The sequence below is a fragment of the Curtobacterium sp. MCBA15_012 genome, assembly GCF_001864935.2.
Taxonomy (GTDB): Bacteria; Actinomycetota; Actinomycetes; order Actinomycetales; family Microbacteriaceae; genus Curtobacterium.
Map to the genome: position 1 here is coordinate 2,007,226 of NZ_CP126267.1, position 115,343 is coordinate 2,122,568.

Consider the following 115,343-nt stretch of genomic DNA (forward strand, 5'->3'; position numbering starts at 1 on the left):
GGGTCGTCGCGACGGTGAAGCCGTCCCAGGACCCGGCCGCCGGTCCCAGCCCGGCCGGGACCGGGACGGGAGGCACGGCCGCCGTCTGCGCGCGGGTGCGGGTCCGCCAGGTGCGCGCCATCGCGACGAACAGCAGCGCCACCAGCAGCAGCACCACCCCGCCGGTCAGCCAGCGCAGCCCGTCGCCGCTCACCGGAGCGCCGCCGTCGCGGCCGCCGCGGCGGCCGCGACGGTGTCGGTGTCGACGAGCCGGCCGTCGAGCAGCGTCGGGTAGCCCTGGTGGAAGGTCGCGACGACGCGGCCGGGCAGGCGCATGCCGAGGTAGGGCGAGTTCTGCGACTGCCCAGCGAGGTCGTCGACCGAGAACTCGCGCACCGCGGCGGGGTCGTACAACGTCAGCTCGGCGGGTGCGCCCGCCACGATGCCCTGGCCGTGCCCCTGGACCTGCCCGATCCGCGCCGGCGCCTCGGAGAGCACCCGGGCGACGTCCGCCCAGTCGAGCTGCCCGCTCTCGACCACGGCGGCGTGCACGACGCTCAGTGCCGACTCGAGCCCGACCATGCCGTTCGCGGCGGCCGGCCACTCGCAGCACTTCGCCTCGGCCGTGTGCGGCGCGTGGTCGGTGGCGACGATGTCGATGGTGCCGTCGGCCAGGGCGGCCCGCAGCGCGTCGACGTCCTCGCGGGAGCGCAGGGGCGGGTTCACCTTGTACCGGGCGTCGTACCCAGGCGCACCGTCGACCCCGGCGACGAGGTCCTCGGTGAGCACGAGGTGGTGCGGCGTGACCTCGGCGGTGACGTCGATCCCGCGGGACTTCGCCCACCGGACGACCTCGACGCTGCCGGCGGTCGACACGTGGCACACGTGCAGCCGGGCACCGACGTGGTCGGCGAGCAGCACGTCGCGGGCGATGATCGCCTCCTCGGCCACGGCGGGCCACCCGGCGAGCCCGAGCTCCGACGACAGCCGGCCCTCGTTCATCTGCGCGCCGATGGTCAGTCGCGGCTCCTGGGCGTGCTGCGCGAGCACCCCGCCGAAGCCCTTGATGTACTCGAGCGCCCGGCGCATGAGCAGCGGGTCGGCGACGCAGGAACCGTCGTCCGAGAACACCCGGACCTTCGCCCGCGACGTCGCCATCGCGCCGATCTCGGACAGGTGGGTGCCCTGCAGCCCCTGCGAGACCGCACCGATCGGGCGGACCGTGACGTAGCCGGCGTCGTCACCGAGTGCCTGCACCTGTTCGACGACGCCCGCGGTGTCGGCGACCGGCGACGAGTTCGCCATCGCGTTGACGGCCGTGAAGCCGCCGGCGGCCGCGGCACGGGACCCGGTGAGCACCGTCTCGGACTCCTCGAAACCGGGTTCGCGCAGGTGGGTGTGGAGGTCCACCAGACCGGGCAGGGCGATCAGCCCGTCGGCGTCGACGACCGTGGCACCGGCCACGTCGAGACCGGACCCGACGGCGGTGATGCGCCGCGCCTCCAGGCGGATGTCGGCACGCGAGCCGTCGACCAGCTGCGCGCCGCGGATGAGGTGGGCGGTCATGCGACGGACTCCTTCGGTTCGTGCTCGCCGGTCAGGGCGAGGTACAGGACGGCCATCCGGACCGAGACGCCGTTCGCGACCTGCTCGACCACCGTCGAGCGGGGGTCGTCGGCGGCGACGCCGGCGATCTCGAGCCCGCGGTTCATCGGCCCCGGGTGCATGATCAGCGTGCGCTCGGACAGCGCCGCAGCGCGGGCCGCGGTCAGGCCGAAGTGCCGCGTGTACTCGCGGGGGTTCGGGAAGAACGCGTCGTTCATGCGCTCCTGCTGGATGCGGAGCAGCATCACGACGTCCGGGTCCTCGGCGAGGGCCGCGTCGAGGTCGTGGTGCACCGCCGCGCCGAACGGGCGGTCCACCGCGGGCAGCAGCGTCGGCGGGGCGGCGAAGGTGACCTCGGCCCCGAGGGTGCGGAGGAGCCAGGCGTTGCTCCGCGCGACCCGGCTGTGCAGGACGTCGCCGACGATCGTCACCCGGACGCCGTCGAGGCCCTTCCCGCGGCTCGCACCACCGTGCAGGCGGCGCCGCATCGTGAAGGCGTCGAGGAGCGCCTGCGTCGGGTGCTCGTGGGTGCCGTCGCCGGCGTTCACCACGGGCACGTCGATCCAGTCGGCCTCGGCGAGCACGCGCGGGGCGCCGGACGCGTGGTGGCGCATCACGATCCCGTCGATGCCCATCGCGCCGAGGGTCTGCACGGTGTCCTTGAGGGACTCGCCCTTCGAGACGCTCGAGCCCTTGGCGGCGAAGTTGATGACGTCGGCCGAGAGGCGCTTGGCGGCGGCCTCGAACGAGATGCGGGTGCGGGTGGAGTCCTCGAAGAAGAGGTTCACGACCGTCTTGCCGCGGAGGGCCGGGAGCTTCCGGACCTCGCGGGTGTTCACCTCGGCCATCTCCTCGGCGACGTCGAGGACGTGGACGGCCTCGGCGCGGGACAGGTCGGCGGTGGAGAGGAGGTGCTTCACGCTGCGCCCCCCTGCTGCTCGGGGCGTGTCTGCTCGGAGCGTGTCTGCTCGGTGGCGCCGGCCTGCTGCTGGTCGGCGTGGGCCGGCGCGCCGGGCTGATGCCGCTCGGGGTGCGTTGGCGCGCCGGGCTGCACGATGACGACCTCGTCCGTGCCGTCGGTCTCGGTCAGCCGCAGCGTGACCCGCTCGTCCGACGCGGTGGGCAGGTTCTTGCCCACGTGGTCGGCACGGATCGGCAGCTCCCGGTGCCCACGGTCGACGAGCACCGCGAGGCGGACCGCGCGCGGGCGGCCGATGCCCTGCAGCGCGTCGAGCGCCGCCCGGACGGTCCGGCCGGAGTACAGCACGTCGTCGACGAGCACGACGACCTTGCCGTCGATGCCGCTCGTCGGGATCGTCGTGCGGTGCGGAGCGCGACCGATGCCGTGCCCGAGGTCGTCACGGTGCATCGTGACGTCGAGGGTCCCGACCCGCTGGTCGCGGTCATTGGCCCACTCGGGCTCGATGTCGGCCAGGACGCGGTCGAGTCGCTCGGCGAGGACGGCACCCCGTGTCGGGATGCCGAGCAACACCAGGTCCGAGGCACCGTGGTTGGCCTCGAGGATCTCGTGTGCGATGCGTGTCAGAGCACGCGTGATGTCGGGCTGCTGCAGGACCGTTCTGGTTCCCACGCCGACCTCCTTCCCCGCCTCACCGGACGGACTTAAAGGACGCTGACGTGGACAACCCTACCGGGACTCCTGGTCCCCTGCGACCGTCCGATCGGACGGTTCCTCGTGCTGCGCGGTGCCGTGGTCGCCGTTCCGACCGGCTGCTCCCCGGCCGCCCGCGACGGCGCCGAGGACGCCGTTCACGAAGCTCGCCGAGTCGTCCGTCGACAGCGACTGCGCGAGTTCGACCGCCTCGGCGATGGCCACCGCGTCGGGCACCTCCGGGTTGTACCGGATCTCCCACACGCCCATCCGGAGGATGCAGCGGTCGAGCACGGGCATGCGGGCGATCGACCAGCCCTGCGCGTGCTCGATGATCACCTTGTCGATCGCGGACCGGTCGTCGTCGACACCGGTCACGATCTGTCGTGCGTAGTCCCAGCTCGAGGCGCGCTCGGGCTGGTCGAGGTGCCGCACGGTCTCCGTTGCCAGGACGTCGGTGATCGGAAGTTCACGCACCTCGGCCACGTACAGCATGTCGAGGGCGCGCTTGCGGGCCTTCGAACGAGCACTCATACAGCGTCGCCTAGTTGTTGACGCGGCCGAGGAAGCTGCCGTCGCGCGTGTCGATCTTCACGGTGGTGCCGCTCTCGAGGTACAGCGGGACCTGGATGCGGTGGCCGGTCGCGATGATCGTCGCGTCCTTCGTGCCACCGGACGAGCGGTCGCCCTGCAGGCCGGGCTCGGTCTCGACCTCGGTGACGATGGAGGTCGGGAGCTCGATGTAGAGCGGGTTGCCCTCGTTCATCGCGATGGTGACCATGGCGGACTCGAGCAGGAAGTTCTTGGCGTCGCCGACGACGGTCTCCGAGACGTGGACCTGGTCGTAGGTGTCGGTGTCCATGAACACGTAGGACTCGCCGTCCTGGTACAGGTACTGGTAGTCGCGACGGTCGACGGTCGCGGTGTCGATCTTCGCGCCGGCGTTGAACGTGCGGTCGACGACCTTGCCCGAGACGACGTTCTTGAGCTTGGTGCGGACGAATGCGCCGCCCTTGCCCGGCTTGACGTGCTGGAACTCGACGACCGACCAGAGCTGCCCGTCGATGATGAGAACGGCGCCGTTCTTGATGTCAGTGGTACTCGCCATGGGTCTTCCGTTCGATGGTGTTGTGAAGGTCTCCCGGACGTGCGTCCGGTCCCGGGGTCGGCCGGGGTGACCCGAGCCGACGCCCGGACGAGTCTAGCGGACGGGGGCGGGACGCCCGCAGGGCAGGACGCCCCGCGCCGCAGGACCGCCGACGCACGGCGTCAGCGTCGCCGCAGGCGTCAGCGTCCCTGCCGCCGCAGGACGCCCGCGCCGCGGCACGGCGTCACCGTCTCCGCCGTGCGATCCACGCGTCGACGGCCGCCCACACCAGCAGCACCACCGCCGTCCCGCCGAGCAGTCCCCCGGCGCCCGCGGTCGACAGCACGGCGTCCGACCGCACCGGCGTCGCCAGGTACACGATCGCGAGCACGCCGGCGCCTGCCCCGAGGAGCACGAGCAGCACCCGACGGACCAGGCCGGCGACGACCTCCCGGTCGCGCCGGTCCGAGAACAGCCGGATCCGGACCGCGAGGTCGCCCTTCTCGACGGCCTCGCCGATCCGGTCGATCCGGCGCGGGAGCTTCCGGAGCGTCGACGCCACGCCGACGAGTTCGCGCAGCGCCAGGTCCCGCACCGCCTTCGGGCGGAGCTGGTCGCGGATCTGGCGACGGGCCAGGTCCCGGGACTCCTCGAGCAGGTCGAACGACGGCGCCAGGGTCCGGAGCGTCCCCTCGAAGATGGCGAGTGCCCGGGCGGCGGCCACGAAGTCCGGCGGCGGCTTGAGCCGGTACCGCCCGAAGACGGCCACGGCGTCGTCCACCGTCTCCACGCCGATGCGGGCACCCGGCCCGAGCTCGTCGGCGACGAACGCGGCGATGTCCCGGCGGAAGTCGGCTTCGTCCTCGGGGTCCCGCACGGGCGCCATCCGGAGCACCCCGTCGGCGATCCGTGCCGTGTCGTCCTGGATGTACCCGGCGAGGAGTTCCTGGACGGTCTCCCGCAGCCCCGGGTCGAGCCGCCCGACCGACCCGAAGTCGATGAGCGCCGGCCGACCGTCCGGCAGGAGCACGACGTTCCCGGGGTGCAGGTCGGCGTGGTAGATCCCGTCGAACACGACCTGCCGCAGGAACGCGTCGAGCACGGCGCGCATCGGCGCGTCCAGGTCGCGGTCGGACCGGACGGCGCGGAGCGCGCTGAGGGTCTCGCCCTCGAGGAACTCCATCACCATCACCCGTCGCGTGGAGAGCTCCCGGTACGGCTCGGGGAACGCCACCGCATCCGGCCGCGCGCTCCGGGCCTGCGCCGCACGCAGCGCCGCGAGGTTCCGCATCTCGGAGGCGAAGTCCACCTGACGGACCAGGTCGTCCGCGTACTGCTGCGCGACGTCGACGATGCCGACCTGCCGCGCCTCGGCGCTGGTCCGGGCGAGGAACCGCACGACCCGCATCGCGATGTCGACGTCCCGCCGCACCGCCGCGTCGATGCCGGGGCGCTGCACCTTGACGGCCACGGTGGTCCCGTCGGCCAGCGTCGCGCGGTGGACCTGCGCGATCGAGGCCGCGGCGACCGGCTCCGGGTCGAACGTCGCGAACACCTCGTCGACCGGCGCGCCGAGCTCCTCCAGGAGCAGCGCGGCGACCTCGTCGGGGGCGGCGGGCGTCACACTCCCCTGCAGGTGCACGAGCCCCTCGGTCCACTCCTCGGGGAGCAGGTCGTCCCGGGTCGACAGCAGCTGCCCCATCTTCACGAACCCGCCGCCGGCCTCCTCGAGCGCTCGGCGCAGGTGTTCGGCCTGGTCACGTCGCAGGTCCACGGTCGCGGGGTCACGGGTGAAGTCGAGTCGACGGATCGGCAGCAGCCGGTGACGGCGGGCGATCGCGAGCAGCTCGGCGAAGCGACGGCCGCGGGACCGCAGGCTGCCGACCTCGACGTCCTGCTGACCGAGGTCGCTCAGGCGGGGCGGAGTGGGCACCGGACCAGTCTGCTCCCCGGCCCTGCGCGACAGCCGCAGCGCCCGTGTTCCTCCACAGCCGGGAGGCGCGGCGCGGCATCCACAGGTCGGCGCACCGCCGTCCTCGCCTCGCCTTCCGGGCCGCAGGATCATCGCATGGAGACAGCAGTCATCGCAGCCGCTCTCGCGGCGGTCGCATCGATCGTCGGTGCGGCGGTCAGCTGGTTCGGCGCCCACCAGGCGCGGCGAACGGCGGTCCGACACCATGCCTGGGACCGCTTCACCTGGGCGCTCGACCAGCGCCCGGGCAGCAGCGCGTACAACATTCCCACCGCTGTACTGCGGAACCTGGCGACGGTAACGTCCTGGCCGAAGGCCGACCGACGCCTCGCGCGTCGCGCCCCCGCCAGCGACCCGGCCGTCGCGTCGCAACCACCACGACCGCCACGACAACCGCCGTCACCGTCACCGTCACCGTTGCAGACACCGTCACCCGATGAGGAGCCCTCCTGATGTCTCTCCTGAAGCCGCTGCCGGACGCCCTCGACCCCGACCGGGACGACGACGAGTACTGGGCGTGGGAGAACGGCGCCACGGTCGAGGAGTTCCGGGAGTGGCAACGCACCGGGGTGCTCACGGTGTCGATGCGCCTGAAGTGGTGGTGGCGGCGGACACGGCCGACGCTCCGCTGAACCCCTTCGGCGGCGTCGGCCTAGACCCCGACCTCCTGGTAGGCCGTGAACAGCAGGTGGTCCTCGGGTCCCTCGAGCGTGACCGGCTTGCCGACCCCGTCGAGGATGATGAACCGCAGCATCCCGGCCCGGGCCTTCTTGTCCCGACGCATCGTCGCGAGCAGTCCCTCCCACCTGCCGAGGCCGTACGTGGTCGGCAGCTCGAGCGACTCCAGGATCGAGCGGTGCCGATCGACCGTGGCGTCGTCGAGGTGCCCCGTGAGCCGGGCGAGCTCGGCCGCGAACACCATGCCGACGGCGACCGCCGCGCCGTGCCGCCACTGGTACCGCTCAGCGTGCTCGATGGCGTGCCCGAGCGTGTGCCCGTAGTTCAGGATCTCCCGGCGGCCCTGCTCGGTGAAGTCGTCGGACACCACCTGCGCCTTGAGCTCGATCGCCAGCTCGACCACGCGACGGAACTCCGGCGTGGTGGGGTCGGTGACCCGGGCGACGTCGGCCTCGACCAGGTCGAGGATCTCCGGCACCGCGATGAACCCGGCCTTCACGATCTCGGCGAACCCGGTCAGGATCTCGTTCCGCGGCAGGGTCTTCGCGAGGTCGAGGTCGACGACCACCGCACGCGGCGCGGCGAAAACCCCGACGAGGTTCTTGCCCTCGTTGGTGTTGATGCCCGTCTTCCCGCCGACGCTCGCGTCCACCATCGCGAGCACGCTCGTCGGGATCGCCAGGAACGCGACGCCGCGGAGCCACGTCGCGGCGACGAAGCCCGCGAGGTCGGTCACCGCGCCCCCGCCGAGCCCGATGACGGCGTCGGTCCGGGTGAAGTCGGCCTGCCCCATCACCTGCCAGCAGAATGCGGCGACCTCGACGCGCTTCGCGCCCTCGGCGTCGGGCACCTCGGCGATGAGCGCCTCGAGCCCGGCGTCCGCCAGCAGCGCGCGGAGTTCGTTCGCGCGGGCGCCGAGCGTCGGCGCGTGCACGATCAGCACCTTCGCGACCCGCGGCCCGAGCAGTGCAGGGACGGCGCCGAGCAGCCCGTTCCCGACCACGACGACGTAGCCGCCCTCCCCGCCGACACGGATCTCGGTGGTGCCCTCCGGCAGGTGGGTGCTCGGGGTCGACTGGTTCACGGGGTCCCTCCGGTGGTGGTGCGACGCCCCGCTCCGGGGCTCGTGTCGGTCGGCGTGCTCGTGCCGGTCGATGTGCGCGTGTCGGCCGGGGTGCTCGTACCGGCCGACGTGCGGGGGTCGGGCGGTGTGCTTCCCCGCACCCAGGCGACGACCTCGTCGACGACGTGCGACATCGGTCGCCGCGAGGTGTCGAAGGTCGCGTGCGCGAGTTCGGCGTACGTCGCCGCGCGTGCGTCCAGGATGGTCTGCCACGCGTCGATGCCGCCGTCCGCCAGCAGCGGCCGGTCGCTGCCGGCGATGCGGTCGGCGACGGCCTCGGGCGAGACGGTCAGCAGGACGATCCGCGCGCCGGCCATCGCCTCGCGGGTCGCCGCGTGCGTGACCGCTCCCCCGCCGACGGCGACGACGCCGCCGCGCGTGACCGCGTCGCGCACGGCCTCGGCCTCGAGCTCGCGGAACGCCGCCTCACCGCGGTCGGCGAAGATGCCGGGGATCGGACCGTGCTCGCGGACGATCGCACGGTCGGTGTCGGTGAAGGACACCCCGAGCGCCTTCGCGACGCGCTTGCCGACGCTGGACTTGCCGGCGCCCATCGGTCCGATGACCACGACCGGCGCGGTGCTGCCCGCGGTGGCCGCCTGCGCCGGTCCCGTCCCGGTCACCGGGCGGCGGTCGGCTCGGCGGTCTCGGTGCGCCGGGAGCGCAGCGTCTCCGGGATCGCGGCCAGGTACCCCTCCAGGTTGCGCTTGGTCTCGGCCAGGCTGTCGCCGCCGAACTTCTCGAGCACGGCGTCGGCGAGCACGAGCGCGACCATCGCCTCGGCGACGACGCCGGAGGCCGGCACGGCGCAGACGTCGCTGCGCTGGTGGTGCGCTGCGGCGTCCTCACCCGTGGTGGTGTCGATGGTGTGCAGCGCGTGCGGGATGGTGGCGATCGGCTTCATCGCGGCACGGACCCGCAGCACGGTGCCCGTGGACATGCCGCCCTCGGTCCCGCCGGCGCGGTCGCTCGTCCGGATGATCTCGCCGTCCTCGCGGTACAGCTCGTCGTGCGCGGCCGAACCGCGACGACCGGCGGTCGCGAAGCCGTCGCCGACCTCGACGCCCTTGATGGCCTGGATGCCCATGATCGCCGCGGCGAGCCGAGCGTCGAGCCGACGGTCCCACTGCACGTGCGAGCCGAGGCCCGGCGGGACCCCGTAGAACAGCACCTCGACGACGCCGCCGAGCGTGTCGCCGTCCTTCTTCGCGGCCTCGACCTCGGTGACCATGCGTGCCGACGTCTCGGGGTCGGCGCAGCGCAGCTGGTCCTCGTCGAGGCGGTCGACGTCGTCGGGCATCGGCAGCGCGGTGCCGTCCGGCACGCGCACGGTACCGACCTGCAGGGTGTGCGCGACCGACCGGATGCCGAGCTCGGCCAGGAAGGACTTCGCGACGGCGCCGAGGGCGACACGAGCCGCGGTCTCGCGGGCCGAGGCGCGCTCGAGGATCGGGCGGGCCTCGTCGAAGCCGTACTTCTGCATGCCGACGAGGTCGGCGTGGCCGGGGCGGGGCCGGGTGAGGGGTGCGCCGCGACCACGGGACATCTCGGTCTGCTCGATCGGTTCCGGGCTCATCACCTCGACCCACTTCGGCCACTCGGTGTTGCCGATGCGGATCGCGATGGGGCTGCCCATGGAGTACCCGTGGCGGACGCCGCCCGAGACGTGCAGCTCGTCCTGCTCGAACTTCATGCGCGAGCCACGGCCGTAGCCGAGCTTGCGTCGCGCGAGGTCGGTGCGGATGGACTCGAACGACACCGGGACGCCAGCGGGCAGGCCCTCGAGCATCGCGATGAGTTCGGGTCCGTGGGACTCACCAGCGGTCAACCAACGAAGCATGCCGCCCATCCTCCCACAGCCCGTGCACGTGCGACGGCCTGCGACGCCCCCGCTGCTACTGGTACTCGGGGTGCGCCCGCAACCACGCCCGGAACTGGGCGACCGCCGCGTCGTGCTGCGCCAGCGTGTCCGAGAACACGGTCTCGCCGGTGTCCAGGTTCACGGTCACGAAGTACAGCCAGTTGCCCGTGGCCGGCTGGGTGACGGCCTTGATCGCGACGTCGCCCGGGTTCGAGATCGGTGCCGGGGGCAGCCCCTTGTGCACGTAGGTGTTGTACGGGTTGTCCGCGTCCGCGCGCTCGGCGTCGGTGGTCGTGACGGTGTGGGTGTTCCCCGTCCCGTAGGCCACCGTCGCGTCGGACTGCAGGAGCATCCCCTTGTCGAGGCGGTTCTGGAACACGCGCGCGACCTTCGGGAAGTCGTCGGCCTGGCCGGCCTCCTTCTGCACCAGCGAGGCGAAGACCACCACGCGCTCCTGGTCGGCCTCGGCGACGCCGGCGGCCTGCAGGTGCTGCTTCATGGTGTCGACCATCGACTGGAAGTACTGCTTCGCGCTCCACCCCGGGTTGATCGGGTAGGTCGCGGGGAACAGCCAGCCCTCGAGGGTCGTCACACCGGCCGGCAGACCGTACGCCTGCACGTCCTTCGCGGCCGAGGACACCTCGTCCTTGCTCAGTCCGGCCTTCGAGACCATGCCGGCCTCGATGTCCTGCAGCGCTGTGCCCTCGGGGATGACGATCGACGCCTGGACCCGGTTCTTCGTGTCCTGCAGGGCCGAGAGCGCCGACTTCGCGCTCATCTGCTTCTTCAGCTCGTACGAGCCGGGCTGGAACTGCACGTCGGGCGAGGTGAGCAGGAGCTTGTAGAACACCTTCGAGCTCTTCACGACACCGCTGCGCTGCAGGGTCTTCGCGACGTCCTCGCCGATGTCGCCCTGCTTGATCGTGATCGTCACCTTGCTCGTGCCCGAGCCGGAGTAGTCGTCGGACTCCTGCGACCCGCTGAACGCCTGCACGACCTGCTGGATCTTGGGCGCGGCGAAGGCGTACGCGCCACCACCGGCCGCCAGCACGACCGCGACGATCACGATGCCCGCCACGAGCGGACCGCGGCGCCGCTTCGGGCGCGGTCCGCGCGGCTGACGGGAGGCTCGCCCACGCCCGCCACGACCGTCGCGTCCGTCGTCTCCCGCGCCGCCACCGCCGTGGCCGGCTCCGTCGCCGCCGTCACGTCCGGATCCTCCCGCGCCGCCGGCGCGAGCCGCACCGGCCGGGACCTCGCCGGTCAGGAGGGCCTGCACCTCGGGGTGCAGCTCGTCGTGGTCACGCGCGACGGGAGCGTCAGCGGGTGAGACGGGCCGGTCCTGCTGCTGCGCGCGGCGTCGCTGCGGCGCGGCCTCGTCCGGCGTGATCGCCTGGTGCGGCACCGGCTGCTCCTGCGGCTCCTGCTGCTGCGGAGCCCTGAGCGCCTGCTCCTGCTCCTGCTCCTGCTGGGCACGGGCCTCGGCTGCACGCGCCTCGCGGCGTGAGCGCGGTCGGACGGTGTCGGTCGGACGGTCGGAAGGCTGGTTCCGCCCCTCGGCGTCGTCGCCGGGCGCGATGATCGCGTTCCAGTCCAGGTCGTCTGCCAACGGATCCTCGGTCTCTCGGGTCGGGGTTCTCCGCCTGGGGTCGTCGGTCCGGGTACGACGGTCGGCGCGGCGTCCCGGGCCGGCCGGTCAGGGGAGCGTGGCGCCTGGGGCGGCGCTGGACGCGCGCTCGTGGTCGAGCGCGTGTTGCAGAATGATAACAGCGGCCGCTTGGTCGATCACGGCCCGCGACTTCTTCGTGTTCCGGCCCGCCTGGTGCAGGCCACGCTGCGCCGTGACGGTCGACAGTCGCTCGTCGACGAGCCGGACGGGTCGGTGCCGTGCCAGCCGGTCGGCGAACGCGCGGGCATCGGCCGTCGAGGCCGTGTCGTCGCCGGACATCGACAGCGGCAGCCCGACGACGATCTCGAGCACGTCGTACTCGTCGGCGATCGCGAGGATGCGACCGACGTCGGTCTTGTCGTCACGACGGACGGTCTCGACCGGGGTGGCGAGCAGCCCGTCCCGGTCGCAGACGGCGATGCCGATCCGGGCGCGCCCGACGTCGACGCCGAGTCGTCGCCCGGACCGCATCGCCACCCTCAGCCCGCCAGACGCGCGGTGACGGCGCGGAGCGCGGCCGGGAGTGCCGCCGCGTCGGTCCCGCCGCCCTGGGCGAGGTCGGGCTTGCCGCCGCCACCACCGCCGAGGACGCCGGCGGCCTCCTTGGCGAGCGGGCCCGCCTGGACACCGGCGGCGCGCGCGGCGTCGTTCGTCGCGACGATCACGACCGGCTTGCCGCTGACCACGGCGCCGAGCACGACCACGGCCGCGGCGTCGCCGAGCTGTGCACGCACGCCCGTGGCGAGGGACCGCAGCTCGTCGCCCGACTGCAGGCCGTCGACGGCCTCCGCCACGACGGTCGTCGAGCCGACGGTGGTCGCCTGCTTCGCGATGGTCGGGACGCGCTGCTGCAGGTTGGCCGACTCGAACTCCGCGATGCGCTTCTGGGCGTTCCGGAGGTCCTCCATCAGGCTCTGCACCCGCGCGGGCAGGTCGTTGCGCGGCGCCTTGAGCGCGCTGGACAGCTGCGACACGATCGTGCGCTCGGCGGCGAGGTCGCGGAAGCCCTCGAGCCCGACCAGGGCTTCGACACGACGGTTCGTCGAACCGACGCTCGACTCCCCCACGAGGTTGACGAGCCCGACCTGGGCGCTCGAGGCCACGTGCGTGCCACCGCACAGCTCGCGGGACCACGGGCCGCCGATGTCGACCATGCGGACCTCGGCGCCGTACTTCTCGCCGAACAGGGCCTGCGCACCGAGGGACTTCGCCTCGTCGAGCGGCAGCACACGCGTCGAGACCTCGAGGTCGGAGCGGATCGCGGCGTTCACGACCTCCTCGATCTCGGAGCGCGTCGCGGTGGACACCGGCTGCGACCACGAGAAGTCCAGGCGCATGTAGCCGGACTTGTTGTACGAGCCGGCCTGCAGCGCCTCGGGACCGAGGACGTCGCGGAGCGCGGCGTTGACGAGGTGCGTGGCCGAGTGCGCCTGGGTCGCACCGCGGCGGTACTCGGCATCGACGACCGTGGTCGCGGCGTCCCCGACCCCGACCTCGCCGGAGCGGACCTGCACGGTGTGGCTCCAGAGGCCGGCGACGGGGCGCTGCACGTCGAGCACCTCGAGGTCGAACCCGTTGCCGACGATCGAGCCCTGGTCGGCGTCCTGGCCACCGGACTCGGCGTACAGCGAGGTCTCGCCGAGGATCACCTCGGCGATGTCGCCGGCCACCGCACGGTCGACGCTGACCCCGTCGACGATGATGCCGAGGATCGCCGACTCGGCCTCGAGCGCGTCGTACCCGAGGAAGACCGTCTCGCCGGCAGCGCGGAAGGCGCTGTAGACGCTGAGGTCGGCGAGGGCGGTCTTCTTGCTCTTCGCGTCGGCCTTGGCGCGGGACCGCTGCTCCGACATGAGCGTCTCGAAGGCCGTGCGGTCGACGTGGACCCCGGCCTCCTCGGCCATCTCCATCGTCAGGTCGATCGGGAAGCCGAACGTGTCGTGCAGCAGGAAGGCGGTGTCCCCGCCGATCGCCGCCGCACCGTCCTGCTTCGCGCGCTCGACCGCGACGTCCAGGATCGTGGTGCCCTGCGCCAGGGTGCGGAGGAAGGTCTCCTCCTCGGCGTAGACGATCCGCGCGATGCGGTCGTACTGCTCGGCGACCTCGGGGTAGGCGTCCTGCATGGCGTCGCGCGACGCCGGGAACAGCTCGGGGAAGGTCGCGCCCTCGACGCCGAGCAGGCGCATCGCCCGCACCGTGCGACGGAGCAGGCGGCGGAGGATGTAGCCGCGGCCCTCGTTGGACGGGGTGACGCCGTCGGCGACGAGCATGAGCGACGACCGGACGTGGTCGGCGATGACCCGCATGCGGACGTCGTCCTCGTGCACCGCACCGTACCGACGACCGGACACGGCCGCGGCACGGTCGAGCACCGGGCGGACCTGGTCGGTCTCGTACATGTTGTCGACACCCTGCTTGATGAACGCGACGCGCTCGAGGCCCATGCCGGTGTCGATGTTCTGGTTCGGCAGGTCGCCGGTGATGTCGAAGTCGATCTTCGACCGCACGTTCTGGATCTGGTACTGCATGAACACGAGGTTCCAGATCTCGACGTAGCGGTCGTCGTCGGTCGCCGGACCGCCGTCGACGCCGTACTCGGGTCCGCGGTCGAAGAAGATCTCCGAGCAGGGTCCGGCCGGGCCGGGCTGGCCGGTCGACCAGTAGTTCGTGTCCTTGCCCAGGCGCTGGATGCGCTCGTCGGGCAGCGTGGAGTGCTGCTTCCAGAACGCGATCGCCTCGTCGTCCTCCTCGTACACCGTGACCCAGAGGTCCTCGGGGTCGAAGCCGAGGCCGCCGTCCGACTCCGCCGACGTCAGGAACTCCCAGGCGTACTCGATCGCCTGCTCCTTGAAGTAGTCGCCGAACGAGAAGTTGCCGTTCATCTGGAAGAACGTGCCGTGCCGCGGGGTCTTGCCGACCTCCTCGATGTCGTTCGTGCGGATGCACTTCTGCACGCTCGTCGCACGACGGTACGGCGCCGGCACGAGACCGGTGAGGTACGGGATGAACGGCACCATGCCCGCGACGGTGAACAGGAGCGACGGGTCGTCCGAGACGAGCGACGCGGACGGGACGACGGTGTGGCCGCGGTCACCGAAGAACTGGAGCCAACGGCGGCGGATCTCTGCGGTCTGCATGGTGCTTCCTGATTCAGGTCGGCGGGAGGGTCGTGCGGTGCACGGGTCGTGCGGTGACGCGGTCGCTGGCGGGTCGCGCCGCGGTGGGTCAGGCGTCGGTGCGGAGCTCGGCCTCGCGCGAGCGGTAGCCGTCTGCCACGGCGCCGGTGAAGGCCTTCGTGCGCGCGTCCACGTCGGCGAAGAAGCGGGCACCACCGGGCGTGTGGGCGATCCGGTGTGCAGCGGCGAAGCCGATGACGATGCCGACGGCGACGAAGACCAGCTGCTTCACGGTGCCTCTCCCTCTCGCGCACGCGGGCGGTTGCGTGCGCCGACGAGTCTAGCGGCGGGACGTCCCGGGAACGCAGAACGGCGGGCCGCCCTCCTGAGAGGACGACCCGCCGTTCGGGGTGATCAGGTGATCAGCGAGCTGCGTAGTACTCGACGACGAGCTGCACTTCACAGGTCACGGGGACCTCGGCGCGCTTCGGGCGACGGACCAGGCGGGCCTGGAGCTTCTCGATCTCGACCTCGAGGTAGCCCGGGACCTTCGGGAGGACCTCGAGGTGGCCACCGGCGGCGGCGACCTGGAGGGGCTCGAGGGACTCGGAGCGCTGCTTGACGTGGATCATCTGGCCCTCCTTCACGCGGAAGGAGGGGCGGTCGACGAGCTTGCCGTCGACCATGATGTGGCGGTGCACGATCAGCTGACGGGCCTGCGCGGTGGTGCGGGCGAAGCCGGCACGGAGCACGAGGGCGTCGAGGCGCTGCTCGAGGAGCTCGACCAGGTTCTCACCGGTCAGGCCCTTCGTCTTGCGGGCCTCTTCGAAGACGATGCGGAGCTGCTTCTCGCGGATGCCGTACTGGGCGCGCAGACGCTGCTTCTCACGGAGGCGGACGGCGTAGTCGCTGTCCGCACGACGGCGGGTGCGGCCGTGCTCACCGGGGCCGTAGGGGCGCTTCTCGAGGTACCGGGCCGCCTTCGGCGTCAGCGGGATGCCGAGGGCGCGCGACAGGCGGGTCTTGCTACGGGTGCGTGACTTGGTAGACACAGGGTCCTTTTCTCTGTCTGAACTGAATACTCGAGGGGCACCGGACGCGCGCTCGACGAACGGACGCGGTCGGACCCGACGACGGGATCCAGAGGGATGAGCCTGTGGGATCGGACGGCTACAGTCCGAACCCTGTCCGCGTGGCACCGGAGACCGGTGGACACTCTGTCCTCGACGCAGCCGCACGCGAGGACCGGGACGTGGGCTCGACAACGATAGCAGCAACCGCGGCCCGGCGCAGGACGCCGGTGTCGGCGTGGCTACTCGCCGCGGGTGATCTTCCGGAGCCGCTCGAGCCGCGGGCCGAGTTCTCGCTCGAAGCCGTTGCCGGTGGGCGTGTAGTACTCGGTGCCGTCGAGCGCGTCGGGCAGGTACTGCTGCTGCGCCACACCGTGCTCGGCGTCGTGCGAGTAGACGTAGCCCTTGCCGTGCCCGAGGCGCTTCGCCCCCGGGTAGTGCGCGTCACGCAGGTGCGGCGGCACGACCCCCATGCGACCGGCCTTGACGTCGGCCACCGCGGCGTTCACCCCGTTGTACGCGGCGTTCGACTTCGGCGCGGTCGCCAGGTAGACGACCGCCTCGGCCAGGGGGATGCGCCCCTCGGGCATGCCGATGAGCTGCACCGCCTGCGCGGCGGCGACCGCGATCGGCAGCGCCTGCGGGTCCGCCATGCCGATGTCCTCGGACGCCGAGATGATGATGCGACGAGCGATGAAGCGCGGGTCCTCCCCCGCCTCGATCATGCGGGCCAGGTAGTGCAGCGCGGCGTCGACGTCGCTCCCCCGCACCGACTTGATGAACGCGCTGATGACGTCGTAGTGCTCGTCGCCCTGTCGGTCGTAGCGCAGCAGGGCACGGTCGACCGCGGCGGCGACCGTGTCGGCGTCCACCAGCGGCACGGTGTCGACCCCGTCGAGGGCGGGGCCGTCCGCGTCGTCGTCCTCGTGCAGCGACGTGGCCGAGGCCGCCGCGGCCTCGAGCGCGGTGAGGGCGCGGCGGGCGTCGCCGGACGAGAGCCGCACGATGGCCGCCCGGGCGTCGTCGCCGAGCACGACCGAACCGCCGAGGCCGCGTGGGTCCTCGACGGCACGGTCGACGAGCATGCCGAGGTCCTCGTCGGTGAGCGGCTTGAGCGTGAGCAGGAGCGACCGGGAGAGCAGCGGCGAGATCACCGAGAACGACGGGTTCTCGGTCGTCGCTGCGATGAGGATGACCCACCCGTTCTCGACCCCGGGGAGCAGCGCGTCCTGCTGGGCCTTGCTGAAGCGGTGGATCTCGTCGAGGAACAGGACCGTCGTCGACCCGTACAGGTCGCGGTGGGTCAGGGCCTTCTCCATGACCTCGCGCACGTCCTTGACGCCCGCGGTCACCGCCGAGAGCTCGACGAACTCGCGCCCGGACTGCCGGGCGATCGCCTGCGCCAGGGTCGTCTTGCCGGTGCCGGGAGGACCCCACAGGATCACCGAGACCCCACCGGGGTTCTCACGGGTGCCGGACGCGAGCTGCACGAGCGGGCTGCCGCGTCCGAGCAGGTGCTGTTGCCCGGCCACCTCGTCGAGGCTGGTCGGGCGCATCCGCACCGCGAGCGGGACGGACCCCTGGGCCAGGCCCGCGCGCCCACCCGTGGTGGGCGCACGCATCCCCGATCGATCCGCTGCCATGCAGACGATCGTAGGCCGACCCACCGACGGGGGGCGCGCCTCCAGGCCGGGCGCACCGCGCCGTCCGCTACGCTCGTCGGCACACTCGACGAGAGGTCCGACCAGCACCGTGGCACCGAAGAACCAGTCGCGCGACAACCGCGAGGCGCGCGAGCGGCTCCGTCTGTACCAGGCCCGTCAGGGCCTCCACGAGCGGCAGCGACGCCGGCGTGTCCGGGACGACACGGTCGGGATCATGGTCCTGGTGCTCGTCGCCGCGCTCGCGACCGGGTCGCAGCTCGCCTTCGCCGGCACGCACCGATCGGCCGGAGCGGACGCGAGTGCGTCGGCCACCGCCACGCCGACACCGTCCGCGAGCGCGGCCGGCAACACCGGCGACGTCCCGAGCAAGCGCATCGCGAAGGGCGCCACCTGGACCGGCACGCTGACGCTGAACAAGACCGTCGACCTCGGCATCGAGCTCGACGGTGCGGCGGCCCCGCAGGCGGCGAGCGTCGAGATCGACCTCATCCGCAAGCAGTTCTACACGGGGACGACCTGCCACCGGTTGGCCGACGGCGCCGACCTCCGCTTCCTGCAGTGCGGGTCGGCGAACGGCGACGGCACCGGTGACGCCGGGTTCCAGTACGGCCCGCTCGAGAACGTCCCGGCCGACGGGAAGTACGCGACCGGCGACATCGCGATCGCCCGCGGGGCCTCGCCGTACTCGCAGTCCACGCAGTTCTTCATCGTCTACGGCGACACCACGCTCGACGGCTCGACCGGCGGCTACACGGTCGTCGGCAAGGTCACGAGCGGTCTCGACGCGCTCGAGTCGACGATCACGTCGAAGGGCGTCCAGGACCCCGGGGCGGACGGCACGGGGAAGCCGAAGGTCGCCACCACGATCACCGGTGCGACCATCCGCGAGGAGCAGTAGTCCACAGGTCCCCGTCACGGCGGGCCGCTGGGGCCGTCCGTGCAATAGGCTGACGACCTGACCGTGCCGACGGTGACGTCGGCGATGCACTACCACGATCGAGGCGAGACCTGTGGGACCTGACGAAGCAACGACCTGGGGCCGGGTCGACGAGAACGGGACGGTGTACGTCCGGTACGAGGACACCGAGAAGGCGGTCGGTGAGTACCCGGACGCCACCCCGGACGAAGCGCTCGCGTACTTCGCGCGCAAGTACGCCGACCTCGAGGGCCAGGTGAAGATCGCCGAGCAGCGCGCCAAGGGCGGTGCCTCGGCGAACGACGTCTCGCGGAGCGTCGAGCACCTGCGCACGCAGGTGGCCGAGGCCCGGGTCGTCGGCGACCTGAAGTCGCTCGAGACCCGCGTCGCGGCGCTCTCCGAGCAGGTCGGCTCCCTGACCGCGGAGCAGGCTGCCCAGGCGCAGCAGGCCCTCACCGAAGCCCTCGCGCACCGCACCGCACTGGTCGAGGAGGCCGAGGCGCTGGCCGCGGTCGACCCCGCCCGTGCGCAGTGGAAGCAGATCACGGCGCAGCTCGACGACGTCTTCGCACGCTGGCAGCAGCACCAGCACGACGGCCCGCGTCTGCCCAAGAACGAGGCGAACGAGCTGTGGAAGCGTTTCCGTGCCGCCCGCTCGACCGTCGACCAGCACCGCCGTGCGTTCTACTCGGAGCTCGACGCGCAGCACCGCGACGCCCGCACCCGCAAGCAGGAGCTCGTCCAGCAGGCCGAGGCCCTCGCCTCGCGCGGTGCCGACGGGATCCCCGCCTACCGCGAGCTGCTCGACGACTGGAAGCGCGCCGGACGCGCCGGGAAGCGTCACGACGACGCGCTCTGGGCACGGTTCAAGGCCGCCGGAGACGTGCTGTTCGAGCAGCGCCACGCCGAGGTCGCGGTCGAGAACGAGGAGTTCTCTGCGAACCTGGTCGCCAAGCAGGCCCTCCTCACCGAGGCCGAGCCGCTCCTGCAGCAGACCGACCGGGTCGCCGCACGCCGGACCCTGACCGACATCCAGCGTCGCTGGGACGAGATCGGCAAGGTCCCCCGCGGTGACGTGCGCCGGATCGAGGACCGCCTCCGCGCCGTCGAGGACCACGTGCGGAGCCTCGAGGACCAGCACTGGAAGTCCTCCGACCCGGAGCGCAAGGCCCGCCAGACCGGCCTCGCGAGCCAGCTCGAGGACGCCATCGGCAAGCTCGAGGCCGAGCTCGCCGACGCGCGTGCGACCGGTGACGCCCGCAAGATCAAGGACGCGCAGGAAGCCCTGGACGCCCGCCGGATCTGGCTCGACGCACTGGGCGGCTGACACCACCCCGGACGACGCAGGAGGCCCCGTGACCGACCGGTCACGGGGCCTCCTGCGTTGCGGACCGCCTCCGGGAAGCTCAGACGGTCGGGAGCCTCAGGCCGTCGGGAGCCTCAGGCCGTCGGGAGCCTCAGGCCGTCGGGAGCCTCAGACCGTCGACTGCATCCCGAGCAGGAGCCGGATGTCGAGGTCGTCCTGCCGCATCTGCGTCGCGAGCTCGTCCATCGACGAGAACGCCACCATCCCGCGGACGTACGCGACGAACAAGACCGAGATCGTCTCGTCGTACAGGTCGATGTCGACGTCGAGCAGGTGCGCCTCGATCTGCTTGGCCGGCACACCCTCGAACGTCGGGTTGTTGCCGACGGAGACGGCAGCCGGGTAGATCGTCCCGTCGTGGAGCACCCGCGCCGCGTACACCCCGTCGGCCGGGACGAAGCCCTCGCATGCCGGGTCGAGGTTCGCGGTCGGGTAGCCCATGAGCCGGCCGCGCTGGTTGCCGCGGACCACGGCGCTGCGGACCGCGTGCTCGCGCCCGAGCAGCCGTGCGGCCTCGGCGACCCGGCCGTCGGTGAGCAGCTCGCGGATCCAGGTCGAGGACACGCGTCGTTCGTCGGCGGCGCGGACGTCGTCGCGGAGGTCGACGTCGTCGATCAGCTCGACCCGGAAGCCGTGCCGCTCGCCGAGCTGCCGGAGCAGCGCGACGTCACCGGCACCGCGGGCACCGAAGCGGAAGTCGCTGCCGACGAAGACGAGCCGGGCGTGCAGTGTGTCGACGAGGACGTCCGACACGAACGCCTCGGGCTCGCGGGACTGCAGTCGGTCGTCGAAGTGCAGGAGCAGCGTGGCGTCCACACCGATCGACTCGAGCAGCTCGCGACGCTGCGCGGTGCTCGTGAGCGACGGCGGGACCCGCTGCGGGTCGATGACGCTCAGGGGGTGCCGGTCGAACGTCACGACGGTCGACACCAGGCCGTGCTCGCGGGCGGCGCGCTCGAGATGTGCGATGACGGCACGGTGGCCGACGTGCACGCCGTCGAACTTGCCGATCGTGACGGCACTCGGGCCGAACCCCTGGGCGACGTCCGCGACGTCGTCGTAGAACTGCACGGCGCGCCCTACTCGCCGGCTGCCGGCACGGACGCCCGCGCGGGCTCGGCCACCGCGGCACGGTGGTGCTTGCGCAGCCACCACAGCCCGGCGATCGGCAGGACGAGCGGGGCGAAGACGTAACCGAGCCCGTAGTAGGACCAGACGGTGTCATCGGGGAACAGCTGGCGGTCGACGAGCGAGAGCGTGCCGACGACGAGCACGCCGGCCATCTCGAAGCCGATCGTCACGCAGGCGACGCGGTACCAGGCCCGGCCGGGTGCGATCAGCGCGATCATCGCGACGATGTAGACGACCGCGGCGAGGGCGCTGAGCGTGTAGGCGACGGGAGCGTGGGAGAACTTCTCGATGATCTGCACCACGCTGCGACCGGTCGCGGCGAGGGCGAGGATGCCGTAGACGGCGATGAGGACGCGCCCGACACCGGTCGCGAGGGAGGATCTGGTCGCCATTGCACCGAGTCTACCGACGCCCGGGGACAGCCGACGACGGACGCCCGCCGACGGCCCACAGCGGGCCCGACGGTGGGGCCGGTCCGCGGTCCGCCTCAGTTCAGGGCGAACCAGATCTGGTACATCCGGTAGACCATCACGGCCACCGTGAACGCCCCCGCGCCGAGGACGACCGTGCTCCACCGCGTCCGGTCGATCAGTGCCCACACGATCGCGGCCGGCGGGACGAGCAGGACCGACACCGCGTAGACCCCGAACTCGAGCGCGTTGCCCTGCGGCGGCGAACCGGTCGCGGGGAGGACGAGCGAGACGACGCCCTGCGCGAGGAGCAGGAGCTCGACGAGCGCCAGCGCACCGACCGTGTAGTCGTCGGGCTTCCACCCCACGAACCCGACGACGACCGCGAACAGCCCCACGACGACGGCGAGGACGACCTGCACCCAGGTGAACCACTCGATCACGGGCGTGCCTCCGTCCCGCGGGCGGCGGAGGCCGGGGTCGGTGCCGGGAAGTTCGTGATGACGCGCAGGCGCCCACGGTGGACGGACACCAGTCCGACGAGCCGGTCGTCCTCGCGTGCGACCGCCGCGACCGGGGCCTCCGAATCGGGGTGCTCTGCGGCGACCCGCTTGCCGTCGGTCAGGTCCTTCGCCTCGGCGGCGTCGAGCGTGACGACCGGGAAGAGCCGTCGTGCGACGTCCGCAGGACGGGCGAGCGCCGCGGTGACGTCAACGGAGTCGTCCTCGATGTCGACCGCGTCGGTCACCGCGAAGGGACCGACCGCCGTGCGCCGGAGCGCCGTGAGGTGGGCGCCGGTGCCGAGCGCGGCCCCGACGTCGCGTGCGAGGGCCCGGACGTAGGTGCCCGACGAGCAGTCGACCACGACGTCGAGGTCGACGACCGTGACGTCGGTGCCGTCGACCGTGACGGTGTGCTCCTCGCGTCCGGTCACCTCGAACCGCGAGACCGTCACGGTCCGTGCACGGAGGACGACCTCCTCGCCCTTCCGCGCCAGGTCGTAGGCGCGACGACCGTCCACCTTGATCGCACTGACGGTCGACGGGACCTGGTCGATGGTGCCGCGCTGCGCGGCGACGGCCCGTTCGACGGCGTCCGCCGAGACGTCGGCGTCCCGGACGCCCACGGCGGCGGTCGGTGTGCCGTCGGCGTCGTCCGAGTCGGTCGAGACGCCGAGGCGGATGGTCGCGGTGTAGGTCTTGCCGAGCCCGACGAGGTGCGTGAGGAGCCGCGTGGACGGTCCGGCCCCGAGGATGAGCAGACCCGTCGCCATCGGGTCGAGGGTGCCCGCGTGCCCGATCTTCTTCAGACCCAGCCGCCGCCGTGCGATCGAGACGACGCGGTGGCTGGAGATGCCCTGCGGTTTGTCGACGAGGAGGATGCCGTCAGGCGCGGATGCGAGCACCGGACGAGGCTACCAGCGGCCACGCCCGCCGCGACCCCGGTGCCGCCCGTCAGCAGGCGTCGTTCCACTCGCGGCGGGGGTGGTCCGGGTCGGTGACGTCGAGCACCGCCGAGGCCGCGATCTTGACGTCGGCCCGCCGCTCGAGCCGACCGGTCTCCTGCTCCGCCCACAGCGACCAGCGCCACAGACCGCGCGCGCCCGGTGCCAGCAGGCCGTGCCCGTGCACGACGAGCACGCCGTCCCCGGCCCCGGTCGTGCGGAACGGCGTCACGACGTCGGAGCGCAGCACGTCGACGTCGCTCGAGGGCGCCGCCGCCGCCATCGCGGACACCCCGTGTCGTGCGAACCCGGCGACCAGCCCGGCGGCCACACGCTCGAGGTCGACGCCGTCCTGTCCGTCGACACCGACGACGGCGCGGTTGGTCCCGACCTGTGCGATCACCTCGCCCGCGATCTCGGCGTACGTGTCGGTCTCCTGCGGTGCCCAGCGTGCCATGTGCCCACCGTAGGCTGTCGTGGTGAACGCGCGCGGAGCCTCCCGTCCCCCTGTGGACAGCCCACCGGACGTCACCCGCTCACCTGTGGACGACCCGCCGGCCGCGATCCACCCCGACATCGCGACCCCGCTGGTCGCCTGGTTCCGCGCCGAGGCGCGGGACCTGCCCTGGCGCCACCCCGGCTTCCCCGCGTGGGGCACGCTGGTGAGCGAGGTCATGCTGCAGCAGACGCAGGTCGCGCGCGTGGTCCCCCGACTGGAGGCGTGGCTCACCCGGTGGCCGACCCCTGCGGACCTCGCGGCGTCGCCTCCGGCGGAGGCGGTGCGTGCCTGGGACCGGCTCGGCTACCCGAGACGCGCGCTCGCGCTGCACGCGGCGGCGACCGCGATCGCCGAGCAGCACGACAACGTCGTCCCGCGCGACGTCGACGCGCTGCTCGCGCTGCCGGGCATCGGCGACTACACGGCCCGGGCGGTCGCGGTGTTCGCGTACGGCGACCGGCACCCGGTGGTCGACGTCAACGTGCGACGCGTGCTCGCACGTGCCCTGCTCGGACAGGGCGAACCGGGGCCCGCGAAGGCGAAGCAGGACCTGCCGCTCATGGAGTCCGTGCTGCCCGCCGACCGGGACGCCGCCGCCGCGACCAACGCCGCCGTGATGGAGCTCGGCGCGCTCGTGTGTGTGGCCCGCTCCCCCGCGTGCGACGCCTGCCCGATCGCGGACCGCTGCGCGTGGCGTGCCGCCGGGTACCCGGAGCACGACGGCCCGCGGGCGCCGAAGCAGGCGAGGTTCGCCGGCAGCGACCGTCAGGTGCGCGGGCTGCTCATGGCCGAGCTGCGGTCGAGCGACGTCCCCGTGACCCGGTCGGAGATCGACCTGGTGTGGCCCGACGACGCACAACGGGAGCGTGCCCTCGCCTCGCTCGTCCGCGACGGACTGGCCGTCGGTGACGATGCACGCGGGTACACGCTCCCGTCTGCGTGAGGACTACGCCCGGTCGGTCTCGTCCTCGTCGTCGTCCTCGTCGTGCTTGTACGGGTCGGCGTCGCCGGCGTACTGCGCGCCGGCGGCCGCGGCCTTGACCTGCGCGTCGCGGACCTGCGCCTGCACGAGCAGGTCCTCCATGTGCGCGGAGGTCTCCGGCAGGGCGTCGGCGATGAACTCGAGCGACGGGGTCAGCCGCGCGGTGATGTTCTTGCCGACCTCCGAGCGGAGCATGCCGGTCGCCGCCTTGAGCGCCGCGGCGGAGTCGGCGCGCTCCTCGTCGGAGCCGTACACGGTGTAGAAGATCGAGGCGTGCTGCAGGTCGCCCGTCACCCGGACGTCCGTGATCGTCACGAATCCGAGGCGCGGGTCGCGCAGCCCCTTGTCGAGTCGTCGGGCGACGACTTCCTTGATGCGGTCCGCCATCTTGCGTGCGCGCTGCGGATCGGCCATGGGTGCCTCCTGGGGCAGTGGCGGGACGCGTCCCGCACGGTGTTCCTGGTTCGTGTCCCGGGGCGGATGGCCCCGGAACGGGGTCGGGCCCCGCCCTCCCGTGAAGGAGGCCGGGGCCCAGAGTAGTCACACGATCAGTCGCGCGGCTTCTCGACGAGCTCGGTGGTCTCGATCTCGTCACCGATCTGGATGTCGTTGTACTTGCCCAGACCGATACCGGCCTCGAAGTCCGTGCGGACCTCGGTGACGTCGTCCTTGAAGCGACGCAGCGACTCGATCGCGAGGCCGTCGGCGAGCACCACACCGTCACGGATGACGCGCGCCTTGGCGTTGCGCGTGATCGTGCCGGAGCGGACGATGACACCGGCGATGTTGCCGAACTTCGAGGAGCGGAACACCTCGCGGATCTCGGCGACACCCGACTGGACCTCTTCGTACTCGGGCTTGAGCATGCCCTTGAGGGACTGCTCGATGTCCTCGAGTGCGTTGTAGATGACCGAGTAGAAGCGCACGTCGATGCCCTCGCGGGCCGCACGCTCGCGGGCCTTGACGTCCGGACGGACGTTGAAGCCGACGACGATCGCGTTGTCGATCGTGGCCAGGTCGATGTCCGACTCCGTGATCGCACCGACGCCGCGGTGCAGGATCCGGAGCTGGACGCTGTCGTCGACCTCGATGTCCAGGAGCGACTGCTCGAGTGCCTCGACGGCACCGGAGACGTCACCCTTGATGATGAGGTTGAGCGAGTCGACCTTGCCCTCTTCGAGCGCACGGGTGAAGTCCTCGAGCGAGATGCGCTTGCGGGCCTTGGCCAGCTGGGCGTTGCGCTCGGCGGCTTCACGCTTCTCGGCGATCTGACGGGCCGTACGGTCCTCCTCGGTGACGAGGAACGTGTCACCGGCGCGGGGCACCGACGACAGACCCTGCACCTGGACCGGGCGGCTCGGCGTCGCGGCCTTGACCGGGTCGCCGTTCTCGTCCGTCATCGCACGGACGCGGCCGTAGGCCGTACCCGCGACGATCGCGTCGCCGACGTGCAGCGTTCCGGACTGGATGAGCACGGTCGCAACCGAACCACGACCCTTGTCGAGTCGCGCCTCGATCGCCACACCGCGGGCGTCCTTGTCGGGGTTCGCACGCAGGTCGAGCCCGGCGTCGGCGGTGAGCAGCACGGCGTCCAGGAGGTCCTGGATGCCGACGTTGTTGCGCGCCGACACGTCGACGAACATGACGTCGCCGCCGTACTCCTCGGCCACCAGGTTGTACTCGGTGAGCTGCTGACGCACCTTGGCGGGGTTCGCACCCTCCTTGTCGATCTTGTTCACCGCGACCACGATCGGCACACCGGCCGACTGCGCGTGGTTCAGTGCCTCGATCGTCTGGGGCATGATGCCGTCGTCCGCCGCGACCACGAGGATCGCGATGTCCGTCACCTGCGCACCACGGGCACGCATGGCGGTGAACGCCTCGTGACCCGGCGTGTCGATGAAGGTGATCGGGCGCTCGATGCCCTCGTGCTCGGTCGTGATCTGGTACGCACCGATGTGCTGGGTGATGCCACCGGCCTCGCCCTCGACGACCTTCGAGTTGCGGATCGCGTCGAGGAGGCGGGTCTTGCCGTGGTCGACGTGACCCATGACGGTGACGACCGGCGGGCGCTGCTGCAGCACGTCGTCGTCCTCGTCCTCGAGCTCGGCATCGAGGTCGATGTCGAAGCCCTCGAGGAGCTCGCGGTCCTCGTCCTCGGGCGAGACGATCTGGATCTTGTAGCCCAGCTCCTCGCCGAGGACCTCGAACGTCGCCTCGTCGAGCGACTCCGTGGCGGTCGCCATCTCACCGAGGTGGAACAGCACCGTCACGAGGTTGCCGGGCATGGCGTCGATCTTGTCCGCGAAGTCCGAGATGCTCGCACCCCGACGCAGACGGACGACCGTGTTGCCGTCGCCACGAGGGACCTGCACACCGCCGAGCGACGGCGCCTGCCGCATCTCGTACTCGGCGCGCTTCGTCCGCTTCGACTTGCGGGCACGGCTCTTACCGCCACCGCGACCGAACGCACCTGCGGTACCACCGCCGGGGCCACGACCACGGCCACCGCCACCGGCGGGACGCGGGCCGCTGAAGGCCGGACGCGGGAAGCCGCCACCGGCACCCGGTGCACCCGGACGGCCGCCGGGGCCACCACGGCCGCCACCCTGGCCCGGGCGCTGCCCGAAGCCGTTGGGGCGGTTCGCCTGACCGGGGCCACCCGGACGCGGAGCACCCGGACGGGGCACGCCCGGACGCGGCGGGGCCGGACGCGGGATGCCGTTCCCACCACCGGCACCGGCAGCGGGACGCTGCCCCATGCCCTGGTTGGACGAGTACGGGTTGTTGCCCGGACGCGGCGGGCGCGAGCCCATGCCCTGGCTCGACGCGTACGGGTTGTTGCCGGGACGTGCGCCCGGCTTCGGGCCACCCGGCTTCGGGCCGGCGGCCGACCCGGGCTTGGGGGCGCCACCGGGCTTGACGGCGTCGCTCTTCGGCTCGCCGGAGTCGGCGGAGCCCTGCTCGGTCGACTGCTCGGCTGCTGCGGCCTTCTCGGCGGCAGCGGCCTTGCGGGCAGCCTCGGCCTCGGCCTGTCGCTGGGCGACGGACTTCGGCGCAGCGGGCACCGGAGCGTCCGAGGCGGGAGCCGGCGTCTGGGCCTCGGGCTCGGGCTCGGCGGCAGCCGGACGTGCCGGACCCGGGCGGGGACCGCCGGGCTTCGGCGCGCTCGACTTCGGCGCGGCGCTCTTGGCGGGCGCGCTCGTCGATGCGGACGCTGCCGGGGCGGACGCCGAGGCGCCAGCAGCCTGCAGCGCAGCACGGAGCTTGCGCGCGACGGGGGGTTCAACGCTGGAGCTCGGGCCCTTGACGAACTCGCCGAGTTCCTTGAGCTTCTCCATTGCGGTCTTGCTGTCGACACCGAGTTCGGATGCGATCTCGTGTACGCGTGGTTTCGCCACTGTTCTCCTTCACGGGTCCCACCCCGCGAAGGGGGCAGGACTCACTGGATGACGGGTCTCATTTCGAGCCGCTCATCAGTTGTCCATAAGCCGTTCAGCCTGTTCTGTCGTGTCCTCGTGTCCGTCCGACCGCGCAGCTGTGAGGCTGAGCAGATGGTCGAGCACTGCGGACGTGTCGGGTTCGCGATCCAGCCGGAGCGCCCGGCGGAAGGCCCGGCGCTTGACGGCCAGCTCGTAGGCATCGACGGTCGGGGTGAGCCACGCTCCCCTGCCCGGCATGACTGCCTTCGGATCCGCCACGACGCGACCGTCACGCAGGGCGACGACACGGAGGAGGGAGGATCGGGGAGCACGGCGACGACTGCCGATGCACGTTCTGACGGGTACCACCTTACTCCTTGCCTCGGACGACCGCGATCCGGCGCGCCCGATCCGGTCACGCCACGAGCGAAGACCGGCCGCCGACCGGGGGTCGGGCAGCCGGTCCACCGTGCTGGTCCCTAGTCCTCGCCGTCCAGGATGCTGTCCGGCTGGATGTCGATGCGGGCACCCGTGAGCTTCGCGGCGAGACGGGCGTTCTGCCCCTCCTTGCCGATCGCGAGCGACAGCTGGTAGTCCGGGACGAGCGCACGGACGGCCTTCGTCGAGGCGTCGAGCACGAAGGCACTGGTCACCTTGGCCGGCGACAACGCGCTCGCGACGAACGACGACAGGTCGGACGACCAGTCGACGATGTCGATCTTCTCGGCGCCGAGCTCGGTCGTGACGGCCCGCACGCGGGCACCGAGCTCACCGATGCAGGCACCCTTGGCGTTGACGCCCTGCTCGTTCGCCTTCACCGCGAGCTTGGTGCGGTGGCCGGCCTCGCGGGCGATCGAGGTGATCTCGACGACGCCGGACGCGATCTCCGGGACCTCGAGGGCGAACAGCTTGCGGACGAGACCGGGGTGGGTGCGCGACACGATGATCTGCGGACCCTTGGGGCCGCGACCGACGCTCGTCACGTACACGCGGATGCGCTGCCCGTGCTTGTACTCCTCGCCCGGGACCTGCTCCTCGGGCGGCAGGATCGCCTCGACCGTGCCGAGGTCGACGTGCACCATCTTCGGGTTCGGTCCCTGCTGGATGATGCCGGCGACGATGTCGCCCTCCTTGCCGCGGAACTGGCCGAGGATCTTGTCGTCACCGATGTCGCGGAGCCGCTGGTTGATGACCTGCTTCGCGGCGAAGGCGGCGATGCGCCCGAAGTCGCTGGGCTGGTCGACGGCCTCGCCGACGACGGTGCCCTCCTCGTCGCGCTCCGGCACGTAGACCGAGACCTCGCCGCTCTTGCGGTCGAGCTCGACGCGCGACTGCGCGTCCGCGGGCTCGCCGTTCTCGGCGGAGTGCTTCTGGTACGCCGTCAGGATGGCGGATTCGATGATCTGGACGAGTTCGTCGAACGGGATCTCCCGCTCGCGTTCCATGAGTCGCAGGACTGCGAGGTCGATCTTCACCGAGGTGCCTCCGTGTTCAGCTGAGTCGCCTCCGCGGGGTGGATCTGCGCGGAAGTCGGCGATCAGCGTACCCCAGTTCCGGACGGGAGGCTCGTGGCGGGCCCGCCACGGGCCTCCCGTCCGCCCCGCGGTCCGCGCCCACCCACGCAACGTGACGAGGACGGCTGCCCGGCAGCGGGATCCCGCTGCGGGCAGCCGCCCTGGTCGCGTCGTCCGTGACCGGCGACGGGTGCTACTGGATCGCGCGGACCGCCTCGAGGAGGTCCGCGACCGGGACGTCGCGACGCTCGCCGGACCGGCGGTCCCAGAGCTCGACGACGCCGTCGGCGGCGTTCCGACCGGCGACGACCACGACGGGGACGCCGAGCAGCTCGGCGTCGCGGAGCTTCACGCCGGGCGACACCTTCGGACGGTCGTCGTACACGACGTCGTAGCGCTCGGCCTCGAGCGACGTGATGAGCGACGTCGCGAGGTCGTACGCCGTCTGGTCCTTGCCCGTGGCGACGACGTGGACGTCGAACGGGGCGACCTCCTTGGGCCAGGCCAGCCCCTTCTCGTCGTTGTGCGCCTCGGCCAGGATCGCCATGATGCGGGTCACGCCGATGCCGTACGAGCCCATCGTGACCGTCGCGAGCTTGCCGTTCTCGTCCTGCACCTTGAGGTCGAGCGCCTCGGCGTACTTGCGACCGAGTTGGAACACGTGGCCGATCTCCATGCCGCGCGCGGTCTCGAGCGGCCCGGAGCCGTCCGGGGCCGGGTCGCCGGCCCGGACGTCGGACACCTCGGCGACGCCGTCCGCGGTGAAGTCGCGGCCCATCACGAGGCCCGAGACGTGCACGCCGCGCTCGTTCGCACCCGTGATCCACGCGGTGCCGTCGACGACACGGGGGTCGACGAAGTACCGGATGCCGGAGGGGCTGTCCGCGCCGAGGACCTGCGGTCCGATGTAGCCCTTCACGAAGACGCCCGGGTGCTTCCGGAAGTCGTCGTCGCCGGCCGGCTCGACGTCCGCGGGCGCGAAGGCGACCTCGGCGCGCTTGAGGTCGACGTCGCGGTCACCGGGCAGGCCGACGACCACGACCTCGCGGGTGCCGTCGAGGTGTGTGAGGGCGAGCACGACGTTCTTGAGGGTGTCGGCCGCGGTCCACGGTGCCCCCTCGCGCGGCGCGACGGCGTTCGCGTGGGCGACGAGCGTGTCGATCGTCGGGGTGTCCGCGGACGGCAGCGTCACGGGCTCCGGCTGGCCCTCGATCGGCAGGGCGTCGGGCACCGGGGTGACGTACGCCTCGACGTTCGCCGCGTAGCCGCCGGCACTGCGGACGAAGGTGTCCTCGCCGACGCCGATGGGGTGCAGGAACTCCTCCGACTTCGAGCCGCCCATCGCACCGGCGTCCGCCTTGACGACGACGTACTCGAGGCCGAGACGGGTGAAGATGCGCTCGTACGCGTCGCGCATCACCTGGTAGCTGCGCTCGAGCCCCTCATCGGTGAGGTCGAACGAGTAGGCGTCCTTCATCGTGAACTCGCGGCCACGGAGCAGACCGGCACGGGGGCGGGCCTCGTCGCGGTACTTGTCCTGGATCTGGAACAGCGTCACCGGGAGGTCCTTGTACGAGCCGTACAGGTCCTTGACGAGGAGCGCGAACATCTCCTCGTGGGTCGGCGCGAGCAGGTGGTCCGCGCCCTTGCGGTCCTGCAGGCGGAACATGCCGTCGCCGTACTCGGTCCAGCGACCCGTGGCCTCGTACGGCTCGCGCGGCAGGAGCGCGGGGAGCAGGACCTCCTGCGCACCGGCGGCGATCATCTCGGCGCGGACGATCTCCTCGATGCGCCGCCGGACACGCAGCCCGAGCGGCAGCCAGGCGAAGACACCGGGCGACTGGCGACGGACGTACCCGGCGCGGACGAGCAGCTTGTGGCTCGTCACCTCGGCGTCGGAGGGGTCGTCGCGGAGCGTACGGAGGAACAGATGCGAGAGCCGTGTGACCACGGACGCAAGCCTAGCGGCGTGCTACGGCGCGGTGACGACCTGCACGGTGCCGGGAGCCGCGTCCGGCCCCATCTCGTCGGCGATGCGGTTCGCCTCGGCGATGAGCGTCTGCACGATCTCGCGCTCCGGCACGGTCTTGACGACCTCGCCCTTGACGAAGATCTGGCCCTTGCCGTTGCCCGACGCGACACCGAGGTCGGCCTCACGGGCCTCGCCCGGACCGTTCACGACGCAGCCCATGACGGCGACGCGCAGGGGCACGGTCATGCCCTCGAGCCCCTTGGTGACGTCGTTCGCGAGCTGGTAGACGTCGACCTGCGCACGGCCGCAGCTCGGGCAGGAGACGATCTCGAGCTTGCGCTCCCGCAGGTTCAGCGACTGCAGGATCTGCAGACCGACCTTGACCTCCTGCGCGGGCGGTGCCGACAGCGAGACGCGGATGGTGTCGCCGATGCCCTCGGCGAGCAGGATGCCGAAGGCGGTCGCGCTCTTGATCGTGCCCTGGAACTCCGGGCCGGCCTCGGTCACGCCGAGGTGCAGCGGCCAGTCCCCCGCCGCGGCGAGCTGCCGGTAGGCCTTGACCATGACGATCGGGTCGTTGTGCTTGACCGAGATCTTGAAGTCGTGGAAGTCGTGCTCCTCGAACAGGCTCGCCTCCCACACCGCCGACTCGACGAGCGCCTCGGGCGTCGCCTTGCCGTACTTCTGCAGCAGACTCGGCTCGAGCGACCCCGCGTTCACGCCGATGCGGAGCGAGACGCCGGCGTCCTTGGCGGCACGGGCGATGGCGCCGACCTGGTCGTCGAACTTGCGGATGTTGCCGGGGTTCACGCGGACCGCGGCACAGCCGGCGTCGATCGCCTGGAAGACGTACTTCGGCTGGAAGTGGATGTCGGCGATGACCGGGATCTGCGACTTCTTCGCGATGATCGGCAGTGCGTCGGCGTCGTCCTGGCTCGGGACCGCCACCCGGACGATGTCGCAGCCCGAGGCGGTGAGCTCGGCGATCTGCTGCAGCGTCGCGTTGATGTTCGTCGTCGGGGTGGTCGTCATCGACTGCACCGACACCGGGGCGTCACCGCCCACGAGCACCTTGCCGACCCGGATCTGCCGGGACTTCCGGCGCGGGGCGAGGGTTTCGGGGACTTTCGGCAGACCGAGGTTCACTGCTGGCACGCGCGTCACTCTACGCGGTCCGGGTGACGTCACTCGCTGCCCGTCACCAGGTCCGTCCCGCGCTCGACGACGGTGATGAGCGGGGCGTAGAGCCGCATCGCGTCGAGGGCTCGTTCGTGGTCGGCGTCGGTCGCGCCGGCGCAGGCGTCGGCCACGACCGTCACCGTCGCGCCCGCGTCCGCGGCGGCCAGGGCGGTGCTGAGCACGCAGCAGTCGGTCGAGACGCCGGTGAGCACCAGGTGCGGGTGTTCGCCGACGACCGCGCGGAGGGCGCTCCCCCACTTGCCGAAGGTGGGTTCGGTGACGACGGGGAGCCGTCCGGCCGACGACCCCGGTGACGAGGCCGCTGCCGATGCCGCCGCTGCCACTGCCGCTGCCGCTGCCGCTGCGAACGGCTCGGTCAGCGCGTACAGCGGGTCGGTGTCCGGGACGAGCGCGAAGGACCAGTCGCGGTAGTACGGCACCCAGGCGCCGGCGGGCCGGGACGGGGCGACGAACCTGGTGACGACCGTGCGGCCGGCGAAGCGCGGCAGCAGCCGTTCCGTGCCGGCGGCCGCGTCGTCGTAGCGCGGCGCCGCCCACGGGCTGTCCCCGGTGAAGATCCGCTGCAGGTCGATCGCGACGAGCCAGGCGTCGTCCGGCACGGCGACGCTCACGCCCGCTCCTGCCGCCGGACCGTGCCGCGCGCGGTGAGCAGCGTGCCGACGAAGCCGACGACCAGGGCCACGAGGACGCCGAGGTTCGCGTACGCCCAGGCACCGTCGCGGCCGCCGAGGCCGAACGGGCCGAGCAGGTAGCCCTGCCAGTTGAGCCAGGCGGGCACACCGTACGTGTTCGTCACGAGCCCCCAACCGAGGACGGTGCCGAGCACCACGAGGCCGATCGCCGCCCACCGGACGTCGCCGTAGCGACCGCGGCGGTCGTCGAGCTCGGTGTCGGCGTAGGCCCGACGGCGGAGCAGGACGTCGGCGACGAACACGCCCGCCCACGCGGCGACCGGGACACCGAGCGTGACGAGGAAGGCCTGGAACGGCGAGATGAAGTCGCGGGCGAAGAACACCACGTACACCGCCCCGGCGACCATGACGACGCCGTCGACCCCGGCCGCCACCGGCCGCGGGATGCGCACCCCGGCGCTGAGGAGCGCCAGACCCGACGAGTAGATGTCGAGCACGGCACCACCGACCAGCCCGAGGATCGCGACGAGGGCGAACGGGATGAGGAACCACACCGGCAGGATCGTCGTGAGCGCACCGATCGGGTCGGCGCCGATCGCGTCGTTCAGCCCCTTCGACGAGCCGGCGAGCAGGACCCCGACCACGACCAGCACCGCGGGGGCGAGGGCGCCGCCGAACGTCGTCCACCAGACCACTCCGCCGGTCGACGCCGTGCGCGGCAGGTACCGCGAGTAGTCGGCCGCCGCGTTGACCCAGCCGAGGCCGAAGCCCGTCATCACGAGCACGAGCGCGCCGAGGACGTTCTGCGCGCTGCCCGCAGGCAGGGCCCCGAGGGTGCCGAGGTCGATCGAGGGCACCGCGAGCACGACGTAGACCACGGTCAGCACCGCGGTCACGACGGTGATCACGGTCTGCAGCCGCATGATGACGTCGAAGCCCGCGATGCCGGCCCCGACGACGAGCGCCGCCACCACCACCAGGGCGACGAGCTTCGTCAGGACGCCGTCGTCCCAGCCGAGCTCGCGGAACACCGTCGACGTGGCGAGCACGGCGAGCGAGGCCAGCGCGGTCTCCCACCCGACCGTCAACACCCAGCTGAGGAACGACGGCAGCCGGTTCCCGCGCACCCCGAAGGCCGCCCGGCTGAGCACCATGGTCGGTGCCGAACCGCGCTTGCCGGCGATCGCCACGATGCCGCACAGCAGGAACGAGAACGCCACGCCCACGACGGACACGACCGTCGCCTGCACGAGGGAGATCCCGAAGCCGAGGACGAACGAACCGTAGCTCAGGCCGAGGACCGAGACGTTCGCGGCGAACCACGGCCAGAACAGCCCCCGCGGTCGGCCCTTGCGGTCGGACTCGGCGATGACGTCGATGCCCTGGCGCTCGACGGCGCGGACCTCGGGGACTGTGCTCATGGGGCGAGCGTAGCGGCGGACGCGACGGGCAGCCGGCCGTCAGGCGCGTCCTGTGGACGCACCCCGACTGCCGGGGCCGTGTGGAGGAACCGGGTCAGCCGAACAGGTCGACCGGGCGGACGAGGTCGGCGTAGATGAGCAGCGCGCTCATCCCGGCGAGGAGCACGACGACGACCATCGTCAGCGGCATCGTCTTCGCGAGGTCGATCGCACCCGGGTCCGGCCTGCCGGCGAGCACGTAGGCCCGACGCTTCACCGCCTCCCACAGCGCCCCGGCGATGTGCCCGCCGTCGAGCGGCAGCAGCGGGACCATGTTGAGGACGAACAGACCGATGTTGAGCGACGCGAGCAGCCCGAGGATCGTGTACGCCTTGTCGACGACCGGCACCCCGCTCATCGAGGACACCTCGCCGATCGCGCGGCCGACGCCGACGACCGACACCGGGCTGTCCTGCGACCGCGCCTGCGAGCCGAACGCCGCGTTCCACACCGCGACGAGCCGCTGCGGCAGGTCGATGATGAGGTGCGCCGACGCCGCGATCTGCGCACCGGTCGCCGGGAGCACCGCCGCCGGGGACTGGCGGACGAGCGACTGCCCGATGCTGACGCCGACGACGCCGACCTCCTGCGTCCTCGTCGACCCGTCGGCCTGCTTCGCGACCGTGCCGTCCGCCTTCACCACGTCACGCGTGGCGAGCTGCGGCGTGACCTCGAGGGTCTTCCGCTCGCCGTGGCGTTCGACCACGACCGTGACACGCTCGCCCGCGGACCGCTGGAAGACCTTCGAGACCTCGGCGATCGTCGGGTCCTGCCGCCCGTCCACCGCGAGCACGACGTCGCCGTCCCGGATGCCGGCCTGCTTCGCGGGCGACTCGGCGTCTCCGGGCGCACACGCCGTTGCATTGCTCGACGGGAGGACGCAGTCGACGCTCGACGTGAAGGTCGTCGTCGGGGCGCCGAACCCGCAGAGCAGCACGCCGAACAGCACGACACCGATGACGAGGTTCATCGCGGGACCGGCGACCATGACGATGATGCGCTTCCACGGCGTCAGGCGGTAGAAGGCACGGGAGTCGTCGCCGCCGGAGTCGGCGATCTGGGCCGCACTCGCCTCGCGGGCGTCCTGCACGAACGCGCCGTACATGCCGGTGTTCGTGATCGCGCTCGGCTTGCCGGAGGCACGCGGCTTGAGCATGCCCACCATCGAGATGTACCCGCCGAGCAGGATCGGTCGGATCCCGTACTCGGTCTCACCGCGGCGGAAGGACCAGAGGGGCTTCCCGAAGCCGAGCGAGTACTGCGTGACCTTCACCCCGAAGAGCTTCGCGAAGGACAGGTGTCCGAGCTCGTGGAGTCCGATCGAGACCAGCAGGCCGACGATGAAGACGACCACGCCGAGGACGAAGAGGAGCACGGTTTCGACGGTCACCAGGAGAGGGTACGGGACCCTGGCCATGACGGAGCCGAGCGCACCCTGAGAGGTCTGCCGCGCCTCCCGTCCGGTCTGGAGGCGCGGTGCACGTGACGCGCACCCGTCGCGTCGCCACGCGGCCGGGTCGCGTGCCCCGCGCACGTCGACGGGTCGTCGAGGAGGCGGTCGCGTGGCGCCGACCGCGTCGGCGCGTCAGCGCGACAGGACGCGGTCGGCCGTGTCGCGGGCCCACCGCTCGGCGGCGAGCACCCCGTCGAGCGACGGCTCCCCCGCCGTGTGCGCGTCGACGACCCGGCGCACCGTGTCGACGATGTCGAGGAACCCGATTGCCCCCGCGTGGAAGGCGGCGACGGCCTGCTCGTTCGCCGCGTTGAACACCGCGGGGAACGTGCCGCCGAGGACCCCGACGTGCTTCGCGAGGTCGACGGCCCCGAACGCCTGCGTGTCCAGCGGCTCGAACGTCCAGGTGCTCGCGGTCGTCCAGTCGAGCGGGACGCCGACGCCCGGGACGCGGTCCGGCCACGCCAGGCCGAGGGCGATCGGGAGGCGCATGTCCGGCGGCGACGCCTGCGCGATCGTCGACCCGTCGACGAACTCGACCATGGAGTGCACGATCGACTGCGCGTGCACCGTGACGTCGATGCGGTCGTAGGGCACCCCGAAGAGCAGGTGCGCCTCGATGACCTCGAGGCCCTTGTTCACGAGCGTCGCCGAGTTCGTCGTGACGACGAGCCCCATGTCCCAGGTGGGGTGCGCGAGCGCCTGCGCGGGGGTGACGTCCACGAGCTCGGCGCGGGAACGGCCGCGGAAGGGACCGCCGCTCGCGGTGAGGACGAGCCGGCGGACCTCCGCGTCCGACCCCGACCGCAGCGCCTGGGCGATCGCGGAGTGCTCGCTGTCGACCGGCACGATCTGCCCGGGTGCCGCCGCTGCCTGCACGAGCGGGCCGCCCACGATGAGGCTCTCCTTGTTCGCGAGGGCGAGCGTCGCGCCCGTGCCGAGCGCCGCGAGCGTCGGACCGAGACCGACCGAGCCGGTGATGCCGTTCAGGACGACGTCGGCCTCGACGCTGCGGACCAGGCGCTCGGCGTCGGCGGCGCCGAACGCGGTGTCCGTGACCCCGAAGCGCGCGGCCTGCTCGGCGACGAGGTCACGGTTGCTGCCGGCGGTGAGCCCGACGACCTCGAAGCGGTCGGGGTTGCGGGCGACGACGTCGAGGGCCTGCGTGCCGATCGAGCCGGTGCTGCCGAGGACGACGATGCGGCGCTTCGGGAGGTCCATGACGTCACCCTATCCAGGCACCCCTTGTCGGCGGGGCGTGATGTGTGGAATGTCGGCACCATGAAAGCGACCAAGCGATTCCTCCCCGCGCTCATCACGACCACGCTCACGGCGCTCGCGCTGGTCGGAGCCGTCCCCGCCGCCGCTCACGCAGCTGGCCCGGCATCGGAGACCGACGAGCTGACCCGACTCCGCGCGCTGAGCAACGCGCAGTCTCGTGAAGCGATCGACGCGCTCCTCGACGGTGACGACCCGGTCTCCCTCTACGTCGACGCACGTACTGGGGAGGTCCTCGCCGCCGAGGCCGTCGCCGACCGAGCGCTCAACCCGATCGGACCGGGATGCACGTCCACGAGCGTCTGCATGCGGAGCATCACCGGCACCCCGTACGGCCTGGCCGGGAGTGGTACGCGCACCGGCTCGTGGAAGAAGATCATCAGCTACTCGACCGGTGACCGTCGGACCAGTTTCTGGGCTTCGAACGGTATGGCGTACACCTACCGAGCGAACGCGACCGTCACCTTGAACGTCACGGTCACCATGACCAAGGTCCAGCGCTGACGCCTTCCCGACACGGCAGAGGGCGGCGAGCAGTTGCTCGCCGCCCTCTGCCGTGCGGGTGGGCAACCCGCCGGGACGGCCTCAGCCGAGCGCGAGGATGTCCACGACGAAGACGAGCGGAGCGTTCGCCGGGATCCCCGAGCCCTCGCGCGGGTTCGCGCCGTACGCGTCCTCGGCCGTGGCGACGATGAGGACCTGCGAACCGACCTTCTGCCCGACGAGGCCGGTGACGAAGCCCTTGATCAGGCCCTGCTCGGAGACGGTGAACGTCGTCGGGGCGCCCTTCGACCACGACGAGTCGAACTCCTTGCCGCCGTCGAGCAGAACGCCCTTGTACTGCACGAGGGCGCTGTCCCCGTTCTGCACCTCTGGTCCGTCGCCCTGCTTCAGGACCTCGACCTGGGTCGTAGCGGGCGCCTTGTACCCGGACGGGATCGTGATCTCCGGCTCGCCGTCGGCCTTGTCCTTGACCGTCGGGAGCGCCGGGTCCTGCTGCTGCGGCGTACCGGTCGCCTTGGTCGGGGTCTTCGCGATCACGTCCGCCACGACGACGATGTCGCCGCTGGTGGTGAAGCCGAGCGCCGACGACGCGCCGATCGCCGCGACGCGGTCGCCGACCTTCGTGCACGCGAGGAGGGCCCCGAAGCCGGTCCCGCCGACCGAGAGCACCTGGGGGTTGCCCTGGTCGAAGCCGACCGCGCCGAGCTTCGAGGCGTCCTTCGCCTGGTAGACGGCGTAGGAGACCTGGGCGAACTCGCCCTTCTGCAGCTTCGCGCCGTCGCCCTGGGCCACCGTGGAGGCCTGGGGCGTCTTCGCGCTGAGTCCCTTGTCGAACGTGACGGTCGGCGCTTCCTTGCCGCCGACGGCCCCGGTCACCTTGATGCTCTTCGACGCCGACCCGGGCTTCGGGCACGTGGAGATCGGGGCGGCGGACGCGCTCGAGGACGCGCTCGGCGAGGCGGATGCGTCACCCGACCCCGAACCGGAGCAGGCGGCGAGTCCGAGCACGACGGCGGGGACGAGGGCGATCGGGAGCAGGCGGAGACGCTTCACGGAGACCTAGTCTGCCGCACGGACCTTGGTGACCGACGCGTGGTGGACGGGGAACGCCACGGAGCGGGCGATGAAGCACAGCTCGTTCGCCCGGACGTGGGCTGCCTCGGCGTCGGCGACGCGGTCCGCCTCGAGGATCGTCACGACGGGGTGCAGCTCCGCGGCGGTCAGCTCGCCGGTGCCGTCGCGGTGGACGTCGAGCGCGGCGGTCGCGGTGTCGGTGTACTCGACGACCGTGAAGCCCTGCTGGACCGCGACGTACAGGTAGCTCATCATGTGGCACTGCGCGAGGGCCCCGAGGAGCATCTCCTCGGGGTTCCACCGGTCGGCGTCGCCGCGGAACGTGGGGTCGGCGGAGCCGGGGACGTCGGGCTTGCCCGGCGCGGAGACGAGGTGCTCACGGCCGTAGTCGCGGTAGCCGCTCGTCCCGGTGCCGCGGTCGCCGGTCCAGCGGACGGAGACCTCGTAGGAGTGGTCGCTCACGGTGGCCCTTCGTCGGTGGTGCGGTGCTGTCGGTGCCGGTGCCGGTGGCGGCGGTGGCGGCGGCGGTGCGGTGGTGGCGGTGCGGTGGTGGCGGTGCGGTGGTGGCGGTGCTGGCGGCGCGGTCGTCGGTACGCTTGCGCCATGCCGGTGAGCCACGACGTCCGCACTGATCGCCATCCTCTCACCGCGGAGGGCTCGGTCGAGCTCGCGGTGCTCGACCGGAACGGCTTCGACGAGAGCCGACACCTCGGTGCCGGCGTCGTCGTGGCCGCCGACGGCACGGTGCTCGACCGCGTCGGGGACCCGTCGGCGAGCATCTGGCCGCGGTCCACGATGAAGCCCTTCCAGGCGCTCGCGATCCGGGCGGCCGGCGCGGACTTCAGTGACGAGGAACTCGTGCTGACCACGGCGAGCCACGCCGGCACCGCGGCGCACCAGGCACTCGCCCTCCACATGCTCGAGTCGTTCGACCACGTCGAGGCCGACCTCGGCTGCCCGCCGGACATGCCCTTCGACCGCGCGACCGGGCGGACCATGACCGAACCGCGTCGTCTCGCGATGAACTGCTCGGGGAAGCACGCGGGCATGCTCGCCGCGTGCCGGGTCAACGGCTGGGACGAGGCGTCGTACCTGGACCCGTCGCACTCCCTGCAGCGACGGGTCCGTGACGTCGTCGAGGCGTACACCGGCGAGGTCGTCGACGTGGTCGGGACAGACGGCTGCGGTGCACCGGTCTTCCCGTTGACGCTGACCGGCCTGGCGCGCGGCATCGCGGGCGTGACGGCCCGGAGTGACTCGGACAGCGCCGCCCTCGTGGACGCGGTGCTCGACCACCCGTGGGCGATCGACGGCGTGGGCCGGGCGAACACGGTCGCCATCGAGCGGCTCGGTGTGCTCGCGAAGTTCGGGGCCGAGGGCGTCATGGTGATGGGCCTGCCCGGTGGTCCGGCCGTCGCGGTGAAGACACTCGACGGCTCGCAACGGGCGGGCACCCTCGCAGCGTTGACCCTGCTCCAGCGCAACGGTCTGGTGGACGAGGCAGGGGTCGCCGACGTCATGGCTGCGACCGGCGAGCAGGTGCTCGGCGGCGGCGTCCCCGTCGGTGCCGTGCGCGCGGGGTCCGGGCTGCGCTGAGCGCGCCAGAGCACCGACCGAGCCGGGCGGCCCCCGCACTGCACCTGCGGTGCTGCGCGGCGGCTCCGCAGACCTGTGCGGTGTCTCACGGCCCTCCCCCGCTCCGGGCGGGCACACGGGGAACGTGGTCCGGCTCGAGGAGCGGGAGCACCGGCTCGACGGCCCGCGCGACGGTGCCGTCACGGGTCCGCAGGGTGCACCCGTAGCGGCTGACCTCGACGAGGGCGTCCCACGCCCGCGGCAGCTGCTGGAGTCCGGGGACCAGGACGACGGTCACCGCGATCGCCGGCCCGTCGTCGACGAAGCCCACGGCGACGCTGTTGCCCGCGGGCAGCGGGGTCCCGGTGGACGACAGGGACGGCGTGCACGATCCGTCCGTCGGATCGACCGCGATCGGCGGCGGGACAGCGACCACCGAAGTGCTCACGTCGCGGTGCACGTCGTCGGACGAGCACCACCGGACACGCTCGTCGCCGCCCGGTCCGGTGGCCTGGTCCTCCCCGGGCAGGACGGGCGCGGGCGACCCGCCGTCACGGGCGCTCAGGAGCTCGTCGGGGTCGGCCGATCCGGCGGCTCGGTCGCTGGCGAGCTGGTCGGCACCGGGCGGACCTCCCGCGCAGACACGCGCGAGCTGACCGGCGAGCCCGCGATGGACCGCCTCGGCCAGTGCGCCCCGTCCGAGGACGACCACGTGCGTGCTCCGCCCGGGAGGCCCGACCGGCAGCGTCACTCCGGTGCCGTCGGGCAGGGTGCCCAGCACGAGCCCACCCGACGCGGACGCGGACGACGACCACCCCGCTCCGGACCCGGACGGCTCCGGTGCGACGTCGGACCGAGCGGCGCCACCGAACGGATCCGGACCGGCGGGGGCGGTGATCCGGCGCGCACGGCGGGAGGGCGGCTCTGCAGGAGCACGGAGTGGCCCGCTCTCCGGGGATCGACGCACCGCTGCGTCCAGCAACGCACAGCACGCGGCCGTCGCGAGCAGGACGGCGCGCTGCGGACCCCCCAGCGACGCCGCGAACCCCGCCACCACGAGGAGCACGGCAGCGGGGACGAGGAGCCAACGGGCGAGGGACGGGGACACCGCACCAGGGCACCACAGCCCCCCACCGTCGCGCGGTCGTCACGCCAGAACTGTGGAGACGGTTCCCCCACCACGAACGTGTGGAGGAACCGCCCGGTCACTGCACCAGGAAGAACTGCTCCCCGATGTCGACCCGGGCACCGCGCTCGACGCGGTAGCGACGTCCCGGCTCACAACGGCGGATCGACCCGTCGATGTGCCGGATGACGGTGCCGTTGCCCGACGCCCGGTCCGAAACCCACAGGTCGTCGCCGTCTCGCCCGAACTCGAGGTGCGTCTTCGACACGGACTTGCCCGGGTCGTGGATCGTCAGCAGCTCGTCGAACCGCTCCGCCGGCTGCGGACGTGGGAGCCGTCCGAGCAGGCCCGAGCCGTGCACGTCGATCCTCTCGCCGGTGCTGAAGTGCAGGACGAACGGCGCGGTCGAGGTGTGCTTCGCGACGATGCGCGTCTCCTCGACGTCCTCGTCGTCGTCCACCTCGTCGTCGTCCACCTCGTCGTCGTCGCCGCTCGTCGGAGCGGTGACGGAGCCGATCGGCGGGAGGACCGGACCGGTCGAACCGGGCAGGGGCGGCAGCGGTGCAGCGGTGGGCGGACGGGACGACCAGGAGGCTGACGCCTGCGGAGCCGAGGGCGACGCGGTCGGGGCGTCCGGGACCGGCGGCAGCGGCGGCAGGACCACCCGCGGGGTCTCGTCGACGTCCGCGCCGGTGTCGTCCGTCCCGTCGAGGTCAGCCGATGTGTCGAGGTCGCCTGACGCATCGAGGTCATCGGACGCGTCGAGGGCACCCGACGCGTCGAGGTCACGGCCGTCGTCCCGTCCGGACGGTCGTGCAGCCACCCCGTGCTCGCGGGCGGCACCCGGAACGTCGAGGTCGACCCGGTCGTCGCCAGCGAGGTGGTGGTCGGCGTCCCCCGCGACATCGGGCGCGACGGCGTCGTCACCGGCGTCACCGGCCGCGCCGGCGTCCGCCGCGTCGTCGGTGTCACCCGCTGCGCCGGCGTGCGTGTCGGTGTCCAGCTCGTCGTGGTCGGTGGCGGCCCAGTCCGGCCGTGCGATCGGCAGCGGGACGACCGGCCCGGTGAACGCAGCGGTCACCGCGGGGCGCACCGCACCGCACTCCGCGCAGAAGATGTCGTCCGGCTCCAGGGTGTGACCGCAGACGTGACACGTCGTCGGACCACTGCCCGGGGTCACGAGCGGCGTGGGGCGCGGTGGTCGACGGTCGACGAGGGGCTCCACGACCGCGGTGTCCCCCGGCTGGGCTCCCTGGTCGGTCCCCGCGCTCGTCGAGGACGTGGTGGCCACGTCCTCGTCCCCCGTGGCAGGGGTCACGGGTTCGCGACCGATCCACCACGACGGCCGGGACGGCGCCACCGGTGCGGCTGGTGCCGGTGCGCTCCACGCCGGTGCGGCGGCCGGCGACCGCAGGTCGTCCCCGCCCGCTCCGGACGCGTCGGTGGAGGACCGCTCGTGGCGCTGCTGGCCTGCTGTCGGGTCGGTGGAAGCGCCGGAGGACGTGGCCCGGTCGAGGTCCGGTCGGGCGGCGGCCGGACGGTCGACGTCCGGACGGGCGGTCACCTCGTCGACGTCGGTCGACGCGGCGGGTCCGGCAGGGTAGGCGTCCGGGTCGAGGGCCGGCTCGTCCGGTTCGGCCGACGGCTCGTCTCGGAAGCCGTCGCCGCCTGCGACGGCGTCGTGCCGCTGCCCGCTCGTCGGCACCACGGCAGGGGGTGCGGGACGGGCCGCGCGCGGGGCCTCGTCCGCGTACCCGCGTCCCGTCGGTCGGGGCCGGTCCGCCGCGCGGTCTGCACCGGTGAGCCACGCGCGCGTGGCCGGGTCGAGGGTGGCCTCGGGCAGCCAGGCGTCGGACGCGGGGTCGGTCCGGGTACCGTCGCGGCCGGGTTGCTGCAGGGGCGGCGGGGTGGCGTGGTCGTCGAGGGTCACGGGTGCCGGTCGGCGGTTCGCCGAGACGGTGACCGATCGGCCGCACTCACCACAGAAGATCGCCCCGTCGGGGAGCATCGATCCGCAGTGTTCGCATCTGATCACGGTGTGTCGTCCTCACTCGGCCGTCCACGACGCTCGCCGGCCTCCGGACCATGGTAGTCGCGCCGCCCCGGACGCCCCCGGTGGCCCAGGAGTCCCCGTCCGAGCCAGCCCGACTCTCCCGTCAGCGAGCGCAGTGAGACCGCTGCCCGCCACCGCTGGCGTCGCGTCCGTCCGTCGCGGAGGGACCGCACTGCCTCGGTCGCAGCACTCCACATCCGGTCGGCGGTGCCGTCGTCCGTGTCGTCCGGTCCGAACACCGAGCGGTCCGCCAACGCCGCGAGTCCGCTGCCACCCTCGCCCGGAGCTCCGACGACGGCCTCCCGGCGCGTGGCCGCACGCGAGACGTCGTGACCACGGTCGAGCAACGCATCGCGGTACTCGTCCCACGCACCGACGATCCGTGCGCGGGCACTCGGTGCGCGGCGACGGCGACGACGACGGAGCCGCTTGATCGACACGACCACCGCCGACGGGAGCAACACGAGGGCCGCGAGGCCGAGCACCGCGAGGACCCACGGCAGCGCGGCGAGGAGGATCTGCAGCCAGAGCGGTTGCACGGGTGGCGTGGTCCGGTCGCTCTGCGGCGGTGCCTGCTGGTCCTGGTCCTGCTGCTCGACGGGCGGCGGCGGCACGACCGTCTCGGGCCGGGTGACGGGCTCCGGCGTCTGGTCCTGTTCGTCGGGGATCTCGCGCACGACGGGGTTCGGGTTGAGCATCACCCAGCCCCACTGTGCGGTGTCGACCTCGAGGCGTGCGGTGACGTCGGACCCGCGGAACGTCGTCGTCGTGTCCGTCCCTCCGCTCGTCGCGGCGCCGGGGCCGGCGCCGCCACCGGAGTCGCCGCCGGAGTCGCCGCCGGCGGTGAAGCCCATCACGACCCGCGCAGGGAACCCGAGCTGCCGCGCGAGCAGGGCCGCCGCGACCGCGTACTGCTCCTGGTCGCCGATCATCACGGGCGCCGTGAGGAGCTCCTGGATCCGGTCGGCGCCGTGTCCGGAACGGCTCGTGCGGTCGTCGCCGACACCGTGGCTGACGTAGCCGGTCCGCTGCAGCTCGCGGATCGCGTCGAGGAGCGCCGAACCGGGCGCCCCGGAGCCGGTCGCACCGGCCCGCTCCCGGACGGCGTCGGGGACACCGGTGGGGGTGGGGACGGAGGCCGTGCCCGGTCGCGCGGACGCGAGCTCGTCCTCCGACGGTTGGTCGGGCAGGACGGCGCGCAGTTCGTAGGTCGTCCCGTCGTCGACCCCGCCGACGACCGCGCCCGTGCTCGTCGTCCGGTCGTAGAAGAAGGCCCCGCGGTCCGCCTCGGCCTCGCGGCCGGTGAAGGTGACGGACGACAGGTCGCCGACGGTCGGGAGCCAGACACCGCGGTAGCCCTCGACGCGCACACCGACCCGGACGTCCGTCCCGGTGGTGCCGCTCGTGTCCACCGACGTGGGGACGCGCTCGAACGTGCCCGACGGCGAGGCGTCGTCGCTGCCGCCCACGCGGTAGACGACGCCGTCGTAGGTGTCGAGGGTCGCGATCCGGACGAACCCGCCGCGGGGCAGACCGGTGACGCGCAGCTGCGGCGCGTCGGACGTGCCGCGCTCCTCGTACGCCCGGAACCCGCTCAGCGGACTGACCTCGTCCCGGGGGTCGAAGGGCTTCACGACGTCGGTGCGGGCGACGGTGCGGGGCGCCGCGGGCGGTGCGACGAGCCCGAGGCCCGTCGCGACGACGGCCGCGGCGACGATGGTCCCCGTCCCGACGAGTGCGGGCCGCAACACCGATCGCCACACGGGCACCCGAGCGCCGACCGTCGCCGCGACGGCCGCGGCGCGTCGGACGTGCCGCACCGTCAGCGCCCAGACGAGCGCGATCCCGGCCAGGGCGACGGCGGTCGCGATCGACACGTCGAGGCGGGCGGGGCCGACGACGACACCGGCCCCGAACACGACGAACGCCGGGATGCTCGCCAGTTCCGGACGGGAGGCGCGGGTCGCCACGCTCACGGACGTCACCGTCGCGACGAGGAGCGTCACGAAGAACGGCACGAGCAGCGACTCGTAGGACCCCACCGGCAGCGAGATGGTCACCAGCCGCTTCCAGTCGAGGGCGACCCCGGCGAACAGGTGCAGCAGTCCGGCGCCGCTCGGCAGGATCCCCACGGCTTCGCCGGGCACCGCTGCCGGCACACCCGTGAGGGCGAAGGCCGCGACCGTGGCTGCGCCGACGACGACGGCGGGGAGCCTGGCGAGCGCACCGCCGAGCGCGACCACGGAACCGGCGACGACCGCGGTCACGGCCGCGGTGGTCATCGCACCGTCCTGGTACACGGGCCACCAGGACGTGCTCGCGAGGGCGAGGAGGAGCCAGACGACCGCGGTGCTGATGACGACCCGCAGCGGCTCCCAGCGGGCCGCGGTCCGTCGGGCCGACCGGCGCGCACCGGCTCGTGTCTGCGTCGCGACGCTCATGCCGCGCCCTGCCGGTGCAGTGCGTGCCGGAGGTCGTCGAGGTACCCGACGGTGACGACCGTCAGGCCCGCGATGCGGAGGAGACCGGGTCGCGCCTCGGGTTCGCAGACGACCGCGACGACCTCGACGCCGACGGGGAAGCGCGTGGCCGCGAGGCGGAGCGCGGCGAGTCCGACGGTCGACCCCACCACGAGGAACGCGACCGAGATCCCGGCCGTGTCCGCGCCGACGATCCGGGCGACCTCGGCGACGGGCAGGCAGGAGTCGGAGAGCCCGACGGTGGCGAACGCGTCGAGGAGCCGGGTCGGCGTGACCGTCGGCAGCTGCTGCACCGCGTAGACCGCGCGCTTGGCGTACGCGGGTGTCGGTGCCGAGACGACGACCGACACGTCGCGGCCGTCACGCACCGCACGCGCGCCGAGCGAGGCCGCCGCACTGACCGCGAGCTCGAACTCGTCGTCGTCCGCGTACTCGCTCCGCGAGACGCCGAGTGCGACCACGAGGTGCGATCGCCGGGTGTCCTCGAACTGCCGCACCATGAGGGCACCCGACTTCGCGGTCGACCGCCAGTGGATCGTCCGGGGGTCGTCACCGGGGACGTACTCGCGGACGGCGTGGAACGCGATGTCCGACGGCGAGAGGTCGCTCGTCGCCTGCCCCTCGAGGTCACGCACGAGACCGGTGCTCGTCGACGGGACGGCGATCGTCCGCGGGTGCACGATCACCTGTTCGCGGCGCGTCCAGACGACCTCGCGGCGGACCAGCCCGACCGGGTCGGCGCGGACCCCGGTGACCGGCCCGACGTCGAGGACCCCTCGGCGCACCGTCGACACGGGGACGTGCTGTTCGGACGTGCCGCGCGGTGCGATCGCCGGGAAGGCGACGTCGACGAGCCCCGTGCCGACCGGGACCTCGACGGTCGTCGGCACCGACGGCAGGCGCGCAGGGTTCTCGGCCGTCACCACCACGGTGGCCTGGTCCCCGACCGCGACGCGGTGCTGCGGCAGGTCCATCCGCACGACGAGGCGCGAACGCCCGACGAGCGCGACGGCCGCGACGACCGCGAGCACGGCACCCGCGAAGCCGACCACGACGACCTCGCGCAGCCCGAACCGGTACCCCGCGACGAACGCGACGAACGTGACCAGGGCGACCGCCCAACCCAACCCGGTGACCACGGAGGTGACCGCCGTCCACCCACGTCGGACGAGCCTCCAGACCGTCGACCAGGCCTTGGCGAGGCCGACGACCGCGTCGGCCACGACGCCGTCCCGCTCACCGACGAGCCGGGTCCGCACGTTGGTGAGGCCCGCGACGGTCCCGGTGCGGTCCGCCGCGTCGCCGGCACGGCGCGACCTGGTGGCGGTGGGGCGGTGGTCCGTCACGACGCCGCGCGGTCGGCGGGCGGCGGCGTCTCGACGAGCAGCTGCCCGACCACGCTCGTGGTGCTGACGCCGTCGAACTCGGCCTCCGCGTCGAGCACCAGGCGGTGGGCGAGCACCGGGACCGCGAGGGCCTTGACGTCGTCGGGCGTCACGTAGTGGCGACCGTTCACCGCGGCGAGCACGCGTGCGGACCGCACGAGTCCCATGGCGCCGCGGACGCTCACGCCGAGCCGGACCTCGCTCGCCGAACGGGTGCCCTCGACGAGCCGTGCGACGTAGTCCGCGATGCTCGGGTCGACGTGCACGGTGCGCGCGAGCGCCGCCATCTCGGTGATGGTCGCGGCGGGCACGACGGCGGCGAGCGGGATCGACACCGACGGCGACGAGGCCGTCTCGAGGATGCGCACCGTCGCCGCGTGGTCGGGGTAGCCGATCGAGGTCTTCATGAGGAACCGGTCGAGCTGCGCCTCGGGCAGACGGTAGGTGCCGGCCTGCTCGACGGGGTTCTGCGTCGCGATCACCATGAACGGGGCGCCGAGGCGGTGCGTCACCCCGTCGACCGTGACCGCAGACTCCTCCATCGCCTCGAGCAGGGCCGACTGCGTCTTCGGGCTCGCGCGGTTGATCTCGTCGGCGAGGACGATGTTCGAGAAGACGGGGCCGCGGTGGAAGTCGAACTCCTGCGTGCGCTGGTCGTAGACGCTGATGCCGGTGATGTCCCCGGGCAGCAGGTCGGGCGTGAACTGGATCCGGTTCGTGGAGCCCTGCACGCTCTGGGCGAGCGCGCGCGCGAGGCTCGTCTTGCCGGTGCCCGGGACGTCCTCGAGCAGGAGGTGCCCCTCGCTGAGCATCGCGGTCACGGCGAGTCGGATCACGAACGTCTTGCCCAGGAGCACCTGCTCGACGTTCGTGACGATGCGGCCGGCGACGTCGGCGAACCAGGCGGCCTGCTCGGGGGTCATGCTCATGCGGTGGGGTCCTCGTGGTGCTCGTGGTGCGGTAGGGGCAGCGTACGGGGCGGCGGTGTCGCCGTGGGTCACCCGCCGGTGCCTGTGGACGGCGGTGTCCCGGCGAGGGCGGCTTGGATCGCGCGCGTCGCACCGTCGGGGTCCTGCTGACCGGACACCGTCGCCTGCACCCGGATGGTGTCGAAGCCGGCGGGGACGGCGTCCGTGGTGGCCCAGGGTCTCCCGGTCGCCGGGTTCGTCGTCGAGCACGACCCGAACAGTCCGTTCGTGCAGTAGCTGATCCGGTACCCGCTCGGCGTGAGCTTGCCGTTGTTGTCCGGGGCGTTGATGACCGGAGACTGGCCGACCGTTGCCCCGGCGATGGTCGCACGCGTCGTGAAGGCCGTCCCCGTGACCGGTCCGCTCGCGGCGCAGTAGTCGCCGTCCGTCGCACACGACGTGAACACGATGCTGCTCTCCAGGCCGAAGCCCGCACCGGCTCCCGCCGATGCCGTCCCGTCGAAGCGCACGAGCGGGCCGCCACCGACCGAGTAGTACAGGAACGGGGACGTGGACGTCGCGCGCACGGTGAGGGTCCACGTCGACCGGTCCCCCGCGTCCTGGACGACCGAGACGGTGCCGGAAGGAGCCGACGGCGTCTCGAAGCCCTCGACGTCCGCGGGTGCCGATGCCGTGCAGAAGAGCCCGTTGTCGGCCAGCGCGACGTACCGGTAGCCGCTCGAGATCTGGTCGGTCGCGCTGGCAGCGTTCCAGACGCGCTCCGCACCCGCCGTCGAGCAGCCGCCCGGGATCGATGCTCCCTGCGGGTACTTCGCGATGCGCCAGCCCTGGCCGCCACCGCCCCAGTCCGACTCGGTCGCCTGCAGGTCGACCGCCGTGGTCGACCCGCTGCGCTGACCGGTCGCGCGCAACTGCGGCGTGGCCGGGCTGCCGACCGCCGTGCCCGAGGCCGACGCCTCGTTCCACTGCACGACCGAACCGTCACGGTCGGCCGCGTTCCGTGCCGACACCCGTACCTCGTACGGCTTCCCGCCCTGCACGCCGGTGAACGAGGTGCTCGTCGCGGTGCCGACGCTCCGGGTCGTGGAGAGCCCCGGACCGGTGACGGTGACGACGTGGTCCGTCACCGGCGTGCCGCCGTTCGGTGCGCCCACCGCGTCCCAGCGCACGTCGAGCTGGTTCGGCGTGCTCGTGTCCGGCGTCACGGTCAGGCCCTTCGGTGCGGCCGGCACGAAGTCGGCGCTGATCGGGACCGAGGTGGCCGAGGGCTCGGAGTCGCCGAGGGCGTTCCTCGCGACGACCGAGAACCGGTACGACGCCGAGGGGTCGAGGCCCGTGACCGTGCACACGGTCGACGTGCCGCAGTCCTTCGACAGCCCGCCCGTGCCCAGCAGCCGGTACCCGGTGATCGGCGAGTTGTTGGCCTGCGGCGCCGACCACGACACCGTCGCCTGCCCGCCCTGGTACGACCCCGTTCGGGTGGGGGCACCCGGTGCGTCCGGGACGTCCTGCACCGAGACGGTCACGTCGCCCCACACGAAGCGGTCCGGGTCGTCCGTCGCGTCGGCGACCTGGTACTGCAGGTGCGCGTCGACCGGCTGTGCGCCCGCGGCGACCGCGACCTGGAGCCGGGACCGGTCCGCGCTCGGGGTCACCGACACCCCTGCGGGCAGCCCACCGTCCAGGCCGCGGATGGCGACCACGCGGAGCCGCTGCGCCGGGAACGGGTTGGTCGGCTGGTCGTTGTCGAGCACGTCGACGGTGGTCGACGTGCCGCGCTTCGTGACCGCCCGGTCCGCACCGGGCTGCACGAGCGGCCGGGTGGACCCGACGACGTCGACCGTGACGACGCCCGACCGTCCGGCCGCAGCGGCGTCGGCCACGCCGATCCCGATCGATGCCGACGTGCCCTTCTGCGCCGAGTCGGCGACGTCGATGCGCAGCTGGCGGCCGTCGACGGTCGCGGTGGTGCCGGACCCGGGCCGGCTGACCACGGACCAGCGGAGCTCGTCGAGGTCGTCCGGGTACGGGTAGTCGGTGAGCTTGGTCAGGTCGATCGTGCGCGTGTCACCGGGCTGCAGGTCGAGCGTCGAGCCGGTGAACGCCGGCGGCTGGTTCGACCGGGGCGTCACCTTGATCGGCAGGACGAGGGTCGCCACACGCCCCTTGCCGCCGTTCGCACTCGAACCGTCGGTCACCTCGAACGAGATCGAGGCGCTGCCGTAGTAGAGCTTCGCCGAGGTGAACTGCAGGGTGGAGCGGTCGACGACGAGGTCGCCGCCGTCGGCGTGGGTCGCCTTGACCGTGCCCCGGTCGGTGATCTGCGCGGTCCGGCCGTTCGCGGTGACGACGTACCGGTCGAGCGGGATGCGCACCGTCGACTCGCTCGTCACCGTGATCGCGCCCGCGCTCCGGTCGACCTGGGGCAGGGCGTCGTCGAAGCCGGGGACGTGGATGAACCCGTACGAGGTGACGTCGGGATGGTCCTCGCGGGTCACCGAGAACGGGATCACCTGCGACGCGTCGGTCAGACGCACCGCGATGCGACGGTCCGGCGTGACCTGGGCGGTGTCGCCGTACCCGTCGACGACGCCGACCCGGAGGCGGGACGTCGACCCCTCGGCGAAGAAGACGTTGCGGAGGACGTCGACCGTGACGCTCTGCCGTCGCAGGATGTCCTGCAGGTCGAGCACGGTGTCGTCGACCTCGGGGCGGAGGGGCCGGGCGTCGGGGTCGACGGTCACGGTCAGGAACGCCGTGCTCGACCCACCGGTCGGGTTCTCCACCGTGTACAGCACGGCGAAGTCCCCGCTCGTCGCGGTCCGTGGCGGGGTCACGCGGACCTGGCTCCCGCGCACGACCTTCGCCACCACGCCGTCGGCCGTCGGGGTCGCTGCCGTGACGCGCAGCTGGCCGCCCTCGAGGTCCGAGTCGTTCTGCAGCACCCGGACGGCGACGCTGCCGCCCGGTCGGATCGTGACGCGGTCGGGCTGCGCGACCGGGTCGGAGGCCTGCTCGGCGCGCGGCGCGATGCCGACGCGGACGGTCCCGGTCGCACGCGCGCCGAGGGCGTCGACCACGGTGTAGGTGAACTCGTCGGTCCCGGCGGAGTAGTCGCCCGCCTCGTAGGTGAAGGCGTCCGTCGTGACGTCGCTGACCGACCCCTTCTCGGGGTTGTCCGCCACGCCGACGAGCTGGACGGAGTCGCCGTCCGGGTCGATGCCGTTCAGCGGGACGGTGACCCGCACCGACTGGCCGGCGACCGCCCGGGCGGTGACCGTCTTCGGGACCGGTGGGTTGTTCGTGGCCGCCTCGCGTTCCCGGACGGAGATCGTCACGGTGGCGTCGGCGTACTGGCCGTCGGGCCCGGCCACGCGGTACACGGCCGTGTGGCTGCCGGGCGTCTTCGGCGCGAGGTAGCGGAGCCGGTCGCCCGAGACGAACAGCAGCCCGCCGTCGCCCGGCACGTTCTGGACGAGCTCGGGCACGAGGGTGAGCGGCTCGCCCTCGGGCTGGGTGTCGTTCGCGAGGACGTCGATCTCGGCCACGTCCCCGACGCGCACCGTGGCGGTGTCGGCCTGGGCGACGGGCGGCTGGATCCGCTCGGGCCGCGGGATCTCGACGACCGTCACGGTGCCGGTCGCCGTCGCGAGCCCGTTCGACTCCGTGTAGCGGAAGGTCACCGGGCCGTCGAGCGGGGCCGTCAGGGTGACGCGGACCGTGTGCTGGTCGAGCACGGTGGCCTGCACGCCGGAGCCGCGGTCGGGCCCGTCGAGCGCGGTGACCATGAGCACGCCGCCGGCGGGGTCGGTGTCGGTGGCGGTCACGTCGGTGTCCTTCGTCGACAACGTCGCGACGAACACGGTCTTCGGTGTGGTGACCGGCGGCGTCGAGGCGTCGGGCGGCGCGAGCACGCCGACGCGCACGACGCCGCTCGTCGTCTTCGTGCCGTCGGTGACGGTGTACTCGAGCTGGTGGTCGCCGGCCGCCGTGCCCTCGACGCGGAAGGTCCCCGCGTCGTAGGCCGGCGTGACGGTGAGGCCGGAGGACGAGGACACGCTCGTCAGGGTCACCGTGCCGTTGCCGCCGCGCACGTGGTCGAGCGGACGGACCTCGAAGGGCTTCCCTGCGTAGCCCTGGACCGCGAAGGCGTCGGCACGCAGCGGCACCTGTCCGGGGTCGGCGACCCGCACGGTCATGGTGCCGCGGCCGTCGTCGCGGCCGTCGCTCACGACGAGCTGCACCGGTCGGTCCCCCGTGCGTCCGCTCTGGTTGCGGAAGTCGACGAGTCCGTCCGGCGTGGTCGACACGGTGTCGCCGTCCGCGGTCGCCGACCGCAGGTACACCGGGTCCCCGTCGGGGTCGACCCAGTCGGACAGCACGTTCGTGACGACGTGGCCGTTGCGCACGACGTCCGCCGACGTCGAGCGGACCTGCTGCGGGGGCTCGTTCTCGGACTCGGGCCGGACGGAGACCCGGACGGTGGCCGAGGCCGACCCGCCGTTGCCGTCGGTGATCGTGTACGGGAACGAGATCATCCCCGTGGCGTCCGCGGGCAGCGTGATCTGGAGACGCTGCCCGTCGCCGACGACGGCCACGGTGCCGGTGCGCGCGTCGACCGCGCCGACGTCGGCGATCACCAGCGGGTCGCCGTTCGGGTCGTGGTCGTTCAGCAGCACCGGCAGGCTGGTGGTGCGACCGGGGCGGGCTCCGAGGTCGTCGTCGACGGCGACGGGCGGTTTCTGGTCCTTGTCGACCTGGGGGTCGTCCGCGGAGACCTGCTCGCGCTGCTGCTCGTCGTCGCGTCGCACCAGGTCGGCCCAGTTGTCGATCAGCTGGCCGCTGCGGTCGATGGCCCAGGACCGGCCGCTCCGCGGGTCGTTCGCGACGACGGTGTCGCCGTTCCGCAGGATCTGCAGGTCGGCGACTCCGTCGGTGCTCGCGAGCCGCTGCACCGCTCGACCACGGCAGGAGTCGACGGCCTGTCCGCCGGCCCACGCCGCGTAGGTGCAGGACCCGACGACGACGGGTCGGGCCGCGCGGCCGGCGACACCGAGGGCGGTCGCCTCGACCTGCCCCGACGGGCTGACACGGACCAGCCCGGCGGTGCCCGCCACGACGAACGCAGCGGTACGGTCCGACGACCGTTGCAGTGCCGGGGCGCTCCCGATGCGGTCACCGACGTCGACGAGGGTGCCGTCGACCGACAGGGTGCCGGCGGTGCGGTCGAGCACCGCGACGTGCTCGCCGGAGGATGCCACCTGGAAGTCGTGGTCGCGGTCGGCGCGCACCTGCCAGCTGCGGTCGACCCGGAGCTGTGTCCCCACGTCGACGAGCGACGCGCGGCCGGTCCGCGGCGAGTAGACCGCGACGTGGTCGTCGGAGGCGTCGAAGACCGCGTCGGCGCCGAGCGTCAGGTCGGCCTTGGTGGCGGCGTCGAACCGCGCGAGCTCCGCGGCCGGGGTCGACCAGAGCTCGCCGGTGTCCGTGTTGCCGACGACCGCGGTGTCGCCGGCGAAGAAGACCTGCGGCGTCCCCGCCGGCAGCGTGACCGGGTCGCCCAGGGTGGCGTCCGCGACGTCCACCTTCGCCACGGTGCCCTTCGTGCGGTCGACGCTGTAGACCTCGCTGCCGCGCTGCAGGACGCCGAGGTCGTCGCTCGGGCTCTCGACGGCCGTGTTGAGCTCGAGCACCCCGGTGTTCGCCCGGCCGACCGCGCCGTACTCGGCCGAGGGCACCCACACGGTGCCGTCCCCGAGGTCGATGCGCTGCGTGTGGTACCCCGTGGACACCACGGCGGCGGTCGCCACGACCGCGCCGACCACCACGGAGGCGCCGAGCGTCACGACCGCGGACCGCCGCTTCGCGAGGAAGGCCCGGATCACCGTGCGCCACCGCTCGTCCCGCACCGCTCCGGGCTCGCGGTCCCGGTCTTGCCGTCACGGTTCACGGCGACGGTGATGCACTCCTCGTCACCCGGGGTCCCCGAGACGACGAAGGTCGTCCCCGTCTGCTGGCTCGTCGCGCCGTCCGAGGTGATGACGTAGGTGTCGCCGGGGCGCACACCGGGGTCGTCCCACGAGAACGACACCGCTCCCTGGGCGGACTCCGCACGGACGTCCGCCACGACCGGGATCGACGCCGTCCCGAGCCGCGTCACGACGAGGACGGTCGCGACGGCGAGGGCGACGACCACGAGCGCCGCGGCCGACGCGACCCAGACGACGGTCGAGCGCGTCCGCCGACGCGTCCGGGTCGCGGAGCCGGTCCGGTGGACGGTGCCGACGCTCTGGGCACCGACGGACGCGCCGCCCTGCAGCGGGCGTCGCGTGCGCCGGCGTCGGCCGGCCCGGGCCTGCGGCAGGAGTTCGCGCACGACGGTGCGGTCCCGGTCGGCGCCGGGCATCGACGTGGCCCAGGCCTCGACCGCGACCTCGGCGGCGGTCTGTGGCAGCCCGAGCTCGGCCTCGACCTGCTGGAGGCCGCGGACGAGCTCGAGCACGGTCGACGGCCGCGCGGCGACCCGGCGGGACATCGCGGTCGCGAGCAGACGGTCGAGGGACGGCGGCACGTCCGGTCGGCCGATCGGCGGGACCCCGCCCTTGTCGATGCGCGCCATGAGGTCGGCAGCGCCGTTCTTCCCGCCCCGGACCTCGAACGGACTCCGCCCGGCGAGCAGGGAGTAGACCGTCGCGGCGAGGGAGTAGACCTCGGACTGCACGCTGCCGGTGGACTCGTCGGCCAGCACCTCGGGAGCGGACCACGGGATCGACATCCCGACGGGCTCGTTCGGGTCTGCCCCGCCGATCGTCGCCGCGATGCCGAAGTCGGACAGCACGGGGTTGCCGTACGCGGTCCGCAGGATGTTCGAGGGCTTCACGTCGCGGTGGAGCACGCCCTCGCGGTGCGCGGTCTCGAGCGCCGAGCCGATCCGCACGCCGATGGACAGGACCTCGGACACCGGCAGGGGTTCCCGGCGGTACCGCTCGCTGAGCGACGACGAGCACAGCTCCATCACGAGGTAGGGCCGTCCGTCGGCCGCCACGCTCGCCTGGAACACCGTGAGGATCGACGGGTGCGTGCTCAGGCGCGCCATCAGGTTCGCCTCGGCCTGGAACATCTGGCGCACGCGGTCGTCGACGACCTCGTCGAGCAACACCTTGACCGCGACCTGGCGTCGCGGCATGTCCTGCTCGTAGAGGAAGACGTCGGCGAACCCGCCGGAGCCGAGGACGTGCACCGGACTGGAGCCCGGGATGACGGGTGGGTCGGACGGCAGGCGTCGCGCCATCGTCGTCGTCCCCTCTCGTGGCGACCGGTCCCGGCGGACGGTCGGTGGTGTCGTCGCGGTGGTGCCATTCTACGAAGGGCCCACCGACGGCCCGGTGCCGCGGACTCCCCCGGCATCGCCCCCTCTTCGAGGGGCACCGGTGCTCAGTGGCGCGGGAGGGTGTCCTCGAGGTCGCTCTCCGCCGGGGCGCCGTCGACCTGGAGCACGACGACCGTGACGTTGTCGCGGCCACCGGCCACGACGGCGTCACCGACGAGGCGCTCGGCCAGCTCCTGGGCGCCGGGGACGCGTGCGGCGATGCGGCTGATGCCGACGTCGCCGAGCTCCTTGGTCAGGCCGTCGGAGCAGATGAGGTAGCGGTCGCCGGCCCGGAGCGGCAGCGTCCACCAGTCCGGGACCGGCGGTTCGCCGAACCCGACCGCCCGCGTGATCACGTTGCTGTCGGGGTGTTGCTCGGCGTCCTCGGCACGGAGCAGACCGGCGTCCACCATCTCCTGCACGACCGAGTGGTCGACCGTGACGCGGCGGAGCGTGCCGTCCTCGATGCGGTAGGTGCGGGAGTCCCCGACGTTGAACACGAGCGCCGCGGGCTGACCGTCGGAGGACACGAGCGCGAGCCCGGTCACCGTCGTCCCGGCGCCGAGCGCGTTGCCGCCCGCAGCACGTTCGATGTCGGCGGTCGCCAGGAGGAGTGCCTGCTGGATCTGCTTCCGCGACGAGAACGCACCGTCGACCGACTGCTCGAGCCGGCGGACCACCGCGTCGCTCGCACGGTCGCCGGCGAGGTGCCCACCCATGCCGTCGGCGACGACGAAGAACGGCGCCCCGACGAGGTAGCTGTCCTCGTTGTGGTCCCGTCGGCGTCCGACGTCCGTCGCGGCTCCCCAGGAGAGCGTGAGGACGGAGCCGTCGGCCCCGGGGACGTCGATGGCGTGCTCGGTGGCTGCTCGGCCGAGTTCGGTCACGGTTTCAGGGTCGCTCTCTGGGGGTTCGGGGCGTGCCGGCCGGTCAGCCGGTCACCGGTGCCGAGCGGACGGGCGGGAGACGGTCGGAGGAACCGACACGCAGGTGCGGCGACAGGACCTCGATGACGTTGCCGTCACCGATCTCGACGAGCGTACCGGTCAGGACGACGATCGAGGCACCCGCGGGCATGCGCGACGCGGCCGCCCCGGCGGGTCGGATCACGGTGCCGTTCGTCGAGCGCAGGTCCTCGACGACGACGGCCTCGCCCTCGGAGTGCAGGGCGACGTGCGACGACGAGACCTGACCGCTCGGCGAGGGCACGGTCACCAGCTCGGGTCCGGGTCCGGTCAGGACGCGGGGCGGCGACGGCCTGCGGCCGACGACGACGGGACGGTCGAGCCGGACCGTCCGACCGCCGACGCGGACGGACGGGACGCGCGTCCGGGTCGCCGTCGGTCCCGTCCCGGGCACGCCGGTCTGGAGGCCCGACACACGGTGGTCAGGACGTCCCCCCGTGGTCGTCTGGTCGGTTCCGAGCGGGTGCGGCGGTCGGCTCACGAGGACGGTGTCGTCGTGTCGGCTCCGCACGATCGTGTCGTCCGGCGAGCCCCCGGCGCCGGGCGAGCCCGCTGCGCCGAACGACCGCGCGACGATGACCGTTTCCCCGAGGTCGTCGTGGTCCGGCCCCGTGACGACCGACGGGCGGGCCGCCCGCAGCACCGTGTCGTCCGCCGCACCGCCGCTGCAACGCCGATCAGCGTCCGCCGCTTCGACGAGCGCCCGCTGGGGCCGCGCCTGCTCGACGCCCGCCCGTGCTCCGACGTCGCTGACGGGCACCTCGCCGTCGTTGGTGTCTCGCTGCATGGTCACTCCACCGTAGACGATCCTGTCCGCCCCGTCGCGCCCCTGCTCGGTGTGCGGTCCCAGGACGGCCCGACGCCCAGGCGCACCGACCGCAGCACGAGCGCCGCGAGCGGGTCGTCCGACCACGTGTCGAGCGCGTGGCGGGCCCGGACCTCGGCCCGCGCGGACGAACCGAGTGCCCACGCACACCACGCACCGACGGCCAGCGCTCCGGCGGCGGCGATCGCGTCGTCGACCGACGAGGGGCCGTCACGCCGCCACGCCTGCCATGCTGCCGTCAGCCGGTCCCCCGCGCTCCGCACGACGGCACCGTCGGGTGCCGGTCCTTCGCCCCGCAGGGCCGGTGGCGTCGGCTCGCGGAACGGGTCGAACGGCACGACCGTGCGCGGATCGGGTCGGTCGACCGCGGTCAGGAAGCGCAGGATGGCGAAGCGGGTCGCGAGGGCCCCGCACGCCGTCCGCACGGTCGCGGACCGCAACCGGTCCGTGTGGGGCACGTCGGCTGGCGAGGTCGGCGCGACCAGCGCCGCGCACGCGGCGCGGAGGGTCACCGCCGCCGCGATCTCGCGGGGGTAGCGGGTCTGGGCAGCCGGGGTTCGTCCTGGAGTCGAGGTCATGCACGAGATCGTGACGTGGGCCGCGCCTCCAGACCGGTCGGAGCCGACCACCTGTGGAGGGAGGGCCGCGCCACCCGACCTGTGGAGGATCAGCCTGCGCGCGGTTCCAGGCTCTCCGCGACCAGGTCCCACCCGTCGGACGTGCGCTCGATCGCGACCCCGTTCGCGGCGGCCCACGCGAGCAGGTCCTCCATCGACCTCAGATCCGCACCCGTGCGACCCAGCAGGCCGACCATGCGGCCCTTCGCCGTCTTGTTCCAGTGGTTGAGCGCCTTCCGACGACCTCCGCCGTCGACGCTCACCACCCGCAGCGTCACCGCGTCGTCGACCGGGCCGAGGGCACGGTAGCCCTCCGACCGCAGGTCCAGGACCAACCCAGCACGCCGCTGCGCGATCGCCGCGCTCGAGGGCCCGGGCCAGTGCCGCGCGAGCTTGAGCGCACCGAGCCGCGCGTCGTGCGAGAGCCGGTACGCCGGGATCGGGTCGCCCGCGCCCACGGGCCCGAACATCGCCGACTGCACGACGACGTGCTCCGCCCACCACCGCCGCGTCGCGTCGTCGGCGGACGCCACGTCGAGGGGGTCGTAGAGGACGCCGGTGTAGCGCTCGATCGCCGACATGGTCGGCGACGTGTCGAGCGTCAGGTTCCGGAACCGTTCGGCGATCGACCGCGGTCCCAGCTTGAAGGCCGTCCGCGCGGTGGACTCCTCGGAACTGACGGAACGGGCCGCGGTGATCACCGCGGCCCGTTCGTCGGACAGTTCCGGGAAGGAGAGTGCACCCAGGTCGAGGGTGCGCTCCGGGTCCCCGCCCTCCCGCTTCGTCTCGGACGGCGGGAGGAGGACGGTCAGTCCGGTCAGGACGCCAGCGCGGCCTGCCGCGCCACGATCGTGACCGTGTCGTGCTCGACCGACAGGAAGCCGTCCTCGGCGTCCGCAGCCACCGTCGAACCGTCGGCCCGGGTGATGCGGACCTGGCCCTGCGCGAGGGTCGCGAGCAGCGGCTCGTGTCCCGCGAGGATGCCGATCTGGCCCTCCGTCGTGCGTGCCACGACCATGGTGGCCTCGCCCGTCCAGACCTCACGGTCCGCCGAGACGACGCTCACGGTGAGTGCCGCCATGTCAGCGGTTCTCCTTCTGGATCTGCGCCCACTTCTCTTCCACGTCGTTGATGCCACCGACGTTGAAGAACGCCTGCGTCGCAACGTGGTCGAACTCGCCGTCGGCGATGGCGCGGAAGGACTCGATGGTGTCCTTGAGCGGCACCGTGGAGCCCTCGACACCCGTGAACTTCTTCGCCATGTAGGTGTTCTGGGACAGGAACTGCTGGATGCGGCGTGCGCGCTCCACCGTGATCTTGTCCTCTTCGGAGAGCTCGTCGACACCGAGGATGGCGATGATCTCCTGCAGCTCCTTGTTCTTCTGGAGGATCTGCTTGACGCGCGTCGCGGTCTCGTAGTGGTCGGCGCCCAGGTACCGGGGGTCCATGATCCGCGACGTGGAGGTCAGCGGGTCGATGGCCGGGTACAGGCCCTGCGACGCGATCTCACGGGAGAGCTCGGTCGTGGCGTCGAGGTGCGCGAACGTGGTCGCCGGCGCCGGGTCGGTGTAGTCGTCGGCGGGGACGTAGATCGCCTGCAGCGAGGTGATCGAGTGACCACGCGTCGAGGTGATGCGCTCCTGGAGCACACCCATCTCGTCGGCGAGGTTCGGCTGGTAGCCCACCGCGGACGGCATGCGACCGAGCAGCGTCGAGACCTCGGAACCGGCCTGCGTGAAGCGGAAGATGTTGTCGATGAAGAGGAGCACGTCCTGCTTCTGGACGTCGCGGAAGTACTCCGCCATCGTCAGCGCCGACAGGGCCACGCGCAGACGCGTTCCCGGCGGCTCGTCCATCTGGCCGAACACGAGGGCGGTCTTGTCGAAGACCCCCGCCTCTTCCATCTCACCGATGAGGTCGTTGCCCTCACGGGTGCGCTCACCGACACCGGCGAACACCGACACACCGCCGTGGTCCTGCGCGACGCGCTGGATCATCTCCTGGATGAGGACGGTCTTGCCGACGCCCGCACCACCGAAGAGGCCGATCTTGCCACCCTGCACGTAGGGCGTGAGGAGGTCGATCGACTTGATGCCGGTCTCGAACATCGAGGTCTTGGACTCGAGCTGGTCGAAGGCCGGGGCCTTGCGGTGGATCGGCCAGCGCTCGGTGATCTCGAGCTTCTCGTCGGTGTTGAGCACGTTGCCCAGCACGTCGAAGACCTTGCCCTTCGTGACGTCACCGACGGGGACCGAGATCGGGGCGCCTGAGTCACGGACCTCCTGGCCACGGACCAGACCGTCGGTCGGCTTCAGGGAGATGGCACGGACGAGGTCGTCGCCCAGGTGCTGCGCGACCTCGAGGCCGATCTCCTGCGACGAGTCACCGATGGTGATCGTCGTGAACAGGAGGTTGTACATCTCCGGGATTGCGTCGTGCGGGAACTCGATGTCGACGACGGGGCCCGTGACACGGGCGATCCGGCCGACACCGGGCGCCGACGACGTCTCGACCGCGGTGGTAGCGGTGTCGGTCATGGCTGGTGCCTTCCTGAGGGGGTGGTGTGTCCGCGAACGACGCGGACTACTTCTTCTTCGACGAGAGGGCGTCGGCGCCGCCGACGATCTCGGAGATCTGCTGGGTGATCTCGGCCTGACGCGCGTTGTTCGCGAGACGGGTGTACTCGCTGATGAGCGAGTCGGCGTTGTCGCTGGCGGACTTCATCGCCTTCTGGCGGGCGGCGTGCTCGGAGGCAGCCGACTGCAGCATGGCGTTGAAGATCCGGCTCTCGATGTACACCGGGAGCAGCGCGTCGAGCACCGCGTCGGCGTCCGGCTCGAACTCGTACAGCGGCAGCGGCTCGCCGGACGTCGGCTCCTCGACACCCTCGACGACCTCGAGCGGGAGCAGGCGCACGACCTGCGGCTCCTGGTTCGCCAGGCTGATGAACCGGTTGAAGACGATGTGGATCTCGTCCACCCCGCCCTCGGCCGTGTCCTGGAGGAACTTCGACACGACCGCGTCGCCGATCTCCTTCGCCGTGGCGAACTCGGGCTGGTCGGTGCCGCCGATCCACTGGCGCTCGGACGGGCGCTCACGGAACGCGAAGTACCCGACGGACTTGCGCCCGACCAGGTAGAACACGACGTCCTTGCCCTCGCTGCGGAGCAACGACGCCAGCTCCTCGCCCTGCTTGAGGACGTTGGTGCTGAACGCGCCGTTGAGGCCACGGTCCGAGGTGAAGAGGACGACCGCGGCGCGCGTCGACGTCTCGGGCTCGGTGGTGAGGACGTGGTCGACGTTCGAGAACGTCGCCACGGCCGACACGGCCCGTGTCACGGCCCGCGAGTACGGGCCGGACGCGGCCATGCGGGCCTGCGCCTTCTGGATCCGCGACGCCGAGATCAGCTCCATCGCGCGAGTGACCTTCTTCGTGGTCTTCGCCGACTTGATGCGCTGTCGGTAGACCCGGACCTGTGCCGCCATCTAGCGACGACCCTTGACGATCTGCTCCTGGTCGACGTCCTCGGCCTGGGCCGCGTCGAACTGCTCCGAGCCGAGCGTCTTGCCGTCGCTCGTCTGGAAGCCCTTCGTGAAGGCGTCGATCTCGCGCTCCATCGCAGCGACGGTGTCGTCGCTGAGCTGGTTGGTCTCGCGCAGGGTGGTCAGGACGTCGGAGTTGCGACGCAGGTGCTCGAGCAGCTCGGACTCGAAGCGGAGCACGTCGGAGACGGGCACCTCGTCGAGCTTGCCGTTCGTGCCGGCCCAGATCGAGACGACCTGCTCCTCGACCGGGTACGGCGAGTACTGCGGCTGCTTGAGGAGCTCGGTCAGACGCGCACCACGGTCGAGCTGACGACGCGACGCCTGGTCGAGGTCGGACGCGAACATCGCGAACGCCTCGAGCGAGCGGTACTGCGCGAGCTCGAGCTTGAGCGTGCCGGAGACCTTCTTGATCGACTTGACCTGTGCGTCACCACCGACGCGGGACACCGAGATGCCCACGTCGACGGCCGGACGCTGGTTCGCGTTGAACAGGTCCGACTGCAGGAAGATCTGGCCGTCGGTGATCGAGATCACGTTGGTCGGGATGTACGCCGAGACGTCGTTCGCCTTGGTCTCGATGATGGGCAGACCCGTCATCGAACCGGCGCCGAGCTCGTCGGACAGCTTCGCGCAACGCTCCAGCAGACGGGAGTGCAGGTAGAAGACGTCACCCGGGTAGGCCTCACGCCCCGGCGGACGACGCAGGAGGAGCGACACCGCACGGTAGGCCTCGGCCTGCTTCGACAGGTCGTCGAAGATGATGAGGACGTGCTTGCCCTGGTACATCCAGTGCTGGCCGATGGCCGAACCGGTGTACGGGGCGAGGTACTTGAAGCCGGCCGGGTCGGAGGCGGGGGCCGCGACGATGGTCGTGTACTCCATCGCACCGGCGTCCTCGAGCGCGCCCTTGACGGAGGCGATCGTGGAGCCCTTCTGGCCGATGGCGACGTAGATGCAGCGGACCTGCTTGTTCTCGTCGCCCGACTCCCAGTTGGCCTTCTGGTTGATGATCGTGTCGATCGCGATGGCCGTCTTGCCGGTCTGGCGGTCGCCGATGATCAGCTGACGCTGGCCACGGCCGACGGGGATCATCGCGTCGATCGCCTTGATGCCGGTCTGGAGCGGCTCGTGCACCGACTTGCGGGACATGACGCCGGGCGCCTGCAGCTCGAGGGCACGACGGCCCTCGGCCTGGATCTCGCCGAGGCCGTCGATCGGGGCGCCGAGCGGGTCGACGACGCGACCGAGGAAGCCGTCGCCGACGGGAGCCGAGAGGACCTCACCCGTGCGGGTGACCTCCTGGCCTTCCTCGATGCCGGCGAACTCGCCGAGCACGATGGCGCCGATCTCGTCCTCGTCGAGGTTCTGCGCGAGACCGAGGGTCCCGTCCTCGAAGCGGATGAGCTCGTTCGCCATGACGCCGGGGAGGCCCTCGACGTGCGCGATGCCGTCGCCCGCGTCGGTGACGTGCCCGACCTCGGCCGTGGAGGCCTTCGTCGGCTCGTAGTTCGAGACGAAGTCCTTCAGGGCATCACGGATCTCATCGGGGCTGATGGTGATGTCTGCCATGGGATTTTCCTTGTTGGTTTCCGGGGCCCTGCGGCTCCGAGAGGGTGATGCTGCCTGACCGGCAGTTCCCGTTGTGGACTTGGGTGGGGCGGCTTCGACCGTACGCTCAGCCGGCGAGCTGGAGCCGGAGCTCCGACAGGCGCGTGGACACCGTGCCGTCGATGACGTCGCCACCGACCTGCACGCGCACCCCGCCGACGACCGCGGGGTCGACGACGCGGTTCACGCTGATGTCCTTGCCGTACCGCTCGGCGAGACCCCGGGCGACGCGAGCCGCCTGGCCGTCCGAGAGCGGGGACGCGGTGACGACCGTCGCGACGAGCTTGCCCGCCTGGTCGGCCACGATGCGCGAGGCGTCGCGGACCAGTTCACCGATGCGGCGGCCACGGGGCTGCTGCACGAGGTGCGACAGGATCGCGGTCGTCTGCGCCGACGTCTTGTCCGCGAGGAGCCGCTCGACGAGCGACGCCTTCTCGGACGCACTGCCGAGCTTCGTGCCGAGCGCGAGTTCGAGCTTCGCGTCGGACCGCACCGCGGTCTCGAACGCGAACAGCTCGGCCTCGATCGAGGTGTCCGACGACGCGGTGGCGGCGACGGCGCGGATGCCCGCGTCCTCGATGCCGGCGAGCAGGTCCTCCTGCGAGGACCAGCGCGACCCGGCCACGGCGGTCAGGACCGCGCGCGTCTCGGTCGACTGCCCGGCGAAGACGCGGTCGATCAGCACCTTCTTGCCGACGGCGTCGGCGGTCGGGTCGGACAGCAGGCCCAGGAGCTGCGGCGCACCGGCGATCGCCCGCCCTGCGGCGAGGATCTGGACACCCGTGTCGAGCGTGACGGCACCGCCGAGGTCGGCGAGCACCGCCCTCGTCGACCCGAGTGCTTCCCTGGTGGCGCTGCGCATGCTCAGCGCTCCCCGGCCGTCTGGCCCTGGGACGCCTCGAGGTCGGCGAGGAAGCGGTCCACGACCGCTGCCGACTTCGCGTCGTCCTTGAGCGACTCCCCGATCACGCCGGAGGCGAGGTCGAGGGCGAGGGTGCCCACCTCGCTCCGCAGCGACTGCAGAGCGGACTGGCGCTCGGCCTCGATCTGGGCCTGGGCGTTGGCGGTGATGCGCGCGGCGTCGGCCGAGGCCTGCTCGCGCACCTCGTTGCCGATCGCGGTCGCGTCGGCACGGGCCTGCTCACGGATCCGCGAGGCCTCGGCACGGGCGTCGGCGAGCTGCTTGTTGTACTCGTCGAGCGCGGCCGCGGCCTGCTCCTGGGCAGCTTCGGCCTTCTTGATGCCACCCTCGATGGCCTCGGTGCGCTCATCGAGCATCTTCGTGATGCGCGGCGTGACGACACGCCAGAACACCAGGAAGATGATGACGAAGGCCACCGCGGACCACACGATGTCGTACACCGGGGGGATCAGCGGATTGATGTTCTCCTCCGCCGCGATGATGAGTGCGTGCTGCATCGAGGAACCTTAGTTGGTGAAGATGAAGTACGTCGCGATACCGATGAACGCGAGGGCCTCGGTGAAGGCGATACCGATGTACATGAGGGTCGTCAGGCGGCCCTGGAGCTCGGGCTGGCGAGCGACGGACTCGATCGTCTTGCCGACGACGATGCCGACGCCGATGGCCGGGCCGATCGCAGCGAGGCCGTAGCCAACCGTCGCGATGTTGCCGTTGATCTCCGCGAGAACGGTCGTTGCGTCCACGTGTTTTCCTTTCGAGGTGCGGGTCCGACGGTCGCCGGTCCCGTAGGGGGTCAGTGAGGAATCAGTGCTCGTCGGCCAGCGCCAGCTGGATGTAGACGGCGGTGAGGAGCATGAAGACGTAGGCCTGGAGCAGCGCGACGAGGATCTCGAAGAAGCTGAAGGCGATGCCGAACGCCAGGGTCCCGATGCCGAAGAGCTTGAAGAGGCCCTCGGCGTCGAAGAAGAAGAACCACGTGGCCGAGAAGAACAGGACGAGGAGCAGGTGCCCGACGACCATGTTCATCAGGAGTCGCAGCGTCAGCGTGACGGGACGGAGCACGAAGGTCGAGACCAGCTCGATCGGCGTCACGATGATGTAGAGCGGCCACGGCACCCCGGGCGGGAAGAGCGCGTTGCGGAGGAACGCACCCGGGTGCTTGCGGAGGCCGGCGTAGATGAACGCGACGTAGGCGACGATCGCGAGGATCATCGGCATCGCGATGCGGCTGGTGCCACCGAGGTTCAGCGCCGGGATGAGACCGGTGAGGTTCATGAAGAGGACGCCGAAGAAGATCGTCGCCAGCAGCGGCAGGAACCGCTTGCCGTCCTTCTCACCGAGGTTGTCGAAGGTGTTGCGGCGGACGACGTCGAACGCGTACTCGATGAACGCCTGACCCCGGTTGGGGACGAGCTTCAGTGCACGGGTGCCCGCGAACGCGAAGACGAGCAGCACGGCGACCGCGATGAAGCGGATGATGACGACGCGATCGATCTCGAAGGGCGTGCCCGCGAAGAAGATCGGGTCCGGGAAGAACTCCCCGATCGACGGACCATGGAATTCGGCGGCCTTACTGCTCCCCGCCGCAACGGTGTTGGCCGCAGCGGTGAGGGACAGGGGAAGAGCGTGGGATAGCAGCGCTGTCTCCTGTGTCGGCGCGCGCACGTCATGGCACGCGATGGTGGACTGTGTGGAGGCTGTCCGCTCCGAGCATTGCTCCGGACGCGGACGCAACAAACCCTATCAGGTGAGAGAGCCTGCTCGGGCTCTCAGACGCGCGGGTCGGGCTTCCCAGGCTCTGCCGGTCGGTCCGCGCCGTCACCGGGCAGGGCAACGCCGATCGGGATGCGGGCCTTCGCGACGACGACCACGTCGATCACCAGGGAGCCCACGACGCCGGCGATGATGACGACGGCCAGGACCGGGAAGTCGACCCAGCTCCGGTCGCGCAGGGCGATGAGCACGACGAGGAAGAGCACGAACTTCAGGAACCAGGTCCCCATCACGATGCCGAAGAAGGCGCCGGAGATCATCTGCCCCTTGGAGACGCGCAGCGCCACGAGCACCGAGACCGCCGTCAGGCCGAGGAACACGACGCTGAGCACGGCGCCGAGCAGGCCGCCGACGAGACCGGGCGTGCCGCTGACCACGAGACCCACGACTCCCCCGACGACGGCGAGGGCGACGGCGAGGACGGCCGCCCAGACGAGGATCCGGCGGAACACCGGACGGACGTGGTCGAGCGCGTTCGGTGTGGTCACGAGGGGTCTCCAGGGATCGATCGGTCGTTGGCGGCGCGGTCCAGCGGGTCGAGTCGGGCGTCGACGACGGACGACGACCGGGTGGCGACCTGCGCGGCGAACTCGGCACGCTTGCGGCCCAGCGGGGCGAAGGTGGCGACGGCGCAGACGGTGAAGCCGACCGCGACGACGGCCACGACCCAGTACCAGTCCACGAACAGGAACAGCAGGCAGCCGACCGCGACGGTGGCGGTCCAGGCGTAGAACACGAGGACGGCGTGGAAGTGCGAGTGGCCCATGTCGAGCAGGCGGTGGTGCAGGTGCTTGCGATCGGCCGAGAACGGCGACTTCCCCGCACTGAGCCGCCGGGTGACCGCCAGCCCGAAGTCGAGGATCGGCACGATGAGGATCGCGAACGGCAGCAGGATCGGGATGAACGCCGGCAGGAGCGCCTGGCGTGTCTGCACCGCGGCGGGGTCGATGTTGCCCGTGACCGACACCGCGCTCGTGGCCATCAGGAAGCCGACGAGGAGCGCACCCGCGTCGCCCATGAAGAGCTTCGCGGGGTGCCAGTTCAGCACGAGGAAGCCGGCGCACGCGCCGACGAGCACCGCGGTGAGCAGCGACGGGAGGTTGAAGAAGAACTCGGTCTGCACGACCACGCGGTTGATGAAGAACGTGTAGAGGAAGAACACCCCTCCCGCGATGATCGCGACTCCGGCGACCAGGCCGTCGAGCCCGTCGATGAAGTTGACCGCGTTCATCACGAGCACCACGGCGAGCACGGTGAAGATCAGGCTCATGTACGAGGACCCGACCCCGAGCGTGTTGCCGATGGGCAGCGACACGATCGCGACGCCCTGCCACGCGAGGATGCCCGCGGCGATGATCTGCCCCGCGAGCTTCGTCATCCAGTCGAGGTCCCAGATGTCGTCCGCGACGCCGAGGACCACGATGATGGTCGCCCCGCCGAGCACGGCGAGCACGCGGCCCGGTTCGCTGAACACCAGCCGGAAGTAGTCGGTGCCCGCGATCGACGGGAACAGGAACCACGCCGCGAGCATCGCGACGATGACGCCGATGTACATCGCGATGCCGCCGAGCCGCGGCGTCGGCGTGCGGTGCACGTCACGCTCGCGGACCTTCGGGTACCAGCCGTACCGCAGCCCGGCCTTCCACACGATCCAGCTCATGCAGAAGCTCACGACCGCGGCGATCGCCCCCGCGAGCAGGTAGTACTTCACGAGACGTGGTCGGCTCCGACGACCCGGACGATCTCGTCGTCGGGGATCACCCCGTGCCGGACGATCGTCAGCGTGCCGCCGGACGAGAGGCCCGTCGCGTCGACGATCGTCGACCCGGTGGACGCGGCGAAGCCCTCGTGCTCGGGGAGCGGTCCGCCGTCGAGGTAGACCGACACGCTGTCGCCGAGCATCGCCTCGGCACGGTCCACGTCCATCGCGGCCGGGTCCCCCGTGCTGTTCGCCGAGGAGACCGCGAGCGGGCCGACCTCCTGCAGGAGCTCGAGCGCGATGCGCGAGTCGGGCATGCGGAGCGCCACGGTGCCCCGGGTCTCCCCCAGGTCCCAGTCGAGCGACGGCTGCGCGCGCAGGATCACCGTGAGCCCGCCGGGCCAGAAGGCATCGACGAGGTCGCGGACCTGCTGCGGGATGTCGGTCGCCAGCGCCTCGAGCGTCGCCGGGCCGGGGATCAGCACGGGCGGCGGGGACTGGCGCGTCCGCCCCTTGGCGTCGAGCAGCCGCTGGACGGCACTCGCGCTGAACGCGTCCGCCGCCAGGCCGTACACGGTGTCGGTGGGGACGACGACGAGCTCTCCGCGTCCGAGCGCGGCACGTGCGAGCCGCATCCCGGTCAGGAGCCCGTCGGGGTCGGTGCAGTCGTATCGGGAGGCCATGACTCGACGATGATAGTGCGACACAATGGTGGCATCGTGAACGAGACGCCCGCGCCCCGACTCCTGTTCCTGTTCGACATGGACGAAGTCCTGGTCCACTACGACTGGCGGGTCCGCATGGCAGCCCTCGCCGAGCTCACCGGACACTCCTTCGAGGAGCTGCGTCGCCGCTGGTGGGACTGCGGCAACGAGGCCCGCGCCGAGGCCGGCCACTACCCCGACGCCGACGCCTACCTGGCGGCCTTCGCCGAGGCGATGGGCTGCGACGTCCCGGAGGACGAGTGGGCACGGATCCGCGGTGCCGCGATGACCGAACTCCCCGAGCGGGTCGAGGCGGTCCGGATCGCCGCTGAGCACGGCCGCGTCGGCCTGCTCACGAACAACGGGCCGCTCGCCGGACGCTGGATCCCGCGCTGGGCGCCGTCGCTGCCGCCGCTGTTCGGTGAGCACCTGGACACGACGAGCGCGTTCGGCGCCCGGAAGCCCGACCGCGCCGTGTTCGAGCGGGCGCTGGCACACCACGGGGTGCCCGCCGAGCGCGCGTTCTTCGCCGACGACATGCCGGTCAACGTCGAGGCGGCTGCGAGCGTCGGCATCCACGCCGTGCTCGTCGAGGACCACACCGACCTGCGCGAGGCCGTGCGCGCCTTCGTCGCCGCCCGCGAGCAGATCACGGTCGCCTGACCCGCGGGGTCGCCCCGAGCACCGGCCGGGAGGCGCAACACACCTCGGCCGGTCGCGTCACGCGGACCGCGTGGTCACGGCCGGGAGGCGCGACACACCTCCGCCGGTCGGGTCACGCGGACCGCGTGGTCACGGCCGGGAGGCGCTGCTCGCCCCCGGCTAGCGGGTCGCCGTGGTCGTGCGGTCGCGACCGGTGAGGTCGACGTGCGTCTCCGGCGAGCGGAACCCGCGGCGCGCCAGCACCTCGCGGACGCCGGCGCCCTGCTGCTCGGCGTGCTCGACGACCACCAGGCCGCCCGGCACGAGGAGCCGCCACGCCGTCTCGGTCAGCGCCCGGACGGCGTCGAGGCCGTCCGGGCCGCCGTACAACGCGAGGGCCGGGTCGTGGTCGCGGACCTCCGGATCGACCGGCACCATGTCGTCCGGGACGTACGGCGGGTTCGACACGACGACCGACACGGTGCCGTCGAGCTCGGGCAGCGCGTCGCCGAGGTCGCCCTCGACGAGCCGGACCGTCCCGCCGTGGGCCTCGATGTTCCGGCGGGTCCACGGCAGCGCCTCGGGTGAGCGTTCGACCGCGTACACGACGGCGTTCGGCACCTCGGTGTCCATCGCGATGGCGATCGCCCCGCTGCCGGACCCCAGGTCGACGGCGACCGGCTCGGCGACCGCGGTCGCCCGGAGCGCGTCGATGCCGAACTGCACGACGCCCTCGGTCTCCGGCCGCGGCACGAAGACGCCGGGGCCGACCGCCAGGGTCAGGGCGCGGAAGTGCGCCTCGCCCGTGATGTGCTGCAGCGGCTCGCGCGTGACCCGGCGTGCCACCGCGTGCCGGAAGCGCTCGACGTGCTCCCCCGCGATGGCGCCGCCGGTCAGTGCGCGCACCTGCACGGCCCCGCGCGAGGTCCCGGACGCCCAGGCGAGCAGCAGCTCGGCGTCGACCCGTGCCGACGGCACGCCGTGCGCGACGAGCGCGGCGACCGCCTCGTCGAGCAGGCGGTCGGCCGCGAACGGGACGGACGTGGCGGGGGCGGGTCGCGCCTCCCGTCCGTCCTCCGTCGGTCCGGTCACGCGTCCTGGTCGCCGATGGCGGCCAGGCGGGCCTCCTCGTCCGCGCTGATGGCGGACTGGACCACGGGCTCCAGCGCACCGTTCATCACACGGTCCAGGTCGTACGCCTTGTACCCGGTGCGGTGGTCCGCGATGCGGTTCTCCGGGAAGTTGTACGTGCGGATGCGCTCCGAGCGGTCCATTCCCCGGATCTGCGACTTGCGCGCGTCCGACGCGATGGCGTCGAGCTCCTCCTGCTGGCGTGCGAGGATGCGCGCCCGCAGGACGCGCATGCCGGCCTCGCGGTTCTGCAGCTGCGACTTCTCGTTCTGCATCGCGACCGTGATGCCCGTGGGCAGGTGCGTGATGCGGACCGCGGAGTCCGTCGTGTTCACGGACTGGCCGCCGGGACCGGAGGACCGGTAGACGTCGATCTTGAGGTCGTTCTGGTTGATCTGGACCTCCTCGGGCTCGTCAACCTCGGGGAACACCAGCACGCCGGTGGTCGACGTGTGGATGCGCCCCTGCGACTCGGTCGCCGGCACCCGCTGCACGCGGTGCACCCCGCCCTCGTACTTGAGGTGTGCCCAGACGCCCTGCGACGGGTCCGTCGTGTTCGACTTGATCGCGACCTGGACGTCCTTGTAGCCGCCGAGGTCGGACTCGGTGCGCTCGAGGAGCTCGACCTTCCAGCCCTTCGTCTCCGCGTAGTGCGTGTACATGCGCAGCAGGTCCGCGGCGAACAGCGCCGACTCCTCGCCGCCCTCGCCGCCCTTGATCTCCATGATCACGTCGCGGCCGTCGTCGGGGTCGCGCGGGATGAGCAGCCGGCGCAGGCGCTCCTGCCGCTCGGCCAGCTGCTCCTCGAGCGAGGGGACCTCGTCCGCGAAGGCGTCGTCCTCACGGGCGAGCTCCCTGGCGGCGGCGAGGTCCTCCCCCGCCGCCTGCCAGGCCTCGTACGCGGCCTTGATCTGGTTGAGCTCGGCGTAGCGCCGGTTCACCTTCTTCGCGCGGGCTGCGTCGGCGTGGAGCGCGGGGTCCGACAGCTGCTGCGTCAGGTCCTCGTGTTCCGCCAGCAGCCCTGCCACCGACTCGAACACCGGTTACTCCTGGTGGCCGTCGTGGCGCCCGCCGGTCGACGGGACCGACTTCTGCACCTGGACCAGGAACTCGACGTTCGACTGCGTCTCCTTGAGGTTGCGCAGCACGATCTCGAGCGCCTGCTGGGTGTCGAGGCCGGCGAGGGCCCGACGCAGCCGCCAGGTGATCGTGACCTCGTCGGCGGAGAGCAGCTGCTCCTCGCGACGGGTGCCCGAGGCGTTCACGTCGACGGCGGGGAAGATCCGCTTGTCTGCGAGGTGACGGTTGAGGCGGAGCTCCATGTTGCCGGTGCCCTTGAACTCCTCGAAGATCACCTCGTCCATCTTCGAACCGGTCTCGACGAGGGCGGTCGCGAGGATGGTGAGCGAGCCGCCGTCCTCGATGTTGCGCGCGGCGCCGAAGAAGCGCTTGGCCGGGTAGAGCGCGGCCGAGTCGACGCCACCGGAGAGCACGCGGCCCGACGGCGGGGTGGACAGGTTGTACGCGCGGCCCAGACGGGTGATCGAGTCGAGCAGGACGACCACGTCGTGGCCGAGCTCGACGAGACGCTTCGCACGCTCGATCGCCAGCTCGGCGACCGTGGTGTGGTCCTCGGCGGGACGGTCGAAGGTCGAGGCGATGACCTCGCCCTTCACCGTGCGCTGCATGTCGGTGACCTCTTCGGGCCGCTCGTCCACGAGCACGACCATGAGGTGCGCCTCGGGGTTGTTCTTGGCGATGGCGTTCGCGATCGCCTGGAGCACGACGGTCTTGCCGGCCTTCGGCGGCGACACGATGAGGCCGCGCTGGCCCTTGCCGATCGGCGACACGAGGTCGATGATCCGCGTCGACAGCTTCTGCGGCTCGGTCTCGAGGCGCAGACGCTCGTTCGGGTACAGCGGGGTGAGGTCCTGGAAGTCGACGCGCGCGGCGGCCTCGTCGGCGGTCTGACCGTTGACGGAGTCGACCTTGACGAGCGCGTTGTACTTCTGGCGGCTCTGCTGGTCGTCGTTCCGCGGCTGCTTGATCGAGCCGACGATCGCGTCGCCCTTGCGCAGGTGGTACTTCTTCACCTGGCCGAGGGAGACGTAGACGTCGCTCGGACCCGGCAGGTAGCCGGTCGTGCGGACGAACGCGTAGTTGTCGAGGACGTCGAGGATGCCCGCGATCGGGATCAGGACGTCGTCCTCGGTGACCTCGGGCTCGAAGTCGTCGTTCTGGGCGCCGCGGCCGCGCTTGCGGTCGCGCTGACGACGGCCGCGGCCGTTCTCCGCCTCGGCCTCGGCCTGCTGCTTCTGCTGCGCGGCCTGCTGCTGGCCGTTCTGCTGACCGTTCTGCTGCTGGCCGTTCTGCTGCTGGCCGTTCTGCTGCTGGCCGTTCTGCTTCTGCTGGGCGCGCTCGTCGGTCGACTTCTGCTCGTCCTGCTGCTTGCCGTTCTTCTGGCCGCCCTGCTGGCCGTTCTGCTGCTGACCGTTCTGCTGCTCGGTGCCCTGCTGCTCGCCGGCGTCACCGTTCTGCCCGCGACCGCGACCACGACCACGGCTGCGACGCCCGCGGCGCGAGCCGCCGTCCTGGTCGCCCTGGGACTGGTCGTCCTGACTCGACTGGCCCTGACCGGACTGGCCCTGACCCGAGTGGCCCTGGTCGGACTGCTCGGTGGTGTCGGCGTCGGCGACGACGTCGGCGGCCGCAGCACGTGCCTCCTGGCCGGCGTCCTGCTGGACGTCGTCGCGCTGCGCGGCGTCCTGGCGGCCGGCGCGGTTCCCGCGCCCACGGCGCTGCCCGGACTGGGCGGCTTCCTGGGCGTCCTTCTCGGCGCGGACCTGGTCGAGCCCGGCGAGGAGGTCCTCGGTGCCGGTGTGACCGTGGTTGGTGTGCTCCGCTGCCGAGGTCGGCGCGGCGGTGACGGTGCCACCGGAGGTGACGCGGCGCGAGCGGCGGCCACGCGGGCCACCCTGCTCGGGCGCGGCCTGCTCGGTGGCGGCCTGCTCGGTGGCGGCCTGCTCCGGGGCGGACTGCTGCGCGGCGGGCTGCTCGGGGGCGACCTGCTCGGGCGCGGCCTGCTGGGCGACCGGCTGCTCGGGAGCCTGCTGCGCGGCGGGCTGCTCGGTGGCCGGCTCGTCGGCGACGGGCAGCTCGACCGGTGCCGCAGCGGCGGCCTGCTCGGCGTCGACCGGGCGCTTGTCCTCGATCGAGGCGATGAGGTCGCCCTTGCGGAGCTTGGAGAGCCCGGTGATGCCGAGCGAGGAAGCGATCCGCTGGAGCTCCGGGAGTCGGAGGGCGCGCAGGTCGCTGGGGATCTCCACCGGGGTGGAGTCGTTGACGTTCGTCAAGGTGGGTGTTTCCTTTCGAACCGCAGAACGCGGAGAGTTTCCACCGTCCCGGCGCGCACAGGTTGGGCGTCGACCGTCGTTCAGACGACGGTCCGGGATTCGGTGATCAGGAAGAGAATGCCCCCGCGCACCAGACCCTGCGCTGGCGGAGAGGGGTCCTGGTGAGGAGCGTCCTGACGCCTACGCGGGATCGGCTTCGAGCGCCGAGTGCGGCACCACTGTAGCACCACCGAGGTCGACGGCCAGCATGAGCGCCCGCCAGTCGGACTCCGCGTGTCGCGCCACGAGGTCGGCTGCCGTGAGGCGCTGCGACGGGTCGCTGCCGAGCACGAGCAGGCTCGGCCCGGCGCCCGACACGACGGCCGCGAGTCCGTGCTGCCGGAGCAGGCCGATGAGCGCGTCGGTCTCGGGCATCGCGCTCGCCCGGTACGACTGGTGCAGGCGGTCCTCGGTCGCGGCGAGCAGGAGCTCCGGGCTCTGGATGAGCGCCGCCACGAGCAGTGCCGAGCGGGACACGTTGAACGCGGCGTCCTCGTGGGGCACGCTCGCGGGCTGCAGCGACCGCGCGAGCTTGGTGGAGAGCGTCGACGTCGGCACGAACACCACGGGCGAGACGCCGCGGTGCACGAGCAGCCGCTTGTGGGCCGGTCCGTCCGGGGTCATCCACGCGATGGTCAGGCCGCCGAACAGTGCCGGGGCCACGTTGTCCGGGTGCCCCTCCATCTCGGTGGCCAGGGCGAGGAGCGTCGCGGCGTCGAGGTCGACGATGCCCTCGAGGAGTCCCCTCGCGGCCATCAGCCCGGCGACGATCGCCGCCGCCGAGGACCCCATGCCGCGGCCGTGCGCGATCGCGTTGACCGCGTGCAGCTCGAGGCCGGGTTGCTCGACCCCGGCGTGCGCGAGGCCGCGGCGGACCGCCTGCACGACGAGGTTCGTGTCGTCGGAGGCCACCTCGCCGGCGCCGACGCCCTCGACCGTCACGGTCGCGCCGGGCTCCGGACGGACGCGCACGACGACCTCGTCGTACAGCGCCAGGGCGAGCCCGAGCGAGTCGAAGCCCGGCCCGAGGTTCGCCGACGTGGCCGGCACGCGCACGCGGACCGCCCGTCCGGCCGGTACAGCACCGCGGGCGGGTGCGGCGGTGTGGGCGGTCGTGGCCTCCCCCGGTCCGGACGAGCGGTCGATGCTCACGCGGGGCCGACCAGTCCGAGCACCTCGGCGACCGACTTCGTGTCCACCGGCACGCTCGTCGGGGTGACCTCGCCGCCGTCCGGGCTGCGGAGCGCCCACTGCGGGTCCTTCAGGCCGTGGCCGGTCACCGTGATGACGACCGTCGCGCCCTGCGGCACGACACCGGCGTCGGCGCGCTCGAGCAGGCCGGCGACGCCGATCGCGGACGCGGGCTCGACGAACACGCCGACCTCGGCGGACAGGATGCGGTGCGCCGCGAGGATGCCCTCGTCGGTGATCGCACCGAAGTACCCGTCGGTCTCGTCGCGTGCCTCGAGGGCGAACTGCCACGACGCGGGGTTGCCGATGCGGATGGCCGAGGCGATGGTGTCCGGCTGGCGGACGACCTCGCCGCGCACGATCGGCGCGGAACCGGCGGCCTGGAACCCGAACATGCGGGGCATCTTGGTCGAGCGACCGGCCGCGACGTCCTCGCGGTAGCCGCGGGAGTACGCCGTGTAGTTGCCCGCGTTGCCGACCGGCAGGAAGTGGAAGTCCGGCGCGTCGCCGAGCACGTCGACGACCTCGAAGGCCGCGGTCTTCTGGCCCTCGATGCGGTCGTTGTTCACCGAGTTGACCAGGTGCACCGGGTAGTTCGCGGCGAGGTCGCGCGCGATGTCGAGGCAGTCGTCGAAGTTGCCCTGCACCTGGAGCAGCTGCGCGTCGTGCGCGACGGCCTGGCTGAGCTTGCCCATCGCGATCTTGCCCTCGGGCACGAGCACCGCCGCGGTGATGCCGGCGTGCGTGGCGTACGCGGCGGCCGATGCGCTCGTGTTGCCGGTCGAGGCGCAGATGACGGCCTTCGCGCCGTGCTCGACGGCCTTCGAGATCGCCATCGTCATGCCGCGGTCCTTGAAGGAGCCGGTCGGGTTCATCCCCTCGAACTTGACGTACACGTCGGCGCCGGTCCGCTCGGACAGCCGTCGCGCCGGGATGAGCGGGGTGCCGCCCTCGCCGAGGGTGACGACCGGCGTCGCCTCGGTGACGTCGAGACGGTCGGCGTACTCGCGCAGGACTCCCTGCCACTGGTGGGCCATCAGGCTCTCCTTGTTCGGTGTGTTGCAGTTCGGGGGTTCGGGGGTCCGACGTCGACGACGGCGGACCGGGTCGTCCGTGGGCTAGGCGCCGACGACGCGCAGCACGCTCGTCACCTCGACGACGACGTCCTCGCCGCGGAGGGCCCGGACGGTCGCGGCCAAGGCGGACTCACGGGCGAGGTGGGTGCCGATCACGAGGTTCGCGGTGCCGGCCGAACCGTCGCCCGGGTCGGTCGCCGCGGTCTGCTCGACGGTCTCGACGCTCACGCCGTGGTCGGCGAGGACGCCGGCGACCGTGGACAGCACGCCGGGGGCGTCCGCCACGTGCAGCGTGATCTGGTAGCGGGTGCTCACCGAACCGATCGGGAACACCGGCAGCGCGGACTGCGTCGACTCCGCCACGCCGGGACCGCCGATGACGTGCCGTCGCGCCGCGGAGACGAGGTCCCCGAGCACGGCCGACGCGGTCTCGACCCCGCCGGCACCGGCACCGTAGAACATGAGGTCGCCAGCGGCCTCGGCCTCGACGAACACCGCGTTCTTCGCACCGTGCACGCTCGCGAGCGGGTGCGCCTCGGGCACGAGGGCCGGGTAGACGCGTGCGCTGACGCCCTCGACGCCGTTCTCGTCGGTCAGACGCTCGGCGGTCGCCAGGATCTTCACGACGTAGCCGGCCTTGCGCGCCGCGCGGACCTGCTCGATCGTGACCGAGGTGATGCCCTCGCGGTGCACGGCGGCGAGGGGCACCGAGGTGTGGAACGCGAGCGAGGCCAGGATCGCGGCCTTCTGCGCGGCGTCGTAGCCCTCGACGTCGGCCGTCGGGTCGGCCTCGGCGTACCCGAGCGCGGTCGCGGTCGCGAGGGCGTCCTCGAACGTCGATCCCTCGCGGTCCATGAGGTCGAGGATGAAGTTCGTCGTGCCGTTGACGATGCCCATGATCCGCTCGATGCGGTCACCGGCGAGGGAGTCGTGCAGCGGACGGATGATCGGGATCGCCCCGGCCACGGCGGCCTCGTAGTACAGCTGGGCGCCGACCTGCTCCGCAGCCGCGAACAGCTCCGGGCCGTGCGTCGCGAGCAGCGCCTTGTTGCCCGTGACGACGTCCGCGCCCGATTGCAGCGCCTGCAGGACGAGGGAACGCGCGGGCTCGATGCCGCCGATGAGCTCGACGACGATGTCGGCTCCGAGGATGAGCGACTCCGCGTCCGTCGTGTACAGCTCCGCCGGCAGCTCGACGTCGCGCGTGGCGTCGACGTCGCGGACGGCGATCCCGACGAGCTCGAGGCCGGCGCCGGCACGGGATGCCAGTTCGTCGCCGTGCTCGAGGAGCAGCCGGGCCACCTGGGAGCCGACCGAGCCGGCTCCGAGCAGCGCGACGCGGACGTTGCGGTATTCGATCATCTGGTGCGCATTCCTGTCGGGTCGGGGATCTTCCCGGGGGGTGTCAGCGGCCGGGGCCGACGACGACCCCCGTGTCGCGGGCGAGCAGGTCGTCGATCGACTCGCCCCGCACGAGGATACGGGCTGCGCCGTCCGCCACCGCGACGACCGGCGGGCGGCCGACGTGGTTGTAGTTGCTCGCGAGCGACCAGCAGTAGGCACCGGTCGCGGCGACCGCGAGGAGGTCCCCGCGCCGCACGTCGCCGGGCAGGTACTCGTCGTTCACCACGACGTCGCCGGACTCGCAGTGCTTGCCGACGACCCGGGTGAGCACCGCGGGGACGTCCGAGCTGCGCACGAGCCGGGCCGTGTAGTCCGCCCCGTACAGCGCCGGTCGGACGTTGTCGCTCATGCCGCCGTCGACCGACACGTACGTCCGGGTGGCCGCGGTGCCGTGCTCGTCCTCGAGCACGACCGGCTTGATCGTCCCGACGCGGTAGAGCGTGAGACCGGCCGGTCCGACGATGTACCGACCGGGCTCGACCGCGACCTCGGGCACCGGGATGTCCCGTTCGGCGCATGCCTCGGCCACGATCGTCGCCAGGGCCTCCGCGACGTCCTCGGGGTCGAAGGCGCTGTCCGCCTCGGTGTAGTCGATGCCCCAGCCGCCGCCGAGGTTCAGCTCGGGGACGGGTCCGGTCGCGACGAGCTCGGCGTGCACGTCCATCAGGCGACGGGCGGCCTCGCGGAACCCGGACTCCTCGAAGATCTGCGAGCCGATGTGCGAGTGCAGCCCGACGAACGCGAGCGACGGCTCCGCACGGACGGCCTCGGCCGCGGCGACCGCCTCGGTCAGCGGGATGCCGAACTTCTGGTCCTCGCGCGCGGTCGCGAGGTAGTCGTGCGTCGACGCGTGCACGCCGCTGTTGATCCGGATGCGCACGCGCTGGACCGTCCCGGCCGCGGTGGCGGCACGCGCGACGCGGCCGATCTCCTCGTGGCTGTCGAGCACGATCGTGCCGAGGCCGAGCTCGACCGCCCGGGCGATCTCGGCGTCGGACTTGTCGTTGCCGTGCAGGCCCATGCGCGCCGGGTCGACCCCGGCGGCGAGCCCGACCGCCATCTCGCCCGCGGAGCAGACGTCGAGCCGGAGGTCCGCCTCGGCCATCCACGCCGCGACCTGCGTCGTGAGGAAGGCCTTCGCGGCGTAGTACACGTGGGCGCGGGTGCCGATCCGGGCGAACGCGTCGGTGAACGCCGTGCGGACCCGGGCGGCGCGGGACTGCACGTCACGCTCGTCCACCACGTACAGCGGGGACCCGTACTGCGCGACGAGGTCGGCGGCGGCCACGCCGCCCACGGCCAGCTCGCCGTCGTCGGTCCGCGTCGCCGACGCGGGCCAGATCCGCGCGGTCAGCGCGGAGGCGTCCTCGGGGAACCGCAGCCGCGGCGGGGCCAGTGGGTTCTCGCTCACGGGACCCGATCCTAGCGAGGCGGGGCGCGCCTCCCGTCCGGTGTTACGCCACCGTCCGCGCCACGCGACCCCGCGGGGCGGGTCAGCCGGAGCAGGACCCGACGGTGCGGAGCCCCTGCTCGGTGAGCGGCAGACGGTCGGCGGTGACCCGGACCGTCGCCTGTCGGGCCGTCACGTCGAGCGCACGCACGCGCAGCTGCTCGGGCAGGAACTGCGCGGTGCAGACCTGCACGGGCACGTCCGTGACGCCCGGGATCGAGTTCACCTTGAGGCCGAGGTCGGAGTTCGTGATCCGGACGCCCTTCGGGGTGATCGTGACGCCGCGGCCGTCCCGTTCGGCGGCGACGTCGCCCGTCGCCGCGTAGGTGATGTCGTAGCCGAGCACCGCGGTGGACCCGGACAGCTCGACCCCGCCGTCGACGAGCGTGAGACGGTCGAACAGCGGGCTGTACTTCGCGAGGTCCTTGACGCTCGACGACGCCAGCGTGACCGTGCCGTCGACGTCCCGCACGTCGCCCTTCCCGTCGACCGGGACGTCGTGCACCGTGACGTCGGCCGCGAGCGGGACCCCGTCGACCGTGAGGCGGTCGGAGCGGATGTCGACGCGGTCCAGGGTGCCCGTGACGAGCTGCGGGAGGACGACGCCCTCGGCGTGTGCGGTCACCTCGCCGGTCGCGCCCTCGGGGAGGGACTGCTCGACCTGGTCGGCGATCACCCGGTCGACCACGCCGCGGAGGACGAACTCGGCGACGACGACCAGGGCGGCGAGCACGAGCAGCACGACGACGAGGACGATCGGCCAGCGGCGGCGCCTGCGGGAGGGGGCGGGTGCGACGGACATGCGTCCCACCCTGCCAGGGACCTCCGGCAGACAGCCTGGAGGCGCGGTGCGGGTCCGGTGGGAGGGGTGCGGGGCGGGCGCTTCGTGGCGCGGGGGGCGGGGCGCTGCGCGCCGGGGCGCGCTGTGCGCTTCGTGGCGCGACGTGCTCCCGAACAAGCGGAAGCACGTCGCGCCACGGCGATCCGTGGCGCGACGTGCTTCCGGTTGTGCGGAGCGTCCGCGGCCGGCGCCGCGCGCGCGAAGCGCGCCGCGCCGCCAGCGCCGCGCCGCCAGCGCTACATGCGCTCGGGAGCACTCACCCCGAGCAGGCCGAGCCCGTTGCGGACGACCTGGCCGGTCGCGTCGTTCAGCCACAGGCGGGTGCGGTGCAGGTCGGTCACGGTCTCGTCGCCGAGCGGCGTCACGCGGCAGGCGTCGTACCAGCGGTGGTACAGCCCCGCGAGCTGCTCGGTGTAGCGCGCGATGCGGTGCGGCTCGCGGAGTTCGGCGGCCTGTCGGACCACGCGCGGGAACTCGGCAAGGGCCCCGAGCAGGGCGCTCTCGGTCTCGTGCGTCAGGAGCGAGGCGTCGAACGCCGACCGGTCGACCCCGGAGGCGGCGGCGTTGCGGGCGACCGACTGCGTGCGGGCGTGGGCGTACTGCACGTAGAAGACCGGGTTGTCGTTGGTCCGCTTCGTGAGCAGGTCGAGGTCGATGTCGATCGCGGTGTCGCTGGCGAACCGGACGAGTGCGTACCGGCCGGCGTCGACACCGACGGCCTCGACGAGGTCCTCCATCGACACGATCGTGCCGTTGCGCTTCGACATCCGGAACGGCTGGCCGTCCTTGAGCAGGTTGACCATCTGCCCGATGAGGATCTCGAGGTTCGTGCCCGGCTCGTCGCCGAACGCCGCGCACATCGCCATCATGCGACCGACGTAGCCGTGGTGGTCGGCGCCGAGCATGATGAGGTTCCGCTCGAACCCGCGCTCGCGCTTGTCCAGGTAGTAGGCCAGGTCGCCCGCGATGTACGCCGGCTGCCCGTCGGACTTGACGACCACACGGTCGCGGTCGTCGCCGAAGTCGGTGGTGCGGAGCCAGAGCGCGCCGTCCGCCTCGTACATCTTGCCGAGGGACTGCAGCCGCTCGATCGCACGCTCGACGGCCTTCGACTCGTGCAGGGCGTTCTCGTGGAAGTACACGTCGAAGTCGACGCCGAAGTCGTGCAGCGAACGCTTGATGTCGGCGAACATGAACTCGACGCCCTCGCGGCGGAAGAGCTCCTGCGCCTCGTCGCGCGGCAGGTCCCGCACGTCGGTGCCGGCCGGCAGCGTCGCGATGACGCGAGCAGCGATCTCACCGATGTACGCGCCGCCGTAGCCGTCCTCGGGCGTCGGCTCGCCGAGCGCGGAGGCCACGAGGGACCGGGCGAAGCGGTCGATCTGCGCACCGTGGTCGTTGAAGTAGTACTCGCGGGTGACGAGGCCGCCCTGCGCCGTGAACACGCGCGCCAGGCTGTCGCCGACGGCGGCCCACCGCACGCCGCCCATGTGGATCGGCCCGGTCGGGTTCGCCGACACGAACTCGAGGTCGATGCGCACGCCCTCGTACAGGTCGCCGTTGCCGAAGGCCGAGCCGGAGTCGACGATCGTCCGCGCGATCTCACCCGCGGCGGCGGCCTCGAGCGTGATGTTGATGAAGCCCGGGCCGGCGACGTCGACCGAGGCCACGCCGTCGAGCTCGGTCAGCTCGCCGGCGATCTCGGTCGCGAGCTCGCGCGGGTTCGTGCCGATGCGCTTCGCGAGCTGCATGGCGGCGTTCGAGGCCCAGTCGCCGTGCGCACGGTTCCGCGGACGCTCGAGGGTCACGTGGGAGTCGTCGATCGTCACGGTGTCGGACGCGCCTCGTCGCTCGACGATCCCGGTCAGGATCGACAGGTACGCGGCGGAGAGTTCGGCAGGAGTCACGAGGGTCGAGTCTACCGGGACACCCAGCCGGCTCCGGGCCGATGCCGGAGGGCCGTGCAGCATCATGGCCGGATGACCTCCCGCAGCCGCGCCCGGGCGATCACCGTCGCCGTGCTCACCGTGTCCGCGTCCACGCTCCTGGCGGCCTGCTCCGGCGGGTCCGGCGGCGGCGCGCCGAGTGCGAGCGCGTCCGGACAGCCCATCGGCACGACCGTCACGCAGACCTGCGCCGAGCTGCTGCCGGACGACGCCCTGCAGGTCTACGGGAAGACCTTCCGGCGGGACACCGACTGGACCCCGGCGAAGGGCTCCCCCGCCGCGACCATCGAACGGCAGCGCGGTCGCGTCTGCCACCTCGTCGCGACCGACGACCCGTCGACGACGATCACGGTGGCCGTCGCGCACCTGCCTGAGAAGTCGCTCACGACCCTGAAGGACGCCCTGTACGAGCGCGGCGGCTCGGTCCCGACCTACGGGGTCGAGGGCTACTACTCGCTCACGAAGGGCGTCGGCCGCGCCGACGCGTTCCCGGACCCCTACTGGATCACCACTGAGTCGCCCCTGTTCACCGAGCCCGGCGGTGCGCAGCCCGTGGTCGACGCCGTGCACGCCGCGGTGCAGCCCGGCGGGTCGGCGACGCCCGCCGGCTGACGGCGCGGCCCGCAGGGCCGTGCCGGCGCACCCGACGCGAGCCGACGAGCCGTCACCGCCCGGCGCCCTCCGGTGACCAGGAGCCGGACGGGAGGCGCGGGTCGGGCCCGCACCGCGCCTCCCGTCCGGTGCGTCCCACCGGGACGACGCGACACGCGCTGTCCGGTGGGTGGTCGCGGACCTGCTACGGTTGGTGACACCCACGAGCCCCCATAGCTCAGGGGATAGAGCACTGCCCTCCGGAGGCAGGGGCGGAGGTTCGAATCCTCCTGGGGGCACTGTCACATCTCCGAGCAGGCAGACGTTCTCGCTTCGCTCGATCGGCTGCGCTCGATGTCGCCTGCGGCGACCGTCCCCCGTGCTCGGGTCCGCAGGACCCGTCGCCAGCGCTCGATCGGCTGCGCTCGATGTCGCCTGCGGCGACCGTCCCCCGTGCTCGGGTCCGCAGGACCCGTCGCCTGCGGTGCGGGCCGACACGCGGAGTTCGCGTGCACGACACCCGGCGTCACTATGATCCGCGCCGATGAGCACCGGCACCGCCCCCACGTCCCCGCAGGCCGAACTGGCCCGCGGCGACCATGCACCCGCCCCGCGCACCCTGCTCGACGTCCTCGAGGCGACGGCGGCCGCGCACCCCGACGCCCTCGCGCTCGAGGACCCGGTCGGCGCCGTCGACCACGCCACGATGCTGCGGCTCGTGCGCGAACAGGCCGACGACCTGGCGCGGCGCGGCGTCCGGCGCGGCGACCGCGTCGGGGTCCGCATCCCGTCCGGCGGACGCGACCTGTACCTCTCGGTGCTCGCCGTGCTCGCCGCCGGTGCCGCGTACGTCCCCGTGGACGCCGACGACCCCGAGGAGCGCGCCGCCCTGGTGTTCGGCGAGGCCGGGGTCGTCGGTGTGCTCGGTGCGGGTGGGGTCCTCCGGGTCTCCGGGGCGCCCGACGCGGCCGAGTCCCCCGTGGTCGACCCGGACGCCCGAGCGGCACGCCCGACCGTCGACGACGACGCCTGGGTCATCTTCACCTCGGGCTCCACCGGGGTCCCGAAGGGCGTCGCCGTCACGCACCGGTCGGCCGCGGCCTTCGTCGACGCCGAGGCGCGGATGTTCCTGCAGGACGCACCGATCGGTCCTGGCGACCGCGTGCTCGCGGGACTGAGCGTGGCGTTCGACGCCTCGTGCGAGGAGATGTGGCTCGCGTGGGGACACGGCGCCTGCCTCGTGCCGGCGCCGCGGTCGCTCGTGCGCAGCGGTGTCGACCTCGGCCCGTGGCTCATCGCCCACGGCATCACGGTCGTGTCGACCGTGCCGACCCTGGCGGCGCTCTGGCCCGACGACGCCCTCGAGCAGGTGCGCCTGGTCGTCTTCGGCGGCGAGGCCTGCCCGCCCGAGCTCGCGGCGAGGATCGCGTCGCACGACCGGGAGCTCTGGAACACCTACGGGCCGACCGAGGCGACCGTCGTCGCGTGCGGCGCCCGGATGGACGGCAGCCAACCGGTGCGGATCGGCCTGCCGCTCGACGGGTGGGACCTCGCCGTGGTCGACGAGACCGGTCACCGCGTCGCCCCGGGCAGCGTCGGCGAGCTGGTCATCGGCGGCGTCGGGCTCGGCCGCTACCTCGACCCGGCGAAGGACGCCGAGAAGTACGCACCCTTCCCCGAGCTCGGCTGGGACCGGGCGTACCGCAGCGGCGACCTCGTCCGGTACGAGCCCGAGGGCCTGGTCTTCCAGGGCCGCGCCGACGACCAGGTGAAGCTCGGCGGCCGCCGCATCGAGCTCGGCGAGGTCGACGCCGCGCTGCAGGCCCTCGACGGCGTCGCCGGTGGTGCCGCCGTCGTGCAGCGCACACCCGCCGGCAACCAGGTGCTCGTCGGCTACGTCGCACCGGCAGCGGGGACGACGCTCGACACCGCGGCCGCGAACGCCCGGCTGCGCGAGGAGCTGCCCGCCGCCCTCGTCCCGCTCCTGGCCGTGGTCGACGCGCTGCCGACCCGGACCTCGGGCAAGGTCGACCGTGCCGCACTGCCGTGGCCGCTGCCGGGCGCGGGCGACACCGCGGTCCTGCCGGACACCGTCGCCTGGATCGCCGAGCGCTGGTCGGCGATCCTCGGCGTACCGGTCACGGGCGTCGACGACGACTTCTTCGCCGCGGGTGGCGGTTCGCTCACCGCCGCCCAGCTCGTCTCCGCGATCCGGGAGCGCTTCCCCACGACCACGGTCGCCGACGTCTACGACCACCCCCGCATCGGTGCCCTCGCCGATGCACTCGACGACAGCGGCCCCCTCACCGCCGCACGACGCCCGGTCGCCCCGGTGCCACCCGCGACCGGACTCCTGCTCACCCTGCTCGGCCTGCCGGTGCAGGTGCTCCGGGGTCTCCGCGTCACGACGTGGACGGCGCTCGCCTCGACCGTCCTGCACGCCACGACGATCCCCGCCCTGCCCGCGCTCCCCTGGTGGGCGCTCGTCGTCGCGGTCGCCGTGTTCGTGACACCGGTCGGCAAGATGGCACTGACGGTCGTGCTCGTCCGCGCGGTGCTGCTCGGGGTCCGACCGGGCGACCACCCGCGGGGCGGCTCGGTGCACGTGCGGGTCTGGCTCGCGGAGCGCATCGCCCAGGCGGTCGACGGCCCCTCCACCGCGGGCGCGCCCTGGATCAGCTACTACGCGCGCGCACTCGGCGCCCGCATCGGCCGTGACGTCGACCTGCACACCCTGCCGCCCGTGACCGGCATGCTCACGGTCGGGAAACGGGCGTCCGTCGAACCCGAGGTCGACCTCGCCGGACACTGGGTCGACGGGGACGTCTTCCGGCTCGGCGCGGTGCGGATCGACGCGGACGCCGTCGTGCACAGCCGCTCCACCCTGCTGCCGGGGGCGCACGTCGGCGCGGGTGCCGAGGTCGAGGCCGGCTCCGCCGTCACGGGTCGCGTGCCCGACGGGGAGCGGTGGGCCGGGTCGCCGGCGGAGCGCGTCGGCTCGGCTCGGCACGGCCGGGAGGCGCGCCCCGCCACCCGACGCCGGTGGCTGCTCGCGTACGGGGCCGGTTCGGTCGTCGTGGCCGGCCTGCCCGTCGTCGGCGTCGCGGCGGGGGTGGCGGTCGTGGCCGCGCTCGTCGGGCCCGCCCCCTCGGTGGGCGCGGCCGTGCTGCACGGCCTGGCCGTCGTCCCGCTCGGCACCCTCGTGGCCGGCGCCGTGTACGCCGTCCTGGTGGTCGCCGCGGTGCGGCTCCTCGCCCTGCGCCTGCACGAGGGCCGCCACCCGGTGCGGTCCCGGCAGGGGTGGCAGGCATGGTGCACCGAGCGGGTCCTCGACGCCGCCCGGACGCTGCTGTTCCCGCTGTACGCGAGCCTGGTCACACCGTCGTGGCTCCGGCTGCTCGGTGCCCGGGTCGGTCGCGACACCGAGATCTCGACCGTGCTGCTCATCCCGTCGCTCACGCAGATCGCGTCGGGGGCGTTCCTCGCCGACGACACGATGGTCGCGACCTACGAGCTCGGCGGTGGACGGATCCGGATCGGGCGGTCGAAGGTCGGCCGACGCGCGTTCCTCGGCAACTCCGGCATGACCGGCGCCGGGCGTTCGGTCCCCCGCGAGGCCCTCGTCGCGGTGCTCTCCGCGGTGCCGAGGAAGGCCAAGCGCGGATCCTCCTGGCTCGGGTCGCCCCCGGTCCGGCTCCGGCGGGCCGCCACCCGCTTCGACGAGGAGCGCACCTTCCGTCCGCCGCGGCGGCTCAAGGTCGCCCGCGGGGCGTGGGAACTGCTCCGGCTCGTCGCGCCGGTGGTCTCCGGCGCGATCGCCCTCGGTGTCGCCGGAGCACTGATCGCCACGTGGTCGGCGGTCGGCCTCGGGTGGACGGTGATCGCCGCCGGCCCCGTGCTCGTCGCCGCCGGGGCCGTCGCCGCCGTGGTGTCGACCGGCGCGAAGTGGCTGTTCGTCGGGCGGATCACCGCGCAGGAACACCCGCTGTGGTCGTCGTTCGTGTGGCGGAACGAGGTGCAGGACACCTTCGTCGAGACCGTCGCCCGCCCCTGGTTCGCCGAGCAGGCCACCGGCACGCCGGCCCTCGCGGCATGGCTGCGCAGCCTCGGGGCGCGCATCGGCCGCGGCACCTGGATCGAGACGTACTGGCTGCCCGAGGCCGACCTCGTCTCGATCGGCCACGGGGCGTCGGTCGCGCGCGGCACCGTCGTGCAGACCCACCTGTTCCACGACCGGGTGATGCAGCTCGACACGGTGACGCTCCACGACGGCGCGACCCTCGGGCCGCACAGCGTCGTCCTGCCCGCGGCCGGCATCGGTGCGGGCGCGACGGTCGGACCGGCCTCGCTCGTGATGCGCGGCGAGCAGGTACCGGCCGGGACGTGGTGGTCCGGCAACCCGATCGCCCCGTGGACGTCCGCGCCGCCCGTCCCCGCGCCGCACGCGGAGTCGGCGGAGTCGGCGGAGTCGGCGGGACCGGCGTCCCCCGGCGGGGCCACCGCGGACGCCCCGGCCGGGTCCGGTGCCGGGACGGTCGACGCCGTGGCAGACTCGACCGCACCGTGAAGCCGAACCCCGACGTCGACCCCTACACCCCGCACAGCGGCGACCGTCGGTGGAGCGCCCGGCACCACGACCTGCGCCTGGACTACCGCGTCGCCACGAACCGCCTGGACGCCACGGCGACGATCACCGCGCACGCGCTCGAGCCACTCGACCGGGTCGTCCTCGACCTGCACGGGCTGCGGGTCGACCGGGTCGACGTCGACGGGGTCCGGGCGGCGAAGGTGTCCTCGTCGGCGCACAAGACCACCGTCACGCCGGCCGCGCCGCTGCCCGCCGGAGCCGACTTCACCCTGCACGTGCGCTACCACGGAGCCCCCCGACCGCTCCGGAGTCCGTGGGGGCAGATCGGGTGGGAGGAGCTGTCCGACGGCGTCATCGTCGCGGCGCAGCCGACCGGGGCGCCGTCGTGGTTCCCCTGCAACGACCGGCCCGACGACAAGGCGACCTACCGGTTCACGATCACGGCCGAGGCCGGCTACCACGTCCTCGCGAACGGCACCCTGCTCGGCCGCGAGCGTGCCCGTGCCGGCACGACGTGGACCTACGCCGTCACCGAACCGATGGCGACCTACCTGGCGACCGTGCAGATCGGGCGCTACCGCAGCACCACCGTGCGGGGCAGCGGGCACGAGGTCACGGTCCACCACCCCGCCGACCTGGCTGCGGCGGTGCGCACCGACTTCGGACGCGTCCCCGACATGGTGGCCCTGTTCGAGGAGTGGTTCGGTCCGTACCCGTTCGCGTCCTACGGGGTCGTCGTGACGGACGACGACCTCGAGATCCCGCTCGAGGCACACGGCCTCGCGACGTTCGGCCGCAACCACGTCGACGGCGAGCACGGCACCGACCGGCTGATCGCGCACGAACTCGCACACCAGTGGTTCGGCAACGCGGTGACGCTCGGCCGCTGGCAGGACATCTGGCTGCACGAGGGGTTCGCCTGCCACGCCGAGTGGCTCTGGTCGGAGCACCGTGGCGGCGAGAGCGCCGACGTGCTCGCCGCGCGCCACCGCCAGGCGCTGCTCACGGCACCGCAGGACCTCGTGGTGGCGGACCCCGGCGCGCGGGACATGTTCGACGACCGGGTCTACAAGCGTGGCGCCCTCGCCCTGCACGCGCTGCGTCGGACCGTCGGTGACGCCGCGTTCGCCGCCGGTCTCCGGACGATCACGGCCCGGCACCGGTTCGGGAACGTCGACCCGGCATCGGTGTACGCGGCCTTCGCCGAGGCCGCCGACCTGGACGTCGCGCAGGTCCGCGCCGTCACGGGTCCCTGGGTGGACGGGACGGGCGTCCCGGCACTGCCGGCCTGACCCCCGTCGGCCGGGCCGGAGCGTGCACGTCGAGGGCGCGGCTGCTCGTTCGTCCGGGCCGGGGCGCACGGGCCGGGGCGCCGTCCGCGGTCGCGCGGCCCGACGTCGCGGCTGCCCGGGCACGGAGCGAGGGGGCGGTGTCAGTGCGCGGGACCCGCCGGGCCCCGGCCGTCACGGGTCGGAGCCGCGGTGCCGACGCGCGTCGGGTGCAGCTCGGCCCACAGCGCGTCGAGCGACACCCCGACCACGCCGGCAACCGCGGCGATCGTCGCGAAGGACGGCGTGGCGATCCGGCCGGTCTCGATCTTCCGCAGGGTCTCCGGCGAGATGCCGGCCTCGAGGGCGACGTCGAGCATCGACCGGTCGGCGCGGGCGTGCCGGAGCAGGGCGCCGAGCCGACGACCGCGTTCGAGCTCGTCGGGACTGAGAGGGAGGCGGACCATGATCCGATACTAATGCCGGGATGATCATACCGGTACGATCAGCGGATGATCGAGATCCTCTCCCCCGCCGAGCTCGACCGCGCCCGGCGCACCGGTGCCCTGGTCGGCGACATCCTGCAGACGCTCCGTGAGCACACCCGGGTCGGCACGAACCTGCTCGAGATCGACGCGTGGACCCGCACGCTGATCGAGGAAGCGGGGGCCGTGTCGTGCTACGTCGACTACGCACCGTCGTTCGGCCGCGGGCCGTTCGGGCACCACGTCTGCACGGCCGTCAACGACGCGGTGCTGCACGGGCTCCCCCACGACCGTGCACTGGTGGACGGCGACCTGCTCACCCTCGACCTCGCCGTGACGCTCCACGGGATCGCCGCCGACGCCGCGGTGAGCTTCGTGGTCGGCACCCCCGACCCAGCCGACACAGCGATGATCGATGCGACCGAACGAGCCCTCGCAGCAGGGATCGCCGCCGCGAGACCCGGAGCACGCACCGGCGACCTGTCGCACGCGATCGGTACCGTCCTGGCCGACGCGGGATACCCCGTGAACACCGAGTTCGGTGGGCACGGCATCGGCACGACGATGCACCAGGACCCGCACGTGTCGAACACCGGACGACCGGGCCGCGGCCTCGTGCTCCGACCGGGACTCCTGCTCGCCCTCGAACCCTGGGTGATGGCGGACACCGACCGGCTCGTGACGGACCCGGACGGCTGGACGCTCCGCAGTGCGACGGGGGCCAGGACGGCGCACACCGAGCACACCATCGCCGTCACCGAGGACGGCGCCGAGGTCCTCACCCGCCCGAGGAGCTGACCGACGGGTCGACGTCGAGCACGACCGGGAGCCCGCCCGCGGCGACCGCGAGGACGAGGTCCGCGTCGAGGTGCGCGACCTCGACCCGCTGCGTCGTGCCCGCGAACGTGGCGGTCTGTTCGTCGAGGTCGACCAGGACGGCCGAGGGATCGACGCGCAGGCCGCGGCCGTCGCGCTTCAGGACCGCCTCCGTGACCGTCCACGCAGCGGTCCGGTCGCGGTCGTCGGACGACTGTCCCACGACGGACACGTCGAGGGGTGCGGCGGCGACACGGGACACCCGCTCGACGTCGACGCCGATCTCCGTGCCCGCCGGGGCGCCGACGGCGACCGCGAGGACGACGACGCCGGACGTCGAGGCCGTGCTGACGGGGAAGGGGCGGCCGCTCGCGGCCGCCCACGGGCGACCGTGGTCCGTCGAAGCGCAGTGCGGACAGTCGCGCCCCGCGCGCACCGCTGGCAGGTCGACACCCGCAGCCGACGCGACGGCGGCGACCAGCGCCTCCCGGGCGTCGACGGCGTCACTGACGACGGACACCTGCACCCGCGCGTCGGGCAGGGTGTCCGCCGGAGCCCGACCGTGCACGTCGTCGGACTGCACCGGTCCGCGCAACCGCACGGTGTCGGAGCCGCCCGGAGCCGTGTGGTCCGGGCGCGACCGCGCGGGGTGCAACCGGATCAGGCGTGCGTGAGCGCGATGAGCGCCACGTTCATGGTGCTGTAGGCGCCCTCGGACCTGGTGGCCTGACGGACTCGACCGCGCAGGACCTCGTACCGGCCGTCCTGTTCCCGGACGAACCCGATCACGCCGCTCGCCGGGGTCGAGACCCGGTGGTAGCCGTCCTCCAGCGGGACGACCTCTGTGCTGGCTGTGCGCTCCATCGCTGCTCCCCTTTCCGTTCGTCGTCGAACAGTGGCCGCCAGCATACCCCGGTAGGGGGACAAACTCTCCAGATGGAGCCGGACCTCCGCGCTTCGTCCACACTCCGACCGCTGTGTGCGTCGCCTGGATAGCATCGGGGCGACAGCGGCTCCAGGGTGCTGCTCCCGGGGGTCCCGGGCAGCACACCCGGCGACGAACGGAGGACGGATGCGAGCGGTGGACGGCCGATCGGCACGACCCGGTACGAGCGGTGACAGGGGGACACGACCTGCCCGCCGCGCACCCTCCCGGGGTGTCGGTCGAGTGGTGTCCCGGATCGCCGCCGTCCTGCTCGCCGTCGGGCTGGTGACGGCTCCCGCTGCTGCCGCCCACGCGACCGACCCGGTCGACCTGCGCGGCGCCTACGTGCTCGACGACGCGGGCGTCCTGTCGAGCTCGCAGCGGGCGCGCGTCGAGCGGTCGGTCCAGGACCTGTACGACAGCACGAAGACGCAGCTCTACGTCGTGTTCGTGCCGACCTTCACGAACCCGAGCGACCACACCGCCTGGGGCGACGCCGTGATGCAGCGGAACCAGATCGACTCCGACAGCATCGTCCTGTCCGTCGCGGTCGACGACCGGATCGCCGACGTCCAGCAGACGAACGAGACCGCGCTGTCCCGCAGCGACGTGCAGTCCGCCTACGAACAGGACGCCGTGCCGGCGCTGCGCAACGGGGACTGGGCGGGCGCGGCGACGGCGTTCGCGACCGGCCTGGCCGACACCCAGGCGCCGCCGGACCTCACGGCCCTGTGGGTGCTCCTGCTCGCCGTGGTCGTCGTCGCCGTGGTGGTCGTGCTCGTCCTCCGGGCCCGGAACAAGCGCCGGACGGCTGCGGCCACCCGTGCGCAGCAGGAGTCCCTCGCGGGGCTCGAACGGTCCGCCGGCGCAGCCCTGGTCACCATCGACGACGAACTCGAGACCGCCGAACAAGAGGTCGGGTTCGCCACGGCCCAGTTCGGCGCCGACGCCGCGAAGCCCTTCGCCGACGCCGTCGCCGCGGCGAAGCGCTCCGTCCGTCAGGCCTTCAGCTACCAGCAGCAGCTCGACGACGAGGTCCCCGACTCCCCCCAGCAGCGCGCGGAGTGGGCGAACCAGATCATCGCCATCTGCCAGCAGGCCCACGCCGCGATCGAGCAGCAGACCGAGGCCTTCGACCAGCTCCGTGCCCTCGAGTCCGGCGTCGAGGACGCCGCCGCAGCGCTCGCGACCGCGGTGGCGGCGGCCCCGACCGCCCTCACCGAGGCGCACGCCGCACTCGAACGGGTGCGTGCCGCGTACACCGGCCGGACGCTCACCACGGTGTCGGACAACGTCGACCAGGCCCGGAAGGTGCTCGACTACGCGACGGAGCGGTCCGGTGCAGCCACCGCTGCGATCGCCGCCGGGGACAAGGGCGAGGCGGTCATCGCGGTCCGCGACGGCCAACACGCCCTGGCGCAGGTCCAGCAGCTCACCAGCAGCGCGACGACCGCCGAGCGCACCTTCGCCGACGCGTCAGCACGGGTCGACGCGATGCGGGCGGACATCGAGGGGGACGTCGCCGCGGCGCGCGCGATGCGGTCGGACGACCCCGGCCTCGCCGCCGCGGTCTCCCGGGCCGAGTCCGTGCTCCGCCAGGGTCTCGACCCGCGGGACCCGGTCGCAGCGGTGGACGTCCTGACGAAGGCGAACACGGAGATCGACGCCGCCCTCGCGACGGCCCGTGGCGTCCAGGAACAGCAGGAGCGGGCACGGCGGGCGCTCGACGACGCCCTGCGGGACGCCAGGAGCCGGATCAGCCAGGCGCGCGACTTCATCAGGATGCGGCGCGGCGGCGTCGGCACGACCGCCCGGACCCGCCTGTCCGAAGCCGAGCGGGCGCTCGACGACGCGGTCGAGCTCGCCACGACCGACCCCGCTCGCGCCGTGCAGGCCGCACGGGCCGCGGAGCAGTACGCGGCGGCGGCGATGGACGCGGCGAACGACGACATGGGCGGGTGGCCCGGGCAGGGCGGCGGCGGGAACGGCGCGCAGCTCGGCGGACTCGTCACGGGCATCGTGCTCGGCGGACTCCTCGGCGGACGCGGGGGCAGCTACGGGGGCGGGTCGTTCGGTGGGGGCGGCTTCGGGGCTGGCGGCTTCGGGGGCGGCGGCGGTGGCTTCGGCGGCGGGGGCGGCGGCGGCGGCGGCGGCGGTGGCGGCTTCTCGGGCGGGGGCCGCTTCTGATCCGCGCGCCGGCGACCTGACTTCCCGCTCCGCCGGGGCCCGGATCGTCGGGCCGGACCACACCACCGGGCCACACAGGACCACTCGCACCACTCGGAGCAGCCAGCTCCGACCAGACCAGCCAGACGACGCAGACCAGCCAAACCACGCAGACCAGACCAGCAGCACCAGGACACTCCACGAAAGGGAACGCAATGGCCAAGCAGACCATCCTCGGCCGGATCTCGGCGCTCATCCGGGCGAACGTGAACCAGCTCATCGACGACGCCGAGGACCCGCAGAAGATGCTGGACCAGCTCGTGCGGGACTACACCAACAACATCGCCGACGCGAAGACGGCGATCGCCCAGACCATCGGGAACCTCCGCCTGCTCGAGCAGGACCACGAGGAGGACAAGCGCGCCGCGGTCGAGTGGGGCCAGAAGGCCGCGAACGCCTCAGCGGCCGCCGACAAGTACCGCGCCGAGGGCAAGACCGCCGACGCCGACAAGTTCGACGGCCTCGCCAAGATCGCGATCGGCAAGCAGATCGCGGCCGAGCAGGAGGTCAAGGACAACGAGGGTCCCCTCGCGACGCAGAACGAGCAGGTCGAGAAGCTCAAGTCCGGCCTGGCCGGCATGGAGCAGAAGCTCGAGCAGCTCCGCAGCAAGCGCGACAGCCTCGTCGCGCGGCAGCGGACCGCCGAGGCCCAGTCCAAGGTCAACGACGCCGTCGGCAACATCGACATCACCGACCCGACGAGCGACCTCGCCCGGTTCGAGGAGAAGGTGCGGCGCGAGGAGGCCAAGGTCCTCGGGCAGCAGGAGCTGCAGGCGTCGAGCCTCGACGCGCAGTTCGAGAGCCTCGAGGACGTCGGCCGTGACGCCGAGGTCGAGGCTCGCCTGGCCGCACTGAAGAACGGCGGGTCGTCGTCGATCTGACCCGATCGACCGGATCGCCCGGACGGCGTCGGACCGTGCTGACAGACTGAGACGATGCAGTTCCTCGTCGTCGGTCAGTGGCAGGGTTCGGCGTCGTCCCGGGCGATGCGCCTCGGTGACGGCGCCCAGGCCGTCGCAGCCGATCTCCCCCGCGCCGCCACCACCACGGTCGACGTCCCCGCCGGTGCGGGCGATCGTCTCGAGACCGCCGTCGCCCGCTACACGTCGGTCCGCGCGGTGGCGGGACGGGTCGCCGAGGAGGTCGGCGTCGCGAGCGAGCCGGTCCTCGTGGTCGGGGGCGACGGGGCGAGTGTCCTCGGTGCGACGGTCCTCGTCCGCCCCGGCACCGCGTTCGTCCGGATCGCCGGGTCGACCGGGTACCGCGCACTGAACCGGGCGCAGCCGGTCGCGGCCGAGAACGCCGTGCTCCGGTTGCTCGTGGACCGACAGGACGACCTCTTCCCCGACCTCCCGACCCTCGACCCGACGCGTGTGGTGCTCGCCGGCATCCGCGGCACCGAGGACGCCGAGTCCGCAGCGCTCGACCGCGTCGGGATCACCCACCTCGACGTCGACGCCGCGACGCCGGACGCCCTCGCCGCCGCGGTGGCAGCGACCGGGGCCGAGTCGGTGTTCGTGCACGTCGACCTCGACGTCCTGGACCCGGCCGAGGTCGACGGCCTGCTCGAGCCGGTGCCCTTCGGGGTCGACGCGGCCGCCCTGGTCGAACTCGTCCAGGCGGCGACCCGTGGTCGGCGGCTCGTCGGAGCGGCCCTGACCGGGTTCGCACCGGTCGACCCGGACCGTGCCGTGGACGACCTCGGCGTGATCCTGCGCGTGGTCGGCGCGCTGACGACGGCGTCCCGCGCGTAGCCCGACCTCCAACGCGGAGCCACGCGTCCCGCGCGCAGCCCGGCGTCCCGTGCGGTGCGCCCTCCGGACCGGTACCCATCGCACCCGGCCGGTCCACCGGCGCCGCGGATACGCTCGGCGGCATGACGGACTACGACCTCATCGTGATCGGAGCCGGCGCTGTCGGCGAGAACGTGGCGGACTACGCCCACAAGCGCGGGCTGTCCGTCGCGGTGGTCGAGGCCGAGCTCGTCGGCGGCGAGTGCTCGTACTGGGCGTGCATGCCGTCGAAGGCCCTCCTCCGCAGCGGTCATGCAGTCGCCGCAGCACGGCGTGTGGACGGCGCCGCCCAGGCGGTCACGGGCCAGCTCGACGCCGCGAAGGTGCTCGCTCGTCGCAACTCCTTCACCTCCGACTACCAGGACGACGGCCAGGTCGCCTGGCTCGAGTCGGCCGACATCGCGCTCATCCGCGGCCACGCGCGCATCACCGGCGAGAAGACGATCGAGGTCGCGGGCGAGACGCACACCGCACGTGCGGCCGTCGCCGTCGTCACCGGCTCCCTGCACGCGCTGCCGGACGTCCCGGGCCTCGCCGACGCGAAGCCGTGGGGCACCCGCGAGGGCACGAGTGCGCAGCAGGTGCCGGAGAGCCTCCTGGTCATCGGCGGCGGGGTCGCCGGCTCCGAGCTCGCGACCGCGTGGGCGTCGCTCGGCGCGAAGGTCACCCTCGTCGCCCGCCACGGCCTGCTCGGCGGGATGGAACCCTTCGCGGGCGAGCTCGTCGCCGACGCGATGCGCGGTCTGGGCATCGACGTCCGCACGGGCGTCAACCCCACCCGGGTCGACCGGGACGAGCACGGCCTCGTGACCACCACCCTCGACGACGGCACCACGGTCGTCACGAGCGAGGTGCTCGCGGCGACCGGTCGTTCCCCGCACACGGCCGACCTCGGCCTCGAGACCGTCGGGCTCACCCCTGGCGACTGGCTGCAGGTCGACGACACGATGCTCGTGCACGGCACCGACTGGCTGTACGCCGTGGGTGACGCGAACCACCGCGCACTCCTGACCCACCAGGGCAAGTACCAGGCCCGTGCCGCCGGCGAGGCGATCGCCGCCCGTCACCAGGGTCGTCCGGTCCACACCGAGCCGTGGGGCGCGCACGTCGCCACCGCCGACCACGCGGCCGTCCCGCAGGTGACGTTCACCGACCCCGAGGTCGCGAGCGTCGGCCTCACCGAGGAGGCCGCTCGACAGCAGGGCATCGACGTGCGTGCGGTCGAGTACGACCTCGGTGCCGTCGCCGGCTCCGCGCTGCAGGCCGACGGCTACACGGGCCGGGCGAAGATGGTCGTCGACGAGTCCCGCGGGGTCGTCGTCGGCGTCACGTTCGTCGGGCAGGACGTCGCCGAGATGCTCCACGCCGCCACGATCGCGGTCGTGGGCGAGGTCCCGGTCGACCGGCTGTGGCACGCCGTGCCCGCGTACCCGACCATGAACGAGATCTGGCTCCGCCTGCTCGAGACGTACGGCCGCCCGGAGTAGCGGTGCGGAACCCGTTCCTCGACTCCCCGGTGTCGCGGGCCGGTTGGGTCGTCGCGACCGCGGTCGGTCTCGCGATCGGACTGCCGCTGTCGACCGGCCGCGTCCGGGTGGTCGACGGGTTGGTCGTCTGCTCGGGACTCCCCCGCTGGGTGTTCCGCCGCGGCGGCACCTGCGTCGGGTCGGTGTACCTGACGCGGGACAACGACGAGGACCGGGTCCTCCGCCACGAACGTGTGCACGTCGAGCAGTGGCGGCGGTACGGGATGGCGATGCCGGTCCTGTACTGGATCGCCGGGCGGGACCCGCTGCGGAACCGGTTCGAGGTCGAGGCAGGCCTCGAGGACGGCGGCTACACCGGCTGACGCGTCACCCACCCCCGAGCGAGCCAGACGTGGCTCGCTCGGCGTCCTCCGGCGACGCAAATCACCCGCACGGCACACGTGAGCGGCGTGTCCTGCCCGCTCGACGTGACAACCTGGCGCGCCGCACGAACGCGCGACGCACGAACGCTCGGCACGCGAGCGGCCGCCACACGCGCGCCCGGGCGCAGCGCCCGTCAGGCCGCGCGGCGCCGCGGGACGACCAGGGGCGTGCCGGTCTCCGGGTCGGGGACGACGATGCACGGCAGCCCGAAGACGTCCTCGACGAGGGCCTCGGTGAGGACTTCCCCGGGCTTCCCCTGCGCCACGATCTCGCCCGCCCGCATCGCCACGAGGTGCGTCGCGTAGCGCGCCGCCTGGTTCAGGTCGTGCAGCACGGCGACCACGGTGCGCCCGGCCGCGTGCAGCGTCGAGGCCAGCTCGAGCACGTCGTACTGGTGGGCGATGTCGAGGAAGGTCGTCGGCTCGTCGAGCAGGACGATGTCGGTCTCCTGCGCGAGCACCATCGCGATCCACACGCGCTGCCGCTGGCCACCGGACAGCTCGCCGACGCTCCGGTCCGCGAGTGCCGCGGTGTCCGTCTGGTCGAGCGCTGCCTGCACGGCGACCCGGTCCGAACCGGACGACGGGTGCAGCAGGTCCTGGTGCGGGAACCGCCCGCGGGAGACGAGGTCGCGGACGGTGATGCCCTCGGGGGCGATCGGTGTCTGCGGGAGCATGCCGACCCGACGGGCGACGGCCTTCGGGCGGTACGACGTGATCGGCGCGCCGTCGAGGTACACCGTGCCCGCCGTCGGTGTGAGCGTGCGGGCGAAGGCCTTGAGCAGCGTCGACTTGCCGCACGCGTTCGGGCCGACGACGACCGTCAGCTCGCCGTCCGGCACGTCGACGTCGAGCCCGGAGACGACCACGCGGTCGTCGTACGCGAGCGTCAGGCCCCGGGCGCCGAGCGCCGTGGTCGGGGTGACCGTGGTGGTGTTCAGTGCTCGGCCTTGCCGCGGCGCCAGTAGCCCATGAAGGCCACCTGCTTCCGGTCCAGTCCGACGCTCCGCACGAGGTGTCGACGGAGCTCCTTGACGCACCCCGCCTCGCCCGCGATCCAGGCGTAGACCGGGCGGTGGGCGGTCGGGGCCGGCACGTCCCAGAGGACCTGCTCGTCGGAGCGGTCGTCCGCCTCGAGTGCGGCGAGCACGTCGACCGAAGCGGTCGAGGACACCGAGGCGGTCGAGGACACCGAGCTGGTCGAGGACACCGCGGTGCCCGGGGCAGCCACGACGGCCCCCGCGGTCCGTCCCACCGTGGACGCCCAGGCGTGCACGTGGTCGGTCATCCGGACACCGTGCGCGGCACCGTTCCGGGCGACCCAGCGCACCTCGACCCCGGCGGGCGCGGAGACCGGCAGCCGGTCGGCGTCCGTCGGGACCTCGATGAACACGTGCCCGACCGCCGTGACGTCGAGCGCCTCGAGGATCGCGCAGATCGCCGGCGCCGCGGTCTCGTCGCCCGCGAGCAGGATGCGTCCGGCGTCGCCCGGGGCGAACTCGGCGGCACCGCCCGGCAGCTCGGCGGGCGACTCCGGCACGGCCGGTCCGACGATCCGGAGCTCGTCGCCGACGCGGCACTCCGAGACCCACCGCGACGCGGGGCCGGTGTCACCGTGGGCGACGAAGTCGATGTCGAGCTCGCGGGCGTCGGGCCGGAAGGAGCGGACCGTGTAGGTGCGGAGCGGGTTCCGCACGGCGTCGGGCAGCGCGCGCCACGCGGCGTACCAGTCCTCGCCGTCGGGCAGGTCGGTGAACCCGACGCCCGGGATCGGCAGGACGACCTTGATCCGCTGGTCGAGACCCACGGCGGAGAACTCGGCGAGGGCGTCACCGGCCAGGGTCACCCGGACGAAGTGCGGGGTCAGCGCGGACACGGCCGTCACGCGGACGGAGAAGACGCGGTACCGGGCTGCCACGCGACGAGTATGGCATGCCTTACCTAAGGCTTCCAGGGTGGAACAGGGTGGATCGGGGTACCGCCCGGCGGTGCGAGGATCGTCCCCGTGCACGAACACGACGACGAATTCTCGGACCTGGCCGCGCTGGCCGCCGCGAGCGGCGTGACGGAGCCGCTCCGCGCCTCCAGGCAGGTGGTCCCCACCACGGACGGACGCGAGACCGCCGCGATCCGCTGGGACACGGCGGACGGCCGGGAGGCACGGATCACCTACCTGCACGGGCTCGGCATCGACGCGCACAGCTTCGACCAGACCGCGCTCGCCGTCGGCGAGCCGGCGGTCGCGCTCGACCTGCCGGGGCACGGTCGGTCGTCCTGGCGGGACGACGCCGACTACGGCGCGGCCGTGACGGCGCCGGACGTGCTCGCGGCGCTCGACGCGCTCGCGGTGCCACCGGGCATCGTCGTCGGGCACTCGCTCGGCGCGATCCTCGCCGCGCGGCTGGCCGCGCTCGCGCCCGAGCGCGTCACCGGGCTCGTGCTCGTCGACATGTCGCCGGACTTCGCGCAGCGGGCCGTCGACCGGATCGCCCGCGCGCTCGAGGACGAGCCGTCGTTCGCGTCGCTCGACGAGGTCGTCGACCGCGCCGTCGAGGCCAGGGTCGGCGACGACCGGGAGGTGCTGCGGCGCGAGGCCCGGCACACCACCCGCCTCGGGGCCGACGGGCGCCTGGTCCGCCGCCACCACTTCCCGCACCTGCCCGCCGGCCGCACCGCGTCGGTCGGCCGGTTCGCGGACGCCTGGCCCGACCTCGAGGCCCTGCGCGTGCCGCTGCTGCTCGTGCGCGGCGACCGCGGCTACGTGTCCCCGAAGCTGCACGCGGGCTTCGCCGAGCGCCTGCCGCACGCGCGCATCGTCACGGTCACCGCCCGGCACGCGGTGCAGAACCAGGCACCCCTCGAACTGGCGGCGGCGATCCGGGCATGGGCGGAGGACTCGGGATTGTTGCACCCCGACGAAGAACCGTCCCCCGACGGCACCCGTCGCCGGTAACCTCGTGCGAGCGCGACGCGACGACCGTCGCTCCCACGCGCCCGGAAGGAACCCACCACCATGAGTCCGCTCCTCCCCCGACCCGGTCGCCGCGCAGCACGCGTCGCCCTGGTCAGCACCGCGGTCGCCGTCGTGTCGGCCATCGCGTTGACCGGCTGCTCCGGCTCGTCCGCCGAGCGCGGTGGCGACGACGCCACCGTCCGCGTGGGGCTCGTGCTCGAGCCCACCAGCCTCGACATCCGCACCACCTCGGGTGCGGCGCTCGACCAGGTGCTCATCGACAACGTGTACCAGGGACTCGTCGGCCGGTCGGGCTCCGACGGGGACATCCGCGACGTGCTCGCCGCGAAGCACGAGGTCTCCGCCGACGGCCTGACGTACACGTTCACGCTGCGCGACGGCACGACGTTCCAGGACGGCAAGCCCGTCACCGCAGCCGACGTGGTGTGGTCGCTGCAGCAGGTGAAGGACGACGCGTCGTACGTCGACTCCGCGCAGCTCGCGAACGTCGCGTCGATCGAGTCGCCGTCCGCCGACCAGGTCGTGCTGCGCCTGTCGAAGCCGGACTCCGACCTGCTCTGGAACCTGACCGGCCGCGCCGGGCTCGTGCTCGAGAAGGCCGCGAAGAACGACCTGTCGGACTCGGCGAACGGCACGGGACCCTACGAGGTGTCGAGCTGGAAGCAGGGCGACGCGCTCGTCTTCGCCCGCAACGACGACTACTGGGGCACGAAGGCGAAGGTCGCGAAGATCGAGTTCCGGTACATCACCGACGGCTCGGCCGCGGTGAACGCGATGGCCGCCGGTGACCTGGACGTGCAGACGTCGGTCGACGGCACCCTGAAGAGCCAGCTCGAGGGCAACGGCGACATCGCGCTGCACACCGGGAAGACGACGGACAAGTACACGCTCGCGTTCAACGACCGTAAGGCACCCTTCACCGACGTGCGCGTCCGCAAGGCGATCCGCCAGGCGATCGACCCCAAGGCGCTCATCAAGGCGATCGGTGGCACCGGCGTGCCGCAGGGCGGCCCGATCCCCGAGCTCGACCCGGGCTACCAGGACCTGACCGACGTCGACGCGTACGACCCCTCCGCCGCGAAGCAGCTGCTCAGCGAGGCCGGGGCGACGGACCTCAAGCTCACGCTGGCGTACCCGAACATCTACGCGGCGACGATCGGCGACGTGCTGAAGTCGCAGCTCGCCGACGTCGGGATCACCCTGAGCGTCAAGCGCGTCGACTTCGCCACGTGGCTGTCGCAGGTGTTCGAGCAGCACGACTTCGACCTGTCGATGGTCAACCACGTCGAGTCCCGCGACTTCGGCAACTGGGCGAACCCGGACTACTACTTCGGGTACGACAACCCGCAGGTGCAGGCGCTGTACGCCCAGTCCGTCGCCGCCACCACCGAGCAGGCGAAGGACGAAGCACTCCGCGCAGCCGCGAAGATCGTCAGCGAGGACGCCGCCGGCGAGTGGCTGTACACCGCGACCGCGATCACGGCCGTCCGGAAGGGCGTGACCGGCGTGCCCTACGACGGCACGAACTCGCGCCTGGACCTGTCGAAGCTCGCGGTGCGGTGACACGCTTCCTGCTCGGGCGGCTGCTGCTGCTCGTCGTCGGCCTGTTCGTGGCGAGCGTGATCGTCTTCGCCACGCTCCGGGTGCTGCCCGGCGACGTGGCACAGGTCGTCGCCGGCACGCAGTCGTCGCCCGCGCAGGTCGAGGCGCTCCGGCAGCAGCTCGGACTGGGTCGGCCGGTCGTCGTGCAGTACGCCGACTGGATCGGCGGACTGTTCCGCGGTGACCTCGGACGGTCGCTCGTGACCGGCGGCGCGGTCGCCCCGGAGCTCGCCGAGAAGCTGTCGGTGACGCTCCCGCTCGCCGGGATGTCGCTCGCCGCGGCGCTCGTGCTCGGCGTGCCGCTCGGGGTGCTCGCCGCGGTGCTCCGGCGCCGTGCGGGCGGGGCGGTCATCGCGTTCGTCGCGCAGGCCGTCGCCGCCGTGCCGATCGTGTGGGCCGGGCTGCTGCTCATCGCGCTGTTCGCCGTGACGCTGCACTGGCTCCCGCCGCAGGGCTTCCCGCTCGACGGCTGGGGCGAACCGGGCCGCGCGTTCGCCGCGCTCGTGCTCCCCGCGCTGACCATCGGTGCGGTCGAGGGCGCCGTGATCCTCCGCTTCACCCGCTCCGCGACGCTCGGTGTGCTCGACGCCGACCACGTCCGGACCGCGGCCGCGATCGGGCTCAGCCGGACGCAGGCCCTCGTGCGGCACGGACTGCCCTCGGTCGCGCTGACGGTGCTGTCCGTGCTCGGGGTCCAGATCGCCGGCCTGCTCGTCGGGGCCGTCGTGGTCGAGCAGCTGTTCTCGCTCCCCGGGGTGGGGCGCATGCTCGTCACCGACGTCGGACGGCGCGACGTCACGAAGGTGCAGTCCGAGCTCCTCGTGCTCACCGGGCTCGTGCTGCTCGTCGGCTTCGCGGTCGACGTCCTGCACCGCGTGCTCGACCCGCGACAGCGAGAGGCACACGAGTGATCCGCCGACTCCTCGCCCGCCCGACCGGCGTGTTCGCGGTCGTCGTGCTCGGGCTGCTCGTCGTCCTGGCGCTCGTCTCGCTGGTGTGGACGCCACAAGACCCGTTCCGCACCGACCCGTTCCGGCAGTGGTCGGGGCCGAGCGCCGCGCACTGGTTCGGGACGGACGCCTCCGGGCGGGACATCGCGAGCTACCTGCTCGCCGGGACCCGCACGACGGTGCTCGTCGCCGTCGGGTCGGGCGTCATCGCGAGCGTCGTCGGCATCGTGCTGACGGCGGTCGGTTCGCTCACGGCCCGCTGGGTCCGCGAGGGCACGGCGGTCCTGCTCGACATCCTCGTGGCGTTCCCGACCCTGCTGACGGCGATGCTGCTCACGGCGGTGTTCGGCGGGTCGCTCGGGGTCGTCGTCGTGAGCGTCGGGCTGTCGTTCGGCGTCACGATCGCCCGGGTCGCCCGCGGGGAGATCCGCCGCATCGCCCGGAGCGACTTCGTGGTCGCGGCGCGGGCCTCGGGCGTCGGACCCCTCGGCGTGCTCACCCGGCACCTCGTGCCGAATGCCGCGCCGCTGTTCACCGTGCAGCTGTCCCTCGCGATGGCCACCGCGGTGCTCGCCGAGGCGGGTCTGTCGTACCTGGGCTACGGCGCCGGGTCGGACACCGCCTCGTGGGGCAGCATGCTCGCCGACCTGCAGACCTACGTCGGGGTGCACCCGTGGAGCGCCGCTTGGCCGGGAGCGGCCATCGCGCTCGTGGTCGCGGCGCTGTCGCTGCTCGGCGACGCGGTGCGTGACGCCACCGACCCGCGCCTGACCACGGGCGACCGTGTGGCGGGCAGCGGGGGCGGTGGCCGTCCCGACGGCCCGGCCGGCGGTGGCCCGGCCCGCGGCAGCGCCGGTGGCGCGACCGACGCCCCGACCGGTGGGAGCGCCGTCCACGGCACCGCCGGTGGCGCGCCCGGCTCCGACGCCACGACCACCCCCGGAGTCACCGCATGACCGACCACGACCGCCAGCCGCACCCCGGTACGGGACCCCGCGACGGGACGGGACCGCACGACCGGACCGCCCCGCCCACCGGGCCGGACCAGCGCGCCGGACTCGAGGTCCGCGGTCTCACGGTGCGGGCCGCGGGGCGGACGCTGCTCGACGACGTGACGTTCACCGTGCCTCCCGGCCGACGCGTCGGCGTCATCGGCGCCTCCGGCTCCGGCAAGTCGATGACCTCGCTCGCCCTGATGGGCCTCGAGCCCACCGGGGCCGAGGTGACCGGCAGCATCCGACTCGACGGACGCGAGCTCGTCGGCCTGCCGGACCGCGAGCGGGCCGGCACCCGCGGGTCCGGCATCGGCATGGTGTTCCAGGAGCCGGGCACGGCGCTCGACCCGCTACGGCGGGTCGGCGCGCAGGTCGCCGAGCCGCTGCGGCTGCACCGCGGCCTCGACCGCCGGTCGGCGCGCACCGCCGCGGTCGCCCTCGCCGACGCGGTCGGCCTGCCCGACCCGGTGTCGCTGCTGCGGCAGTACCCGCACCAGCTGTCGGGCGGACAGCGGCAGCGCATCTGCATCGCGATGGCGATGGCGGGCTCCCCCGCCTACCTCGTCGCCGACGAGCCGACCACCGCGCTCGACGTCACCACCGAGGCCCGCATCCTCGACCTGTTCGAGCACCTGTCGACCGAGCGCGGCACCGGCATGCTGTTCGTCACGCACGACCTGGCGGTGTTGTCCCGGATCGCCGACACCGCGGTCGTGCTCGACGCCGGCCGCGTCGTCGAGGCGGGTCCGGTGCGGACGCTGCTCGACGCGCCCCGGCACCCCGCGACGGTCGCGCTCGTCGACGCGGCCCGCGCGACCGCCAGGAGGACCCCGTGACCGACCCCCGACGTGCTTCCGGCCCCGCACCCGTCCCGGGCGCGCCCGTGCTCGCGGCGTCCGGCCTGCACCGCACGTACCGGCTCCCCCGTCGCGGACCGTTCGAGCCCGGCCCGGTCCGGACCGCGGTCGACGGCGTCGACCTGACGGTCGCCCCCGGCGCCCGGCTCGGCATCGTGGGCGAGTCCGGGTCCGGCAAGTCGACGCTGGTGCGGCTGCTCGCCGGTCTGGAGGCACCTTCCGCAGGGACCGTCGAGGCCTCCGGTCGTCCGGTGGTCGCGTCCGCCTCCGCGGCTGCGACGCGCTGGTTCCGTCGCGAGACCGGGGTCGTGTTCCAGGACCCCTACGCCTCGCTCGACCCGCGCATGCGCGTCGGTGCGATCGTCGGCGAGCCGCTGCGGGCGCTCCGGGTGCCGGGCGACCACGGGGACCTGGTGCGCCGGGTGCTCGAACGGGTCGACCTGCCCGCCGACGCGGTCGAGCGGTACCCGCACGAGTTCTCCGGCGGGCAGCGGCAGCGGATCGCGATCGCGCGGGCGGTCGTGCACGGACCGCGCATCCTGTTCGGGGACGAGCCGATGAGCGCCCTCGACGTGGTGGTCCGGGCGCGGGTGATCGAGCTGTTCCGGTCGCTCGCCGAGGACCTCGGGCTGACCCTGGTGCTCGTGTCACACGACATCGGCGTCGTGCAGCGGCTGTGCGACACGGTGGCGGTGCTGTCCGAGGGGCGGATCGTCGAGCACGGGCCGGTCGGGCTGCTGGACGAGCCGCGGCACCCGGTCACGCGGGCGTTGGTGGCGGCGGCGCCGACGTTGCCGTAGGGGGGGGGCGCGGCGCGGGGGCTCGGCGCGGGTTCGGGCTCGGGGCGTCGTGGTGCCGCTGTCGTGCGACACCGCCGCTGTCGTACGACGACCGCGATGTCGCAGGACCCGGTCCTCCCCCGCACGTGGTCGATGCACGCGGATGATGCGACACCGCCGCTGTCGTACGACGTCCGCGATGTCGCTCGCTGATCACCACACGGGTTCCTCCGGTACGCGGTCGATGCGTGCGGATGCTGCGACAGAATCGCTGTCGTGCGACATCGGCGATGTCGCCGGGCGACGGTCGGGTCGGTGGGGTGGCCGCCTCACCAGCAGGCGGGGTGCCGCCGCTGCCAGCGCAGGCGCCGCTCCAGCTGCGCGCCGATCGCGAGCAGGACGCGCTCGCCACCGGGTCGGCCGATGAGCTGCACGCCCATCGGCAGACCGGCACCGTCGGGGTGCTCGGCATCCGTGGCCCCGACGGGCAGGGTGATCGCCGGGAGCCCGGACACGTTCGCCATCGACGTCCACGGCGAGTAGGCGCACTGCCGGCGGAAGTCCTCCTCGGGGTCGTCGCCGTACCAGCCGAGCGGCCTCGGCGTCAGGGCGAGCGTCGGCGTGAGCACGGCGTCGAACCGGTCGAACGCGCGGACGAGCCCGACCGAGAACGCGTCGAGTGCGGCCATCGCGTCGAGCACCTGCGTGGCGGTCAGCGCCCGTCCGCGTTCGACGAGCCAGGCCACGAGCGGCGTCGCCTGCGTGAGGTCGATGCCGGGCACCCGGGGCAGCCCGGCGGCGCTCGACTCCCACGCCACCCGGAACGCGTCGGCGTAGGGCAGGCGCGGCATCGCGAGGTCCTCGACGCCGTGCCCGACCTCGCCGAGCACGCGCACGGCGGTCTCGACGGCGGCCCGCGCGGCCGGGTCGACCACGACGTCGACGGTGTCGTCCCAGGGCGACCCGTCGAGGACCCCGATCGTGAAGCGTCCCTCGCCCCGGACGGCTGCCGCGGTGAACGGACCCTCGCCGACCTCGGGCGTGACGAGGGCGTACGGCACGCGCTCGGGCACCCCGGTGGGCGCGACGAGGGCGTCGAGGAGCATCCCGGCGTCGGCGACGGTGCGGGTGATGGGTCCGGCGACGGCCAACCCGCCCAGGCCGCTCCGACCGGGCATCGACGGCACCCGGCCACGGCTCGGCTTCAGCCCGACGAGCCCCGTCGCCGCCGCGGGGATCCGCACGGAGCCGCCGCCGTCGGTGCCGACCGCGGCGGGCAGGAGTCCGGCCGCCACAGCGACCGCGGCCCCGCTCGACGACCCACCGGGCGCCCGCTCGGTGTCGTACGGGTTGCGGGTCACGCCGAACCGCGTCTCCGAGGACGAGGACATCCCGAACTCGGGCGACGACGTCTTGCCGAGGCTCACGGTCCCGGCCGCGGCGAGCGCCGACACGAGCGGGTGGTCGACGGTCGCGGGCACGACCGGGAGCGTGGTGGAACCGCTGCGGGTCGGGACGCCGGCGCGGTCGTACAGGTCCTTGTCGCCCGTGGGGATCCCCCACAGGGGTCGCGAGGTCGGGACGAGCTCGCCGAGCCGGGCGGCCCGGTCGCGCGCGTCCTCGGCGGTGACCGTGACGAACGCACCGAGCGTCGGGTCGAGCCGGGCGATCCGCTCGAGGTAGTGGTCGGTGACCTCGAGGGCGGTGGCGTCCCCTCGGCGGATCCAGTCCCAGAGCTCCTGGGCGGACAGGTGGTGGAGTGCGAACACGGTCCCCGAGCCTAGGCGCGGTCGGTGCCGAGGTGGGCGGCGAGGACGTCGCGGACCGTGGTCCAGTGCTCGTCGCCGTACCGGTCGTCGCGCACGTGGTGGAGCTCCCCCTCGCCGCTGAACATGGTGACGAAGTACTGCATGCCCTGCCACGCGGGGAAGGGGTCGGCGGGGTCGTCGGAGGACAGGCGGCGTCCGATGCGTGCCATCGCGGAGAGGGTGCCCGTGGTCCCGGCCCACTGCGTGCGGAACCGGGTGCCGGTGAGGCGCGACAGGGTGTCGGCGACGCTGCGTGCGGTGACGCGGTCGCCGGCGACCTCGACGACGCGCGGGGCCTCGTGGTCGAGGGCGACGTGCGCGGTGGTGCGGGCGACGTCGTCCTTGGTGGTGAAGTCGAGCACCTGGTCGGCGGAGGACCAGAACAGCACCCGGCGCCGTCCGAACAGGATCATCGGCGCCTGGCCCGTGAGCATGTCGGTGAACGCACCGTTCAACACCGAGGTCGCCCGGACCGGGGCGGCGTCGAGCGTGGCGGCGAACTCGCGGCGGAGCTCGAAGTTCCGGTTCGTCCCCGGGGTGGTGGACCGGTAGTCGGCGGAGTAGTCGGACGGCACGAACCGTCGCACCCCGGCGTCCACCGCGGCGCGGAGCAGCGCGGTCTGCGCGTCGACGATGACCGGTCGGGTGCCGCTGACCGCCGAGACGACGACGTCGACCCCGGCGAGCGCGGTGACGAGCGCGGCGTGGTCGTCGTAGGACGCCTCCACCACCGAGAGCCGCGACTCCCCCGCGGTGGGACCGTCCCCGCCGGCCTCGGCGACGAGCCGCGCCGCGGCGGGCGACGACGCCGAGCGGGTGAGCACGCGGACGTGGGCGTCGTGGGTGAGGAGGGCACGGACGATGCGCGTGCCGAGGTCGCCGGTGGCGCCGGCGACGAGGACGGTGGTGGTCATGTCCCCGACGGTACGCAGCCCGACCCGACGCGGGCCGGGCTTGCACCCTTCGGATGCACCCTGCACGGTGCGTCCCTCCGCCGGTCGTCCGGCGACGCGCGGCTTCCTAGCGTCGACGTCATGACGAACCGAACCGATCACCACACGAACAGGACGGGCCGGCCGACCACCGGGCCCGACGACACGACGGGCCGGCCGACCACCGGAACCGACCACACCGCCGACCCGGGCCTCCGGGGCCTCGTGGCCCGCCACCCCCTGCTGTCCTTCGCCGTCCTGGCCCTCGGTCTGAGCTGGCTCGCGTGGGTGCCGTACATCCTCAGCCCGCACGGCCTCGGTGTGTGGGACCTGCACTTCCCGGAGTTCCTCGGGACCGCGCAGTTCACCGGGATCCTGCCCGGCGCACTCCTCGGCCCGCTCGGCAGCGCGTTCCTCGTGACCGCCCTCGCCGACGGCCGTCCGGGTCTGCGTCGCTGGGTGGGGCGGCTGTGGCGCTGGCGGGTGTCGTGGCGCTGGTACGCCCTGGCCCTCGTCGTGGTGCCCGCGCTGGTCGTCCTGACCGGGCTGCCGTTCGCCGGCGGGCAGGTGCAGGCACCGAGCGCGCTGGCCCTGCTCGCGCTCGTCCCCGGGCTGGTCGTCCAGGTGTTCTCGACGGGCCTGTCGGAGGAGCCCGGCTGGCGCGACTTCGCCCTCCCCCGTCTGCAGGAGCGCTTCGGCCCGCTCGGGTCGGCGGCGGTGCTCGGCCCGCTGTGGGCGCTGTGGCACATGCCGCTGTACCTCAGCGACTGGGGCGGCTGGCCGGACGCGCACTGGAGCGAGCCGCTCGTGTTCGCCCTCTTCACCATCACCTTCAACGTCGTGATGACCTGGGTCTTCAACCGCACCGGCGAGAGCCTGCCGATCGCCCTGCTGCTGCACGTCGGGGTGAACAACACCATCTCGACGCTGTGGGCGGACATGTACCCGGGGATGACCGCGGGCACGATGATGCAGGGCCTGGCGATCGTCTCGACGGTGGCCGCGGTCGTGCTGGTGGTCGCCACCCGCGGGCGGCTCGGCTACCCGGGACCGTCGGGACCCCGGTCGGGAGGCGCGGATCACCTGCCCGGGTCGGCCGACGCCCGCCTCGTAGGATCGAACGATGGCACCCGCTGATCCCCGCGCCGGCCGGCGCACCGACGTCCTCGTCGCGGCCCTGACCGCGGTGGTGTCGCTCGGCCTGCTGCTCGGGCTGCCGCCCCTCGACGCCGCCGACCCGGACACGCTCGGCGCCCCGGTGACGGCCCCGCCGGTGGGCAGCGTGCCGTGGACCGTGTTCGCCCTCGTGCTCCTCGCCCAGTCCGCCGTGCTGCTCGCGGCACGACGGGCACCCCGGACCGTGCTGCTCCTCGTCGCGGCGCTCCCCCTGGTACCCGCGATCGCCGTACCGCAGATCGACGACCTGTTCGGGCTCACCGCGCTGCCGGTGGTCGTGGCGGTCGTCACCACCGCCCTCCGGGCCCCGCTGGTCCGCACCTGGCCGGCCCTCGTCGGCGCGGCCGTGCTCGTGGCCCTCGGCACCGGGTGGCACCGGGTCGCCGTCAGCAGTGGCCCCCACGGCGACGAGTTCGCCGAGGCGGTCCGTGACGGGGCCGGCCAGGGCGTGCTCCAGGCCCTCGGCGCCGTCGGCATCCCGCTCGTCGTCGCCCTGGTGGTCCGGTCCCGGCGCGAGGTCCGTGCCGCCCGCCGCGCGGAGGCCGAGGCCCGTGCGGTCGCCGCGGACGCCCGCACCGCCGAGGCCGACGCGCGTGCCGCCGAGGCCTCCGCGGCCGTCCGGGAGCAGGACGCCCGGGTCGACGCGGCCGTCTCCCGCGAGCGTGCCGCGATGGCCCGTGAGCTGCACGACATCGCCGCGCACCACCTGTCCGGGATCGCCCTCATGTCGGCGGTCATCGACCGGCAGATCGACGTCGACCCGGCCGGCGCGCACGAGGGCGTCCGCCAGGTCCGGGAGCAGAGCACCGCGGTGCTCGAGGACCTCCGCCGCCTGGTGGGGCTCCTCCGCGACGACTCCCCCGCCGAACGTGCCGTCGAGACCGTGACGGGCGTCGCCGACCTGGTCGAGCGCGCACGGTACCGTTCCGACGTGCACCTCGAGGTCCTGCCCGCCCCCGCCCGCGCGGCCGACGACGCGACCGCGAGGAGTGCGACCGGCGACGGGACACCACCGCTCGCCGACGGCGTCGGCCCGCTCGCGCAGCTCGCCGCCTACCGCACCGTCCAGGAGGCCCTCGCGAACGCCGCCCTGCACGCCCCCGGTGCGCGCGTGACCGTGACCGTGGACGACCGCGACGCCGACCAGCTGACGCTCCGCGTCGTGAACACGGCGCCCACCGCACCGGCGTCGGGGAGCACGGCAGCAGGCGGGAACGGCCTGCGTGGCATGCGTGAGCGAGCAGACCTGGTCGGGGCGCGCCTCCAGACCGGTCCGACCGACGACGGCGGCTGGGCGGTGACCCTCGTCCTGGGTCGCGAGCCCCGCTCCGAGGCGGAGGCGGGCCGGTGATCCGGGTCCTGGTGGCGGACGACCAGCCGCTCGTGCGCGCCGGGGTGTCGGCGCTGCTCGCGGCGGAGCCCGACGTCGAGGTCGTCGGCGTCGCGGCCGACGGCGGTGAGGCACTGGCCCTGGCGCGGAGCACGCGGCCCGACGTCGCGGTGCTCGACATCCGGATGCCGGTGCGGAACGGCATCGAGGTCGCCCGGGAGCTCTGCGCTCCCGGTGCCGACCCCGCGGTGCCCGTGCTGGTGCTGACGACGTTCGACCTCGACGACCTGGTGTTCGGCGCGCTCGAGGCCGGGGCGTCCGGCTTCCTGCTCAAGGACGCCGAGCCCGACGTGATCGTCGACGCGGTCCGGCAGGTCGCGGCGGGCAACGGCACCATCGACCAGTCCCTGACCCGGCGGGTACTGCGGGAGTTCGTCTCCCGCCGGAGCCTGCAGCCGGTGACCGGGGACCGTGCCGCCGAGGTCCTCACCGCCCGGGAGCGCGACGTGCTCCTGCTGCTGGCCCAGGGCATGTCGAACGAGGAGATCGCGGCGGAGCTCGTCGTCGAGGTCTCCACCGTGAAGTCGCACCTGGCACGGATGCTGCCGAAGCTCGGGGTGCGGTCGCGCCTGCAGGCCGTGGTGTGGGCGTACCAGAACCGCGTCGTGGCGGTCCCGGAGGGCTAGCCGCGGGCAGGTGGGCGGCAGTGCGTCACGGGGACGGGCGCACCGCGGCGACGACCCGCTCGACCGCGGCCGCCACGGCATGCTCGCGCACGGCCGGGTCCTCGTGTTCGGACTCGTGGACGAACGCGGTCGCCCCGCGCACCGCGCCGCAGAAGTCCACCACGCCGTGCTCGAGCTGCGTCCGGAGTGCGCGCTCGTAGCCGTGCCGCTCGTACACCCCGGCATCGTCGCCCGCGATCGGCAGGAGGTGCACCGTGAGGCGCCCGAGCCGTCGGTCGATGCGCCCGTCCGGACCGACGCCGAAGGCCCAGCCGTTCACGAACACCCGGTCGAGCCATCCCTTCAGCAGCGCCGGTACCGACCACCACCACACCGGGAACACGAGCACCAGGTGGTCCGCCCCGTCGAGGCGTGCCTGCTCCGCCGCGACGTCGGGCGCCGGGTCGGTGCCGGTCCGGTAGGTGTGCCGGTCGGCTGCCGTGAAGCGGGGGTCGAACCCCTCGGCGGCGAGGTCCGCGATCGTCGCCGGGCCCGCACCAGCGGCGTCGAGCGCCGTTCGGAGTCGGTGGGCGACGGCGAGCGTCAGCGAGTCAGGATCCGGGTGGGCGGTCACGATGAGCGTCGACACGCCTCGATCCTGCCAGCAGCTGGTGACCGGGCGCCCCGCGTCATCCGGTGCAGTGGGCGAGCACGGCCTGCTGCACCGGGACCAGGGCACGCTTCGCCGCGTACCCGACGAACGCCGCACCCGAGAGCGCGTCCGCGGCGAGCTCGCGACCCCGGACGAAGGGCGGGCAGGGTGCGAACCGGACCCCGGTCGGCGCCCAGGACAACACCTCAGCCGTCACCCGGAACGGCGCCAGCGCACCGGCGTGCGGTCCTGGCCCGTCGGTGACGACGACGTCGGCGTCCGCGACGGCGGCCCGGAGGTCGTCGGTCCAGGCGAGTCCGGCGGTCGCCAGTGCGCTCGGGCAGCACTGCACGAGGTCGAAGCCGAACAGGCGCGACGCCTCGGCCCACGCCCGTGCGATGTTCCCGTCCGCGCCGACGAAGCGGACCCGGAGCGCGCCGACGTCCGTTCCCCCGGTCAGCGCGTAGAGGTCGGCGAGGACCTCGCACGGGTGGTTCTCCGAGGTCATCGCGTTCACCACCGGGACGGCGGCGGCCGCCGCGAGCGCCTCGAGCAGCGCGATGTCCGGGTGCCGCACGACGAGCACGTCGACGAACTGCGCCAGGTACGCCGCGACGTCCCGCGGTGCCTCGTCCTTGTCGAGGGTCTCCGGTGGGAAGACGATCGGCTGCATCCCGGCGAGCACGGCCCCCCGCTCGAACGAGGCCCGCGTGCGCAGGCTCGTCGGTGGGAAGAACATCGCCGCGGCTCCGCCGAGGACGGGGCCGGCTCCGCGCTCGTACGCCCGGGCGAGGGCGAACACCGCGTCGGCGTCGTCGAGGGTCCAGTCGTCCAGTCGGAGCAGGTGGCGCATCCGCCGACCCTACGGGCCGACGGCACGCGCGGCCGGGAGGCGCGTGGCGGGGCCGACCCGCGCCTCCCGACCGGTGGGTGGGCGCGACGGCGGCGGGGCCGACCGTGGGACGATTGCCGGATGACCGCCACGCTCGTCGCCAAGGACCTCGCCGGCGGCCACGCCGCCCGCACGCTCTTCGAGGGGCTCGACCTGACGGTCGCCCCGGGTGACGTGGTCGGCCTGGTCGGCGTGAACGGCGCCGGCAAGTCGACGCTGCTGCGGCTGCTCGCGGGCGTCGACGAGCCGCTCGCCGGGTCGGTGTCGACGAACCCGCCGGACGCGTTCGTCGGGTGGCTGCCGCAGGAGCACGAGCGCGTCGACGGTGAGACGGTCGCGGACTACGTCGCACGGCGCACCGGCTGCGCGGACGCGACGGTCGCGATGGACCGGGCCGCCGAGGCACTCGGCGCCCCCGACGCCGACGACGCGGCCGCCGACCGCTACTCGGTCGCCCTCGACCGGTGGCTCGCGTCCGGGGCGGCCGACCTCGACGACCGCCTGCCGGTCGTGCTCGGCGAGCTCGGCCTCGCGGTCACGGCCGGTGGCGACGGTGTCGGCCCGCACTCCCCGATGACGGCGCTGTCCGGCGGGCAGGCCGCCCGGGTGGGCCTCGCGGCGCTGCTGCTGTCCCGCTTCGACGTGGTGCTGCTCGACGAGCCCACGAACGACCTCGACCTCGACGGCCTCGAGCGGTTGGAGCAGTTCGTGCACGGCCTCCGCGGCGGGGTCGTCCTGGTCAGCCACGACCGCGAGTTCCTCGCCCGCTCGGTGACCGCCGTGCTCGAGCTCGACCTGGCGCAGTCGTCGCACCGCATCTTCGGCGGCGGGTACGACGCGTACCTCGAGGAGCGCGAGGTCGCCCGGCAGCACAAGCGCGACGCGTACGACGAGTTCGCCGCGACCAAGGCCGACCTCGTCTCGCGTGCCCGGACCCAGCGCGAGTGGTCGAGCCAGGGCGTGCGGAACGCGATGAAGAAGAACCCCGACAACGACAAGATCCGCCGGAAGGCCGCGAGCGAGTCGAGCGAGAAGCAGGCGCAGAAGGTCCGGCAGATGGAGTCGCGGATCGCCCGGCTCGACGAGGTCGAGGAGCCGCGCAAGGAGTGGCAGCTCGCCTTCACGATCGGCAGCGCCCCGCGCTCGTCGGCCGTCGTCGCGACCCTGTCCCAGGCCGTGGTGCAGCAGGGCGACCACACCCTCGGACCGGTGTCGCTGCAGGTCTCCGGCGGGGACCGGATCGGCATCACCGGACCGAACGGGGCCGGCAAGTCGACGCTGCTGCGCACCCTGCTCGGCCGGGTCGCCCCGACCTCGGGGACGGCCTCGCTCGGGTCGAACGTCGCGATCGGCGAGGTCGACCAGGCGCGCGGGGCGTTCGCCGGCGACCAGCCACTGGCCGCGGCGTTCGAGGACCTCGTGCCCGAGATGACCACCGCCGACGTCCGCACGCTGCTCGCGAAGTTCGGGCTGAAGGCCGACCACGTCGGACGTCCCGCCGCGGCACTGTCGCCGGGTGAGCGGACCCGTGCGGCGCTCGCGCTGCTGCAGGCCCGCGGGGTGAACGTGCTCGTGCTCGACGAACCCACGAACCACCTCGACCTGGCGGCGATCGAGCAGCTCGAGCAGGCGCTCGACTCCTACGACGGCACGCTCCTGCTCGTCACGCACGACCGCCGCATGCTCGACACGGTGCGGCTCGACCGGCAGTGGCGTGTCGAGGACGGGCGGGTCACCGAGGTCTGAGCGCAGCGGGTCGCCCGGCCGACCCCGCGTGCCCGCACGGCCGGGATCTGGTGGACTGGGGTCGGGGAGGCTGACACATGCAGCGGAAGACCTGGGGCATCGTCCTCGCAGCGGTGGGGGTGCTCGCCGTCGCGGGCGTCGGGATCGGCGCCGCCGTCGGCGGTGGCGGACAGGCGGAACCCCGTGCGGTGCGCACCACCGAACGGGCACCGACACCGACCCCCACGCCGACACCGGCACTCCCGGCGGTCCCGGCCGCACCGTCGGCGGAGACCCTCGCCGCACTCCCGCTGGCATACCACGACGCCGTCGTGCCGGCGCTCCTCGACGGCACGCGGGTGCAGCCCGAGGAGCAGTGGACCATCGCGACGCCGAACGCGCCGCTCGTGGCCCTGTACGCCGACCCCGCGGCGACGGCCGCCCCGGTCGCCACGCTCGCGTCGACGGTCACCACACTCGACACCCCGGCGGTCACCGCCGTGTGGGGACGCTCCCCCGGCCTCGACGGTGGGATGGTGCTCGTCTCCACGCCCGCACGCAACCGCACCCCCGGCGACGGCGGCGACCCGACCGCGCCGAGCGCGACCTTCGCCTGGGCACGCGCGGCAGACTTCACCCTGGCGTCGGTCGACCGGATGATCCGGGTCGACGTCGCCGCGTCGACGGTCTCCGTGGTCGGCCGGGACGGCGCCGTCTCGGCCACCGAGACCGCCCGGCTCGGCACGCCCGACGACCCGACGCCCACCGGGACCGCGACCTACGTCGAGGCGGCCTACGTCGACGCGCGCGTCACCTACACGCAGGGGAACCCGATCATCCTCACCGGGGCGCACTCGTCCCGGATCCCGCAGTACGGCGGCAACGCGGCGCTCACCGCGCTGCACTACTACCCGGACCCGACCGGCAGCTCGCACGGCTGCGTGCGGATCTCGGCGGCGATGACGAAGACGCTCGCAGCACTGCCGGTCGGCACCCCGGTCTGGTTCACCTGACGGGCGTGAGCCCCAGGCGCTCGACGACCTCGGCACTCTCCTCCTGCGGTGTCCGGTCCGCGGCCACCGTCAGGTGCGCCTCGTCGGCCTCCGGCGGTTCGAGCGTCGCGAGCTGGGACGCCAGGAGCGACGTCGGCATGAAGTGCCCGGAGCGTGCGGCCATCCGGTCCGCGATGAGGGTGCCGTCCCCGGAGACGTGCACGAACACCACGCCGGGCGCCCGCAGCACGTCACGGTAGGAGCGTTTCAGGGCCGAGCAGGTCACGACACCGGGGCGGCCCAGGTCGAGGTGGTCGCCGATCCACGACGCGACGACGTCGAGCCACGGCCAGCGGTCCTCGTCGGTGAGCGGGGTGCCCGCCTGCATCTTCGCGACGTTCGCCGGCGGGTGCATGTCGTCGCCCTCGGCGAGGTCCCATCCGAGCCGGTCCGCGACCATCGCCGCGACGGTCGACTTGCCCGAACCGGAGACGCCCATGACGACCAGGACCCGCACGTCCGACGTCCCGACCGCAGGCGACCCGACGGACGGTGCGGCCGGGGCCGCGTCGGACCCCGTCGGCCCCGCACCGGCGGTCACAGGAACACCCCGGCGAGGAGCACGCCGCCCAGGCCGATCACCGAGATGAGGCACTCGAGCACCGTCCAGGACTTGAACGTCTGCCCGACGGTGGTGCCGAGGTACCCCTTCACGAGCCAGAACCCGGCGTCGTTGACGTGCGACAGGAAGACCGAGCCCGCACCGATCGCCAGGACGAGCAGCGAGGTCTCCGGCGTGGACAGCCCCTCGGCGATCGGCGCCATGATGCCCGCGGCGGTGACGGTCGCGACGGTGGCCGAACCGGTCGCCACCCGGACGAGCGCCGACACGGCCCAGGCCACGAGCAGCACCGAGACGCCCGACTCCTGCACGGCGTCGGCGATCACGCCGCCGATGCCGGTGTCGATGAGCACCTGCTTGAAGCCGCCGCCGGCACCGACGATGAGCAGCACACCGGCGATCGGCGGCAGGGCGTCCTCGAGCGACTTCGCGACGGCCGTACGGTCCA

The 115,343-nt window shown here is 72.9% G+C and carries 103 protein-coding genes and 1 tRNA gene (2 of these 104 only partly in view); 29 read left to right on the top strand and 75 right to left on the bottom strand.

Annotated features, from left to right (window positions below):
- The 7 genes from QOL15_RS09210 to QOL15_RS09240 form a co-directional block, all read right to left on the bottom strand.
- Positions 1 to 193: the 5' portion of a hypothetical protein gene (locus QOL15_RS09210; RefSeq protein WP_083394159.1), read on the bottom strand. The gene continues 350 nt to the left of window position 1, outside the view; the window shows 193 of its 543 coding nt (coding positions 1-193); the start codon lies at positions 191 to 193; its stop codon lies beyond the left edge, outside the window.
- Positions 190 to 1,545: a dihydroorotase gene (locus tag QOL15_RS09215; protein WP_071249556.1), complete on the bottom strand. Its 1,356-nt coding sequence runs from the start codon at positions 1,543 to 1,545 to the stop codon at positions 190 to 192. The genes QOL15_RS09210 and QOL15_RS09215 overlap by 4 nt, the downstream gene beginning before the upstream one ends.
- Entirely contained in the window at positions 1,542 to 2,504 is a 963-nt protein-coding gene (locus tag QOL15_RS09220) for an aspartate carbamoyltransferase catalytic subunit (protein ID WP_065959169.1), read from the bottom strand. Before QOL15_RS09220 ends, QOL15_RS09215 begins: the two co-directional genes overlap by 4 nt.
- The gene (gene pyrR, locus QOL15_RS09225; RefSeq protein ID WP_083394160.1) at positions 2,501 to 3,175 is read right to left on the bottom strand and encodes a bifunctional pyr operon transcriptional regulator/uracil phosphoribosyltransferase PyrR; all 675 of its coding nucleotides are present in this window, start codon (positions 3,173 to 3,175) and stop codon (positions 2,501 to 2,503) included. Before pyrR ends, QOL15_RS09220 begins: the two co-directional genes overlap by 4 nt.
- 57 nt (positions 3,176 to 3,232) lie before the next feature.
- Entirely contained in the window at positions 3,233 to 3,730 is a 498-nt protein-coding gene (gene nusB, locus QOL15_RS09230) for a transcription antitermination factor NusB (protein WP_254784166.1), read from the bottom strand.
- Positions 3,731 to 3,740: 10 nt separating this feature from the next.
- Positions 3,741 to 4,304: an elongation factor P gene (efp, locus tag QOL15_RS09235; protein ID WP_065959173.1), complete on the bottom strand. Its 564-nt coding sequence runs from the start codon at positions 4,302 to 4,304 to the stop codon at positions 3,741 to 3,743.
- A gap of 223 nt (positions 4,305 to 4,527) precedes the next feature.
- Positions 4,528 to 6,216 carry an AarF/ABC1/UbiB kinase family protein gene (locus QOL15_RS09240; RefSeq protein ID WP_071249561.1) on the bottom strand — a complete coding sequence of 563 codons (1,689 nt, stop codon included), beginning with the start codon at positions 6,214 to 6,216 and terminating at the stop codon, positions 4,528 to 4,530.
- Positions 6,217 to 6,351: 135 nt separating this feature from the next.
- Here QOL15_RS09240 and QOL15_RS09245 point away from each other — a divergent pair, with 135 nt between their 5' ends.
- Both QOL15_RS09245 and QOL15_RS09250 read left to right on the top strand, forming a co-directional pair.
- The gene (locus QOL15_RS09245) at positions 6,352 to 6,708 is read left to right on the top strand and encodes a hypothetical protein (RefSeq protein ID WP_175473884.1); all 357 of its coding nucleotides are present in this window, start codon (positions 6,352 to 6,354) and stop codon (positions 6,706 to 6,708) included.
- Positions 6,708 to 6,887 (top strand): hypothetical protein, encoded by a 180-nt coding sequence (locus tag QOL15_RS09250; protein ID WP_065959176.1) that lies wholly within the window; start codon positions 6,708 to 6,710, stop codon positions 6,885 to 6,887. The genes QOL15_RS09245 and QOL15_RS09250 overlap by 1 nt, the downstream gene beginning before the upstream one ends.
- A 20-nt stretch (positions 6,888 to 6,907) precedes the next feature.
- Here the strand turns inward: QOL15_RS09250 and aroB are convergent, their stop codons facing one another.
- The 9 genes from aroB to QOL15_RS09295 all read right to left on the bottom strand — a co-directional run bounded on the left by aroB (position 6,908) and on the right by QOL15_RS09295 (position 17,394).
- The gene (gene aroB, locus QOL15_RS09255; RefSeq protein ID WP_065959316.1) at positions 6,908 to 7,990 is read right to left on the bottom strand and encodes a 3-dehydroquinate synthase; all 1,083 of its coding nucleotides are present in this window, start codon (positions 7,988 to 7,990) and stop codon (positions 6,908 to 6,910) included.
- 23 nt (positions 7,991 to 8,013) lie between these two features.
- Positions 8,014 to 8,679: a shikimate kinase gene (locus tag QOL15_RS09260; RefSeq protein WP_370692356.1), complete on the bottom strand. Its 666-nt coding sequence runs from the start codon at positions 8,677 to 8,679 to the stop codon at positions 8,014 to 8,016.
- A complete protein-coding gene (gene aroC, locus QOL15_RS09265) occupies positions 8,676 to 9,896 on the bottom strand; it encodes a chorismate synthase (RefSeq protein WP_071249573.1) in 1,221 nt (406 codons plus the stop codon). Before aroC ends, QOL15_RS09260 begins: the two co-directional genes overlap by 4 nt.
- A gap of 55 nt (positions 9,897 to 9,951) precedes the next feature.
- Positions 9,952 to 11,526 carry an endolytic transglycosylase MltG gene (gene mltG, locus QOL15_RS09270; RefSeq protein ID WP_253181518.1) on the bottom strand — a complete coding sequence of 525 codons (1,575 nt, stop codon included), beginning with the start codon at positions 11,524 to 11,526 and terminating at the stop codon, positions 9,952 to 9,954.
- An 87-nt stretch (positions 11,527 to 11,613) separates the two neighbouring features.
- Complete coding sequence (gene ruvX / locus QOL15_RS09275; protein ID WP_065959320.1) at positions 11,614 to 12,057, bottom strand: Holliday junction resolvase RuvX; 444 nt, start codon at positions 12,055 to 12,057, stop codon at positions 11,614 to 11,616.
- An 8-nt stretch (positions 12,058 to 12,065) separates the two neighbouring features.
- Positions 12,066 to 14,723, bottom strand: a complete 2,658-nt coding sequence (gene alaS / locus QOL15_RS09280; protein ID WP_071249563.1) for an alanine--tRNA ligase — start codon at positions 14,721 to 14,723, stop codon at positions 12,066 to 12,068.
- An 88-nt stretch (positions 14,724 to 14,811) separates the two neighbouring features.
- Positions 14,812 to 14,994: a hypothetical protein gene (locus QOL15_RS09285; RefSeq protein WP_065959183.1), complete on the bottom strand. Its 183-nt coding sequence runs from the start codon at positions 14,992 to 14,994 to the stop codon at positions 14,812 to 14,814.
- A gap of 130 nt (positions 14,995 to 15,124) precedes the next feature.
- Positions 15,125 to 15,754, bottom strand: coding sequence for a 30S ribosomal protein S4 (gene rpsD / locus QOL15_RS09290; RefSeq protein ID WP_058742120.1), 630 nt, complete (start codon positions 15,752 to 15,754; stop codon positions 15,125 to 15,127).
- 260 nt (positions 15,755 to 16,014) lie between these two features.
- A complete protein-coding gene (locus QOL15_RS09295) occupies positions 16,015 to 17,394 on the bottom strand; it encodes a replication-associated recombination protein A (RefSeq protein ID WP_083394162.1) in 1,380 nt (459 codons plus the stop codon).
- Between the two features lie 130 nt (positions 17,395 to 17,524).
- On the opposite strand from QOL15_RS09295, the gene QOL15_RS09300 reads away from it, so the two are divergent.
- Positions 17,525 to 18,334 (top strand): peptidylprolyl isomerase, encoded by an 810-nt coding sequence (locus QOL15_RS09300; RefSeq protein WP_071249565.1) that lies wholly within the window; start codon positions 17,525 to 17,527, stop codon positions 18,332 to 18,334.
- A 112-nt stretch (positions 18,335 to 18,446) separates the two neighbouring features.
- Positions 18,447 to 19,679, top strand: coding sequence for a DUF349 domain-containing protein (locus QOL15_RS09305; RefSeq protein WP_175473885.1), 1,233 nt, complete (start codon positions 18,447 to 18,449; stop codon positions 19,677 to 19,679).
- A 147-nt stretch (positions 19,680 to 19,826) separates the two neighbouring features.
- On the opposite strand, the gene QOL15_RS09310 is transcribed toward QOL15_RS09305, so the two are convergent.
- The 5 genes from QOL15_RS09310 to QOL15_RS09330 form a co-directional block, all read right to left on the bottom strand.
- The gene (locus QOL15_RS09310) at positions 19,827 to 20,789 is read right to left on the bottom strand and encodes a bifunctional riboflavin kinase/FAD synthetase (protein ID WP_071247321.1); all 963 of its coding nucleotides are present in this window, start codon (positions 20,787 to 20,789) and stop codon (positions 19,827 to 19,829) included.
- Positions 20,790 to 20,797: 8 nt separating this feature from the next.
- Positions 20,798 to 21,241, bottom strand: a complete 444-nt coding sequence (locus QOL15_RS09315) for a hypothetical protein (RefSeq protein ID WP_065959189.1) — start codon at positions 21,239 to 21,241, stop codon at positions 20,798 to 20,800.
- 95 nt (positions 21,242 to 21,336) lie between these two features.
- Complete coding sequence (locus QOL15_RS09320; RefSeq protein WP_065959191.1) at positions 21,337 to 21,702, bottom strand: hypothetical protein; 366 nt, start codon at positions 21,700 to 21,702, stop codon at positions 21,337 to 21,339.
- Positions 21,699 to 22,664 (bottom strand): tRNA pseudouridine(55) synthase TruB, encoded by a 966-nt coding sequence (gene truB / locus QOL15_RS09325; protein WP_071247320.1) that lies wholly within the window; start codon positions 22,662 to 22,664, stop codon positions 21,699 to 21,701. Before truB ends, QOL15_RS09320 begins: the two co-directional genes overlap by 4 nt.
- Positions 22,665 to 22,713: 49 nt before the next feature.
- On the bottom strand, positions 22,714 to 23,160 hold the full coding sequence (locus QOL15_RS09330) for a hypothetical protein (protein WP_065959195.1): 447 nt from the start codon (positions 23,158 to 23,160) through the stop codon (positions 22,714 to 22,716).
- 106 nt (positions 23,161 to 23,266) lie between these two features.
- Here QOL15_RS09330 and QOL15_RS09335 point away from each other — a divergent pair, with 106 nt between their 5' ends.
- Positions 23,267 to 24,145 (top strand): A/G-specific adenine glycosylase, encoded by an 879-nt coding sequence (locus QOL15_RS09335; protein ID WP_065959324.1) that lies wholly within the window; start codon positions 23,267 to 23,269, stop codon positions 24,143 to 24,145.
- Between the two features lie 3 nt (positions 24,146 to 24,148).
- Here the strand turns inward: QOL15_RS09335 and rbfA are convergent, their stop codons facing one another.
- From rbfA to dxr, 10 genes are all read right to left on the bottom strand, one after another.
- Positions 24,149 to 24,598: a 30S ribosome-binding factor RbfA gene (rbfA, locus tag QOL15_RS09340; RefSeq protein WP_065959197.1), complete on the bottom strand. Its 450-nt coding sequence runs from the start codon at positions 24,596 to 24,598 to the stop codon at positions 24,149 to 24,151.
- Between the two features lie 134 nt (positions 24,599 to 24,732).
- The gene (gene infB, locus QOL15_RS09345) at positions 24,733 to 27,585 is read right to left on the bottom strand and encodes a translation initiation factor IF-2 (protein ID WP_065959198.1); all 2,853 of its coding nucleotides are present in this window, start codon (positions 27,583 to 27,585) and stop codon (positions 24,733 to 24,735) included.
- A 75-nt stretch (positions 27,586 to 27,660) separates the two neighbouring features.
- Positions 27,661 to 28,074 (bottom strand): YlxR family protein, encoded by a 414-nt coding sequence (locus QOL15_RS09350; RefSeq protein WP_366556874.1) that lies wholly within the window; start codon positions 28,072 to 28,074, stop codon positions 27,661 to 27,663.
- Between the two features lie 11 nt (positions 28,075 to 28,085).
- Entirely contained in the window at positions 28,086 to 29,081 is a 996-nt protein-coding gene (nusA, locus tag QOL15_RS09355) for a transcription termination factor NusA (RefSeq protein WP_065959200.1), read from the bottom strand.
- Between the two features lie 232 nt (positions 29,082 to 29,313).
- On the bottom strand, positions 29,314 to 31,071 hold the full coding sequence (locus QOL15_RS09360) for a proline--tRNA ligase (protein WP_071247318.1): 1,758 nt from the start codon (positions 31,069 to 31,071) through the stop codon (positions 29,314 to 29,316).
- A gap of 21 nt (positions 31,072 to 31,092) precedes the next feature.
- Positions 31,093 to 32,226 (bottom strand): flavodoxin-dependent (E)-4-hydroxy-3-methylbut-2-enyl-diphosphate synthase, encoded by a 1,134-nt coding sequence (gene ispG / locus QOL15_RS09365; protein WP_071247348.1) that lies wholly within the window; start codon positions 32,224 to 32,226, stop codon positions 31,093 to 31,095.
- A gap of 50 nt (positions 32,227 to 32,276) precedes the next feature.
- Positions 32,277 to 32,903 carry a cysteine hydrolase family protein gene (locus tag QOL15_RS09370; RefSeq protein WP_083393983.1) on the bottom strand — a complete coding sequence of 209 codons (627 nt, stop codon included), beginning with the start codon at positions 32,901 to 32,903 and terminating at the stop codon, positions 32,277 to 32,279.
- Entirely contained in the window at positions 32,900 to 34,345 is a 1,446-nt protein-coding gene (locus QOL15_RS09375) for a cytosine permease (protein ID WP_071247316.1), read from the bottom strand. Before QOL15_RS09375 ends, QOL15_RS09370 begins: the two co-directional genes overlap by 4 nt.
- A gap of 94 nt (positions 34,346 to 34,439) precedes the next feature.
- Positions 34,440 to 35,774 (bottom strand): RIP metalloprotease, encoded by a 1,335-nt coding sequence (locus QOL15_RS09380; RefSeq protein ID WP_171898686.1) that lies wholly within the window; start codon positions 35,772 to 35,774, stop codon positions 34,440 to 34,442.
- 195 nt (positions 35,775 to 35,969) lie between these two features.
- A complete protein-coding gene (gene dxr, locus QOL15_RS09385; protein WP_071247314.1) occupies positions 35,970 to 37,058 on the bottom strand; it encodes a 1-deoxy-D-xylulose-5-phosphate reductoisomerase in 1,089 nt (362 codons plus the stop codon).
- Between the two features lie 60 nt (positions 37,059 to 37,118).
- Between dxr and QOL15_RS09390 the strand changes: the two genes are divergently transcribed.
- The gene (locus QOL15_RS09390) at positions 37,119 to 37,619 is read left to right on the top strand and encodes a hypothetical protein (protein WP_065959209.1); all 501 of its coding nucleotides are present in this window, start codon (positions 37,119 to 37,121) and stop codon (positions 37,617 to 37,619) included.
- An 81-nt stretch (positions 37,620 to 37,700) separates the two neighbouring features.
- Here the strand turns inward: QOL15_RS09390 and QOL15_RS09395 are convergent, their stop codons facing one another.
- Both QOL15_RS09395 and QOL15_RS09400 read right to left on the bottom strand, forming a co-directional pair.
- Positions 37,701 to 38,672 (bottom strand): FKBP-type peptidyl-prolyl cis-trans isomerase, encoded by a 972-nt coding sequence (locus QOL15_RS09395; RefSeq protein WP_071247312.1) that lies wholly within the window; start codon positions 38,670 to 38,672, stop codon positions 37,701 to 37,703.
- Positions 38,673 to 38,678: 6 nt separating this feature from the next.
- The gene (locus QOL15_RS09400; protein WP_065959213.1) at positions 38,679 to 39,155 is read right to left on the bottom strand and encodes an OsmC family protein; all 477 of its coding nucleotides are present in this window, start codon (positions 39,153 to 39,155) and stop codon (positions 38,679 to 38,681) included.
- 141 nt (positions 39,156 to 39,296) lie between these two features.
- Between QOL15_RS09400 and QOL15_RS09405 the strand changes: the two genes are divergently transcribed.
- Positions 39,297 to 40,289, top strand: coding sequence for an asparaginase (locus QOL15_RS09405; protein WP_071247310.1), 993 nt, complete (start codon positions 39,297 to 39,299; stop codon positions 40,287 to 40,289).
- An 85-nt stretch (positions 40,290 to 40,374) separates the two neighbouring features.
- Here the strand turns inward: QOL15_RS09405 and QOL15_RS09410 are convergent, their stop codons facing one another.
- The 22 genes from QOL15_RS09410 to QOL15_RS09515 all read right to left on the bottom strand — a co-directional run bounded on the left by QOL15_RS09410 (position 40,375) and on the right by QOL15_RS09515 (position 68,249).
- On the bottom strand, positions 40,375 to 41,049 hold the full coding sequence (locus QOL15_RS09410; protein WP_139197478.1) for a hypothetical protein: 675 nt from the start codon (positions 41,047 to 41,049) through the stop codon (positions 40,375 to 40,377).
- A 424-nt stretch (positions 41,050 to 41,473) separates the two neighbouring features.
- Complete coding sequence (locus tag QOL15_RS09415) at positions 41,474 to 43,429, bottom strand: zinc-ribbon domain-containing protein (RefSeq protein ID WP_139197477.1); 1,956 nt, start codon at positions 43,427 to 43,429, stop codon at positions 41,474 to 41,476.
- The gene (locus QOL15_RS09420) at positions 43,426 to 45,888 is read right to left on the bottom strand and encodes a transglutaminaseTgpA domain-containing protein (RefSeq protein WP_071247304.1); all 2,463 of its coding nucleotides are present in this window, start codon (positions 45,886 to 45,888) and stop codon (positions 43,426 to 43,428) included. Before QOL15_RS09420 ends, QOL15_RS09415 begins: the two co-directional genes overlap by 4 nt.
- Entirely contained in the window at positions 45,885 to 47,273 is a 1,389-nt protein-coding gene (locus QOL15_RS09425) for a DUF58 domain-containing protein (protein WP_083393982.1), read from the bottom strand. The genes QOL15_RS09420 and QOL15_RS09425 overlap by 4 nt, the downstream gene beginning before the upstream one ends.
- Positions 47,270 to 48,241, bottom strand: a complete 972-nt coding sequence (locus QOL15_RS09430) for a MoxR family ATPase (RefSeq protein ID WP_065959230.1) — start codon at positions 48,239 to 48,241, stop codon at positions 47,270 to 47,272. Before QOL15_RS09430 ends, QOL15_RS09425 begins: the two co-directional genes overlap by 4 nt.
- A 68-nt stretch (positions 48,242 to 48,309) precedes the next feature.
- Positions 48,310 to 54,150 carry an Ig-like domain-containing protein gene (locus tag QOL15_RS09435; protein WP_071247302.1) on the bottom strand — a complete coding sequence of 1,947 codons (5,841 nt, stop codon included), beginning with the start codon at positions 54,148 to 54,150 and terminating at the stop codon, positions 48,310 to 48,312.
- On the bottom strand, positions 54,123 to 55,532 hold the full coding sequence (locus QOL15_RS09440; RefSeq protein ID WP_071247300.1) for a serine/threonine-protein kinase: 1,410 nt from the start codon (positions 55,530 to 55,532) through the stop codon (positions 54,123 to 54,125). The genes QOL15_RS09435 and QOL15_RS09440 overlap by 28 nt, the downstream gene beginning before the upstream one ends.
- Before the next feature lie 143 nt (positions 55,533 to 55,675).
- On the bottom strand, positions 55,676 to 56,497 hold the full coding sequence (locus QOL15_RS09445) for a PP2C family serine/threonine-protein phosphatase (RefSeq protein WP_065959237.1): 822 nt from the start codon (positions 56,495 to 56,497) through the stop codon (positions 55,676 to 55,678).
- Between the two features lie 43 nt (positions 56,498 to 56,540).
- Positions 56,541 to 57,362 carry an FHA domain-containing protein gene (locus tag QOL15_RS09450; RefSeq protein ID WP_071247298.1) on the bottom strand — a complete coding sequence of 274 codons (822 nt, stop codon included), beginning with the start codon at positions 57,360 to 57,362 and terminating at the stop codon, positions 56,541 to 56,543.
- Between the two features lie 2 nt (positions 57,363 to 57,364).
- A complete protein-coding gene (locus QOL15_RS09455; protein WP_065959242.1) occupies positions 57,365 to 57,979 on the bottom strand; it encodes a hypothetical protein in 615 nt (204 codons plus the stop codon).
- Positions 57,980 to 58,068: 89 nt separating this feature from the next.
- The gene (locus QOL15_RS09460; RefSeq protein WP_370692486.1) at positions 58,069 to 58,839 is read right to left on the bottom strand and encodes a YaaA family protein; all 771 of its coding nucleotides are present in this window, start codon (positions 58,837 to 58,839) and stop codon (positions 58,069 to 58,071) included.
- Positions 58,836 to 59,099, bottom strand: coding sequence for a F0F1 ATP synthase subunit epsilon (locus QOL15_RS09465; RefSeq protein WP_065959246.1), 264 nt, complete (start codon positions 59,097 to 59,099; stop codon positions 58,836 to 58,838). The genes QOL15_RS09460 and QOL15_RS09465 overlap by 4 nt, the downstream gene beginning before the upstream one ends.
- A 1-nt stretch (position 59,100) precedes the next feature.
- On the bottom strand, positions 59,101 to 60,555 hold the full coding sequence (gene atpD / locus QOL15_RS09470; RefSeq protein ID WP_065959250.1) for a F0F1 ATP synthase subunit beta: 1,455 nt from the start codon (positions 60,553 to 60,555) through the stop codon (positions 59,101 to 59,103).
- 46 nt (positions 60,556 to 60,601) lie between these two features.
- Positions 60,602 to 61,504, bottom strand: coding sequence for a F0F1 ATP synthase subunit gamma (locus tag QOL15_RS09475; protein ID WP_071247292.1), 903 nt, complete (start codon positions 61,502 to 61,504; stop codon positions 60,602 to 60,604).
- Entirely contained in the window at positions 61,505 to 63,133 is a 1,629-nt protein-coding gene (atpA, locus tag QOL15_RS09480; RefSeq protein WP_065959254.1) for a F0F1 ATP synthase subunit alpha, read from the bottom strand.
- 106 nt (positions 63,134 to 63,239) lie between these two features.
- Positions 63,240 to 64,034 (bottom strand): F0F1 ATP synthase subunit delta, encoded by a 795-nt coding sequence (locus tag QOL15_RS09485; RefSeq protein WP_065959256.1) that lies wholly within the window; start codon positions 64,032 to 64,034, stop codon positions 63,240 to 63,242.
- Positions 64,035 to 64,036: 2 nt separating this feature from the next.
- Complete coding sequence (locus QOL15_RS09490) at positions 64,037 to 64,591, bottom strand: F0F1 ATP synthase subunit B (protein ID WP_065959259.1); 555 nt, start codon at positions 64,589 to 64,591, stop codon at positions 64,037 to 64,039.
- Positions 64,592 to 64,600: 9 nt separating this feature from the next.
- Positions 64,601 to 64,837 (bottom strand): ATP synthase F0 subunit C, encoded by a 237-nt coding sequence (atpE, locus tag QOL15_RS09495; RefSeq protein ID WP_027465781.1) that lies wholly within the window; start codon positions 64,835 to 64,837, stop codon positions 64,601 to 64,603.
- 61 nt (positions 64,838 to 64,898) lie between these two features.
- On the bottom strand, positions 64,899 to 65,759 hold the full coding sequence (gene atpB / locus QOL15_RS09500; protein WP_254780165.1) for a F0F1 ATP synthase subunit A: 861 nt from the start codon (positions 65,757 to 65,759) through the stop codon (positions 64,899 to 64,901).
- A gap of 104 nt (positions 65,760 to 65,863) precedes the next feature.
- Positions 65,864 to 66,355: a hypothetical protein gene (locus tag QOL15_RS09505; protein ID WP_083229954.1), complete on the bottom strand. Its 492-nt coding sequence runs from the start codon at positions 66,353 to 66,355 to the stop codon at positions 65,864 to 65,866.
- Positions 66,352 to 67,578: an MraY family glycosyltransferase gene (locus QOL15_RS09510; protein WP_139197476.1), complete on the bottom strand. Its 1,227-nt coding sequence runs from the start codon at positions 67,576 to 67,578 to the stop codon at positions 66,352 to 66,354. The genes QOL15_RS09505 and QOL15_RS09510 overlap by 4 nt, the downstream gene beginning before the upstream one ends.
- Positions 67,575 to 68,249: an L-threonylcarbamoyladenylate synthase gene (locus QOL15_RS09515; RefSeq protein ID WP_065959262.1), complete on the bottom strand. Its 675-nt coding sequence runs from the start codon at positions 68,247 to 68,249 to the stop codon at positions 67,575 to 67,577. The genes QOL15_RS09510 and QOL15_RS09515 overlap by 4 nt, the downstream gene beginning before the upstream one ends.
- Positions 68,250 to 68,285: 36 nt before the next feature.
- On the opposite strand from QOL15_RS09515, the gene QOL15_RS09520 reads away from it, so the two are divergent.
- A complete protein-coding gene (locus tag QOL15_RS09520; protein ID WP_175473838.1) occupies positions 68,286 to 68,933 on the top strand; it encodes an HAD family phosphatase in 648 nt (215 codons plus the stop codon).
- A gap of 159 nt (positions 68,934 to 69,092) precedes the next feature.
- Here QOL15_RS09520 and prmC read toward each other — a convergent pair whose 3' ends face one another.
- The 9 genes from prmC to argS form a co-directional block, all read right to left on the bottom strand.
- A complete protein-coding gene (gene prmC / locus QOL15_RS09525) occupies positions 69,093 to 70,004 on the bottom strand; it encodes a peptide chain release factor N(5)-glutamine methyltransferase (RefSeq protein WP_370692357.1) in 912 nt (303 codons plus the stop codon).
- Positions 70,001 to 71,083: a peptide chain release factor 1 gene (gene prfA, locus QOL15_RS09530; protein ID WP_065959270.1), complete on the bottom strand. Its 1,083-nt coding sequence runs from the start codon at positions 71,081 to 71,083 to the stop codon at positions 70,001 to 70,003. The genes prmC and prfA overlap by 4 nt, the downstream gene beginning before the upstream one ends.
- A gap of 3 nt (positions 71,084 to 71,086) precedes the next feature.
- Complete coding sequence (gene rho / locus QOL15_RS09535; RefSeq protein ID WP_071247288.1) at positions 71,087 to 73,396, bottom strand: transcription termination factor Rho; 2,310 nt, start codon at positions 73,394 to 73,396, stop codon at positions 71,087 to 71,089.
- Between the two features lie 180 nt (positions 73,397 to 73,576).
- Positions 73,577 to 74,491 carry a homoserine kinase gene (thrB, locus tag QOL15_RS09540; protein WP_071247337.1) on the bottom strand — a complete coding sequence of 305 codons (915 nt, stop codon included), beginning with the start codon at positions 74,489 to 74,491 and terminating at the stop codon, positions 73,577 to 73,579.
- Positions 74,492 to 74,583: 92 nt separating this feature from the next.
- Complete coding sequence (gene thrC, locus QOL15_RS09545) at positions 74,584 to 75,663, bottom strand: threonine synthase (protein ID WP_065959274.1); 1,080 nt, start codon at positions 75,661 to 75,663, stop codon at positions 74,584 to 74,586.
- 81 nt (positions 75,664 to 75,744) lie between these two features.
- Entirely contained in the window at positions 75,745 to 77,064 is a 1,320-nt protein-coding gene (locus QOL15_RS09550) for a homoserine dehydrogenase (protein ID WP_065959275.1), read from the bottom strand.
- A 43-nt stretch (positions 77,065 to 77,107) separates the two neighbouring features.
- Entirely contained in the window at positions 77,108 to 78,517 is a 1,410-nt protein-coding gene (gene lysA, locus QOL15_RS09555; RefSeq protein WP_071247284.1) for a diaminopimelate decarboxylase, read from the bottom strand.
- A gap of 82 nt (positions 78,518 to 78,599) precedes the next feature.
- Entirely contained in the window at positions 78,600 to 79,358 is a 759-nt protein-coding gene (locus tag QOL15_RS09560) for an LmeA family phospholipid-binding protein (RefSeq protein WP_065959279.1), read from the bottom strand.
- A 275-nt stretch (positions 79,359 to 79,633) separates the two neighbouring features.
- Positions 79,634 to 81,304, bottom strand: coding sequence for an arginine--tRNA ligase (argS, locus tag QOL15_RS09565; protein ID WP_065964540.1), 1,671 nt, complete (start codon positions 81,302 to 81,304; stop codon positions 79,634 to 79,636).
- A 72-nt stretch (positions 81,305 to 81,376) separates the two neighbouring features.
- Here argS and QOL15_RS09570 point away from each other — a divergent pair, with 72 nt between their 5' ends.
- The 4 genes from QOL15_RS09570 (at position 81,377) to QOL15_RS09585 (ending at position 87,814) form a co-directional block, all read left to right on the top strand.
- Complete coding sequence (locus tag QOL15_RS09570; RefSeq protein ID WP_065964546.1) at positions 81,377 to 81,955, top strand: hypothetical protein; 579 nt, start codon at positions 81,377 to 81,379, stop codon at positions 81,953 to 81,955.
- Between the two features lie 206 nt (positions 81,956 to 82,161).
- Positions 82,162 to 82,233 (top strand) — tRNA-Arg (locus QOL15_RS09575).
- Positions 82,234 to 82,478: 245 nt separating this feature from the next.
- Positions 82,479 to 86,501 carry a Pls/PosA family non-ribosomal peptide synthetase gene (locus tag QOL15_RS09580; protein ID WP_083393981.1) on the top strand — a complete coding sequence of 1,341 codons (4,023 nt, stop codon included), beginning with the start codon at positions 82,479 to 82,481 and terminating at the stop codon, positions 86,499 to 86,501.
- A complete protein-coding gene (locus QOL15_RS09585) occupies positions 86,498 to 87,814 on the top strand; it encodes a M1 family metallopeptidase (RefSeq protein WP_071247333.1) in 1,317 nt (438 codons plus the stop codon). The genes QOL15_RS09580 and QOL15_RS09585 overlap by 4 nt, the downstream gene beginning before the upstream one ends.
- Before the next feature lie 140 nt (positions 87,815 to 87,954).
- Here QOL15_RS09585 and QOL15_RS09590 read toward each other — a convergent pair whose 3' ends face one another.
- Positions 87,955 to 88,257 (bottom strand): helix-turn-helix domain-containing protein, encoded by a 303-nt coding sequence (locus QOL15_RS09590; RefSeq protein ID WP_065964547.1) that lies wholly within the window; start codon positions 88,255 to 88,257, stop codon positions 87,955 to 87,957.
- Between the two features lie 45 nt (positions 88,258 to 88,302).
- Here QOL15_RS09590 and map point away from each other — a divergent pair, with 45 nt between their 5' ends.
- Positions 88,303 to 89,073, top strand: coding sequence for a type I methionyl aminopeptidase (gene map, locus QOL15_RS09595; RefSeq protein ID WP_071247282.1), 771 nt, complete (start codon positions 88,303 to 88,305; stop codon positions 89,071 to 89,073).
- On the opposite strand, the gene QOL15_RS09600 is transcribed toward map, so the two are convergent.
- Both QOL15_RS09600 and QOL15_RS09605 read right to left on the bottom strand, forming a co-directional pair.
- Positions 89,054 to 89,674: a 4'-phosphopantetheinyl transferase superfamily protein gene (locus tag QOL15_RS09600; protein WP_071247280.1), complete on the bottom strand. Its 621-nt coding sequence runs from the start codon at positions 89,672 to 89,674 to the stop codon at positions 89,054 to 89,056. The two genes, map and QOL15_RS09600, sit on opposite strands and share 20 nt — an antisense overlap.
- A gap of 77 nt (positions 89,675 to 89,751) precedes the next feature.
- Positions 89,752 to 89,955, bottom strand: coding sequence for a hypothetical protein (locus QOL15_RS09605; RefSeq protein WP_065964551.1), 204 nt, complete (start codon positions 89,953 to 89,955; stop codon positions 89,752 to 89,754).
- Positions 89,956 to 90,262: 307 nt separating this feature from the next.
- Between QOL15_RS09605 and QOL15_RS09610 the strand changes: the two genes are divergently transcribed.
- The 5 genes from QOL15_RS09610 (at position 90,263) to QOL15_RS09630 (ending at position 95,884) form a co-directional block, all read left to right on the top strand.
- Positions 90,263 to 92,203 carry a YgcG family protein gene (locus tag QOL15_RS09610; protein ID WP_071247331.1) on the top strand — a complete coding sequence of 647 codons (1,941 nt, stop codon included), beginning with the start codon at positions 90,263 to 90,265 and terminating at the stop codon, positions 92,201 to 92,203.
- Between the two features lie 194 nt (positions 92,204 to 92,397).
- Positions 92,398 to 93,123, top strand: a complete 726-nt coding sequence (locus tag QOL15_RS09615; protein WP_065964626.1) for a PspA/IM30 family protein — start codon at positions 92,398 to 92,400, stop codon at positions 93,121 to 93,123.
- Positions 93,124 to 93,177: 54 nt separating this feature from the next.
- Positions 93,178 to 93,996: an arginase family protein gene (locus QOL15_RS09620; protein ID WP_071247278.1), complete on the top strand. Its 819-nt coding sequence runs from the start codon at positions 93,178 to 93,180 to the stop codon at positions 93,994 to 93,996.
- 122 nt (positions 93,997 to 94,118) lie between these two features.
- The gene (locus QOL15_RS09625; RefSeq protein WP_071247276.1) at positions 94,119 to 95,522 is read left to right on the top strand and encodes an NAD(P)/FAD-dependent oxidoreductase; all 1,404 of its coding nucleotides are present in this window, start codon (positions 94,119 to 94,121) and stop codon (positions 95,520 to 95,522) included.
- Between the two features lie 2 nt (positions 95,523 to 95,524).
- Positions 95,525 to 95,884 (top strand): Fe-S oxidoreductase, encoded by a 360-nt coding sequence (locus QOL15_RS09630; protein WP_175473837.1) that lies wholly within the window; start codon positions 95,525 to 95,527, stop codon positions 95,882 to 95,884.
- A gap of 194 nt (positions 95,885 to 96,078) precedes the next feature.
- Here the strand turns inward: QOL15_RS09630 and QOL15_RS09635 are convergent, their stop codons facing one another.
- Together QOL15_RS09635 and QOL15_RS09640 are read right to left on the bottom strand one after the other, a co-directional pair.
- Positions 96,079 to 96,813, bottom strand: coding sequence for an ABC transporter ATP-binding protein (locus QOL15_RS09635; RefSeq protein ID WP_370692360.1), 735 nt, complete (start codon positions 96,811 to 96,813; stop codon positions 96,079 to 96,081).
- A 68-nt stretch (positions 96,814 to 96,881) separates the two neighbouring features.
- The gene (locus tag QOL15_RS09640) at positions 96,882 to 97,862 is read right to left on the bottom strand and encodes a siderophore-interacting protein (RefSeq protein ID WP_254784115.1); all 981 of its coding nucleotides are present in this window, start codon (positions 97,860 to 97,862) and stop codon (positions 96,882 to 96,884) included.
- Positions 97,863 to 97,949: 87 nt separating this feature from the next.
- On the opposite strand from QOL15_RS09640, the gene QOL15_RS09645 reads away from it, so the two are divergent.
- Genes QOL15_RS09645 through QOL15_RS09670 form a run of 6 tightly spaced genes read left to right on the top strand, consistent with a single transcriptional unit; the run spans position 97,950 to position 104,122 of the window.
- Positions 97,950 to 98,897, top strand: coding sequence for an alpha/beta fold hydrolase (locus tag QOL15_RS09645; RefSeq protein WP_065964618.1), 948 nt, complete (start codon positions 97,950 to 97,952; stop codon positions 98,895 to 98,897).
- Between the two features lie 60 nt (positions 98,898 to 98,957).
- Complete coding sequence (locus tag QOL15_RS09650) at positions 98,958 to 100,481, top strand: ABC transporter substrate-binding protein (RefSeq protein WP_071247274.1); 1,524 nt, start codon at positions 98,958 to 98,960, stop codon at positions 100,479 to 100,481.
- Complete coding sequence (locus QOL15_RS09655; protein ID WP_065964613.1) at positions 100,478 to 101,431, top strand: ABC transporter permease; 954 nt, start codon at positions 100,478 to 100,480, stop codon at positions 101,429 to 101,431. The genes QOL15_RS09650 and QOL15_RS09655 overlap by 4 nt, the downstream gene beginning before the upstream one ends.
- Positions 101,428 to 102,426: an ABC transporter permease gene (locus QOL15_RS09660; protein WP_254784114.1), complete on the top strand. Its 999-nt coding sequence runs from the start codon at positions 101,428 to 101,430 to the stop codon at positions 102,424 to 102,426. Before QOL15_RS09655 ends, QOL15_RS09660 begins: the two co-directional genes overlap by 4 nt.
- Positions 102,423 to 103,301, top strand: a complete 879-nt coding sequence (locus tag QOL15_RS09665) for an ABC transporter ATP-binding protein (protein WP_083393979.1) — start codon at positions 102,423 to 102,425, stop codon at positions 103,299 to 103,301. The genes QOL15_RS09660 and QOL15_RS09665 overlap by 4 nt, the downstream gene beginning before the upstream one ends.
- Complete coding sequence (locus QOL15_RS09670; protein ID WP_083393978.1) at positions 103,298 to 104,122, top strand: ABC transporter ATP-binding protein; 825 nt, start codon at positions 103,298 to 103,300, stop codon at positions 104,120 to 104,122. The genes QOL15_RS09665 and QOL15_RS09670 overlap by 4 nt, the downstream gene beginning before the upstream one ends.
- Positions 104,123 to 104,430: 308 nt before the next feature.
- Here QOL15_RS09670 and QOL15_RS09675 read toward each other — a convergent pair whose 3' ends face one another.
- Positions 104,431 to 105,870 (bottom strand): amidase, encoded by a 1,440-nt coding sequence (locus QOL15_RS09675; protein WP_071247272.1) that lies wholly within the window; start codon positions 105,868 to 105,870, stop codon positions 104,431 to 104,433.
- Between the two features lie 11 nt (positions 105,871 to 105,881).
- Positions 105,882 to 106,823 (bottom strand): NmrA family NAD(P)-binding protein, encoded by a 942-nt coding sequence (locus QOL15_RS09680; RefSeq protein ID WP_071247271.1) that lies wholly within the window; start codon positions 106,821 to 106,823, stop codon positions 105,882 to 105,884.
- A gap of 120 nt (positions 106,824 to 106,943) precedes the next feature.
- Between QOL15_RS09680 and QOL15_RS09685 the strand changes: the two genes are divergently transcribed.
- Genes QOL15_RS09685 through QOL15_RS09695 form a run of 3 tightly spaced genes read left to right on the top strand, consistent with a single transcriptional unit; the run spans position 106,944 to position 110,033 of the window.
- Entirely contained in the window at positions 106,944 to 107,978 is a 1,035-nt protein-coding gene (locus QOL15_RS09685) for a CPBP family intramembrane glutamic endopeptidase (protein WP_083230274.1), read from the top strand.
- Positions 107,965 to 109,368, top strand: a complete 1,404-nt coding sequence (locus QOL15_RS09690; protein ID WP_305404372.1) for a sensor histidine kinase — start codon at positions 107,965 to 107,967, stop codon at positions 109,366 to 109,368. The genes QOL15_RS09685 and QOL15_RS09690 overlap by 14 nt, the downstream gene beginning before the upstream one ends.
- Positions 109,365 to 110,033: a response regulator transcription factor gene (locus QOL15_RS09695; protein WP_065963015.1), complete on the top strand. Its 669-nt coding sequence runs from the start codon at positions 109,365 to 109,367 to the stop codon at positions 110,031 to 110,033. Before QOL15_RS09690 ends, QOL15_RS09695 begins: the two co-directional genes overlap by 4 nt.
- Before the next feature lie 25 nt (positions 110,034 to 110,058).
- Here the strand turns inward: QOL15_RS09695 and QOL15_RS09700 are convergent, their stop codons facing one another.
- Both QOL15_RS09700 and QOL15_RS09705 read right to left on the bottom strand, forming a co-directional pair.
- The gene (locus tag QOL15_RS09700; protein ID WP_065963013.1) at positions 110,059 to 110,661 is read right to left on the bottom strand and encodes an NAD(P)H-dependent oxidoreductase; all 603 of its coding nucleotides are present in this window, start codon (positions 110,659 to 110,661) and stop codon (positions 110,059 to 110,061) included.
- Between the two features lie 40 nt (positions 110,662 to 110,701).
- Complete coding sequence (locus QOL15_RS09705) at positions 110,702 to 111,517, bottom strand: ornithine carbamoyltransferase (RefSeq protein WP_071249236.1); 816 nt, start codon at positions 111,515 to 111,517, stop codon at positions 110,702 to 110,704.
- Positions 111,518 to 111,637: 120 nt separating this feature from the next.
- Between QOL15_RS09705 and QOL15_RS09710 the strand changes: the two genes are divergently transcribed.
- Together QOL15_RS09710 and QOL15_RS09715 are read left to right on the top strand one after the other, a co-directional pair.
- Positions 111,638 to 113,302, top strand: a complete 1,665-nt coding sequence (locus QOL15_RS09710; RefSeq protein WP_071249234.1) for an ABC-F family ATP-binding cassette domain-containing protein — start codon at positions 111,638 to 111,640, stop codon at positions 113,300 to 113,302.
- A 77-nt stretch (positions 113,303 to 113,379) separates the two neighbouring features.
- On the top strand, positions 113,380 to 114,294 hold the full coding sequence (locus tag QOL15_RS09715) for a L,D-transpeptidase (protein ID WP_071249232.1): 915 nt from the start codon (positions 113,380 to 113,382) through the stop codon (positions 114,292 to 114,294).
- On the opposite strand, the gene QOL15_RS09720 is transcribed toward QOL15_RS09715, so the two are convergent.
- Both QOL15_RS09720 and QOL15_RS09725 read right to left on the bottom strand, forming a co-directional pair.
- Positions 114,287 to 114,874: a gluconokinase gene (locus QOL15_RS09720; RefSeq protein ID WP_370692361.1), complete on the bottom strand. Its 588-nt coding sequence runs from the start codon at positions 114,872 to 114,874 to the stop codon at positions 114,287 to 114,289. The genes QOL15_RS09715 and QOL15_RS09720 overlap by 8 nt on opposite strands.
- Positions 114,871 to 115,343: the final stretch of a GntP family permease gene (locus QOL15_RS09725; protein WP_253181658.1), read on the bottom strand. Its footprint extends 1,102 nt past the window's final position; 473 of the gene's 1,575 nt are visible here — the last part of the coding sequence; its start codon lies beyond the right edge, outside the window; its stop codon occupies positions 114,871 to 114,873. The genes QOL15_RS09720 and QOL15_RS09725 overlap by 4 nt, the downstream gene beginning before the upstream one ends.

Excerpts from the sequence above, each read along its gene's own strand:
- QOL15_RS09215 (WP_071249556.1), bottom strand. The coding sequence starts at position 1,545 with ATGACCGCCCACCTCATCCGCGGCGCGCAGCTGGTCGACGGCTCGCGT.
- nusB (WP_254784166.1), bottom strand. The coding sequence starts at position 3,730 with ATGAGTGCTCGTTCGAAGGCCCGCAAGCGCGCCCTCGACATGCTGTAC.
- efp (WP_065959173.1), bottom strand. The coding sequence starts at position 4,304 with ATGGCGAGTACCACTGACATCAAGAACGGCGCCGTTCTCATCATCGAC.
- QOL15_RS09245 (WP_175473884.1), top strand. The coding sequence starts at position 6,352 with ATGGAGACAGCAGTCATCGCAGCCGCTCTCGCGGCGGTCGCATCGATC.
- QOL15_RS09250 (WP_065959176.1), top strand. The coding sequence starts at position 6,708 with ATGTCTCTCCTGAAGCCGCTGCCGGACGCCCTCGACCCCGACCGGGAC.
- aroC (WP_071249573.1), bottom strand. The coding sequence starts at position 9,896 with ATGCTTCGTTGGTTGACCGCTGGTGAGTCCCACGGACCCGAACTCATC.
- ruvX (WP_065959320.1), bottom strand. The coding sequence starts at position 12,057 with ATGCGGTCCGGGCGACGACTCGGCGTCGACGTCGGGCGCGCCCGGATC.
- alaS (WP_071249563.1), bottom strand. The coding sequence starts at position 14,723 with ATGCAGACCGCAGAGATCCGCCGCCGTTGGCTCCAGTTCTTCGGTGAC.
- QOL15_RS09295 (WP_083394162.1), bottom strand. The coding sequence starts at position 17,394 with ATGCGTGCGCCCACCACGGGTGGGCGCGCGGGCCTGGCCCAGGGGTCC.
- QOL15_RS09315 (WP_065959189.1), bottom strand. The coding sequence starts at position 21,241 with ATGGCGACCAGATCCTCCCTCGCGACCGGTGTCGGGCGCGTCCTCATC.
- QOL15_RS09330 (WP_065959195.1), bottom strand. The coding sequence starts at position 23,160 with ATGGCACGCTGGGCACCGCAGGAGACCGACACGTACGCCGAGATCGCG.
- rbfA (WP_065959197.1), bottom strand. The coding sequence starts at position 24,598 with ATGGCCGATCCGCAGCGCGCACGCAAGATGGCGGACCGCATCAAGGAA.
- QOL15_RS09375 (WP_071247316.1), bottom strand. The coding sequence starts at position 34,345 with ATGAGCACAGTCCCCGAGGTCCGCGCCGTCGAGCGCCAGGGCATCGAC.
- dxr (WP_071247314.1), bottom strand. The coding sequence starts at position 37,058 with ATGGACCTCCCGAAGCGCCGCATCGTCGTCCTCGGCAGCACCGGCTCG.
- QOL15_RS09390 (WP_065959209.1), top strand. The coding sequence starts at position 37,119 with ATGAAAGCGACCAAGCGATTCCTCCCCGCGCTCATCACGACCACGCTC.
- QOL15_RS09405 (WP_071247310.1), top strand. The coding sequence starts at position 39,297 with ATGCCGGTGAGCCACGACGTCCGCACTGATCGCCATCCTCTCACCGCG.
- QOL15_RS09420 (WP_071247304.1), bottom strand. The coding sequence starts at position 45,888 with ATGAGCGTCGCGACGCAGACACGAGCCGGTGCGCGCCGGTCGGCCCGA.
- QOL15_RS09430 (WP_065959230.1), bottom strand. The coding sequence starts at position 48,241 with ATGAGCATGACCCCCGAGCAGGCCGCCTGGTTCGCCGACGTCGCCGGC.
- QOL15_RS09440 (WP_071247300.1), bottom strand. The coding sequence starts at position 55,532 with ATGGCGCGACGCCTGCCGTCCGACCCACCCGTCATCCCGGGCTCCAGT.
- QOL15_RS09450 (WP_071247298.1), bottom strand. The coding sequence starts at position 57,362 with ATGCAGCGAGACACCAACGACGGCGAGGTGCCCGTCAGCGACGTCGGA.
- QOL15_RS09455 (WP_065959242.1), bottom strand. The coding sequence starts at position 57,979 with ATGACCTCGACTCCAGGACGAACCCCGGCTGCCCAGACCCGCTACCCC.
- QOL15_RS09465 (WP_065959246.1), bottom strand. The coding sequence starts at position 59,099 with ATGGCGGCACTCACCGTGAGCGTCGTCTCGGCGGACCGTGAGGTCTGG.
- atpD (WP_065959250.1), bottom strand. The coding sequence starts at position 60,555 with ATGACCGACACCGCTACCACCGCGGTCGAGACGTCGTCGGCGCCCGGT.
- QOL15_RS09475 (WP_071247292.1), bottom strand. The coding sequence starts at position 61,504 with ATGGCGGCACAGGTCCGGGTCTACCGACAGCGCATCAAGTCGGCGAAG.
- atpA (WP_065959254.1), bottom strand. The coding sequence starts at position 63,133 with ATGGCAGACATCACCATCAGCCCCGATGAGATCCGTGATGCCCTGAAG.
- QOL15_RS09485 (WP_065959256.1), bottom strand. The coding sequence starts at position 64,034 with ATGCGCAGCGCCACCAGGGAAGCACTCGGGTCGACGAGGGCGGTGCTC.
- QOL15_RS09490 (WP_065959259.1), bottom strand. The coding sequence starts at position 64,591 with ATGCAGCACGCACTCATCATCGCGGCGGAGGAGAACATCAATCCGCTG.
- QOL15_RS09515 (WP_065959262.1), bottom strand. The coding sequence starts at position 68,249 with ATGGCCTCCCGATACGACTGCACCGACCCCGACGGGCTCCTGACCGGG.
- thrC (WP_065959274.1), bottom strand. The coding sequence starts at position 75,663 with ATGGCCCACCAGTGGCAGGGAGTCCTGCGCGAGTACGCCGACCGTCTC.
- QOL15_RS09550 (WP_065959275.1), bottom strand. The coding sequence starts at position 77,064 with ATGATCGAATACCGCAACGTCCGCGTCGCGCTGCTCGGAGCCGGCTCG.
- QOL15_RS09560 (WP_065959279.1), bottom strand. The coding sequence starts at position 79,358 with ATGTCCGTCGCACCCGCCCCCTCCCGCAGGCGCCGCCGCTGGCCGATC.
- QOL15_RS09570 (WP_065964546.1), top strand. The coding sequence starts at position 81,377 with ATGACCTCCCGCAGCCGCGCCCGGGCGATCACCGTCGCCGTGCTCACC.
- QOL15_RS09580 (WP_083393981.1), top strand. The coding sequence starts at position 82,479 with ATGAGCACCGGCACCGCCCCCACGTCCCCGCAGGCCGAACTGGCCCGC.
- QOL15_RS09590 (WP_065964547.1), bottom strand. The coding sequence starts at position 88,257 with ATGGTCCGCCTCCCTCTCAGTCCCGACGAGCTCGAACGCGGTCGTCGG.
- map (WP_071247282.1), top strand. The coding sequence starts at position 88,303 with ATGATCGAGATCCTCTCCCCCGCCGAGCTCGACCGCGCCCGGCGCACC.
- QOL15_RS09605 (WP_065964551.1), bottom strand. The coding sequence starts at position 89,955 with ATGGAGCGCACAGCCAGCACAGAGGTCGTCCCGCTGGAGGACGGCTAC.
- QOL15_RS09615 (WP_065964626.1), top strand. The coding sequence starts at position 92,398 with ATGGCCAAGCAGACCATCCTCGGCCGGATCTCGGCGCTCATCCGGGCG.
- QOL15_RS09620 (WP_071247278.1), top strand. The coding sequence starts at position 93,178 with ATGCAGTTCCTCGTCGTCGGTCAGTGGCAGGGTTCGGCGTCGTCCCGG.
- QOL15_RS09625 (WP_071247276.1), top strand. The coding sequence starts at position 94,119 with ATGACGGACTACGACCTCATCGTGATCGGAGCCGGCGCTGTCGGCGAG.
- QOL15_RS09650 (WP_071247274.1), top strand. The coding sequence starts at position 98,958 with ATGAGTCCGCTCCTCCCCCGACCCGGTCGCCGCGCAGCACGCGTCGCC.
- QOL15_RS09665 (WP_083393979.1), top strand. The coding sequence starts at position 102,423 with ATGACCGACCACGACCGCCAGCCGCACCCCGGTACGGGACCCCGCGAC.
- QOL15_RS09680 (WP_071247271.1), bottom strand. The coding sequence starts at position 106,823 with ATGACCACCACCGTCCTCGTCGCCGGCGCCACCGGCGACCTCGGCACG.
- QOL15_RS09685 (WP_083230274.1), top strand. The coding sequence starts at position 106,944 with ATGACGAACCGAACCGATCACCACACGAACAGGACGGGCCGGCCGACC.
- QOL15_RS09690 (WP_305404372.1), top strand. The coding sequence starts at position 107,965 with ATGGCACCCGCTGATCCCCGCGCCGGCCGGCGCACCGACGTCCTCGTC.
- QOL15_RS09705 (WP_071249236.1), bottom strand. The coding sequence starts at position 111,517 with ATGCGCCACCTGCTCCGACTGGACGACTGGACCCTCGACGACGCCGAC.
- QOL15_RS09710 (WP_071249234.1), top strand. The coding sequence starts at position 111,638 with ATGACCGCCACGCTCGTCGCCAAGGACCTCGCCGGCGGCCACGCCGCC.
- QOL15_RS09715 (WP_071249232.1), top strand. The coding sequence starts at position 113,380 with ATGCAGCGGAAGACCTGGGGCATCGTCCTCGCAGCGGTGGGGGTGCTC.